The sequence below is a fragment of the Aliikangiella coralliicola genome (genome assembly GCF_007004725.1).
Taxonomy (GTDB): Bacteria; Pseudomonadota; Gammaproteobacteria; order Enterobacterales; family Kangiellaceae; genus Aliikangiella; species Aliikangiella coralliicola.
Map to the genome: position 1 here is coordinate 461,372 of NZ_ML660165.1, position 102,591 is coordinate 563,962.

A 102,591-nucleotide genomic window follows, 5' to 3' on the forward strand; every position below is an offset into this window, starting at 1 on the left:
AACGCAGACTCACCAATCGAATTTTTTGCGCTCACTTGATAGGAGTATGTTGTCCCTTCTGTGATTGACGAATCGGTATAGGTTGTCGTGTTTGCACCAACTGACGTTAGTCGACTCCAGGCTGCGTCGCCAATTCGTCTGTAAATCTCGAAACTATCTTCGTTGGTCGCATTGTCTTGCCAGGTCAAAATAATTGAGTTCGATTCAAAAACACCGGCTAACAATGTAGGCGCAGGTGGAATGACTTCATCTTTTTTAACTTCAACCAGGTTACTGGTAATTTTCGCCGCGTTACCAAAATTGTTATACGCCATCAGCTGATATTGATAGGTGTGATTTAGCGTAATACTGGTATCGGTGTAGCTAGTAACTTCTGCTTGTACCGTTGTCAGTTCTGAATAACTTCCCGAATCAATTGAACGATAGATTTTAAAACCCGCTTCGTTATCAGAATTATCCTGCCAGCTAATTGTGACGTTTTCTTTATCGGCAGAAACGACTGCATTGACCGAACTAACGTCTGCCGGAGCAACTCGGAATTCAATGACATTACTGGCAACCTTGGCAGCCTTGCCAACTGAATTATAAGCTTCAACCTGGTATTGATAGCGATGGGAGTTACTGATATTGCTATCACTGTATTGAACAACATTCGCGACTACTGTCGAAAGTAAATTGAAGCTACCATTATCGATAGAACGATAAATATTAAATCCTGTTTCATTACCTGAGCGATCAGTCCAGCTGAGTGAAATATTATCTTTATTCTGTGAAGCTTCCGCCTTCACTGATTTAACAGCTAACGGAATTTCGTTTTCGCCATCGCCTAATTCGTAACCCCACTTTTCATTCCATAAGTATTCCGCAAGTGTTTTGGTACAATCGGCATCACAGTCAGAAGTATTCATCGTTTTGACTTTGGTGTGGAATTCAGGGAAGGCTGCGTTAGCCCACTTTGCTTTGATTTGCATATCAAGCAAGTTCACTCCAACACCACTACCATCAGCCTTATGACAATCCATGCATTTGTTTTCAAATAAAACCTGAGTTGGATTCACTGCCGGATAAGTAATCGTAATTTCATTACTGCTTGCCGACTCACCAAGTGAGTTTTTGCTACTGACTTTGTAAGAGTAATTGTTACCGGCGGCAATCGCGGTATCGTTATATTGCGTCGTGTTGGCTCCCAGGGAAATCAACAATGACCAACTACCACTTCCTGTTTTTCGATACAACTCGAACGTATCTTCATTATCGGAGTTGTCGTTCCAGGAAAGCGAAACCAGGTTAATATTGAAAGCGCCGACTAAAGAAGAAGGCGGTGAAGGTGGCGTATTTTCTTGTTTCAACTCAACTAGATTACTTAATACTTTCGCTGCATCGCCAAAAGAATTATACGCCATAATTTGATACTGATAAGAGTGGTTCAATGCGACATTATCGTCAATGTAAGACTGACTATCAGCGGTCAAGTTTAGTAATTTTTCATAGTTACCGGAGTCAACTGATCGGTAAATTGTAAAACCATCTTCGTTATCAGACTGATCTTTCCAGGTGATTGTAATTGAGTCTTTATCCGCAGATGCGATGGCATTTACTTGCTCAACCGGTTGCGGAGCAACTCTAAATTCTATCGAGTTACTTTCCACCTGAGTTGATTCGCCGAAATCATTGAATGCTGTTAGCGCATATTGATATTTATGGTTATTTGAAATTTCAGAATCAACCAGCTCAACCGTGTTTTCAGATAAAGTCTTGTAGAGTTCATAAACGCCATCATCGATGGCCCGAAAAACTTTAAAACCAGTTTCATTGTTTGAACGATCAGTCCAACGAATTGTGATTTTATCTTTTGCTTGCGATGCAACGGCAGTGACATCATTAACACTCGCCGGTGGATCATTTTCGGCATCAATGGTGTACAGCCACTGATCTTTCCACACATATTCCGCAACAAGATTAAAACACTCGTCATCACAATTATCAGCTTGCATTGTCTTAACCTTGGTTAAAAACTCTGCATAGGTATTCGATGACCAACTCTGTTTCACTTGCGGATCCAGCAAGTCGACGGCGACACCGCTGCCACCAGTTTTATGACAACCGACACAAGTTGTCTCAAACAACGCAGCACCTGTTGCTTTTAAAGTGACTTGAACCACATTGCTGTGACGAGATTCGCCCGCAGCATTTTTCGCGGTCACGCGATAACTGTAGGTTGTTCCTTGCTCCACACTAGCATCAACATAGCTAGTTACATCAGCTTGGGTTGAATAAATAACAGACCAGTTATCGGTATTATTTCGCCGATATATTTCAAAACTTTCCTCATTGGCAGCGTTGTCATTCCAGTCCAGAGAAACGCGATTATTTTGCAGCATTCCGCTCAGCATCGAAGGCGCAGCCGGGGTCGTTAAATCTTCGCTTAACTCAACAGCATTACTTTTTACACCTTCGGCTTCACCAAAATCATTAAAGGCAACAACTTGATACTGATAGCGATGATTTAACTCAACATAGTTATCAACGTATGCCTGAGTATTTTGCGGCACAGTTTCTAACAAATCAAAAGTCCCATTATCAATTGAACGTGAAATTCTGAAGCCCGACTCTTCTCCGTTGCCAGGACTCCAACTCAACGAGATAGAATCCTTTGAACGAGAAGACTGCGCAACAACCGCACTTACCGACTCAGGTGGTTGCTCGTTCTGCTCATTTAGCATTTTCTCGTAAAGGTAAACCAGGTAGGGGGTTATCAAATCAGCGCAATCGTTGTCGCATTCATCGGGACGACCATAAGGCATTGTTTTCAATGTTACTTCGTGCATGCTCGCGTAAGATTTAGCAATTTTAAATAGTGGGACCTGACCTTTACCATCGCCACCATGACAAGACTGGCAATTCATATCGTAGGATTCTTTCGACGCAACGATCTCCGGCGGTATTGGGTCAATCACAACTTCTTGATCGTCTTTTGAAGCGCCCATTTCTTCTTCGGAAGCAGAACAAGCAGCCAGAATGAGAAGTAACCCAAAAACCCCAAATAGCCTGCGACATACACTCGCGAATGAGTAACCAGATTCAACTATCAACTTAAATCTCCGAACTAAAGGAATACACACTTTAGCCATGGCCAAAATTATTTTGTGCGCAATTGTATCGGAAGCAGAAATCTCAAAATGCCAAATAATTGACATTTGATTATTTTTACGTCAAAAATGTGCGACACGTCATAAAATGAACAACAGCCTAATTAAATTAGTTGAAAGGCGATTACCTACTAGCGCCAAGTAACATTATTAATGCTAAGTCACTATTTATTAATGATTGTTTTGTATAGAAAAAATTGAAATTAATTTCATTAACGCCGAAAAAGAACGACTCAACACCCACTTGAAAAGTCTTAATTGGAATAACAGCTGCGCAAAATTCTCTAGCTAATGCTTAAAGGCAAAACAAAAAAACTACTCAAACAAGTAGTAATATTTTAGCAATCGAGTTATTATTCAAGTCTCCAGTGGGAGCTGTCATGCCATGGTCGAAATGGAAAAAGTCTCTATCAAACGAACATTAAAAGGTCGCGCAGTCTCGGAAAATACCCGCCATCGGTTTGAGACAACGACCAGCGAAGCAATCGATGATGGTTGGTGGCAACAAGAAGAATTGTCTGATTCCCTTCCAGTTAAAACGAGTCTAATTAAAGAACACAGCAAAACCATTATCTCCAATAATCAATCACCAGATGTTCCTTTTGAACAAAGCATCAACCCTTATCGCGGTTGCGAACACGGTTGTGTTTATTGCTATGCTCGACCAAGTCACGCTTTCTGGGATTTATCGCCGGGACTCGATTTTGAATCAAAAATTATTTACAAAGCCAATGCAATCGAATTGTTAGAAAAAAAATTTAATTCGCCGTCTTACCAGTGCAAACCCATTACGATCGGCGCGAATACCGATGCTTATCAGCCAGTTGAACGAAAGTTAAAAATTACTCGCCAAATTCTTCAGCTAATGCTCGATTATCAGCATCCTGTATCGATTATTACGAAGGGTCAATTGATTGGTCGCGACCTCGACTTACTAGCGAAGCTAGCCGATAAAAACCTGGTATCTGTTGCTGTGAGTGTAACCACACTGGAAAACTCACTAAAAAGAATTTTAGAACCGCGCACTGCAAGCCCAACTTCGCGCCTTGAAATCATACGTAAACTCAGTGAAAAAAATATTCCTGTGACGGCGCTTATCGCTCCGATTATTCCGGCTATTAACGATGGTGAAATTGAGAAAATGATACATCAAGTTAGCTTAAGTGGCGCGACAAGAGCAGCATACATTCTGCTGAGATTACCTTATGAGCTTAAGGCAATTTTTGGCGACTGGTTAGACACTCATTTTCCGCAACGAAAAGAAAAAGTACTCAATTATCTACGAGAAATGCGCGGTGGAAAGTTGAACGAGCAGCGGTTTGGTCGTCGAATGTCCGGCGATGGAATTTACGCTCAATTAATCAATCGGCGGTTTCATGTGGCCTGTCAAAAATTTGGGATTGAAGGGTTACATGGAAGAGAGGGAGATATTCAATCGTTAAACACTAGTTTGTTTCGTTCGGATCAGCCTAAGCAATTTGATTTGCTTTAACTTATATCTTCATTTAACGTCTGGCTCAGTAGTCTATTTATCACTTCTGCTTGCTAATTTTTCCAGATATTCACGCGCAACCTTTTCTGCTTCAGAACGTGCCCAAATACCATTTCGAAATTCTTTGGGATAGTATTCATTAGAGTCATCGATAGTATCGCCGTTTTCATCGTATACAGCCCACCACCATCTTCGCCTTTCCATTTCTTCAGCTCTTAGAGTAAGCCCATTCCATCGAGCAATACAGTCGTCATTTAAATCACCAAACCATCCAATTTCTTGCTCTGGATTCAAAACCAGACTCCCTTTTTGTTCAATTAACGATTAAAATTACACAAATTCTGTAAATCCAACCATTACTCCCTTTTTAACCTTACGTTCGCACTCTTGTCTGGAGTTTCTACAGATATACCTTTAATAGCATCTTCCATTATTTCTGGTAGTTTTTCGGAGGAATAGTTTGCAATAACCACTATCTGCCTTCCTTTGACTGTCTTAATGAAATAGCCTATTTTTGGTTTAGTTGCATCCAAGCGTTTAAAGGTCATCCAATCATAACTAGCGTATTCGCCTAGATCATGTTTTTTAAATTTTTCTGCTATTTGTCGTAGATATTCCTTATCAGAAAACTCCACTTCAATTTCTTCAAGGATACTTATATTCATTGCTAACTTTTTAGTTTTTGAATCTACAACCGACATGTTTGCAATAAGATTCATGTTTCCTTTTTTATATTTTTTTTTGGTTTCATCAAATGCTGCAGGATTCAACTTCTCTAACGAGTGAAACCCTTGAGGAATTGTATAATTAATGCCGCTAACATCATACTCTCTCGAATACGAACAACTTGAAAAGAAAAATAATAGTAAAAGTGCAAATAGTCTCATTTTGTATCCTAACTACTCTTTAGGTTGTAGGGCCTCCTCTGTCGAATCCAATTTCACCCTTTTATTAACTGCTCAACCTTGCTCTATCTTCTAATATAAACTTACGCAATTCTCTTTCACTGCGCATAACATAAAGAACAAATACAAGCTTCTCCTCAACGCGGTAGAATATTCTGCAAGGACCAATGATCAGTTCGCGGTAGCGAGTATCGTACAACTCAGGCGGGCGGCGTCCACTTTCAGGGAATTCTCTCAGGCGCTTAACTGAATTAATAATTTCTTTAACGAGATTCTTTGCTGCACTTGGTTTATCTAATGCGATATATTCGGCAATCTCGTTCAAATCATTTAAAGCTGGCTCGGTCCAATTTATTTGAGCCATTTAGTCAATTTCTCTTCAGCTTCCGATTCAGAAAAGACTCGTCCTTCTAAAACAGCTCTTTCTCCTCTAGCGATGCCCTCTAGAATGTTCATTCTACTTTGCATTAGCTCAAAGTCTTCAAAATCAACAAGATAAGCTGAAGGTTTACCATGCTCAGTGATAAGAACTGGCTCTTTAGATTCATGAAGATCTGCAAGGATCTTCGTGGCTTGACGTTTAAGTGTTGTTACAAGTTCAGTTTTCATAAAAGTGATACTATTCTATCACTTTATCGATTGCAACCTTAATCTGAGCTAACAGTGCTGATGAAAACAGGTGTATCAGAGTTGATTGTTCACGCTTAATCATCCACAAAACTCACCCCCACCAAACATAGTTAAAAATCCCGAACTGCTCCCGAAACCCAAGACTAACATAAAGTCCTTTTCCCTCAACAGATGCCTGCAAAGTCACGTAACATCCATTCATACCAATACACATATCAACAACTTGATTCATTAGCTTACGCGCAATTCCTTTTCCCCGGCAATCAGGCAACACACCAACCTGATGAACACCAATAACGCTATTGGTATCGAACAACATGGCAGTTGCAACTGGCCGCTTATCAACAAAAGCAAGCAATAGCTTTACTTCTGGGTTGGCTGCAGCTCGGTGAATACTAGAAGTATCAATTTCATAATCGAAAGATTTGGCAGCTATGTTAGTCCATATCTCAATATCTTGGGCCGAGTCGATTTCTCTAACTATAAATTGCTCTTCCAAGTTCGACTCCACTGACTGATGCTTTTTCGCCAGGTGTTTTCTTGTGTGATACTCTTTCAAGTCCAAATACATCGCGGTTTGTTCAAATAAAAGTTCAAAGCCGCTGCATGTCAAAATTTGTTTAATGTCGGTAAAAACCTCATCAGACTCCTCCCACAACGGAATCACCATCGGCTTTTTTAACTGGCTTAAATTTTCTTCTATCAATAAATCACTTGCACTGCTCTCCCCCCAATCAAGCCAACACCGATGGGGCCATTCTGTAGAAGCGCGCCAATTTCCGATAGTAAGCGGGCGACTGCCCATCAAACGCCACAATTGGGTAAGGTTGCTGATATTCGCTTTGTTCAGGTGACGTAATTCATCACACTCGTTAATTACACTTCTCTTAGTCATCATTCAAATCCATAAAGTAATTCTTGGTTAATTGTCATTCCCTGTTAATCAGCACTATGCCAATAATTAATGAGAGTACTCCCACTAGCTTAGCGCCATTAAGCGGTTTAGTCGGGAGGTCAAACCAACCATAATGTCCTGCAATCACTGCGACGATTATTTGTCCGGTTAAGGCATAAGACATCATGACACCGATTCCCATGCGCGGAATAAGATAGTAAAACATTGAAATACCAAAGGCGCTTAACAAACCACCGGAAAACCACAAATAAGAAGGAACCGCTCTTACCGCCTCAAGTGAAGGATACTTTTTGGTAAACACTATTACAGCCAACAAAGTAAACAATAAGCTGCTAACAAAAGCGACGCTAGTTCCTAATAATGGGTTTCTTAATAACACGCCAAGCTGTGCGTTCATGCTCGCTTGCGTTGCTATGGCTGCGCCCGCCATAAATGCGAGCAATGACAGGTAGCTCATACTTAGACCGTTAAAATCATTTCTTTACAGGTTACCTGCCAAAAAAACCAAAGGCATTTACATAGGTTGATAATTTACTTTTTTTTGCGAATTCGACTAAGCTGGGTTGGTGTAATGCCCAGATGTGAAGCAATATGATATTGAGGAATTCGTGAGCTAATGGCGGAATGTTCCAGGAGAAATCGCTCATATCGTTGGCTAGCATCTTCTTGAACAATTTCGACCTCACGCGCATCTTTGGCTAGCAACCAGTTCTTTTCCAGATAGTTGATATGAAATAGTTTTAGATCATCCTGTTCCAACAGCAGTTTTCGAAATCCTTTGAAGTTGATAGTAATAATTACGCTCGGTTCTAACGATTCGATGGTGTATTGTGACGGAGAAGAAGTTAATAAAGCTGTCATCGAGCCAGGGAATGTTCGCTCATCGAAAAAGATTTTATTATACTCATGACCTTTATCGTCAACCACGAAAAGCCGAAACAACCCCGAGTAAACAAAGGAAAATGATTGGGGTAATTCGCCAACACGATAAAGAATGGCATCTTTTTCAATTTCGCTAAATTGGCAAATATTCTTCATTCCCTGCCAAGTCTCATCTGAAATAGGAAAATACGAATCCATCACTTTTTTCAGTTCAGCAAAAGCTAATTTTTCTACATTAAAGTTAGTATTCAAATTGTGGCCTTATCGTTTAATCTTTCCAACAGGGTAAATTCTTAAAATTAATTCTCTAAGTTGAATTTTAGGCGGAATAACTCAACAATTGAGTTATTGTAGATCAACGAGCGGCAGACTCTCCACTTTTCTTTGTTGTTAGATTGTTGTTACATCGTTGTTACTTAGTCGTTACCTTGGTTTCTGTAAACTTGATTTATGGTGGCGCATTAAACGGTTTCAATGAAGGGCTTTCAACCTCTCCCCAACCCTCTCCTTATCTAAGGAGAGGGAGTAGGATTAAACTCGGAATTTGAACTTTACCTGTAACAAGGTCTATTCTAGGGGTAGCTATTATTTTCAGTGAATCTGCAGTTAGGCAACAGGAAAAATCATGGTGGTATTACTAGTCGAAGATGATCACTCGCTCGCCGAACTTGTGATTGAGTACCTGGAAGACGAAAGTTTTGAGTGTGATCACGCCTTCAACGGTAACCACGCCATTGAATTAATCTTGAATAACACTTACGACGTTATTATTCTCGATATAAATCTTCCAGGAGCCAACGGTCTCGAAGTTTGTGAAACGATGCGCAAAGCGGGCCTTAACACCCCCTGCATAATGCTCACCGCGAGAAATACCCTTGATGATAAAGTTACCGGACTTAATCTTGGCGCCGATGATTACCTGGTTAAACCTTTTGCAATGGCAGAACTTGTGGCTAGAATAAATGCGCTCACTAAACGAAACAGGCACAGTGACAGTTTGAAAATAGCCGATCTAGAAATCTATCTACCAGAGCATTACGCCAAACGCGGCGAACATAAAATTCAACCGAGTCCTGATGAGTGGAAAGTACTGACTTATCTTGCGAGCAAAAGTCCTCAAGTGGTTAGCCGAACCGAACTGGAAAATATTCTCTGGCCTGCCGGTGCACCGTCGACTGATGCACTGAAAATGGTTATTTACCGTCTGAGAAAAATGGTTGACCCGAAACCTCTCACACCACTCATCCAGACGATTCGGGGCGTTGGAGTTGCGCTAAAAGAGTAGGCCTATTGTTAAAACAGTCATCAATAATATGATCGGAAAAACCAAATTTTAAAAGCAACTATTTAAAGCCAAACCATTGAATACTGAACAATCGAAAAACAAACATACAACACAAGCTCACGCTACTCAATTAACTGGTGGCGAGACACTAAGAAGTTACCTGCGGAATTATCTCATTATCCTCGGATTACTATTTACCGCGATATTTGGTATTGGAATATCCACAACTTACCAGTGGGGGCTTCACGACACTTCTGAATTTTATTTAATTCATGATGCAGAAACCGTCGAATATATACTCAACCAGGGAGAATCACTACCGGAGAATGATTCGTTCCGACAAAACTACCTGGGGTTGGAGAATCTGCCCGAAATTTATCATGATAAGGTCAAAATTAATCAACAAACTCCCTTGATTACCTACTTCAAAAGGGAGCAGCAATTTGACTATGTTATCGCCTACCCGCTAGCTACTGATCGCGTTGAGCTACAAAATAAAATGCTGTTTGTGGTGCATTCATTTGACAATGATGAGTCAGCAGACATTCCCGGTCTGACTATTTCTCAACTAGTTTTAATTTCTAGCCTGGTCGCCATTGTTTTTGCTTTCCTGACCGCTTCGTTGATATACAAGACGGTGACACGTGCAGTAAAATCATTATTAACTTTGAGTCAGCTAACTGAAGATAATCAAGTTCAGAATCCGACTTTGGCCCCTTGTCACAAGGAATTAAGATTTTCCGAGCTTCAGGACATTGGCGACAAGCTACAAGATTCTATTGCCAACATCCAGGCATTTACAGAGCGGGAAAAGTCTTTTATTCGCAGTCTCAGTCATGAGCTGAGAACACCAATGGCAATAGTCAGCGCAGCGATAGATATTCTGGACAAAAAGTCCCTACCAGACGACATTCAGCCAAAACTCACCAAGATCCGACATGCCAACCAAAAAATGATCGCCCTTTCAGATACCTTACTTCGTCTCTGGCAAAATGAGAATCAATCAGTCTCTTCACAGCCAATCGCACTCCATCAATTGGTGACGGAAGCCATTGAAAACAATCAATATTTAAAAGTGAATGGTGAGGTTGAAATTGTTAATCGGATATCACCGGAACAAATTGCAACGGTCAATCGACAAGCTTTTGATGTCATCATTAATAATCTTGTTAAAAATGCGATGCAATATACGACACAGGGAAAAATTGAAATCGATGCGCGAGATAATTATTTCGAAATAAGCAACAACTATTTACCGAATAATAGCGAATGCGATCACACGACAAGCAATAATAAAAGTGGGCAAAACAAGAAAGATCGTTCAGACTATGGTTTTGGATTAGGACTGTATATTGTTGAAAAGATAGCTGGTCAACAAAGCTGGAAATTTGAGCATCAGCAATTAAAAGACAAGTTTACCGCCAGGCTGTCATTCTGATGGGCAAGTGTAGCAATAGCGACAGGCCTGATTTGTTCGATCAAGGTTTGGTCGATCAAGGTTTGACCAATAAAATTTCGACCAACCTTCGGGCTCGAATAACTCAAGGCCGACGAACTCACGAGACTGGCTTTAAAGTAAACTATGAATCAAATTCTCAACATCACAACGAAAGATAACCATAGTGTCTCCCGGTTAATCGAAAAACGCACTGAAGCCCACCGACATTTATTAAAAAATAAGTTACCGGAACTGGTAGAGTTAGAAAGAATTTTACTCCAGGCCAAAGATATCGTTACTGTCAGAATTAACGATTACGTTGAACACGAAGATTTAAAACTCCCAATCTATACGATAGAACTCGGCAATTTCCAACCAGCACAGCCAAGGCTACTTATTGTCGGCGGAGTGCATGGTATTGAACGTATTGGTAGTCGAGTTGTCATTGCACTACTCAGTACCTGGATACAACGCATGGGTTGGGAAAAAAGCCTGCAGCACTGCTTAGAGAATATGTCGATTACTTTTGTACCAATCGTCAATCCGAAAGGGATGCTTCAAAACACTCGCTCCAACGGAAATCATGTGGATCTTATGCGCAATGCGCCAATAGATGCCGAAGGAAAAGTCCCATTTTTGATCGGCGGGCAAAGAATTAGTAAACATATTTCCTGGTTTCGTGGCAGTGAAGGCTCACTGGAAAAAGAGAATCAAATCTTAGAAGAAGTTGTCAATCGACTGTGCCAGGATTCTCCGCTAGTTATTTCTCTCGATTGTCACTCCGGCTTTGGTTTTCGTGATCGCGTCTGGTTTCCTTACGCTTATCGTCGTCGGCCAATGAAGGGAATTGCTCCAATCATGGCGCTAAAACTTTTGTGGGATAGCGGCTACCCAAATCACCAATACATTTTTGAACCACAGTCAAATCACTACCTGACCCATGGCGATTTTTGGGATTACTGTTATAAAAAATTTAGCCTGCCGCCAGATAACCACAACTTTATTCCACTAACTCTCGAAATGGGTTCCTGGAACTGGGTTAAGAAAAAACCATCGCAATTACTTTCGATGGAAGGACTATTTAATCCTATGGCGCATCATCGACAGCAAAGAACACTAAGGCGTCATCTGCCTCTGCTAGATTTTTTACGCCATGCAACTTTTAGTTATTCAAACTGGTTTCCAGAAAAAGATCAGTTTAATCAGTTAAGGCAAATGGCAAATAGTTTGTGGTACCGGGAGAATTAATGCGCTTTATTTTGTTAAGAGGTCTCGGTCGTGATCAGTTGCACTGGACACCACTGTTAAATGCTATGAAAAAAAATTTTCCCGGTGCAAGTATCGAAACCCCTGATCTACCTGGCGCAGGTATTCTATTTAAAGAAAATAGTCCGCTAAAAATCCAGCAATATATTCCATTTCTGGAAAAACAACTTGACGCTAATGACGAGCCTGCCACTCTAATAGGCTTATCGCTTGGTGGTATGATTGCATTAAAGTGGGCTGAAAAAAGTCCTGAAAAATTTAATCAGTTAATACTGATTAACTCAAGTAGCCGACTCAACTTTTTTTACCAAAGACTAAAAGTTTTCAATGCGATTCGTTATCCCGGCGTTATTGCGCTCAATAAGAAAACCAAAGAAACCGCCACCTATAAACTCACTTGTAATACCAGGCCTGTTGACGAAGAAACCATAGAACGCTGGACAAAAATTCAACAACAACATCCAGTAAAAGCTATCAACCAACTTCGTCAATTAATTGCTGCGCTTTGCTATTCATTGCCTCCTGAAAATCAACTCCCACCAGTTCATATTCTCTATTCAAAAGCAGATCGTCTGGTTAGTCCCCAGTGTAGTCGAAAGCTCGTTCAATATTATGGCGCGACATCGGATAGCCATGACTGGGGTGGCCACGACCTGTCAGAAGACGTGCCGGAATGGGTGGCTCAAAAACTAGCAGAACTGCTCAAAGCAAAAATAAAAACGAATGTTGATTAAATGAAATTCAACTATGTGAAATCGCGAGTCCTAATCAACCAGGACTCGCGTAAAGCAGACAACATATTATCTAGCGAAAGGTTACTGAGCCACCATGTAGCCATAACCAACCACCGGATACCTGCCGTTTTCAACGGTAGAACTTGAAACCTCAATATAAACAATCTTATCAATCATACCTGATGCGTCATAAACCGGTAACATCAGTTTTCTGTGGCCATTATTAATCTCTCCAGCGTCATAACAATAAGGTCCATAGTAAGCGTCATTTATTGCGGCATAGTTATGGCCATTGGTGCCTGAATCGTAAATATGAGAATTATAGTAACTCATGAGCGCCGGCCATTCGCTATGTTGATTTACCAACATTGTATGCGCGACAAAAGCGGAGTGAACCGAAAGGTTATTATAGCCTTCATAAAGGCCACTATAGTTACCCGGTGTCTGATTATTCGCGCCAACAGTGTAATTAAGCAAACCATAGGTAGGATTATCGTCCCAACGAAATGGAAGTGCCAATGGTGTGCTATGTAGCGGTTCGCCCAGACTAAAGTCATTACTTCCTACACTCGCGTCCTGCGATCCAAAAGCATTATAGTGACTGGCCAATTTGGTATAGTGCAAATAACCGGTCTTTGATGAAATATAAGCAGCGCTCCTTAAGTCAGTCATCTGCTGACCGCTGGATAAATCGGTAATAGAGATCAAACGAAAAGCGTTGTTATAATTATATTTCCACACTATTTTTTGCCCACCGACAGTAACGCTCAGAAAGTCATCAAAAAAAATGTAGCTTCCGCTTTTGGTCGTTAAGCTACCAGTAGTTGGTCGATAAATTTCACCAGGTGCACATGCCTGATATCTTGCATTATTCCAATTGACTAAACCGTTTGCAGGATTAACATTAACAGGATAGCTTCCGTTGCTACTGAGATACTTATAGTCTACTAACTGGTTTTGATAAGCTTTCCCTGCGGGGTTTCGCCATTTGGCATAATCAGTGCCGTACTTGCTTATCAGGTTGTTCTTTAAATTAGTATGCTCCAAGTTTTCAATAGGTCCCCCCTCGATATAACTCGGATTATATAGCCACCTTTGTCCCGTCGGTTCGGCGAGCGAACCAGTCGTGTTTGCATTAATGTCAATGGATTTGACTATCACACTACCAGGTCCGGTAAACTCATATTCACCAATAATCATATGGGTGCTGCCATTTTGGTCCTTAAAAGAGCCAGAATAAACCATATGATTTGATGGCATCGGATCAGCCACCACACTAGAGCCAAAAAGAAACAGATTTGTCAGCCCGATAGCTAAAGTCGTTGATATTTTTTTTACACTAACCTGAGGAAAGGATAGTGTCTCCTTAAAATTAATTTTCAGTCGTTTCATTGATATACTCTCTGTCATCAATTACCTATGTAAGAGAGCGAAAAATAAACTTTTTTTAGGTGCAATCGGTATTAAAATTAGGACTAAAAATATTAAAAATGGAGCCCCTTCTAAAAACTAGAGGAGATTTAGGCACTTGCAGAAGATGCAAAGCCAGGCAGGATCACTAAAATTGATAAACAACGCCTAACCGAATATTTCTTCCCTCCCACTGGTTATCATAATCAAGATCACCGCCAAATGGTTGGCTAAAAATTTCTGCATCTAACAGGTTGGTAGATTTTAAGTAAAACTTAGCGTTAGTGGATAATTCTGTTGACAGATATAAGTCGAGCTTATACCACTCATCAGCATTGTTGATGTTTCTAATTTCAACGGGAACACCTGTTTGGTAATCGGGCGGAACATCTCTTTTAGAAAAATAGGATAAGTTGATCCCAAAAGCAGTCTCATCCAACTGATAGCTGGCCGCAATTGATACCGAAAAATCACTTAAATAGACTAAATCAACTTCACCAGTATCAATGGCTTCCCCAAGAAACAAGTCTGAATCTACCCTGCCAATTTCTTCCGTAAAATCAAAAAGGTAGGTTAAATTCAAATTAAGACTCAATTGTTCGCTGGGTATAAATCTTGAGCTGAACTCAAGCCCAGATAACCTTCTTTTGTCAGCATTAATTGCATACTCATCATCAACAACGCGATCATCAGGATCATTCACGGGCCTCTCTGGATTCGGCGTAACACAGTCATCAAGAAAATCTTCTTCACCATTTTGGATCGTGCACACTAAGAGATCTTTTATAAAATCCTGGTAATCACTGATAAAGTAAGTCAGGTTGGCGTCGCCTCGGTCAAACTTGCGGCCTATTTGTAATTCGAATGTTGTCATGTGCTCAGGTTGCAAGTCAAAATTGAATGAGCGAACATCAAGATATTCGCGATAAGACGGAATGCGATAAGCTGTTCCGACCATAGCTTTACCGTACCAGTTTTCGAAATCACCAGTTAGCGCAACCCGGTAATTAAGCTCATTGTCAAAATCGGAAAGGACATCTTTTCTGACACCATAAGTCAAAATCAATTCGTCAGTGAGCTCCCAGATATCCTGGAAATAGAGACCAATATCACTTCGATGAACGCTATCCCTGGCCAAATTCAGTGTGCGCGTATTAGTAAGTAGATTATTCAAAGAGGCATTTTCGGTAAAATCAGCCTGATAGGACACGCCTAAATTGATTATGTGCTGTCCCTTTTGCCAGGATAAATTGGTTTCCAAACCATTTAACAGAATTTTAAAATCTTCTTCAGTTCTAAGCGTTGTGTTTCCCAAGTTATCAAACCGGAAGCTCTCTCTGATAAACCGGTAATCAGAGTAATAACCATGGATATCAATTTTTGTAGAGTCCATGATTTGTTTTCGGTACTTCAAAGAAAAGTAGTCAGGGTTTCTATTGCCAAATTGGTTAGAATTTTGATCTCGATAAGTCCAGGGATGTTGGTAGTTTTGCAGGTTAAGTATCGCGGTCCAGTTATCATCTTGATATTTCAAGAACAGTTGTTCATTGTTAGCCCGTTGATCGTGATCAAAGGTTGAGCCGTCTCTATTACGCGAAGGCTGCCACCCCTTAGTATCATAGTAATCAACAAAACCTGAAAAATTATTTTTTGCAGCATTCACTGATAGCCCGATAGTATTATCATTACCAATATAAGCCTGAACCTCATTGCTATCGCTACGTGTGATAACGCTGATCACACCAGCGAAGCCATTGGCCCCATATAACACAGAGCCGGGGCCGCTGATAATTTCGACGCGCTCAACATTTTGCAAGGGAATCTGTTCGTCGATTAGAAACTGTCCGTAATAAGGGTCACGAATAGGGACACCGTCAATCAATAGTAGAATTTTACTATTGTAACGGGATTGAACTCCTCGCATAAAAATAAGTGTATGTCCGTTTCTCGCCTCATCGAGCTGAACGCCGGGAACATTACCCAACAAATCTCTCAGCGTAAGATAGCCAAATTTTTCGATATCATTTCGAGTAAACACACGCACCACGCCTGGTGCCTTCTGGATTAACTGAGATTGCTTTGAAGAGACGATAACTCTCATCTCTAAAAGATCTTCTAAAGAGAGATCAAATAGTGCATTCTGGTTGTTGGAGTCATCTTCATAGTCCTCTCCATTTTCAACTGCTCCTGCCTCACCAAGCCCCAAAATTATCACTAAAGCCATAAAACAAATCAATCGACTATGATGCTGAAGCGAATGCAAGAAACCACTCCCATTAGGATATCTTTTTGAGATAGATTAATGGAAGTCTAGTCAAAAAAATGGCAACTGTCAGGTAAGTTGTTTTTCTGAACAAGCACAACAATGCCTAAATGAGCGAACGACTGAGTCATTGAAATATTGAGCCATATTATGCTGTTACTTCATCGATTAAGCGGTCAATTGATTAATTCAGGTCCGATAATTTGCAACAGAAGATAAAATGAGTGCCCTACTGCTGAAATATAACGAGAGTATGTCGTAACGACAGCTTCGGTATGTCGAAAAAATATTTTCTATTTTCCACAGAGCAGGTTATTATTCAGCCGTTTTTTGATGTAGACAAGAAGTAAAGAATGAACAAGTGAAGGACTACTGCTTTTAATTCTCGGATTTAAGTTCTTGATTTTGGGTTCCGAGTTTAAACTCACAAATTAAGGAATTACGTGATCGTGTTTTTATTACCCTTTGCTGGGTAAGTACCTTCCTTCTAAGTTATCTTTCTTAAACCTATCTAGTATTTTTTTAAATCTGATGGAATTATTTCTTGTGTCTATCGTCAGAATAATTGAAGCCAAACAGCGATAGAAAAGTTTATTAACAATTAACAAAATAAGCGAGATAAAAGTGGTTTGGACTGATTTATGGAGTAGTAGCAATTTTAAAGGGGCTTTATTATGGGTTTAAAAGTACGTAGCGAAGATTTTAAAGATAAACATTTCCAGCGCTCATCGCGCTTTCAATTAATCAACAATAAGTGGTTCTTCAAGACACGTGAAGACGAAGCATTAGGACCATACAATTCGCTCGAAGAAGCAGAGTATGGTGTTCAGGTTTATATCAGCTTGATGCAACTGGATATTGCCAGTTAGCTTCACCACTGAATCATTAAGGCGCCAACAATACAGTTATCCACACTCGTTGGCGTTTTTATCAATATCACGAAAACCAAATTCCATTATTCGAATTGATTTTATTAGCTCAACTTCATATACAGGAAGATAATAAATATCTATTCTTTTAGTATCGATTCCTTTGGTTTCCATCCTGGTGCACGAAAAATGTAACCCGCAAACTCACCCAGAGAGTTTGCATTACGCAGATCTCGATACATTCGCATCCATTCGTAAAATTGAACGGTGATAGGATTTTTTGAGGTCATTGGTGTTGTTAAACCATAAGTAGGCAGTTTTTCTTCCTTAGCGAAAGTACCAAAAAGTCTATCCCAGATAATTAATATACCACCGTAATTAGTATCGATATATTCCTTGTCTGAACCGTGATGAACACGATGATGAGACGGCGTATTAAACAACCATTCGAGAGGTCCTAGCTTGCCGATCATTTCATTATGGATCCAGAATTGGTAAGCCTGAATAATAATTTCCGCAGCAAAAATAAACATGGGATGAAACCCAAGTAACAACAAGGGAATATGAAAAATCGCAGAAATTAACGGATCAAACAAGCTAAACCGAAATGCCGTCGCAGTATTCATCACATTCGAACTATGATGAACCGAATGCGCCGCCCAAAATAAACGAATTTTATGCAAGCAGAAATGTTCGACGTAGTATGTGAAATCAGCCATTAGTAATACTAGAAAGAAGCTCATCGCATTCACGGGCATCTTCCAGGGAATATAGTCGTATAGCGTAAAGTAACCGTAAACAGCCGTTGCAAATACAACAACCTCGCCAAAGTAAAAAGGTATTTGGGTAAAAATACTGGAAAGCGTTTCTAGAAAACGATCTCCGGTAAAACGCTTGGAAACCGCGTCATCTAAAAGTTCGATTAATAAGAAAAGCAAGGCGAAAACCAAAACCCAGTCATAAATATCTATGGATATGTATTCGAAATATTCAGTAATCGTTTTAATATTTGACTGACTGCTCAGATAATCAAAAAAATTGTCCACAAAGCTCACCATGATTTAAGTTTATTATCGGTTAATCGCTAGATAGGCGCGCTGAGAAAGCACCTGGAATTGCGCATTGACTTCATAAACTTCGAAGTCGACTTCATATTTTAATGCTAGCTCACCAGGATTTTGCCAGCTTTCAAGAACGGAATTGCGACTAACATAATTTCCCTGCGGGAGCGAAATGGATGCAAATCCGGTGGCATTCTCCCCCTCATCACCTACCTCAAACCCTAGCGTCAGTTCAACACTTTGCTGCTCTTCGTCATATTGAGAGTAGACCAGGTAGATGCTTCTTTTACCATTTTCAGCCGGAAACCAATCATGCAATTTCGTCGCATAAAGTTCTGCCCACAAACTCTCCATTTGCATCGGAATATCCCGATTCAGGTATAAGTTTTTTCGAATTCCTAAAACTTTTGTCGTTGATAAAAATCGAACATTTTCTGATGAAGCTTCATTAGTGTGAGTCGATACTCTGCCTGTTAGCTTGTCAGAAGAATTAACCTGCTCCGCTTCACTTTCAGAATACGAAAAACTCTCTGGTTCAGGCCAATACGCCCTGACCAACATGCCCATGAAAGCAAACATAAAAAGTACTAGAAGAATATAGGCAGTTCGCAATATCAAGTTATGCCGTGGTAATGTCATTATCGTCTCCACTCATAGCAACAATAGTCAAACCCTGTTTGCTTTTGCTCATCATCATTCCTCATCACCATTTAATACGCCATCAAGATTTCTATCTAGCGCCATTTGCCTTCCCATTCCTGGCACCTGACAAGTAAAGGTTAAACTATTACTTTCTTGAGAAATTAAAGCGCTTAACTCAGTTAAGGTCATGGACTCATCATCTTTTCGATCGGTTAAAAAGTTTTGATTTTCCGAATCAAATAAAAAACCTCTTCTTTCCCCGTCAATCACACCCTGAACGATTAAGTCGCATTCTGTTACAACGCCTCCAAGAATCTTTGAGGTAAAAGGCGTACTCGCGCGCGTTTGCAAAAGTTCAACTCGCTCCATCATCGCTAAAGTATAGTCGAATGTTAACGTCATTTGCTGACCGACGATCGGGGCTAAATCGGAATCAAACTCCATCATAAAGTCGACTAATCCTTGCCTCGTAGTATCATCCGGGATGCCCACTACTCCCTCATTGAAATCACAACCATGGGAACTCGATAATCCTTCAGGGCAAGGTGCCTCGCCATTATCAAACACGCCACCTTTTAAGAAATTAGCGAGCTGGTCGGTTGCACCATCGTGCAAAAAACCAAAACCTCTAACCTGAGCGCCTTGATGCTGTTTTGTATGAGAAGGAAGAAATCCTTCTCGGTCAGGCAAACCGAACATGCCAACCCTCGAATACAGGTTTCGCAGTTGCGGTACTTTGAAAATTTGAATTTCACCCCCATGAGCGACCTCTCCACGAGTACCATAAAATCCTTTGGCAGGATCTAAACCATGGCAGCCTTCACAGGTTACTCCATCTTGCTCAGGACCATTAAGGTCCGAGTCTACAGCTAAACCATCAGAGCGGCGTGTACCGATAAAAAAATCTCGACCGGTGACCGCCGAATTCGACAATGAATTATCCAAACCACGAATCGGATTTGGTGGCATTTGCACACTCAAAATAAAATCAGCAAACTTATCCATATCATTTTCTAAATTAATGACGGCTTCGGACTTGTTGTCCTCACTAACACTTGCTGGTAAATCAATATCCAGTCCCAACAGTCCTTCAAATGCGACAATAAAATTCTTGAATGATGTTCGTTCGTCTAACTGCTGCTCGATATCGTTTCCGAAATAACCGACGGAACGATCACCGCGCCAATGCATGTGACCATGAGTGCTCATTCCCCTGAGCGACTGGGAGAACATTGGCCCTTTCATCGAAGCGATAGTCAAAAGCTCACCATCACCATTTAAAATATCAAGTAGCTCGCAACTCGGCTCAGTAGGACCGACAAAGTCACACCCCAAAGAAGAAAATTTAGCTGTAGGAAATGGTTGTGGATTAACCTGATTGCTGGCATCTGGGTTGCCGAGATTCCAGGCGAGCTGGTCGCTGTCACCAAATACATGACAGCTGGCACATGAAGCTTCACCATTTGACGAAGACCGGTTCGCATCATAAAGCATAAAACGGCCGGCTTTCACCTGTGCCGGTTCGGGAGTCAACATTGCTATTCGTTGCAACTCGTTGCCATTTTGCGCGTTTAAAACAACCACAGAGTTATCAAAGCGTGTGTAAACCAGTAATTGATTTTTAGTTTCATTCAATTTTAATCCGACTGGTCCACCCGGCACATTAAAATGATCAGCACCGACAGTCACAGGATCAAATTCCTCACCACGTCCGTCCCAAAGTTGCTGATCTTTTAAATCCTGCGTTTGGTAAATCGCAACTTTATTCGAACCAAGTGAAGCGACATATAGCCTTTCCCCATCTTTAGTTATTGCTAACTGGGTCGGTGTTGCCACAGTGTGCTGTTTTATTGCTTCACTTTCTTTGAGAGTTGAATAATCAATATGTCGGTTCAGAGGTCTTGCGCTAACTTGACCACTTTGGGTTTCGATAATGGTGATTCTGGCTGGCGCAATATTTCCCTGAACAGTTGTTCCTCCTGTTATACCGGGACCTTCAAAACGGGTTGCATTATTAGAATTGGTATTAGTGACATAGAGCTCTCCACTTTTCGGATTGACTGTCATATTAAACAGCGTTGTTCCAACATTAGAATAAGCGCTGGTTTGTTGCAGGCTCTCTGAATTGATGGCAAAAACATCCAGATCCGGCAAAGTAAAACGAATACCATTACTAAAATTCCGCCCCATCGAATCTCGCCATTCACCGCTATCAGAATCGAATTTAACGATCATAGAAGTCCATGGTTGATACACGCCATCACTATTAACTCCAGGCGCAGCTCGTCCGCCAGGCAAGTCGCCATTTGCAAGTCCTGCAGGAGAACGAATACCATCCATCACTTTACAAGGCTGACTGCCAAGATCGTCGTCGGTAAAACCATAGCAGAGCACAGATTCATGCACCGCGCTGGTTTGGTTACCAGAATGAAATACCGCAGCATAAACCGTTGACTGGTCCGGGGTTACCGCCAGAGCTCTGGGCGTATCGCCAAACAATTCGATGATCTTTAAAGGAGTGCCGCCAACCGCCGCGCCAGGCTCATCGGCATCAAAAACCCAAATATCAGCCCGACCTATTCCTGGTTCATGCAATAACGGATCTCCTGCGCCTTCCACACCTGCCAAAGAAGAATGAGTCCTGTGTTGTCCTCGATGCGCGGTGGTGATAAAAGCGCGATTTTTCGCAAACACAATATCTCGAGGCTCATCACCGACTAATAGCGTACGAGCGACATAAGGGATAACCTGATCAATCCTCACAATACTGACAGAATCAGAAACATGGTTGGTAACCCAAACTTCTCGCTCGTCTTTTACCGAAACTGCAACCGGTTCAATACCAACTGGAACCGAGTGTTGCAACACTAATTGCTCCTGCTCGTTATAGGTAAATATATCCAGCGAGTGATTCGGCGTGTTGGTAACAAAAACCCTATGCCCATCTAAAGATTTTGCCACAGGCCTGACAGGACCAGACTCGAAAGTAACAAAGGTATTTTTTGCAGGTTCCACAATCACCGGAGTGGGTACAGTTGTGTTTTTTTGTGATGTCCGGCTACATGCAATCACTAGTAGACCACAAAACAATACTAAGACAATACGGCGCATATTGAATTCTCTTTTGGTTTATTTAGTGAAAAGATTATTGATTGAAATTTAAAAAAAGCTTTGCCTGATTTGATTCGGAATATGCGTCAGGCGTTGAGTCAAATAATCGGGACGCAAGAAATTGCCTGAAATCGACTAGTATATTTTCCATAGAAACTAGTTTTCCTCCTTGAGCAATTCTGGAATGCATCCCTCGCTGGACTCTTTCGCAAATCAACTTATCTTCCTCAAGGAAATCTTGAGTGAGTTGATCCTGGTTGACCTCACCTTTAGAGACAAAATAGTTAGATAGCCCTCCCTGGCTCACGACACTGCTCAATGGACCTTTTGGCAAAATTTGTAGCCAGTCAAAAGATCCGTAAGTAAGAATTCCGACAAAAGATGGTGGCAATGAAATAAGCAAGTAATGGTTGTAGACCTCTGGAGAATCTCCGGTTATCCATTTCATTAGTCGACTTCGGTCATCGCGAAGTTTTCCACCGCTCAAACTCGATTCGGAACTACCTGCTACATAATAAGTATCTTTACTCGGACTTTGTTTTTCTAAAGTCTCCTTATGAACTTTAAACAGATGATAACTTTCAATCGCATTTTCAAACGCTAGCTTCCAGTTTGCTTCCCAACTTTCAGAGTTGCCCTGGTAACAGTTGAGTAATTTTTGCGGTTCAAATACATCAACAAAATTTTGTAAACAACCAGTTCGGTTTATCAAAGGCTCAGGCTCATCACCAAGATTAATAAAGAGAAGGCCCATCCAACTGTCCAGATGAAATCTGGGCAAACAGTGTTTTTCTTTTTCAACATGAATATCCCCGGCAAAGGGAACACCTTTTAATTTGCCAGAATCGTCATAAGTCCACGCATGATAAGGACAAACAATATTCTTTTTAATATTGCCATATCCTTCATCGAGTAAGGGTGTCCCCCGATGGCGACAAATATTGGAAAGCGCTCTAAGTTGTCCGTCCTGGCCGCGAATCACAGCGATGGCTTCTCCGGCAATATCCAAGGCCAGATAATCCCCTTCGTTGGACAACTGTTGTTCGTGACAGACGAATATCCATTCTCGATGAAAAATATACTCCGCTTCAGCCTGATACACCGAAGGATCATGGTAGACAGCGAAAGGCAGCGCTACTGCGTCCTCAATTGGTGCTGATGCTAATTTCTGATATTCCTGAAAGAGCAAATGCTCATTTGTATTTTTTACCAATTGCCGACCCTCATCACTTAATGACCCTCAAGTTTCCATCACCGCATTTATGAGACACAAGTGTATCGTAACTCAATTTACTCTATGATACAATAATGTCTCATAAATATTTTAAACAAGTGAGAAGTTAATGAGCACGCAAGACGCTCGTTCCGTGCGCTCCAGGCAGGCATTGCTAGACGCAGGTATTGAATTGTTATTGCGAAATCCCGCAGCGACACTCAGTGAAATAGCTGCGCACGCTAATGTTGGTAGAGCGACTCTGTATCGGCAATTCGAGTCTAAAGAGCAACTTATTCAAGAGCTGGCGATAGAATCACTCGAGATGACAAGCGCGGTTATTGCGCCTGTCAAAAATCGTAAGCTCAGCGCTAAAGCAACGCTAGAAGAGATTTTTAAAGCAGTTATGCCATTAGCAGACAAGTATCACTTTTTACTATCCATCTGGAATATTGCCGAAAAAGACGACGAAGTTATCGCTATTTATAATCAACAATTAACAGAACTTGCGTCATTGATCGAACGTGGCAAAAAGGAAGGCACTATCAACAAAAACCTGGACACTAGCTGGATTGTTTGTGTGATTGATAGTTTGATTTATTCAGGGTGGTGGATGATGGGGAATACTGGTATGTCGGCGGCGAATGCCTCGGCCCATTCAATCGAGACGCTATTTGCCGGTATTAGTAAATAATACCGATTTCCCGGCGATTTTGCGAAAAAGCCAGGAAAATCAATAGACTTACCTTCCGTTGTTGGTGCTTGTGCCCGAGCTGGCTCCCCTTCTCACATAGTTTGTTACATTGTGATGTAGACCTCACGATCACCCTATTTTATATTCTACGCTGTCAGAAAAAATACAAAAACGACTTAGCTGCTAACAGGGCTTGTTTAGCTTTTGTAAACCGCAATTGCTGAGTGCATTTTTTGCCCAGCGAGTGATGCGGCATCCCGATAAAAGATGAGTAATGTGGTCTCTCTGCTTATCTCGCCTTTTAATCCGGTCGAGCGAAAATACGAACCGTCCCTGAACCAACAAAACTGTTTTTTCATAAATAAATTCAATTACTTAACTAGCGAAGAATAGGAAATGCCATGAAGATAATACCAACGGTCAAAAAATCACTGGGCATCGTTGTGCTCGGCTGGTTATCGATTAGCGCGATAGCCAAAAATGTTGATGTCGATATTCCCTACCAAAAGTATGTACTGGATAACGGCTTACGCGTCATTGTTCATGAAGATCGCAAAGCGCCGATTGTTGCTGTGAGTGTCTGGTACAACGTGGGTAGCAAAGACGAACCTAAGGGTCGCACCGGGTTTGCCCATCTTTTTGAACACCTCATGTTTAATGGCTCTGAAAACTACAACGATGAATATTTCAAACCTTTCCATCAAGTTGGTGCAACCGGCATGAATGGAACAACCTGGTTTGACCGCACCAATTATTTCCAGAACGTGCCAACACCAGCTTTAGAAATGGCTTTATGGATGGAGTCTGATCGAATGGGTCATTTATTAGGCGCTATTGACCAGGCAAAACTTGACGAGCAACGTGGCGTTGTCCAGAACGAAAAACGTCAGGGCGACAACCAGCCTTACGGTAAGTCAGAATATCGAATTCTGGAAGGGCTTTACCCTGCCGGCCATCCCTATCGCCACAGCACAATTGGTTCTATGGACGACTTAAATGCAGCCTCTCTCGACGACGTAAAAACCTGGTTTAAAGATTATTATGGCGCAGCCAATGCAGTCGTTGTTCTTGCTGGTGATATCAGTCCTGAAAAAGGCCGAGAATTAGTCAATAAATATTTTGGCGATATTCCAGCTGGACCTGAAGTTACCCGCATGAACGCCTGGATCCCGACTCGTCAACACAACACTCTCGAAGAAATGTACGAGAGAGTACCACAAGCTAGAATCATGAAAGTCTGGGCACTACCCGGCAGAAACGAAAAAGAAACTGCACTACTTAACCTGGCAGCAAGAATTCTTGGCAGCGGAAAAAATTCTCGTCTGTATCAAGAGTTGGTTTATAAAAATCAGCTAGCCAGTAACGTTAGCGTTGATGTTGAAGAGCACTTACTAACAAGTAAATTTACCGTTGATGTAACTTTGAAGCCTGGTGCTGATCGACAAAAAGCAGAAGCTATCATGAATCGCGTTTTAGCCGATTTTAAAAAGAAAGCCCCCTCAAAAGACGAGTTATTAAGAGCTCAAACTGGAATTAAAGCAGCCACAATTCGCGGCTTGGAACAAGTCGGCGGATTCAATGGTAAAGCCAGTATTCTGGCCAGAGGTGAGCTATATGCCAACGATCCAGGTTTCTTCAAAAAACGTCTTGGATGGATCGCAGATGCAACCACAAAAAGTATTCAAAAAGTTAGTAATAAATGGTTAGCTGACGGATTTTATCAACTAGCGGTACTTCCATACCCAGAATACAAAGTCGCCAAATCAACCGTTGATAGAAGCAAAGGTTTGCCACAAATTGGTGACCTGCCACAACTTAAGTTTCCTACTGTTCAACGTGCAAAATTAAAAAATGGTATTGAAGTTGTCTTAGCGGAAAGTAACGCGACGCCAGTTGTTAATGTCACTTTGCAATTTGATGCAGGATATGCAGCCGACTCCAGTGGCTTTAAACTGGGTACTGCGAGCTACACCATGTCAATGTTAGACGAAGGAACCGATGATAAGAATGCATTGGAAATTAGCGCAGAAGCGGAAAAATTAGGTGCCAATATTTATACCTCTTCTAACCTTGATATGTCGTCAGTAAACCTATCAGCACTAAAATCTAATTTAAAAGATTCAGTTGAACTATTTGCAGAAATCGTTCGCGAACCAGCCTTTAAACAAGGCGAAATTGATCGTTTACGCGGCCGCTGGATCGCTGGAATCAAACAGGAAAAAGTTCAGCCAGTTAACATCGCTCTGCGTAACCTGCCCCCTCTTATCTATGGTGACAAACACGCTTATGGTATCCCTTTAACGGGTTCAGGTACTGAAGAATCAATTCAATCTCTCACCAGAGAAGATTTACAAAAGTTCTACAAAACCTGGTTACGCCCTGACAACGCGAAACTGTTTGTTGTTGGCGATACAAAAATGGATGAAATTCTACCTATCTTGAACCGAGAATTAGGCAGCTGGAAGGCGCCAAAAGCGGCATTACCGACTAAAAACATATCGGATGTATTGGTTGCAGAAAAACGCGTTATCGTCATCGATAAGCCAGGCGCTCCGCAATCTTTAATTCTCGCCGGAGAACTTGCGCCAGCAACGGGTGTTGATAATAACATTGCAATTCAGGCGATGAACGACATCATCGGCGGGCAATTTACATCGCGTGTTAATATGAACCTTCGTGAAGATAAACACTGGGCATATGGCGCTTATACATTTATGTTTGATGCCAGAGGCCAACGTCCGTTTATGGTGTACGCACCAGTGCAAACAGACAAAACCGGCGCGTCAGTCAAAGAGCTTGTAAGAGAACTTAGTGAATTTAACGGCGATAAACCGGCGACTCAGGATGAAATGTTTAAGACCATTAAAAATAACGTTAACAGCTTGCCAGGCGCTTATGAAACAAGCGGCGCAGTTATGCAAAGTCTGCTTGCCAATGATCGTTTTAATCGCCCAGATGACTATGTCGCGAAGTTAACTGACAAATATAACAATCTTAAGTTGCCAGAAATTAAAGCTGCAGCAAAGCAAGTTATCAACCCAGATAAACTCACCTGGATGATAGTTGGCGATAAAAAGGAAATTGTTAAGCAGTTAAAAGATATGGAACTTGGAGAAATGATATTTATGGATGCAGATGGAAATGTTCTTAAATAGTCAATCTCAACTGTAAGTTCTTAGTAACTCAAACAAAAAAGGCGCGCTACTAAACGCGCCTTTTTTGTTGCATTTTTTCTCACATAGACGGATGGAGAAAACCAGTATTCAAATATATAAGCAATCAAATTGCCGGTTAAATAAATTTATCTTTATCGGTTTATACTCAAACTGACATGTTCGAATTCTAGTTGTTATGAAATCTGATAGTTATCGAGACAGCAGCTCATTAATCTATATCGAACATCTAATGATGACAGATTAATAGGCACCTGTTATCTTAAAGCAGACATTGAATACAGGCGCCTAATCAAATACTCTGGACACCTCTAATTTGTTTTGGCGTTATGTTTAAGGAATCCTCTGTGGGATGTTTCGTTTATTTAAAGAAAATCAATAGCTATCCTAAGAGCTCAGTCAGCGGGAAAGCGGGCCTTGATATTGCTTCCTATGTTGAAGTGAAAATGGGCGCATCTAATGGAGAGCTATTGAGTAGGTTGATTTATTTTCAGAGTAATGGTGTTTGCTTTAAAAGTGACAGAAGCTCTGATTTTAATGCCGTTGAGATTGATGATTTTGAAACCAATCTTTCCTTAGATGATTTTATAGGATTGACAAAAAACGAATTTGAAGCACTTTGGAATAATGTTGAGTATAAGAGCACATAACAAGCTATAGGAAGAACGACGAAAAAATATGTGCGCGCCAATTTGGTTTTTCTGGACTTCCGCAATTGGCCGTTTTGCGACTCTGTAAGAAAACCTCTGCTTTAACTGAGTTAGCTACAGGTCAAGTCTCAATCATCGAAGTCAGATAAACTTGTTTTATATTCTTACTTAATTTCCTTTTTTAAGCGACATAACTAAATTATTTGAGATGCCGGGGGGTTCATTTACGCCTGGTAAAAGAATCTCCAGTAGATGGGGACTGAATCAATGAAATTGGTACCAAAATAATTGACTCCCCCCATGGTTAAAAGCCTCTCGAAAAAGAGACTGTCGATTATTCCCTGTCCTTAGTAATCATTTCCATCAATCCAACTAGCGCTGCAAACAATACAGCACCAACCGGCCAGACGATCCATGTCACATCCCATCTCATAGTCCAGAAACTCCAACCTAGATAAATAGCGATTAACAGTGGCCAATAAAAACCAGCAAGTGCTTCGATTTTTTTGTTCTCTTCTTTATTACGAGGGTGATAGTCACCTTCTTTGATAAGAAGACTGTAGGCATTATATTCCGCTGACGCTGGGACGATAATATACAAACCGGTCGCTATCATAAAAAACATGACGCATAGCATCTTTAAAATTAAGTCACTAGTGCCTTCATTTATAGCTACATACATAAACGGCACTATGCTTAAAATAAACAGGCCAATGCTTATGGATAATTTTTTGTGATAGCTTGGCGTAATTTGTTGCAGCTTCTCTTTAAAGATGCTTCTTACCCCATATTCTAGTTCGAAATCGTCTTTTTCGATTGAGTATATCTCGTTCGAAAATTGACCCGTTCTAACAAAAAAGCTAACAGCCAACGCAACCATAACTAACATAGTAATAATTCCTGATACTGTGGCAGTCTTTGAATCAAGATTCATCTGTTCAGTTTGAGCCATTGAAAGCATAAAAAGCAGTGGGACTACTGAACATACGCATAAAAGAACACCTTTGACAGTGATACGACTTATTTGGTCTTTTATCTCCACATATCGGTTAGCCTGGTTCAAGTTAACGCTATTGACCTCAGGCTCGATTTCGCCGTCAATTGATTGAATGGTTTCAATATCGTCTTTTAACAGGTAGTCAGTTGTTACCCCAAAAATCTCCGCCATATTAATGATTTTATTTATATCAGGAATGCTATTGGCGCTTTCCCACTTGGAAACCGACTGTCTAGAAACCCCCATTTTCTCGGCAAGATCTTCCTGAGACCACCCAAATTGTTTTCTTAATTTGATAATTTTATCTGCAAGTATCATTTACTTAATTCCTCTGTCTGAAGTTGTACTCAGAATAGAAAAATGGGCAGTTGCACACTACCAAGTAGAAGCTGAATTTTGTCAACCAATGGTTGCAATTTAGATTATTTATGTAAAATGCACAATAAAAACCGCATTATTTCAAAGTGTTAGGGAAAATTTCACATAAGAGACCTCATCGGAGCGCGAAAATACCAGAGAGACAGATTGAGCTTACCCAGGCACCTAGTAAATAAAAACCAGACAGGCATCGATTGGTCAATTTCTGACATAGATACGAGACATTCACTGCTATCTAAGAGGCAGGTACCTGTTAGGTTTCGAGCCCTCCGTAGAATGGGCCCATCTTCAAGAAAGTGAATATTTGAAGCGATATATTTACTTTTCAAAATTACCAATAAGCCTATATAGTATGGACTACGAAGGGTGAAGGGATTGAAACTTCATTTTAAGTACTTAGCAAGACGCGGTTTTCGAAAATTTACACTGCGTTTCAATTTCCAAAACGCTGAGCGTTATTAGTATAAGGAGTCGGCAACTTTGAAATGGATTGGACCATTGTTTACAAATTCGGGAGGATGGTCTGCTTATGTCTCTTTCGAAAATGGATCTTGGTTTATCGATAAGGATAATCCCGTAAAAATTGGTGATGGAAGATCAGCCATGCTGTTATTGCCTATGATGGAAAAAGGGTATGGCAAGAACTATGAACATCAAATAAATATCCTCAAGACAGGACTTCGCGACACTGGCCTAAGTGAAGATATTGCTTGTTCGTTTCCATTTCACGTTCCGGTAGTATATTCGTTTGACCGAGCAATGATAAGATGGACTGAAATGGCTGCTGATTGGGTTCAGTATCTCCACCTTAATCAAGAACTAGCACAAAAATTATATGACCATTGCCAAGATAATAAATTCAGTCAAAAGACCAGGCACAAAGTTCTTAAAGTAGTTAATTCGTGGGCTAATGAAAATGAATTATCCTTATCCTGCTAAATCTAGTAACCTAACATTGAAGAATAATGCACGATTCGCGCGTCTCTATTGAGTGTTCTACGTAGAAAACTAACTATGTCAAATAATTTTCCAAACATACCTAATGTTAGATTTGTACTCTTTGAAAGAAAGGACTATCCAGAGTTTGTATCAAAGAATAAAAATATAGACGAAAGTGCAATGCCTATCATTGCGGTATCTAGCGATCAACATATATGGTGTAAAAGAAACGGTAAATGGTTTAGGCTCGAAGAGTGTGTAAGAGATGACGGATGGGAATTTGTTCAAATCCGCGCAGTAGACTCTCCACTGTCTTTTATAATGCCATTAGGTATAGAAGATATGTACAATCTAAAGTTTGGTGATGAGTTTAATTTTGAAGCATAGTTTTGCCAAAAGTAGAACAAGTGCTTGGTGATGCGACCTTCGTTTCACTCAGGGCACACAAGTAAGTGTTGCTGAACTTCCACAATTGGCCCGATTGAGACCAAACTACTAGTGTTCTGCAATGCCCGCTTTTGAGAGAAAGCAGTTCTTAATATCAAATCAAATCCAGACTTGATTCGAAACTCATAAGTTCAAATCTCAACTTTCTCAACTTACCCTTGAATTTCTCTCATCCTATCCCCACCTTAAATAACACCACAATAAAACTTGATCATCATCAATGAAACGCAATCAACTACTGATACTACTATCTCTTATCAGTGCATTTATGATGAGCTTTCAATATTATGCGCCGATTCAGTCGACTGTTCGGCAAATGATTTCGTTTGTAGTAAAAACGACAGCTGAAGATTCATTCACGAAGACGAGCAAAAACTCGGAGTTCGATTATTCAGCACTAGCCAAACTAAACAGCGATCACTTGAGTGGTGCTTCAAAACACAGCGCCAATAACACTCACACAATCACCCAATACTTAAACAATAGTTATCTGAGCATAACACCAATAACCTCTCCACAAAAATTACAAGATTACGCAGCCAAACTTCAAAAAATAATGCGCAACCAGCAAAACATCTATCACGCAATCAAAACTATTCATCTCGCCTTTATCTATCCTAAGCAACTCTTTTCTAAAGAACACAACGTCCTTTCTTTTTTTTGAGAAAGTTAATTTTCTCAGAACACATTATTCATTTGAACATCTCCAAATAGTAGTGTCCTAAACCAACCCGAGCAGCTTATTTGAATTAGCATTCAAATTTAGGTGCATGGTTTGGTAAATGCCCGTTTTCCAAAAGCACTATTTCGATGTCAACACAATTAATTGAAGAAAAGAGTTTGCTATGAAAAAGAAAACGATATATACACTTGCCATTATAACCAGTGCGATTTTAATTATTAGCTTTAGCATGCCTGTAGAAACGGCAATACGCCAATTAGGTAATATTCTGATATCTCTGCTCAACCCTGTCGAAAAAATTCCTGCGTCGCAAATCGAATTTTTAAGAGAAATACTCAACTTATATCTACCATGGCTAATTTTTGCAGGCGTCGTTTTTTTATTTTCCAAGTTGTTACGTCGCGCCAGAAAGAGAAAAGCAGGCATCGTCATTTTGGCGTCACTCATTCAAATGTTTCTACCCGATCCTTTTGTGGAAAGAACGATTAAAATGGAACATATACAAACCAGAAAATCAGAGGAGAAAGATGAGGGCGAGCAGGAGAAAAATAATTTATCTAAATAGATCGAACTTCAATTTTTAACCGCGTTTAACGGGGATAGGAATTGTAAATTTCATAGACAGAATATAACGACAAAGCAGCTACCAAAACTTCCACCATGGTTTTGTGCTCGACTTTTCCGTCTTGGAGATATTTTGCTTCAGCTCCAGAATGTTCCCTGCGAATTGCTCAATAGTCCCATGTTCATCAGAAGAATCGATGACATCGGTCTCATGATCCCAAAAGAAAACACACGGGTCTGACTCTTCCAGATCAATCACGTAATAATCGCCACACCCGGAAATACCGATACAAAAATAATTGCCTTCAGCTAACTTATCAATATTATTAATCTGCTCGTTGGCCTGTATAATTGCGGGTAAATTATCCAACAACTCAAAACTGGCTGTGTCTCCTGTATTTCTAAGAATATCAGGATAGTTTTCCATAAAAGTTAAATACGCCTCAGGTAAATCAGGTTCTAGCTCTAATAACTTCGCTCTTTCCATAACAGACATCACCTTCAATAGATAACTAAAGCAAGCAAAAGAATATCTTCAATAATCTTAGCAAAACTTTAGTTAACAAGCGTTGATCTCAATCACATTGGGTCTGACTATTTCCACGTATTCACATTATCTGCGTCGTGAAAATCATCTCTTTGAGGATTAACTACACAAAACCTGTGGCCCGTCGGCGCCTCCATAACGACCCACCGCTCTAACTTTTCAATCACCTTGGCGCCAACGCCTTCCAGCCGGCTAACTTCCGCCGGTATATTATCGGTTTCAATATCGATATGAACTCGACTTTCATGCGCTACTTTCTGAACCAAAATATGTGGTTGGTCTTTTGGCACTTTTAAGTGTGAATACTTGGAAGACCAGTCTTCATCTGAACGCACACATTCCAATCCCAGTGCTTGCTCCCAGAAAATATTAGCCTCTTCAATATCATCAACCTTGCTATCTAAAACCAATGCTGCTAATCGACTTTTATGCATACTGTCTCCTTAATTGATTGTCACCTTAACTGATCGTCACCTTGACTGATTAATGTTTGCTCTTGTATAACTAACTCACTTTAGCACGCGTTTTAAAACAACGATCCCAAAAAGAATTGACGAAACCAAAGTTAACTTTTCCCAAGATGTGATGCGATGAATGGTACGCAGGATAATTTCCCACTTGATTAAGAATGCTGTTGGACATACTTAAACGAAAGTTCGAATGTAAAAGTATCGTGAACATCATTCCCAGAACATGTAACACCAGGGCCACACCTAAACTGAGAGAAAATAAACTCATAAAAACGGGCGCACTCATTCCAATGAAAAGTGCTTCGACCGGATGAACGCTGTAGGCACTCCAGGGCGTTACTCTTACCGACCTGTGATGAACGCCATGTACTTTTAAAAAAGGTTTGGTGTGTAATAGACGGTGAACAAAATAGGAATAAGTTTCATAGAAAAGAACAAATATGATGATTTGGCTAATGAGACTTAAAAATGATGACGGCCAGACAAGATCAAATAATTCGCGAGTGATCAGACTACATGCTGCAAAAATGATGCAAGCGGTAATACCGAATTTAAATTCCATCTTTTTTTGTTCAGATTTCAACTCACGCTCATCAATATAACTTCCCCATTGATACTTGGTAACTAATTTGCCAATTCCAACATCTAAAATAAAAGCAGTCGACACGAATACAGCGATATTGACTGCAACAGACATTACTAAAGCAATTGACCAATCGGCTTCAATCCAGAATTGAAAAAGCCAATTAATCATGAAGTTTCGCTCCTTTAAAAATCTTATCGACCAGTTTTTTCTCTGCCCGAACAGCCATTCCTACCAAAGGCAAAGCATCCGTCTCATATTGAAGAACCGTTTCTCGATTGGCGGCATCATGTCCTGTTTTAAACATATCTTCAATATAAATAGCGCTACTCACATCACGGCTATTTGCTCGCTGAAGAAATGTAGACAAGCGAGCCCGCGTAGATTTCAAAACAACGATGGGTTGAATACACAAGGAAGAATATTGCCTGTCAGAAGCGTCTTTATATTCACCACCAATGATATCGTTGGTATCACCTATAACCCCTGAGGTCAAAAAGGCGACCACATTTAGCTTCTGCCAAGAAGCTAAATCGTCAGCAACGGCAATCGCAAACTTCGTTGAAAATTCCATGCTTCCCCTTTTCTCTCAACAAAAAATCAACTCAACTCCAACAGTGCAATAAGTTTATAAGGCTTCTGTTATATTTTCTTAATTTTATAGCTATCCGAATGATCTTCTATACTATACCCTAACTTTGTCAACTGCTCTCTCAATTGATCAGATAAGTGCCAATCTTTATTTTGACGTGCCTGGAAACGCGCCTCTGCTATTCGCTCAATTTCGACAGGAATACGCTCAGCCATCTGACTGAAACTTGCTAGTTGCAATCCAAATACCTGATCAAAATGCAGCAATGTCGCTTTTTTAGCAGCAGGAGATAACTGACTATTGAGCATTTCCCACATTAACGCAAGGGCTTGTGGGATATTAAGATCTTGATTGACAAGAGACTCAAACCGACTCATATAATGTTCGTCTGCAGTTCCCGTTTCACCAAAGGATACGAATAATTTCCTCAGGCGCTTTAACGCGTTCTCTGCGCCCTGCAGAGATTCCCAGGTAAAATTTAACCGACTTCGATAATGCGCCGAGAGTGTTAAGTATCGATAACTTAATGGGTCATAACCTTTTTTTACTAATTCAGATAAGGTTATCGACTTTCCTGACTTCGCCACTTTTTCGTTATCGATCTGCAAGAAATAGCCGTGCATCCAGATATTGGCCATTCGCGTTTTATTCTTTGCTTGTGACTGTGCAATTTCGTTGCTGTGATGGACTGGAATATGATCCTCTCCGCCAACATGGATATCGAACAGCTCACCCAGGTATTTTTCTGCCATTGCCGAGCACTCAATATGCCAGCCGGGAAATCCTTTTCCCCAAGGGCTTTCCCACTCCATCTGCCGCGCGGTCTTACCGCTGAATTTCCACAATGCAAAATCGGTTATATTGAGTTTATCTGCAATATCAATTCTAGCCCCCGCTTTAAGTCCTTTCACATCAAGCCGCGCCAAGTGACCATAATCTTCTAACTTCGAGGTATCAAAATAAATTCCATCATTGGTCTTATAGGAAAACCCCTTTTCCTCTATTACTTTAATAAATTCAATCTGCTCACTAATGTGCTCCGTCGCTCGGCATACAATCGTTGGTATCTGAATATTCAGCTGATGCATATCCTCGAAAAAATGCGCTTCATATTTTTTGGCAATTTCCCACGCCGATAAATTTTGAAGACGCGCACCTTTTTCCATTTTGTCTTCACCAGTATCGCCATCGGAAACTAAATGCCCAACATCAGTGATGTTCATAACATGTTTCACAGAATACCCATTGAACGACAGAACTCGCTTAAGCGTATCGACAAACAGATAGGTTCTCAGGTTACCGATATGCGCGTAGTCATAAACCGTCGGCCCACATGAATAAAGGCCAACCTCTGAAAGATTGACAGGGTCAAAAGACACAACCTCTCGACGATAGGTATCAAATAAATTAAGTTCCATCATATTCTCCCGTTTTTAACTTTTTAAAATATCTTCTGAGCTTTCACAAAAGCACCGATAGCTAAATCCAGGCATAAAAAAAGGCCACAGATTTAATCGGCGGCCTTTTGTTGAATATTGACTATTTACAATATCGTTCACACGAAAACATGCCGCAACTCATCGCGACAACAGCATGTGTTTTGAATAAATAGTTTAGTTTTTAGATAAATCATTTTTATCGTTTCCGTTTTCATGGTTTGAGAATATACCAATATCTACCAATAGTTCAAGCTTTAAAATAATATTGCTATCTCGACGAAATTTACACTGTGAATGTCCTCTTTTTACTACTTTTAGTCTCACAATTACTACCGATAAAAAGCTGAAAATCGCTATCTTGTTATCGATTGCCAAGGCAATCAAATGATGGCAGCCACCCAAAATAAACAACATCGTTAATCAGGTTGCCAATTGCCAGTAAGTGAAAATTTGTTAAGAGGAAGAATGAATGATTAAAAAAAAGTTGATGCGTAGTTTGCTCGCAGTGTGCGCAATAGGGTCAGCACAATTCAGTTGGGCTGAAGATCTAACTGGTAAATATTTTGTCAATGCGGCGGCTCACACAACAGAGCTCAACGGGCAAATCCATAACTACCTGTCGCTAGGCTATTACCACTTTACCTCGCCGACAGAACTAACTTATACCTACTATGCTTTCGTGCCTAGTAACAACCGTAATGGCCTTCAGACCAGTTACAAACATCCCAATATGACGATGGATTACAATACCCATTTAAGTGGTCAATGTAAGCCAAAGCAAGAAATATGGCATGGGCCTAAGGGAAATTTGAATATTCCATATATCTCCGATAAACGAGGTGATATTCGAATTCCACAGTATGATGAAAAAAGGGTTTACCCAGGCCAGTCTTATAACTATGACGGTAATAACCTAACGGTCACTATCGGTAACGTAAAATACTCATGGACCTTAAAAGACTCGTATAGAGGGCGATGGGGAATCGACGGAACAGTCACTAATGCGACCACTGGTGGAAAGCAAATTGGCGAACACTTCTATAAAAAGACAGTGGCCCACGGCTATCTTTCTGAAGATATTACTGCTGCCCCAACACTCAATTGGCAAAACCATTTAGTTCAGGGACATCAAGGTAACAGCGCTAGCGGTTACAGCGGTGCTAAGATTTCTAACCTTGACGATGACTATGCAACGGAATGGTTGAACTATACAGCCACTGAAGCCAAATTTCATCCGAGGGTGTTTCAAAATAGCGACAGCACTTTAGTACCGGCGCAACCGAATGTATTCGGCTATACCTACTTCCAACAAAATCAGGATTATTATATTCAGACCTCATATGTTCTGAATCATGAACCAAGCCTGCCAACATTGGTGTACGAAAATGAAGGCCACATCTACTGGGATCGAGTAAGAAATACAATACCTAGCACACTAAGAGATTGTTGGGACTGGGCCGACACCCAAGTTACTCAAGGACACGCGTCTATGTTATTAGGCGCTTGGGACGGTTCTAAAGTGACTAATTGGGTCCGCATTGAAGCAGCGCGTAGTGGAGATTATCCTTACCTGGCGATCAGTTATCTTGATGCTAATCCGTAACTGGAAATAATGATTCAAAATCAATAATTGATAAAAGCAAAACCCAAACGCCGGATAAATCTATCCGGCGTTAATTAAAGTATCATAAAAACCATTATTTCAACTTAACAACGTGCCTATTGGAGAACAACTCCCGCTAGCTCACCGGTATTTTCTCCCTTTGATATAACCAGTGTTCCATTAACCAGCTGAAAAACAACTCCCGTCGATAGTTGATTCCAATTCGAAAAATTGGCTTGTGGTAAAAAGTTTGCAAAATCGAGTACATTAATGTCTGCGTAGTAGCCAACTCGAATACGTCCCCGCTCCTTAATTCCGAATATGTCAGCGGTTTTTCCAGAGCTTCGGTGAATAAAAGTTTGAGGAGATATCAGTTTCTTTTTAACAACATATTCCTGATATTTTTTAGGAAAACTCGCGTACTTTCTAGGATGTCCGTCGGTTCCATCGGACGAAGAAACCACCCAGGGTTGAACCATAAAGTTATTTATATCCTCACTGGACATATTAAATGAAGCCACTCTGACATCTTCAACTTGAACCATTTTTATTGCAGTATCAACTGCTGAAAGATTTTCGTTTAAAGCAATTTCTTCCAAAGTTTTACCTAACCAACTTTCATTTTTTGATGCTGTCACTAACAGTGCTTTAGGACCGCCTCTCCGGCGAATATTTTCCTTAACTTCTAGTTTTATTTTCGACAACAAAGTCTTGTTGTTTAATCGCTCGGTAAATGCCTGTTTCGAGTCAGCCATTACCCAAGCAGGAATAACCGCACTGTGTAAAAAAGTACCGGATGCTTGCCAGGGATATTGGTCGGCGGTAATGACGATGCCCTCGCTTCTCGCTTTGTTAATCAACTGAATGGCTTGTTCACTTTGTCCCCAAACATCAACCCCCAGTGCTTTAATGTGAGCAATATGCGCCTTAATCTTGGCTTCTTTTGCAATCTGAATCACTTCCTTAACGGCATTTAAAAAGCCGATATTAAAAGTACTTTCGTCTCTAATATGAGAATCATAAACCCCACCATAGTTAGCCGCGACTTTCGCTAACGCGCTCACTTCATCAGTTTTCGAATAACTACCGGGAACATAATACAGACCGGTAGAAAAACCGAGCGCACCGTTTTCCATTGATGATGCAATCAGCGACTTCATTTGCTCTAACTGGGTTTCGTTGGGTGCAGCGTTGGAAATTCCCATGACCTTTTTTCTCACTGCGCCGTGGCCAACAAGTAGCCCGACGTTAGTACCAATACCTTGTGCTTGCATGCGTTTTTTTAATTGCAAGATATCCGGTGTTCCATCGCCATCATTACCGTTAATAACCGTGGTCACACCCTGTGTCAGATAGTTAAAGTTTTGCTTATGGTCGTTATCAAGTAGCTCCTGTAATGAATGGGTATGAGGATCAATAAACCCTGGTGTCACAACTTTGCCTTTAGCATCAATCGTCTTTAGGGCTTTAACGGAACTTCCTGCCTGACCGACAAAACAGATTTTCTTACCACACACCGCAACATCCTGTATTTCACCTGGCAAATCGTCTCCGCTGTAAACCAACCCGGATGTAATCAGTATGTCCGCCTGAATTATCGCTTTATCTTTAGCGCACGCGGTTAGTATGAGAGTGAAGGTTAAAACTAAAATTCGTAGAATCATTTTTTATTTTTCGGCTGATAAAATTTTTCTTTGGGCGTATCCAGCAATTTTTTCATAAACAACTGTGCGGCGTTTTTAGCAATGGAAATAATTTTCTTTCTATCGGTATTATCACCCATTTCATAAGTAATTGCCTGAACACCATAGGTATCGGCAATGTATTGCTTGAAAACTCCTTTTGACGGATTGTTACCGGGTTTGATTATCACCTTAAAATCAGGCATCTCCGCTTCCAGTTGATTAAGCCAATCCTCAACTAACATCGGTGGTTGAATTCCATAGTCGGTCGGCATGGTATAAAAAATATCTTTGCTGGTAGAATGAAAATCCATAGCAAAAACGATCTTTCCGCCATTAGCGACAATGTTCTGGAGTTTTTGGTGGACCAATTTCGTTTCTTGTTGTTTAAACTTATTCCAGTCTCGATTGAGATCAACACCTTTTGCGTTATGCCGCCAATTGCCGTGCTCAACGCCGTCAGGATTAAGATTAGGAACAATCAATACATTAAACCGCTTGCGAAATTTTTCGCCAACACTTTGGTCAAGTAAAAGTGTCTGTGTAAATGGAAATAGCGCAAGCGCACCGGTTATCTCCGGTGGATGCATTCTTCCGGTGATAACAACCCATTCATTCGACGGTGATAAGCTTTCTAACTGATAAATCGGCCTGTTTTCTGTCGAATTTCCCAATACCGACATTGTATAGTTTGAATTTTGACTAAGCTGTTTCAACCACGACTGATAATGTTGGTTAGTAATAATTTCCTGTCCCGCCACCCATATTGGTTTCTGATCAACTTTTAAGCTAAAGGTTAGTCGCTTATTCTTGAGTCGATGAGGAATAGCAGCCCACCTTAAGCCATCACGACTAATTTTTGGCAGATAACGATGTTTACCGTTAACGAATTCAATCGCAATACGAATTTTCCGTTCGTCTTTTGCCGAAACCTTAAAAGCGTACCATGGACTATCATTGATAGGATGATTCTCCGGTTTAATGGTAAGTAAGAAACTATTGTCACCACGCTGAGTACACTCACTTAATCTTGCGGCACTAAAGCTTGCATCAAAAACAACGTTAGAAAAGTCACAAGCTAAACTACCCGACGTGCAACCCAACAAAAGAAAAATTAAAAAGAATTTTTTAATAAACACGATATTTGTGTCTCTCTATGAATTGAAATAGTTATCAACAAAAAAAGGCTCTTACGAGCCTTAACGCGCGAAGCACTTCCTTGTGAGAGGTACAAACCTACAGACCAGACTCAAACAGAGCCGAACTAAAACTCTTTACTATAGGTTACGTAAAAATATCGACCACGATTAGAGTGTAAAGATCCGAAATAACCATGAGCCAATTCATCGGCTAGCGGTGGATCGTTATCTTCAATATTACGTACCCCCACTCTCACCCGGCTATCTTTCATAAAATTATCGCCTTGGAACCGGTAATCTGCATAAACATTAATTCGATTGAAACTATCAACAGGTAAGGTTATAACCTCTCCATCAACAGTTGCGGTGGTGCTAGTGTCAGTTACTTCGCTCACGTAATTAGAATTAATTCCAGCGCCCCATTGATCGTATTTCCAGTTCAATGAAATTCTGGCTCGCAACTCAGGACGACCATTTTGCTCAATTAAATCACCCGCACCGGCAACGGTTCGATCTGCTGGAACTGCCGGGTTGCCTGCTTCTTGTGCAGCGATCAACATCGCAGAAATCGGGTCGGCTTCCTGATCAAATTTTGTTAGCTTGGCAGCATTTAACGTCAAGCCCCATTCACCAAATGAAGTTTCCCAATCATAGGCAACACTGAAATCAATACCTTCAATATTTCTGATGCCGAGGTTTAGATAATCGTTATTAATTTGAATGACTTCATTCGTCGTTGCATCACGGACAACTGCTGGATTACTACTTCCCTGACTTCTTAACAGAGAATCATAAAGCAAATGAGACGAACCAGCTAAAATACCAACCAAATCTTCTTGTTCAATTTTCCACGAATCAACTGTGATAGTTAAATCGTCTAACGGCTGCAACACTATACCAAACGAAGTATTGGTATCATCTTCAGGTTCCAGATCGGTTGTTCCACTTCTCACATCAACAATACCATAAGTGCTATCAAGCACCGGATCATATAAGCTGTTAGAACGAGGCACACCTTCCGCAGTTACCTGTGGCAAACCAGGTGCACGGAACCCACCAGCATACGAAGCTCTTAAACTAATCCATTCAGCAGGTTCATAGAAAAACGCAACTTTCGGTTTTAATGCATCACCGACGTCGGAGAATTTCTCATAGCGAGCCGCCAGCTGAACTTCTGCGTATTGAGTGCCGGAATCCAATAAAGGCACCAGGAATTCGACGTAAGCGGAAGTCACATCACGGCTACCTTTTGAATCGGGTGTTGGACTACTTCCCCAGACATCACTGCCAGAAAGTTCAACACCCGATATCTGATCGACAAATGGCGTGCTGCCATCTAGCAAATCGTCTCGGTCATCTTCGAATGTTTCATGGCGAAACTCTACGCCTAAAGCAACGCCGATTTCACCGGTTGGAATACTCCAGATAGCGTCGTTACTGGTTTTAAAATCAATTTGAGACAAACTGGTTTCAGAGTCTCTGCGAACATCAACCAAAAAGGGTGTCATCACACTTTGCGGATTTAAAGTATTATCGGCAGTGTTCGGATTATTAATATCGGCACCGTTAAAAATATTATAGGCTACGTTCGGATCCGTGCTATTAACTGCCGCTTGAAATGCACTGGCTCGAATTCGGTTACGCGCTAAATCATTGGTTTCCGCTTCAGTATGAAAAATAGCGCTTTCCCAATCCCATTCACCCCAGCTACCACTCATACCCCCGAGTATTCGAAAGCTGGTATCCTCAACTTCAATATCTCTTAAACCTGTATCAACCGGTCGGTAACGGCGCAGCGAAACTTGTTCGCCGAATGGGTTAAAGGCAGCATTAGCAGCAATTTGAAATCGTTGCGCTGTCAGGTTGTGAGTTTGTTCTCTGATGCGATTGGCGGTTGCGTTATAAAAAATAGCTTCAGCAAAAAATTCTTTATTGCCGCCCAGATCATGTGTCAGATAAGTATAAAAATTTAACCGGTCAACATCAGAAGTCATTGAACGTATTGCGCCGCGATCATATCTCAGGTCTCTCGACAAGCTACCGCTATCGGCACAAATTCCATTACCAAGATCTTGCACACAACCAGACATGGTATCGGGTTGAATATGAAAAGTGCCTAAAGTGGCGGAACTAAATTCCCCCCAGGGTGTTGAAGTACTTCGGTTATCGAGTTGCGTATCACCAACAAAAGCTTCTGGCAATCCGGGATATTCTCTCAAATCGTGACTGGCTGAATAGGGACGTTCGGTTGCTTGCATGCCGTTTCGATCATAATAACTAAATGAAGCGGTAACATGAGTACGTCCTTCATTTAAATCAAAACCGGTAAGATAGTTGAAAGTCATTTCATCTAATGATGTGCCCTCAGATCCACCATAGGTCAGACTGATTTTTGAACCATCATAATCGTCATCAAGTTGATAATTGATAACCCCGGCAACAGCATCAGAACCATAAATTGCGGCAGCACCGTCTCTCAATACTTGTAAACTTCGTAAACCGGCCACCGGCAAAGTGTTAGCATTTACCGTAGAAACTGGAACAAAGTTTTCCGACTGAGTTCCCGGATGGGTCACCAGTCTGCGACCATTCAACAAAGTTAAAGTGTTGCCAGTTCCCACGCCTCTCAAGTTAATTGAGGCCACATCACCACGCGCATCGTTAACACCACCGTTGCCGGTTTCGGCGCCAAATGCAATTTCTCCGACCTGAGGAATCGTTCTTAACAGTTCATCACCAGTTATCGCTGCAGAATCTTTAATATCTTCTGCAGAAATAGTGGTTACCGGCAAAGTACCGATATCAGTCGCCCGTTTAATATGCGAACCGATAATCGTCACAACCGGTGCTGAATCTTCTTGCTCCTCATCAGCTTGCTGCTCTTCCGCAGCCATTGCCTGGCAAGACAATCCCGCAGCAACTGCGAGAGAAACAAGTTTGTAACTGAAAGGCCCTATAGATTGCTTCTCTTTCACAGATGAAGACTTCTTAACCGATAATTTCATTTGTTATCCTCAGGTTTTTATTCTGAAATTAGAATGCAAAATATGCTTCTTCTAGTCAATTTAGAGTTCATCGGCAACCCATAACCTGAGGTTATGGACTAAATGCGTAAAATAGAGAGACAGTAGAATTTTATAATGATAGTTTAAATCCTGAGAACTGTTGGCATAACTAAAACAACAATAACCTTAGACACGTTGCGAGAATAAAAAACATGTTCAATAAAAATAATGGTCATTTTGCGATAGCTATCTTTGTAATTGGTTTCATTGCCAGCTTATTTGCTTTTTCTTCTGTGTCCCCCATCTGGAAAGAACAAGCGCTTTTGTTTGACGTTAAAATTAATGCTCAGGGACAGCCGAGCTATCGCTATAAAGGTAAAGATGTCGTCATCGATAATGCTATACCTTATAAAAACTCTCCTTTGCGCCAAGCAATGCTCGATAAAAGCCTGACCGCTCCTTCATTATCTGAACAGTGGGTTTACAAAATAAAAGATAATGGAGAGAAACAATATTTATTATTGAAACCCGCTTTCCACCTTGGCCTCTGGTCTCTTTTACCGGCTTTCATCACCATCGCGCTCTGTCTTTTAACCAAAGAGCCCATGTCTTCACTTTTTGCCGGTATCGCAGTTGGCGCGGTGCTCATCGGTAAGTTTGATATTACCGACAAAGTTTTATTACCGACGTTATCATCAACAGGCGCGGCAACGATTATTCTATTGTACCTCTGGTTATTAGGCGGCCTTTTAGGGATCTGGTCGAAGACTGGTGCAGCGCAAGCATTTGCCGATTTCATGTGCAGAACCGTTGTTAAGGGACCAAAAAGCGCTAAGCTGGTAACCTGGTTTCTGGGTGTCATTTTCTTTCAGGGCGGCAGTATCAGTACGGTATTAGTTGGAACAACTGTTAAACCCCTCGCTGACAAAGCGAAAGTGAGTCACGAAGAAACCAGCTATGTTGTCGATTCAACCGCTTCGCCCATTGCATCAATCCTGGCATTCAACCCATGGCCGGCTTATGTTCAGGCACTGATTTATATTCCCGGCGTAGCTTTTCTGGCGACAGAAGCGGACAGGATTCGTTTCTTCTTTCAAAGTATTCCATTTAGTTTTTATAGTATTCTCGCGGTTCTGGGTACTTTACTTCTTAGTTTGAATATCACCACGTTTTCAGGAAAAGGGATTAGAAAAGCCATGAAACGTGCCAACGAAACCGGGGAACTCGATGGACCGGACGCAACACCATTAAATTTTCAGGAACTAAAATCAGATTCATTGCCCGAGGGATATAAGCCGCATCATCTAGAATTTATTTTCCCAATCTTGTTATTAATCTCTATCGCAATTATTTCTTTTATCGTTTTAGGCATTCCTAAAATCAACTGGGCCTTCGCAGCAGCGCTAGGCGTTTCGATTCTTATCGCCGGAATAAAAGGGATGAGGTTAAGACATATTATTGATGGTATTGGTGATGGATTAAAAAGTGTCGTTAGCGCATCGGTAATTTTAATGTTGGCCGTTACCATTGGAAGAATTACCACAGAAACCGGCGGCGGACTGTTTCTGATTGACCTGTTGGGCAGTCAAATTAATTACCAGGTTCTACCCGCAGTTCTCATGCTATTTACCATGATTACCGCATTTTCGACCGGCACCAGTTGGGGCACCTACGCTATCGCTTTTCCGCTGGCAATGCCGCTAGTCTGGGCAATTGCACAATCACAAGGTCTTGCACACCCTGAGTTATTTTTATCCATCTGTTTTGCAGCAGTTCTTAACGGAAGTGTTTTCGGCGATCAATGTTCTCCAATTTCCGACACAACAGTGCTCAGCGCAATGACTACCGGCTGCGATTTAATGGATCACGTGAAAACCCAAATCATTCCAGCGTCTATTGCAGCAGGCACCGCAACGCTGCTCTGGAGTTTGATCACAATCGTTTATGTGTAATTTAACCTGTACTATTTTGCTCAAATAATGTCGCCAATTTCTGCTAATATGTATTAGTAGTTAATGAAACACTGCTGGCTGATGAAACTATCCCCTCTCCCCAACCCTCTCCCGGTGTGAGAGGGAGCCAAAGTGATAATGATTGTTTTTAGGTAATTGTTGATTATTTGGGGAATTAGCAGTTTTTAATCAATTTAATTTTAAATAGTTGATATGCGTCTTAGACATATTGAAGTTTTTCATGCCATTTATACAACGGGCTCAGTCACCAATGCGGCAAAAATGCTGCATGTCTCTCAGCCTTCTGTCAGTAAGGTACTCAGCCACGCAGAAATGCAGCTCGGATTTCGACTATTTAATCGAGTGAAAGGCAGGCTGGTTCCCACAGACGAAGCCGTATTGTTATTTGAAGAAGTTGATCGTGTTTACCGACAATTAAACACCATTAATGATGCAGCGGAAAATATAAAGAATAAAGAAGTCGGACGAATTTCTCTCGCGCTGACGCCTGCGTTAGGTTTCGACTTAATCCCTCAGACAGTCGCCCAATTTAGACAGAAACATCCGAAGATCACCTTTGATATCCAAACCCTTCACAACGATCAATTACAAAAACATTTACTGCGACATAAAAGTGAACTGGCTATTATGTTTGCACCTGAAAACCTTTCGGGTATCAACGAAATATTTTTCGGCACAGGAAAGCTCGTTGCCGTTTATCCCAGGTCGCTGCTTCCTCATTGCCCAAAAACCATTTCACTATCTCAGGTTATTGAGCATCCGTTAGTGAGCATCTGGAACAGCGGCCCCTTAGCCAACCTGATCTGGCGTGAAATGATGGAGCAGCAATTACAACCTTCTACAGCAGTTAAAGTACAAACCTATTTTATTGCAGTTAATCTTGTTAAGCATGGCGCAGGTATTTGTATTGTCGATGAGTTTACAGCAAGAGGGCAACAAAATGATGAAACGGGTATTGCTGAGCTGGCAGAATCATTAGAGTTTCCAATTAAAGGTTTATACCTTGAAAACAAGCCTTTATCTCATGCTACTCAAGATTTCCTGGAAACACTTAAAAAGAAATTTTAAGATTTTTCCGAACAACTATCATGCTCTGAGATATGCAACTTTCAGGCATAGACTAAGGTTATGATTACCCTTCAATAGATTACTTTATTTAGGCATTAGAATCGATATGATGAATATATTAAACATCTGATTATTACTTCTAAAACCTATGAAAATAAAAGCACCTTACTTACTTTTTATCGGCGACGCAAAAGATCCACTTTCTATCAAGTTAGCTAAAGGCGTTGTTGACTGGCGCCCCGAATTAGCGATTGGAGAATATTCTCTTCCTGGTTGCGAAGTGACAACCTCTCACCCGGAAATGAATATTCAGGAAGCCGTTGACAAAGGCGCAAAAACATTTGTGTTAGGTTTCGCTAATAGCGGTGGTACCGTTGACGAAAAGTGGATACCCTATATTTTGGAAGCCATCGAGGCGGGAATGGATATTGCCAGCGGATTACATCAAAGACTTGATAGTTTTAGCGAAATTTCAGAGCATGCTAAAAAACATAATGTTCAATTAATCGATGTTCGCCATCCCGTTGGTACTTTTAAAACAGGCACAGGTAATAAGCGTACTGGAAAAAGACTGTTAACCGTTGGAACCGACTGCTCTGTTGGCAAAATGTATACTGCCCTTGCGCTCGAAAAAGCCATGTCCCAGAAAAATTTTGATGTCAGCTTTAAGGCCACCGGGCAAAGTGGAATTTTTATTACCGGGGACGGAATTGCGATTGATTGTGTTGTGTCAGATTTTATTGCTGGCACAGTTGAACAACTATCCCCGCCCAACAATCCAGAACATTGGGATATCATTGAAGGCCAGGGTTCACTTTACCATCCTGCTTTTGCCGGTGTTTCGTTAGGTCTTTTACACGGTGCTCAACCTGATGCGCTGGTACTATGTCATGCGGAAAAAAGAGAACACATGCGCGGCATACCTGGCAGAAACTTACCCAGTCTCGCCCAGACATTGGAATTAAATCTAAACGCTGCGAAATTAACTAATCCAGATGCACGCTTTGTTGGTATCTCAGTTAATACTTCGATGTTAGGAGAAGATGAAGCAAACGCAATCTGCGCCGGATATGAAAAAGAATTTTCTTTGCCATGCGTTGATCCAATTCGTCACTCAGTTAGCAGAATCGTGGAGCAGTTGCAGTGAGAGTTCGTGGAGTAACAATTGAGCGCCAGAGTTGGCCCCTTGAGAATGTGTTTCGTATTTCCCGCGGCTCAAAAACAACTGCAGATGTTTTAATGGTATCGATTATTGAGGGCTCGCTCATCGGTTGCGCAGAAGTGGTTCCCTACAATCGGTACAACGAAACTATCGAGTCGGTTATCGCTCAGATAGAATCGGTTAAACACCATATTGAAAAAGGCGTTAGCACCGAGTTCGTTAATTTGCTTTTGCCGGCCGGTGCCGCACGTAATGCACTTGATTGTGCCCTATGGGATTTGGAAGCTAAAAAGCACAATAGCTCAGTGACCACACTGACAGAAACAAAACCTTTTTCCGGTTGTGTGACCGCACAAACACTCAGTATTGATACGCCCGAAAAAATGGCACTTGCTGCGGAAAAATTAAAGGACTACCCACTAATAAAAATCAAGTTTGATCAGCATCAAGTGTTAGAACGAATGACAGCAATTAACCGAGCAGCGCCAAATAGCCAATTTATTGTTGATGCTAACGAAGCTTGGGATCTTTCTTTGTTAAACTCAATCTCTGGTGAACTAAAGAACCTGAATGTCGCGCTGATTGAGCAGCCACTTTCTTCAGAAATAGATCAACAACTCGTCGACTATAATGGGCCAGTGCCGATTTGTGCAGACGAATCAATTCACACTTCTGAAGAGTTAGAAAAAGTAGAAAAGTTATATCAATACATCAATATAAAGCTCGATAAAACAGGCGGTCTAACTGAAGCATTAAAACTCCTGCGAAAAGCGCAAGCTAAGCGATTAGGTATCATGGTTGGTTGTATGGTGGGAACTTCTCTGGCAATGGCACCGGCGACTATTCTTGCAAGTTATGCTGACTTTGTAGATTTAGATGGGCCAGCCCTACTAGCAAAAGATCGCCAGTTTGGATTTACCTATGACAATGGACATATGAGCGAATTAAACCCGAATTTGTGGGGTGGCCCGGCCCAACCTAAAAAACCAGACAAACAATTTCGATTATTTTTCAAGGCCTGATCGCTTGGTTATGTTCTTTATCAAAAGCAAAAAATTCAATCACCATTTAAGGCAAGAGGAAAATTGGAAAAAATAGACCAGATTGAGAAATTTGTTATGTGCAAATTACTCAATCGTTTTGGTCATACGCAAAATTTCTGGCTTAAAACCAATGTTTTGATAGAAGGCGTTTGCTTTTGAATTGTTTGCAAATACCTCTAGCTGTAATAGACGACAGCCTAAATCTTTAGCCCACTTTTCTGCAAATGCCATTAAAAGCTTGCCAATACCTAAACCTTGCGATTTAGGTGACACAGCTAAAAGAGGAACGGTTCCACAAGTTTCCCCTGAAATATCATCTTTATGTGTACGCACATGGATAAAACCCAAAGGCACACTGTTAACCTCAGCAATCAGTGTAGTATTTGGTGTCGAGGTTTCAGCAAGCATTTCAGAAATATAATCATCTTGCATTTTTTGAACCGCGCTTTCTGTATGCCAATCTAGTTGAGCTACCTCAGCCAGATAAGGTGAAAGCTCAAAAATAAATGTGCGATCATCTTCATGCGCTTTTCTAATAATTACGTCACTTTTCATATAAATCTTTTAAATTTCATTCACAAATCGAATAGTATATAACGCATGTGTTGACATGTCGTCTGGCACCTGGATGGCCAAGCTAGTTCGAGACTCAACTGATAGTCATTCTCTCACAAATATTACCGCTCTTCACTGATAGTTTGATCAGACTCTAAAGACTCAGGTACCTTTGTTATCTTTTCACAATGATTTCGATACTCTCAAAACTGCCGTTTGCAGTTATCAATAGCCGTGCCTTTTTATCGCTCAATTAATTCGATTTTATAACCATCAGGATCTTCAATAAACGCAATAGTTTCGAAGCTTCCTGCTAAAGGACCGGCTTCACGAACGACTGTACCCCCTAATTCATTTATTTGTGCGCATGCTTCATAACAGTCACTAACACCGATAGCAAAATGTCCAAACCCGTTTCCTATATCATAACGATGCTTTCCGTAATTGTACGTTAACTCAATAACGCAAGAGTTAGATTCTTCTGCGTAACCTAAGAAAGTTAACGAATAACCTTCCTCGGGTCTATCGAAGGTGCGTAAGATCTTCATCCCTAAAATATTCGTGTAGAATTCAACTGATTTCTCAATATCAGATACTCTTAACATGATGTGCAGTATGCGATTCATTAACCCCGCCCTTTTCATTTAATTAGCGAGCATAATTCCTCAGGGAAGAAATTATGCTCAGACTAACAATCTATCTAACTTTAATTTCATTCAATAAAAAATGGCGAGTTTAACGCCTTGCTTGCTTTTACCACTGGATGCGCATCAAATACCCTAGTGTAAAAAGCCGCATTGAGACTTGCTGCCTCTTTGGGAAATTCAGTCAGTGCAAAAGTCTTGGCATTTCCGATAGTATCAAATGCATATAAACCGCCTAGCGTATTATTATGCAAGCCGCTTAACCACGTTTTAGATAATAATCCAGGCTGAACTTTTAGGCCTGGGTTAATATCTCGCCAAGGTGCTTTTTCAAACGGAACATTGACCTGGACTTCGGTATAAACAAATGCTCCCGGCTTTTGATTAGCGTTTTCTTGAAAGTGCGCTGAATTCATATCTCGACTTGCCTCCTCAACTATTTCAGCATCAAATAAACGGGTTGTCTGGGCAACCCCGAATTTTTCAGCTTCGCTTGGGAAGTAACCTGTAACAAATGCTTGCGCATTTTCTAAAGAGTCGAAAGTATAAAAACCACCCAGTGATTGATTTGTGGTACCTGATAGCCAAGTTTTATTAATTAAACCAGGCCGCTCCAACAAAGACACATTGATATCAGACCAAGGAGCATCTGCAAATGGCATGCTGATTTGTAGCTCAGTATATACAAAAGTTTTCATAATGCTTTTTCCTGTAGACAGTTTTGATAGATAAAAATATAACGATCACTATATTTTGTAACTACTATATATAACGATCGCTATATGGTCAACAAAAAAATAACGATCACTATATTTACTTCCGATTACTCTGTCTTTACAATTCTAAGGATTGCAGAAGAGAGATATATGCAGATGAAACAAACCAGTAAGAAAGAACAAACACGCAAGCGTATCATCGAAGCAACCATAGAGGGCGTGAAACAACATGGCTATGGTGGTCTGGGCGTTGACGCAATAGCAAAGAGTGCGAAAGTTACTTCCGGCGCATTTTATGGGCACTTTAAGTCAAAAAAAGAGGCTTTTGAAGCAGCAACTCTCTCAGGAATGGTTGACCTGGTGGATGGTCTTAGCTACTGGCGTGATACAAAAGGAGATTCCTGGTTAGTGCCCTTTATTGATTGGTATTTAGATATTGAGCATCGAAAAGACATTTGTGGCGGCTGCGCCCTCCCTGGCCTTTCCGTTGATGTTTCAAGGTCAGAAAAAGAAGTTCACGTCGCTTACGAAAGCCAATTAGTTCAAGCCGTAAAGATAATCACTTCTGGCTTACCTGGCTCCAATACAAATAAAAAGAAAAAGATAGCCTGGAGCATTTTATCGACTTTATCAGGAGCTGTAATTATGTCGAGAGCTGTAGACGACGAAAAAATTGCAAGTGAAATCGCTGAAGCCGCAAAACAAAAAGCGAAGTATTTGATGACAGAAAAATAATCCAGCAACCAAGGGGAACCGGCCACTTGCTTGCTGTTCAACGTAGGCTTTAAGCCAGCATGAAGCCTCCAACAGCTCATTCAAAACTAATAGTTGCCTGTTTTTGTTGCGGGCTAAATTGCTCTAATCCGATATGAGTCGCCATATCTAAAATAGACGGTTCCTTTGGCAAAGTGTTGCTCGCGTTAAAATGCGCTTGCCACTGTATCAACGCCAGATCATCCAAATAAACTTGGCCTTTATTTTTTGATTTATCATTCCCACTAGCAGTAACTTCAGCAAGCACGCGATAACTTCGATAACCCACTCTCGGCGTGTAAAAATCGAATTCGATGTTTTGCCAGTTTGTATTGGCATTCAAGCTGACTTCACCAATTAATGTTTTAGGTCCATTATCGATCGCATCAAAAAATTTTTGTCGCGTTTTTCTCAATTGAAGAAATAGTTTTATGTTCACCAGCTGCTCAGGATTAAAAATTTTCGCCTGAAACGTCATCGGGTTAGCCGCTTTAAAAACTCTTCGAAAGGTCTGCATACCAACAACGGAGGACTGATTTTTATCTAAACTCAAGGCTACTGAATAACTTCCAGAATTCGCCTGTTCATTCGCTAAACTGGCATTCTCCAATAACCAGCTTCTTTCCGCAGATTGAAACAAATCATAAGTTTCGAAATCTCCGCCATTTAATAAATTTTCACCCAGTCGATATTTCAACTTGTCAGAAGACAAGCTCACCTTGTTTATCTTTCCACCTGCCGGAAATTGATAAATCCCTCGTGTTCTCTCGCCCCGGTCAAAAGTAACTTTTTGAGTAAGCCCCTTGGCTTTTATTTTTTCTTGGTTGAGTACTAAATGACCGCCAGAGTATGAAAATAAAACGCCGCGTTTTTTCGACAAACTCTTCGTTCTTTTCACTAATTTATCGCGTTGAATTCCAGTGGCAGGTATCGGAACGTACCCCTTCAAATATATAGGCACAACCTCTGCCCTATGAAATTTTTCACCGTCCATCCACACATATAAAATATAAGAATGTGGCGTTGAATGAAAATATTGATCAAAAATAAAGTTTCCCATCGAGTAGGCAATCAGCTTGCCATTGTAAACCTCAAATCCCTGGGTAACATGGGGGTGATGTGCAATCACCAGGTCCGCGCCATTATCAACCGCCTTTTTCAAACGGGACTCAGTCATACCACTTGGCTCATCTTTATATTCGAGACTTCCGTGGTATTGAACAATGGTCGGATTGTTCGCGAGCGCTTCTTTACTGACACTCTCAATAATATTTTCATCGCTTCCAAAAGCTGAGCCGCCTTTATTAATTTCGGCAACCTGATTGGGAGTAAAGCCGCCTTCCCAGCCTACGAACCCTAGCATCGCATACTGTTTCCCTCCCAGCTTCGCATGGTAGGGTTTCAGCGCTTCAGTTTGATTCACTCCTGCACCAGAATATGCAAGGCCACTTTTTTCCAGATAGTCTAATGTTGAAACTAGTCCTTCGTCGAGATAATCATAAATATGATTATTGCCCAATGTCACATAATCAATACCAGCCCATTTTAATGCGTTAAGTGTTTCTGGTGGTGAGTAGAAAGTAACACTTTTGGGAGCTCGTTCTTTAGGTTTATTTTTGCTAATTTGCGTTTCCAGGTTAATCGCTGAAAAATCTGCAATTTGCATATAAGGTTTGACTTCTCGAATTAATGATTTGGTGTCTTCGGTTTTGCTATCTTCATGAATTAATACAGGCTGATTGAAATAAGGTTTCTCATACCGTCTTCCCATCATAACATCACCACCAAAGGCAAACATCACCCGCCCTTCCTTGCGTTTCACCAGCGAAATATCTGGTAAACGTAAATTTCGACTGGCTCGCGCATTCCCCAGTTGAGTAAGCTCGTGCAAGCTGAAAGTTTGGACCGAAGGGTAATAATCAGGGGATTCAACTGTCACTTGATAAACCCGACTTGGAGGCAATTTTATTGCGAAAGAATGGCTTTTGGTTTTGAGTACTTCTGTATTATTGATAGTAATCGTGAAATCCGTTGCTACCGGTTTTTCTTCAAAAGTTAAGTTCCCCAAAATGATATATTCTGCGGCACTTGCGAAGCTAGTCATAAAAGCCAGACAAAGAAACATCGCAATTTTTATTGTTATTATATTATTTCCCACCATTTTGCTAATCGGCATTTTTATATACACCATTTGAGAAAGGTTATTTTTGTGAAGTCACTGACGAAAGAATCAATGCTCACTGAGTATTGCAGCTCACTTCATCATCAATCGTCGAACAATGCCAAAACTTAACACAAAAGTCAGTTTAATTATTATGCATTTTCTTTGCACATAAATAACCTTTGTCAATGGTTGCCGATGATTACAGTGACAACCGATTTGAAATCGACAGGTGAAATGCCGCTCCACCGAGTAAACTTCTTTCATAGAGAAGTTCTCCGCCATGGAGAATTGCAATTTCTTTGCTGATAGCTAAACCGAGTCCATACCCAATAGCCTTTTCATTCCCTTCATCAGCCCGATAAAAGGGTTCAAAAATATTTCCAATCTCTTGTTCAGAAATTCCATCACCATCATCTTCCACACAAAAAACCAACTTTTCATCAGTTTCCTTGACGCTTAATCTGATCCTCTCTCCACCATATTTGATAGCGTTTCGGAGCAAGTTGGTGATCGCTCTATCCAACAAGGACTTATCGGCAACAAACTGTTGAAGCTTACTATCTTGCGCAATAACTTCAATTGGCGTACTAATTTCCAATTGATGACTTTCCGCCAGGTTTCTAAAAAATGAAGAAATTTGAATTTCACATAGTTTCAATTTGAGCTCCGCTCGCTCAGCTTTGGCATATTGCAATAACTCGTCAATCATATCCTGAAGCTCAAATATATTTTCCTCAATGCCAGCCAGGTGGATTGCTTTTCGCTCGGGTTTAGCTTCTGCCAACAACTCTGACTGTATCTGCATTCGAAACAAGGGAGTTCTAAGTTCATGGGCGATGGTGTGAGTCAGCCGCTTATGACTAGCCAGTAGTTTTTCAACTTGCTCTGCCATTTCATTAAATCGAATATTCAGATTGCCCACTTGTAAACGCTTTTTATCTGGTGCTCTGGCGGTCAAGTCACCATGACTAATTTTATCTGCGGCTTGTTCCAGAAATCGTAACTTTCGATAAAGTGACATCAACCACAAAAAGCAGCTGGCAGTAATCAATAACATAAATGCGACGAAAATGATTAAACCAATCGAAGAGTCTACATCCAACAACTCACTATTTTCGTCTTCGCTGATACGAAAGTACTGCGGAGGATTAAATGCCGTAAAATAGTCATACTCATCGTCATCAAACCAGACTTTCTGTTCCGATAGCTTTGCTTGAATATCGTTCGGCACTTCACTTTTATCAATCAACTCAATGACCGATTGATTGCGTTTGGCTATCAATTCAATATACACTTGCTTTTCACTCTCTGAGACATGAGCGCTAAGCTTTTCTAACAGCTCAACTTCCGCACTGAACTTTTCTGCTTCGATAATATTTTCTACATCAACAATTAATGACGTATTAATCCAGTCGGCCACAAAAATAAATGTCATTATTGTTGCCAAGATACCAAAATAAAGTGATAAAAAAAGTCTGGTCATCAGTAAACCTGGGCAGAGACAAATCTGCTTCAACAAAGCCGGAACGCAAAAAATGGAGCAAGGCTATCAATTAAAAATACTTACACAAAGATCAAGCTAGAAAGATGTTTATTTGGTAACTTGCGAATGTCTACCAATAGTCGTCTACCAATAACCGTCTACCAATAATCGGGAACAAACATATAACCTTTGCCGCGAACAGTAATAATTCCAAGTGGTCTGTGTGCATCGTCCTTCAATTTTTTCCTGAGTTGTGCGATTTTATTATCCACAGTTCGATTTAACCCATCGTACTCAAGTCCACTCAAAGACTCTAACAACTCTTCACGACTCAACACCCTGTCAGGATGCTCAGCGAGGTGACAAAGCAAGCTGAACTCAGATGGTGTTAAAGGCACAACTTCGTCTTCTAACTTACACCGTTGCAATGACCGGTTGATTGATAGCTTGCCGAAATTAACCACTTTGTCCTTTGTCGCTGAATCGCTTTGCTCATCTGAGCTTTGATGCTGAGACCGTCTCAACAACATTCGAATTCGAGCCAACAGTACTCTTGGTTGAACAGGCTTTTGCACAAAATCATCGGCCCCCATTTCCAGCGCCGCCACCTGATCCATATCATCACTGGTTGCCGTTAACATCAGAATTTTTCCACTGTATGTCTCTCTTATTGAGCGGCAAATTGATAAACCATCCTGGTGTGGAAGCATCAAATCCAGAATGACTAAGTCAGGTGCGTTTTTAATAATTTGTTCGGCGGCATTCAAACCGGTATTAACCAGTTCGACAACAAACCCGAATTCCTCAAAGTAATTTCTTAACAGTTCGGCTAGTTTTTGGTCATCTTCGACCAACAATATATTTTGGGAGGCAGACATAAATGTATTAAGTGCATAATATGTTACCCCAAGGATATACTAAATTTGGAAAAAAGACACATCACAACAATTCGTCAATGTGTCTTAAATTATTTTCAGTACTAGTCAGTTATGAGCTTGTATTTGTCTAGCTCTTCGCGAGTCATCACATGTACATTTTCAAATGACGCGGCTTCGATGGTGAAGAAGTAAAATTCGGGCCCATTGGTTTCACCAAGAATATCTCTGAAATAGGTAAGCTGCGCACCATGAGCAGAATGATTTCGACCAAGCTGGTCAGCCGGTTTTCCATCAACACAACACCATGAATGTACGCCTAACTTACCGCCTGTTTCATATTTGCGTTGATAGCCAGCCGCATACAGATCAACACCGCCAGAATAAGCTTCACCATCAGCAGGCATAAAAGTTGTCAGTTGAGCGTTACGCACCAGACGTCCAGTGTGCATATTAATTGCGTCATTAACCGAACCATCCACGTCTTTTAATACAATAGTTCTTACCTCAGGATTGCGCATAATTAGCTCGTCAATTTGAATATAAGTATTCGTGCCAAGTGAACCAGACAGGTTTGCACTATCGCCATTAATTTCCAGCACGCTATTTCCACCACTAATTAACGCATCGTTAAATACTAACCTCGCCATATAAGTTCCCTGAGTTTGCTCATCAGTCATTGTCGCCTGATAAATTATGTTATCCCCATCTTGTGTAGTTTGCACCTGGCTGCCAGTTAATGTGCGGGTAACTGTGTTGGAGAAATTCTCAATATCAGAAGTATCACCTTCCAATAAGGTTAGCGTCTCAATCGGCTTTTCCGCCTCAAGATCAAAACCAATAAGCGCAAGGCCTAACTCATACTTTGCGTAAATGACTTTATCCTGTATGTCAAAGTCAACCAGGCTGATAGGGTAAGTAACCCCATCGAACTCAAGTTGTAATTGGTCTCGTAACTGCTTAAATTGAGTGATGTAATTGGGAATATCAGAAGGCTGAATTAAATGGACAATTTGATTTTGTGTAACAGGTGTCGTGGTTGATGTTGTACTATCACTTTTGTTGCTGCTGCACCCGCCCAAAACTAACAAACTAATCAGGGAAAGAGAGGCTAAGATTTTCATGTTAAGCTCCTACTGCTAATAACGGTGTTGAATATTTAACCGTTATTTTGAACGGAGGAAACCTGATCTTATAGAGACACTTGGTATGGGTTTGTAATGAAAATCGTTACAATTAAACAATACAAAGAGAAATTGATACTTCTACTGTGAAGTTTACTCTCTCTTATTAATTTTACTGTTGAATTTCTGGCAGCCATATTTCCATACAATTAGCTTATATTCAGCCATAGGCTCCATGCCAAATTTTTTTCTACGTGCCTCCAGATTCTCTTCATCTTCAATTTCACGAGGTTCCCAACGATTATCCAGGCATTTTCCCTGAGTCCCAAATCGTTGAGGGACATGAACTCTGTCGTACAAATAAGCATATTCAGACGGTTCAATCTCTTTTGTTTCAACAAAAGGTTTCATCATTAACAATATTTTTCTTTGAAATTTTCGATCATGGTCCGCATGTTGAACAATAGCCCATGCAGAGTTAGCGCCATCGCGCCCAACTTTATCTTTAGTGGGCCAACCAATCTTCGCAATAATTTTCTTTAGTTTTTCTGTATTTTCGTAGAGAACGTTATCACTGTCAGATTGTTTTCGCCCTTGCTTGAGATAATTTTGATCGTTAGTAAACATTTGAAGTAGTTGCTTTCTAACAGTGGGATACTCTATTTTTTCATAGCCTAGAGAACTTTTTGCAACAATTAACAATAAACATCCAAAACATATTTTTTTCATTCATTTCCCCTGATACCCAGGTATCCAGGCATCCATCAATTATTTTTTCGAATCACGTTAACCCGACTGAACTCTCCTATCACTAACTTTTCCGAAATACTTATTTGTTTTTTGCTGTATTTTTTACTTAAAAATTTGTGCCTTCATTTGATTACAAGCGTAATCTTTCGACAAAGTATTACATATGTAATCCAAATTAACAAGGCTAACTCTTGAAGTTTTTTAGTACCTTTCGATTATGGGCGGGTTCTATAACTTATGAGAAAGGGCTATTGCTCGAATTACACAATTCACCGTCCAGGTCAATCAGTTCACCTTAATCAACTTTTGACTGTTTTCCGGCTGTAATATCATGTGAAACCAGATACGAAAGTCGCACATTCACACACCAGAAGTGTCAAAACGTAGGAGCGATAGATGAACAAGCCGAGCAGAAGAACATTTATCAAATGGAGCTTTCTGAGTAGTTTATCGGGACTAGTTTCAAATTCTGCTAACGCGCTAACCCCAACACCAGCAGAAACTGCCGGCCCTTTCTATCCAATACAAGCTCAAAAAGACAAAGATTTTGATCTAACCAGAATCGCTGGAAAAAACGAATCTGCCAAAGGAAATAAGATTGTTATTCTCGGCCAGGTAAAGGACACGGACGGCAACACCATAGAGGACGCGACTGTCGATATCTGGCAAGCAAACGCAGCGGGTCGATACGCGCATCCCCACGATACAAACTCTGCGCCACTCGATCCGGCATTTCAAGGCTGGGCAATCGTGCAAAGCGGTAAAGAAGGTAAGTTTCAGTTCAAGACAATCTATCCCGGAGCTTACCCAGTATCGCGCACTAGAACTAGAACTCCCCATATTCACTTTAAAGTGAGCAAACGCGGTTATGTCGAATTGGTTACTCAAATGTACTTTCCAGGAGAAAGACTTAATCACTCCGATTTATTGTTAAACAGAAAAAGCGAGCTAGAAAGAAATTTAATGATCGCCTCTAAATCCACAAAAATGTCTGAAGGTAACTGGGACACTTATGTATATTCGTTAGTTCTTGAAAAAACCTAATCCATTGACCGACTTCAGCTCACTCTAGAGCGACCTTATTAACAAAATAAAAAAACACTCCTCTGTCATAAAAGCGACTTAATCCTCTAGTAGCATCCGTGGCATCAATAGTTACTTTCTAAGGGCTTATATTGCGTTATTTTAGAAACCAGGTGATAGGGCTATTAGTGTAGTTCTTCATTGCAAATAACGTTTCTAGCGGTTAATAAGGAAACCTGATAGTTAATAATGAAATTTAGTACTCAATTCGTTTTAACGACTTTAAGTAAAACAACAAAGCAAATCAGTATTTTTGCGTTGAGTATTATACTGGCCAGGTACTTTACCAAAGCCGATTATGGCACTTATTTACATGTCCAACTCATTGCGAATGTGGCGATTTGGTCATTATTACTGGGCATTCCCCACAGCATTTATTATTTTTTGCCAAAGACTCATGAAAAACGTCGTTTTGTCATGACGACGTTATCATTAATGTTGGTTATTGCCACAATTGTTAGTTTAGCAATCCTGGTCAACATGGATAACCTAAGCGCGCTTCTGGGTAATCCAAATTTACAAAACCTCGCCATCATTATGGCATGCCTGGTGTTTTTTCAGATCCCCCTTTCCATATTTGAACCCTTGATGATCACCAGTAAAAAGGTATCAACATTTGTTAATTTTGATTTTGCATTTAATGTTGCATTTTTTATGGTGGTATTAACCCCAGTAAGCCTGGGTTATTCAGTGACGGAAATTTTAAACTGGGTGGTTTGGTTTCACTGTATTCAATTTATTACCATTACCCTGGTTTGCTTTTATACTGGAATTGGTTATTCCAATCAAAAAGCAAACCAAAGCGATCTGCAAAATGGTGAGACAACACCAGGAAATGACGCCTATTCAATTCAAGAACAATTTAAATACTCACTGCCCATTGGTGGCTCACTCAGTGTCGCAGAAGTTTCTCGCTACGCAGATAAGATCATCGTAAGCAATCAGTTTAGCCCTGACGATTACGCTGTGTACACTCGCGGCGCAATGGACATTCCGCTCATCAGTATTATTGCCAATACGCTCGATAATTTACTCATGCCAAAATTTATCGACGCTTATCGCAACAACAATATGCGCGAACTAGTTGAAGTCTGGCATAGTGCGATGAGAATGATGGCGGCATTTATTTACCCTGCGTGCCTGTTTCTTATCTTTGTCGCCCCTCTGTTGATCCCGGCGCTTTTTTCCGATAAATACATCGCGAGCACCGTCATTTTTCAGATTTACACGGTAAGACTATTGACCCGAATATCAACCTTTAATGTGATTTATCGAGCGATTGGAAAAACGCAGGCGATGTTCTGGCTTTCCATCGCTTCACTGCTGGTCAACATTGTACTGACCTACATTTGCATTCAACTTTATGGCGTAAATGGTGCAGCAGTTGCTTGCGTATTGCTGACCTTACTTTATCAAGGATGTAGCCTGAAAATAATCACGGGATATTTGAATATTGAAATCAATCAAGTGCTTCCCTGGCGCTCTCTAGTGATCACCTTAATTGCGAGCACCGTTTCATTACTGCCAACCTGGTTTGTTTCAACTTTGAATATTTCAGTCTGGCCGTTAATCACTCTAATGGCCACGGTGTACGGTATTTGTTATCTGGCTACTTTAAAATTTACAGCAGCCTTGAACGAGTCAGAAAAAGCCTCGATACGCATTCTTTTACCGAATCGTTTAAGTTGGGTTATTTAATCTCGAAGTTGTGAAAACAAATTAATTTACAAAATGATTTTGAACACTTGAGTAGCTTTAGACATTTGAGTGATATTAAATCGTTAAGTCATTTTTCAGCAACAATGATTCTTCGAATAAATGGGCTCGTTCCCTGAGCCACCTGCAGTAACATCGATCTTATCTGGATAATGCTGAGTTAGCTAAAAAGCGTATTGCCACCCTAAAGTCACCTGGGAATCAATTTCCAGTTGAGGGCCATCAAGGTCTTGCCAAAGTGGTGTTTCCCACTCAAGCGCCAGTCGGTGACCGCTATTTGCTATAAAATTCATACCAAGACCAGCAAATAATTTTTCTCCGCCACGTAAATCTGTATTAGCTGTTGGAACCATCATTGGATTAAGACTCGGATCTGCGCCGTCATAATCACTCTGGCTCACATAAGAAAGTCTTAACGAACCGCTCCAATGTTGATTGAATTTTTTGGCTGTCCACCCCGACAGAGTAATTTTATCACCCACGGTATAATCATTATCGTTTTCTCCCAAACGAAATATTCCCCGCGCCTGAACACCTGATGACCAGGTATCAGCGTACTGATTGTAAGTGAAACCAAGAATCGCGTCATAAGTACCAGAACCCAACTGCATTGGATAAGGTAATTGAATATTACCGGCAGGTGTATTTCCCCTTTCATCAATTTCGCCTGTTGGCAATGACAGACCTATCTCCCAATGGGCATTATTGTCATCCTCTTTCCACAGGCGGTTAAGCGCTGAAAATTTAATATCGCCGATACCGCTGGTTTTCGTTGTGAAATTCATCCCCATACGCGTAAGATGATCCATCTCACTAGATAAGTAAGGTAGCATTAACATTAATGTTAGATCATTACTTGGCGCATACATCGTGCCCAGCATATGCATATCCATCGGCATATCCAGAGGCGCAACCATATAGTTATTAAGTACATCGCTAGTTGAGACTCGGTCTGTTCCACTACGATTGCCGGACATTTCCATTCGCATATAGCGATAAGAAAACATCCATTCACCTTCATTATGTAAATGATCAGCCATGACACCAAGCGGCGCGTGGCTGTCGGGTCTTGATAATTTTTGCGTTAAACTATCTTGTGTTGAAGAGTCATGTGCGTATGAAGTAGACGACAGAGTTGCTGCAGCAATTGCTACCAGCACATGTTTTGATTTTTTCATTTTTCTTCTCAGTTAAACTAAACGAAATAAATTGTCACAATGCTCGCGACAATAAAAAAATATTGAATAGGAGGCTAGTTTAGATAACTGGTGAATCAAATGGTATGCGACGAAATGTCGCAGTTATTTTTATCTGGAACTGATGTGAATAACCCAGGTATACATGACTTGTTAAAAATATTATTTATGAGTTATCTTTGAGACAACTATCTCATTGAGAGTTCATAACACGTTACTCAGCTTAAAATTATTCGGGTACCACGACATGGAAAAATATCTAATCACCAAAAACGAAATTGAAGCCATTGACGGTCTCAAGAAAACACACTTTCTTAATAGTAATGCTCGGCGAAAAAATAAATCTCTGGGCGATTTGGTCGGCCTTGCAAATATTGGCTTTCACATTATCGAAATTGAACCAGGTTTCGAGTCAACCGAGTTACACAAGCACTATCACGAAGAAGAATGTGTTTACATTCTGGAAGGAATAGCCACAGCGACTATCGGTAACGAAGATCACACGGTAGCTGCAGGAGATTTTATTGGCTATCGCGCAGGTGGTGAAGCACACAAACTAAAAAATATTGGAGATTCTATTTTAAGATGTATTGTGGTCGGTCAAAGACTTGAACACGATGTTGCTGATTACCCGAAGCTGAACAAACGCCTCTATCGAAACAAAGGACTGAAGTGGAATTTAGTTGATATCAACAATATTGACGAACCAATAGCAGGAAAAAAGAAATAGCTCGAATTTGCCATCCCTCCGGATAAATATCCAGAGGGATGGCTAACTGACATTCTTTAACTTTTACTCATCTAAATTAATAGTAACCAGATTATAAGAAAAAGGCTGGCTGGAACCGTTATACCTGAGTCCGAAAACTAGCAGCGTCTTGTCATCATCGGTCAACCACATATCTCCAACAGATGTTAAAACTGTTTTCGATAACGGAATATCTCTTTGTTTTAGAAATGGACCTGATTCGCCAGCTATATCATAGATACTTAGCGAAGTCGTACTGTATGAAAAAAGAATCGCTTTATCTCCACGATTGGAAACAATTGCATTATCCAGGCTGTGAACGCTCGCGCCTTGCAAGTTGCCAATAAATGACAGGTTTTGATCGTAAACGTATGTTCTATGAACCATTCTTTCACCATGGGCGCTAATACCAATCATGTCAGGTACATAGTGAGTATCAGGGTCCTGTGAGTTGATCTTGGTAAACTCTTTGGTAGAAGAATCATAAAAATACATATCACGAGAGCCAGTTATCGTCGGCTGACCAGCATAAATCATTCGACTTCTATCCCTGCTCAATATTGAAAGAGGCGAGTGAATAGAGGGGCCAGAAACCGACTCATAGCTTGGGTATGCCCAAAGATTAGGCCACTGATTTGTATCGCCAACTAACATTGAACCATCATCAAAAGCATGAATGAGGCCACGATCTTCCACATAACAATCACTGTTACTGGTGGTTTCTAAAACACTAAGTGTATTAGCATCATAATGAACAACCTCACAAGCTGTTGTGGTGACCAATAATTCTTCGCCATCAGTGGTCAGTGTTAGTGTATGCGCATTACTCCTGAGCACCTGCTCGGTCCAACTATTACCATCGTTGGTTAACACTACCAAACTTCCGCCCATCACCAGGTAAAAAACATGGCGTTCCGGGTCATATTCGATTGCTCTCGGCGTTCCCGAAATAGGAAACACACCAGTGCTTATTTGCGGCCGACTTCTGATTACAAGATTCTTCGTTCCCCGTTCTAGATTAAGATTGTTTGACAAACGGACCTCATATTCACCAAGGGCTAATTGAGGCACCTTAAAACCTAAAACCGTGTCTTGTTCATTGTCTTTTTCTGAAATTACAGAACCATCTAGGGTTAACTCAGCGCCGAGCAGATTTTCTCCGAATAATTTGGTCGTAACGTCTTCATTTTCGTAAACCACATATGGAAAAAGTGATTTGATTGTGGGCAGCTGGAACGACATTTCAAAAGGAAATGTTACCGTAGTTTCCTCTACATACTGTCCACTATAGGTCACGCTCACCTCGGCGATATGCTCACCGTTGGTTAACGATTCAAGCGCAGCTTTATTAACCTGCAGGCTGGCCACCGCTCCCGACTCTACACTATTGCTCACTGCTATTGCCGATACCCAGGGCGAGTCCGTTTGAATGGTCCAATCCAGCAACTCGCCAGTATGCGCCATTTCGAACTCTAAACTGAGTTCTTCCTCAGTGGTTTGTGCATTGACATCTATGTCCAGAGACTCAGGAGTCGTTAGTGTCGGTACCTCGACAACAAATGTGACAACCACAGGCGTGGTAAACCCTTCACTATCTGTGACTAATAATGTCGCAGAATACTCACCTGGCGCCAGCCCTTCGATATTGGGAGTTACTTGAAGATAACCAGTGCTTGAATCAACAGAAAAACTCAACCAGTCAACCTCAGCTGAATCGTATTCAACAACGGTATTACTATTAGCCAAGTTGGTATTATTGCCATTAACCGTCACCACTACCGGGTCTAGCTCAAGCGACGTTCCCGCAGTCGCGTTAAAGGTAATTTGATCTGGCATATTCGCGATATTTTCAAGATAGTAGGTATAGCCGTTTTCAGATCTGGCGACTATTCCATACCAATCAGCGAGCCACAATTCCATTGACTGATCAATCGTAATCTTTTGGCCATCAATCGTAGTGGTGTAATTTAAACGAATCGCCAGCCGGTGAGCATCAAATTCTTTATAAGGCGTGTTTATTTTCTCTCGGCCTAAATAGCTGACGGCGCCGGTATAGTCGATAGACCTTTTGCCATAAGTTGGGGAAATGTTCACTTCCCCTTTGCCGCTGTAATTGAATGTTTGACCTTTCTGCCAGTTTTCAGAAAATAAGATCACCTCATCATTTAATATAATATTGGTAGAAAATGTGCCCGCGCCTGAAACGCTGATAGAAGGAAAATAAACTCCTTTATAGATCAACGACTGGTTGTTTGCATAAAAGTACTCTTTCACACCTGATGGGTGAAGCAGCGGCGAAAGAGTCTGACCGCCAATATTTTGTGAAGTGAGAAAATAAGTCGAACTGCCGGTAGAAGTGTATTCCCATCGGTAACTCTGGTTAATCGGAAAAGCAGCAAGATGATATTTTTGAACACCAGTGCCTGTGCCTCCATTCCCCACAGGCGTACTATCGCCACCACCACCGCCACCACATGCTGACAGCGCTACCATTAAGAAAAAAGCTACAAAATACGAGCCCATTTTCAAGCCAAACATTCTTTAATCCCCTAAAACTACTTAATCTTATTCAAATTGCACTCTGGTTATAAGCCCAGATTTACACCATTTCGACTGTCGATTTGCTTAAAGCCTCTTGCAATTACACAAATCTTAGCGCTGCGCATTATATGTTCAGTGCAATAATAGTGACAAGTTTAACTTGTAAGAAAAATCTAAGGCGGTTGATGCTGATAAGGCGTATTGCTTGTGGTAAATCGCATCAGCCCGCATATCTAACCGAGCTCAATATCTCCATCTGATAAACAGATTAACTTATAACAATTTTCAAATACCTAATCGTTTCATGCAATAAAAACGGCGTAACCGAATTTTAAGTCCGACAAAAAACACTTTAAAAAACGCTTTAACCAAAAATCAATCGACAAAAAAATATTATAAAAAATAGCACTATTGGCTCGGCAAATATTTTCGCATCTCAATAAAAGAACAAGTAAAAAATAGTTATATTTTCGAAATTTTTTAGTGATAAAGTCGCGCCGTAAATTCGATTGAAGGCTACAGATTTAAGCCTGTCAGTTGCATTTACATTAACAATATTTTGCTTAACAACTAATCGATAATACACACTAAAAAGTGGAGATAAATCATGACTAAACTTGCACATATTTCAATTGCAATAATGCTAATTCTATTTTCAATTTCTGATAGTCGAGCGAATGGATGCCCGATAGGCGCACCGGGTTCAAGCGACGTATGCGTTCTGATAACCGACGTTGAACAAGATGGAACTAGCGTTACTTTTCATGGCTATGGCGGCGGATACAATAACGGAAATCCATTAGATTTTTCTCATCGGCTAAACTGGTATTCAAACGAAAATGGATACTTGGGAACAGGTAAAAGTATTACCGTTGACCTCGATTTGGGTGCTCATCAAATTAGCGCAGCCTGGGGTTACCCTGGTGCCTCGTATAAGGCATCTAAAAATATTTTTGTTCGTGAAAAATATTGTGCCTATGAACAAGCTTCCCTGGCTGAAACTATTGACGAGGTTTATAGTATCGATTTTCATAACAAAGAAAGCGTTCCTGCCAAAGTCTTCTGGTTAACCTATTCTGGCGAAAGAATGCATTATGCGACACTTCAACCAGGCGAGCGCCTTAAACAAAATGGTTACCCTGGAAATCAATGGTTGGTGACCGATAATCACGAGCAATGCATACAAGTGATGTCTACTGGTTATTACAACGCCGGCTATGACATCCACTTTGAACACTAGTTTTGATGTAACGCTTTCTCTGAAAGTCGGAGGCAAGGCTGACCAAACCTCAGTCTTGTTTCCTTTTCTTAAGTTTTCACTGCTTTACTTTTTCACCAACTCAGTGAAGCTCCTGGAACTAGCGTACCGACTCAACCAACCACTCCTGAAAGCCCACTATCAGGCACCTGCAGCTTGCCTGCTTCAAAAACTCAAAAAAATTTCCAATAGCGTGTAATAATTTAAGATATCAGCCACTAACCAGTTAAATACCAAAAATGAGTGGATTAAATAGTTAGTATGGGGAGTGATTTTTACACAGCATCAATTTTACCCTTTGCCGCGATAATCATTAAGATTTGCAGAGCCTACACCGATAATCAAACTGACTTTGAAGATTATTATCAAGAGGTGTGTTTGCAAATCTGGCGTAGTAGAGACAGTTTTCAAGGGAAATCTGAATGGTCAACCTGGATTTATCGAATATCTTTAAATGTCTGTTTAACCTACTTAAAGAAAAGGAAAAACGATCCACATCATTTTACTTCCGATTCATTACCGCCTGAGGCAGCAGAGCATTGCCAAGCCTTTGATGATGAGTCTATCAATCAACTTTACGTTGCTATCAGACAACTATCGGAAATCGATCGAGCTGTCATTTTGCTCTACCTGGAAGAAAAATCATACCAGGAAATTGCCCAAATAATTGGCACCAATCCAAATAACATTGGCGTTCGGATTAAGAGAATCAAAGAACGTCTATTTAAAATTTTAGATTCTGAGGAAAAATAAATGGAAAAATCAATTGAGACTATCTGGAAGGAAGGCTTCATTAATAGTGACGCACTTGTCGCTCCTAAAATTAACGATTTGTATAATCAAAAATCCCAAAATATCGTTGATAAGTTCCACCGCATGTTTACCATCAATCGCCAGGCAATTATTGCCGGTGGCATCATAATTTTGGTTGCATCAGCTATTTTCGGCTTGCCCTATTTAGGCGCATTTATATTTTTCTTGTTAATGGCACTTCTTGCTGTCGGTAGAGATGGTATGAAAAAGCTAGAGAAGCTTGATAAAAATACGAATAGCTATGAATATCTGAAAGCCTTTTCTAATTGGAGAAAAGAGGCCATAGCAGCTTATGCTAAAGCTTATACTTATTTCTACCCACTTCTTTTTCTTGGCATAGCAATAAGATTTATGTTTTCCAATGACGCCCAGGCTATCATTAATGCAATAGTGGTTGAGAACCCTGACATCTACCACCTTTTCGGAATTCCATGGTTTTTCACATTGGGGATTGCTTTTATCACTGCGGTATTAACTTATTTTGGAGGCGCTTTATATAGAATAGACTTAGATGTTGTTTATGGGTCGTCTTTTAAAAAACTAGATGATTTAATTGCAGAAATGGAAGAATTGCGGCGATAGCTATTTTTCGATATAACGACGAGAATAGTATTAATAAAAAGTTGGCAGTTTGCGCATCCTGTTTATTTTCAATAATGTTTTACAGCGCTTTCTTTATTCCCGCAAAACATCATAGCGAACAAATAAACAGGACTCTCCGCTTCTAAAAGTATATTTTGGTATTCAAGTTATTTAATCTTAGAAAGCAACTTCGGATTAGTTACCAGTTTTCTGACACCATGAGCATGATCTTCCTTAAACACATTTCCCTTACACCACTTCCCTAGAGTATTAATATTAATTTTCGCGCACTGAGGACGAACGCTCCATGAAACCTGAAGCGGTGAACATTTTTGTTCTGTATATTTAGGACCAGTAGTTGAACCTAAAAATTCGACCGGCTTGCCAGTCTTTACTGGCAAAGCTTTGGCTTGATGTAAACCATCCACAACATTACCGTCATACGCAAAATCGCTAAAATCAAGCGCAGAGGGATCATTGACGACCACGAACACTTGAGTCTCTACACGTAAATCAGGATTAGCACAACTTTCGGAAAGACAAGAACCTAACCCCTTCCCCGGCTTTACATCACAAGAAGAATGAACCCAGTGAACCTCAATCGTATCGCCAGGCTTTAATCCATTACAAACATCCCCTTCAGGTGCCTGAAGTTCTTTCTTAGAAAGTGACTGACTGCTACTACACTGATATCCGCCACCATGACCATGGTTGCCTTCGCCGGCATAAATTGAAAAATCTTTCGCTTTATGTTCTGCATTATTATGGAAATGGATATTGCACAAATTCATCTTGGAATAACTTGGTGCTAAGGAAAAAAGTCGTTTATTCTCCCCTGTTACACTATCAATATCTCTTGGCGCTTGCGGACCAAATCCTTCACAAACAGCACCTTTATCCATGGCGGTTTCGTTTCCACTATCATTTGCGATAACAAACGAAGAAAAAGAACAGGAGAGTATCGCAGCATAAATGTATTTGTTGGTTTTATAAACTAATCTCATTGTATTTGCCTATCTTTTTTGTGAATTAAATTGAACAATTATTCTCGTTATGGTTTTGATTAAGTTTTAATTTCGATGTCACGGAAATCTCTCAAAATTTTCATTAGTATAATTTAAAAGAGTATTCGGATAGCATACTTGGTTAACAATTTAATAGTCCATCAATAAGCTTGGAAAAAAAATTCTAGTTAAGCATTTTCAGTCGAAGCTATTGAACAACAATGTTATTGTTCTTCGTTCTTTATTTCATTTATTTGAACAAAGTCAATCGAAGCAGGTAATTCGAACAATCTGGATTTTAGAAACTCCGGCTTTAGATTAATTTCACTGATACGACTAAGAGCGACCCATTTATATTTCAGATTCAGGCCAGACTCAATCCCATCAAACGCTTGCTCAAATTGAATATTGTGACAATCCATAATTTCTGCCAGATAATAAGTGGCTATCTCGTGATACTTTTTATTACCATATTCGAAGAAATTCTCAACATACCAAAGTGGTCTAGAAACTTGACAGAACACTCCCGACTCTTCTTTCATTTCCCGAACAAGCGTGTCATCAGAGTTTTCAAAAAACTCAACACGTCCACCAGGAAGTGCCCAGAAATCATCACCAACAGCTTGATGAACAAGTATATGCTCTTTGACAATAAGCACCGCAACACTTCGAAAATTAAAACAATTATTTTGCAAGTCAAATTTAATCATCACACACCTGAACGTAAACCTTTATAAAACTCATATTGAGAACTTTTCATGAGACTAATTTAAATGATGCACTAACCACCTGGCCAGTTTAACTGTTCTTAGCGCAGTAATCTCCGTTTTAAGTTGCTAATTTCCATGCTCTCATGTTTTCTCCTCTTACGCTTCAATTCTTGAAGATTTTCGATTATTGAGATATATTAAAAGTTCGAGACAAGGGATTGACTTGAGGCTCGTTAAGTATTCCCGCCCCATCTGTGTTTCCCCGACTGCGATATTTGGTTATCAAATATGACCAGAGCTCTGGAAAGAAGGATTTTTGCTTTATGAAAGTTATTGCACTTGCCAGGATACTTTTTGAATCAATTGACTACCTAAAGAGAAATTCGGCTGAACAGCAAGTGACCGAGAGTTAATCAATAAACTGTAACTCTAAAATACAAAACTTCCTTACTTTGGTTTTGATAGCACTAATCCATGATTAATCGCGGAATTAATTGATATTCGATTAATCGAAACAAAGGAAGATACAATGACTAAATCTTACACTTATAGAGAAGGCGTAAAACTTCCACTCGTTAAAAAGGAAGACGAATTTATCGTCAGGGCTTTGCCCGAAGAACTTTCTCACCTTGGACTGAACAACGCCGAACAACTATCAACTTTATCCTCACGTTTAAATGTCGTTTCTAATGATCTGGAACAAAGCATGCAACAATGTCGATTGCTGGCGCCAACCCATCATGCCTATGCCACTGAAGATGACGACAACTTCTTGATCACTGACCGTGTGTACATTCAATTCAACGATAAAGTCAGTAAAAAACAAATTAGCGAATTGGCAAATCAATATGGGTTGCTACTGATTGAAAATTTTGGCGACGGAGAATACCTTTATCAACTCACTGACGCCACTGGAATGAACCCGGTAAAACTGGTTGTCGCGCTGAGCGAAAAACATAAAGATATTGTGACGTTAGCCGAAAACGATTTGAACTACGAGATCCAGAATAAGAACCATGCCTTTCCCACCGACTCGGCTTATCACAAACAATGGCATTTGCACCAGGACACTCAGCATAACGAGTTTGATCCTCGTTCTTCAAGCCGATGTGCTGAGGCTTGGGAGTATTTACAAAGCTATGGAAATAATAGCGTTGTAGTTGGCGTGACAGACGACGGATGCAATTTATTTCACCGAGACTTTAACAGCGAAAATAAATTCGCGGGATGGGGATATTTTGAAGGTTATACCCTCAATACAGATCAAACACTAGGCGCCGATCCTCACAACATGTACGAACTGGGAGCCAACCACGGCACAGCTTGCGCCGGCGTTATTGCAGGAGAAGTTGATGGAGAGTTAACAGTCGGCGCAGCTCCTGCATGTAGGTTGCTACCGATCAAATGGCCTTCACAAGGATCGAGTCTTTATATCGGCGATTATCGCATTCGTAAAATGTTAGATTACGTTGCTGACAAAATTGATGTTCTTTCAAATTCCTGGGGTAGCACGCCCAATGGTAATGTTGGCACCATGGTTAAAAATAAAATAAAAAAGCTCTCAAAAGATGGCGGACGTCGCGACAAAGGTATTGTTTTTCTGTGGGCTGCCGGTAATGAAAACTGTCCGGTTAATTATCAGGGCAATAAAAATATTCCATACACAATGGGCTGGCGGCGAAATCGTTTTGGTCGTTGGTATTGGGCAAAGCCGAGAACATCAAAAACTTTTCGACACAACCTGAGTAGCCTCGAAGGTGTCATGTATATTGCTGCACTAGCTAGTACTGCGAGACGCAGTCACTACTCTAATTATGGAGAAGGCGTCAGTCTTTGTGCGCCAAGTAACAACAGCCACACTTATTATCGCGACGAAGTAGAAGGATTAGGAATTACCACCGTCAAAGGAACCAGTAACAGTTCGATCCGAAACGATTTTGGTGGAACTTCTAGTGCGACCCCTTTAGTTGCCGGAATTGCTGCAATGGTTATTTCTGCCAACCCTGAATTAACTGCACTAGAAGTGATTGAAATACTCAATACCACCGCCTCCAAAGAACTGGATATGACGCCTTATGATAGAACACCGCCAGCCAGTTATGACCGCCACCCAACCTGGGATATTTCTCCCGTAGCAGATGGCGACTTTCATGACATCGGAAGTGAGCATGGAACCTGGAGCCATTGGTTCGGCCACGGGAAAGTTGATGCGCTAAAAGCAGTAGAAAAAGCGAGACCCAAACCAGTGTCAAAAACTATTCCCGGAGGAAACGAAACTGCAATTGATATTCCCGACAATTCGCTGCTTGGAATTAGTAGTGATATTAACATCGATGAAGTCGGCATACTCGAAGCCATTTCAGTCGCGGTTGATATTGATCACACTTATCGCGGTGACTTACGAGTGTTACTAAATGCACCATCCGGCACCAGCGTATTACTTCATGGCAATACCGGGCGTTGGCGAGATGATATTAAAGAAACCTACTCAATGGAAACAACTTCGGCATTAACTTCGTTAGTCGGAGAGGCAATTGAAGGAGACTGGTCATTACGCGTGATCGACAGTGTTGGCTGGGATACTGGCACACTCAATAAATGGTCTTTATCAATTAAGGCGCTTGTTTGAATTGACAGGAGCTCCACCACGCCGGCGGAGATGGCAGTCAGGCTAAATCGAAATACGTATTCTATTGATAGCCTCCACCCATTGTCATCTCGACCGCAGTGGAGAGCTCTCCCAAAGATTTAGCCACGCTCAAATACCAAAATTAACTTATTTTCAAGCACCATTCCTGGTCACAGAATAATGAACTAAAATTAAATAGCCTGAGATAGTGATAAGTTCAGTTATCGCAGTCAATAATCTATGTATGAACGATTATTGACAATAAGTATTCACGAAGCCCAAAATCAGCTATCTCTTTTTTAACGCGATACTTTCAACAAGGAATTCCATTATTATGCTAACGAGTGCTTTGATTTATCTATGTGCAGCCGTTATTTCGGTTCCTGTCGCAAAACGCCTTGGCCTTGGTTCAGTGCTGGGCTACCTGATTGCAGGCGTGTTAATTGGTCCTTACCTGCTCAATCTTATTGATGATCAATCAGACGTCATGCACTTTGCAGAATTTGGTGTTGTGATGATGCTCTTTCTGATTGGACTAGAACTCCGCCCCAGTCGCTTATGGGAACTACGCAAACCGATACTCGGTTTAGGCGGCATGCAAGTTACCCTGACAGCATTGATTATCACGCTAATTTTAGTGGCGATTTCAGACAATCACTGGAAAACAGGACTAGCAATTGGTTTAACGATTGCACTATCCTCGACAGCAATTGTGATCCAATCATTATCAGAAAGAGGACAGTTAAAAAGCGAAGCGGGAAACAACGCCTTTTCTGTATTGCTGTTTCAAGACATCGCAGTGATCCCAATTGTCGCGTTGTTTCCGCTACTCGCTATATCACCAGACCTGGCAGCCGAAGTTGACCACAAATCATTAGTCAGCAGCTTTCCTGTATGGGCTCAAATAGGAATCACCTTACTCACAATATCCGCAATAATTTTTGGCGGTAAATATCTTTCGGCGCCCGTATTCAGATATATTGCAGAGACTCACCTGCGCGAAATTTTCACCGCGTTCGCCTTGCTGCTAGTTGTTGCTATTGCGCTGCTGATGCAAGCAATAGGACTCTCTCCTGCGCTGGGAACTTTCCTGGCAGGTGTGGTTTTGGCGGATAGTGAATTTCGACACGAAATGGAAATTGATATCGAGCCGTTCAAAGGGTTGCTGCTCGGCCTATTTTTTATCACCGTTGGCGCTAGTATTGATTTTAACTTATTGTTTGAAAATCCGTTAACGATCGCGTTATCGGTGTTCTCATTAGTCGTTTTAAAAATTGCGATTCTAGGTTTTCTTGCCCACCTTTTTCGTTTTAACCGCGCCCAGGGAACTCTGTTTGCATTTGCGCTGGCACAAGGCGGCGAGTTTGCTTTTGTACTAGTATCACTAGGTAACCAAACTGGCGTTTATACATTCGACTTAGGTAACACGATTAATCTTGTGGTCGCTTTATCTATGCTGATTTCACCTCTACTACTCATTATCCACGAGTGGTTTTTCAGTCAATCAGACAGGCCGACCGCTAAAGACTATTCACAGGAAATTGAACCGACTCGTAGCGTTATCATTGCGGGCTATGGGCGATTTGGCCAAATCATCGGCCGATTACTCAGTGCTCAAGGTTACAACCTGACTATTCTTGATCATAGTCCGAGCCAAATCGATCTTCTACGCAGGTTCGGAAATGAAGTTTTTTACGGCGATGCGTCTCGCAAAGACTTATTAAAGGCAGCGGGAGCCGATGAAGCACAACTGTTAGTTATCGCAGTAGACGAGCCGGATAAAACTCTGGACATCATTAAAGTCGCTAAAACAAATTTCCCTCAGATGAAAATAATCGCCAGAGCAATTGACCGGCGCCATGCTTACGAACTACTTCGCCTGGAAATCGATGGTTTTGTCAGAGAGACTTTTGATTCTGCGCTAAATCTTGGTATCGACGCTTTAAAGCTGCTAGGCCACGACGAAGAAGTTGCCAAGCGCGCGGGCGAGCTATTTGCGCAACATGATGATGAAACTCTCAACATGCTATCGTCTTTATGGGGTGACGATAAAAGTTACGGCGTCGCCGTTCGTCAGCGTATAGAAGATCTCAAACAAGTGTTGCAATCGGATTTAAAAGGACAAGAATCGTTAAACACTTGCCATGCTGAATTAGAAGGTAAAAATAAAGAGGATGTAAAGCAGGTTTGAATATCCAGTGATTAACCTCAAGTGAGCATCTCAGCTAGGCTGACTTCAATTCAATAATAACGGAAACGCCATCTCCGTTATTATTGTCGGTTATTGTGATTGCTCCCTGCAATTCATTAACGACCAACGCATAAGCGGTGTGCAATCCGAGCCCCATATGACGATCAATTCTCTTGGTTGTGAAAAAGGGCTCAAAGGCTTGTTCAAGTTCATGTGTTTGCATACCACAACCAGAGTCAGAGAAAGTCACTATCACTTTCCCCTGTTGAGTTTGCGCATCGATTGAGACAGTGCCGGAAGAACGATTCTGAAAGCCGTGTTCAATACTGTTATCAAATAATATTTCTAAAACCTGTTTTACAATTAATGGCTCTCCCAAAACTAATATTTTGTTCGAACAATTTATTTGTATGTCGAGCTCTAATGGTAGCTCGTAACAGCTAACCTGTTCTTTACAATCTTGTAAAACTTCCGCCAGATTAAAAGCGTACACACGGGTTCCTGAAAACTCGGCAACTTTCTTAAATTCTGTAATCAATTGAGAAATCTTAATCAGGTTTCTCGCAACCAGTCGCCCGCCGTCGCCAACACTTTCTTCAAGTTGATCCCCGGTTAAACCTTTTGCGTTAAGTTCAGGCGATTCATAGATATTTTTAACTTCATCATTCACCAGGGAAATAGCAGTAATGCTGATACCTAACGGCGTATTAATTTCGTGAGCGACGCCAGTCACCAGTTTGCGAATAGACTGAACTCGACTTAACTCCGACGCTTTCAGTTGGCTAATGTCAACCAATATCCCACACATAACCACGGGGTTTCCATTATGATCTCTTTCGACAATTTGCCCGCGATCAAGAATCCAGCGCCAGTCTTCTGTTTTCGTTTTTAGTCGATAAGAGGTTTCAAGAAAATCACTCTTTCCTTGCAAATGCTCTTCAAGTGCACAAACGAAGGAAGTTCTATCATCTTCATGAATAAGTTCTACAAAATCACTCGGCGACTTAGCAGGGCCCGTTAACTTGATAATATCCGGCAGCAGGTTTTCGCGTTCAACATTGCCAATTTTCATATTCCATTCCCACATTTCACTGCGGCTTCCCCAGAGCGCTGTCGACAGGCGTTTTTGGCTTAATGCGATCGCGCGGGCGGTACGCCGCTCAACAGCTAACTGTTGCAACTTTACCCGAATAAAACTTCCCAGTATCAGGGAAAAAATGATCACATAAAGCGAGTAAGCCCACCATGTTCTCCAGGGCGCTGGTTGAACATGGAGTTCGATATCTTTAGAGTGAAGACTCCAGACACCGTCAGCATTACTGGCTTTAAATCGAAACGTGTATGAGCCTGAAGGCAAATTAGTGTAAGTTGCCCGCCGATTTTTTGCATCAGTTTCAATCCAGCCCCGATCAAACCCTTCTAACTGGTAGAGGTAACGATTTTGAAACGGGCTATTAAAATGAATAGCCGACAACTCCAAAGCAAAAACATAGTCCTTGTAGTCCAGAGTCACTGAGCGTGTTTCTGTCATTGCATTCACCAGAGGCGAATCATTATTTCCTATTGCCGGCCTGGTCGGCCTGTTGAATAACAACAATTGAGTAATGGCGAGTTTAGGTGGAAAGACATTATTTTTTATTGTTTCAGGATAAAATCGATTGAAACCATTGATACCGCCAAAAAATAATTCTCCATCTTCGGCTTTAAAAAAAGCGCCGTTATTAAATTCGTTTGACTGAGCGCCGCGGCTTTCGCCGTAAACATCAAATGATTCTCTTTTCGGATCAAATCGTGCCAGACCATGATTGGTGCTCACCCAGATAAATCCTTCACTGTCGCCGGCTACAGCATAAACCGTTTCGTTAGCGAGGCCATGCTTTTTGTTATAGGATGTAAAAACGCCGCTACCGGGAACATGCTTATCTAAACCATTTTTTGTTCCCAGCCAGAGGACTCCTGTATCATCTTGGTATAAAGCAAAAATACGACTATGGCTGACCGTCTTTTTGTTATTGGGATCATGGGAAAACCGCTGAAATTTCCCGGTTTTCAAATTCAGTCGATTCAGCCCACCGTTACGAGTTGCCACCCAGATATCCCCCGACTTTCCCTGAAGCGTCGAGTAAATACCATTGTCACTAATTGAGTGAGGATCATTTGGTTTATTTCTAAAAATTTCGAAAGTTTCAAGCTCGGGATCAAATCGATTTAACCCATCAACGGTTCCAATCCAGAGCTTTCCTTGAAAATCTTCCTTGATGGAGTAAATTCGGTTACTGCTAAGACTGTTCGGATCAGATTTGATATGCTGATAATGTTTAAAAGCCTTTTTTTCTTCGCTGTATAAGTTAACTCCCCCATCGTAAGTGCCTGCCCAGATTTGGCCCTGACTATCAACCAGAATTGACATCACCATACCACGGCTAATTGATGAACTGTTTTCTGACTCATGGAAATAGTGAGTATATTTTTCAGTGGCGGGATCAAAACGATTTAATCCATTATCAACCCCCACCCATAAAACATTCGACCGAGTTTTGAACAAAGAACGAATGCGTTTATGGCTGATACTATTCAGTCCCGAAATACTTGAATTGACAATAGTTGAGTTCGTTTTGTTTTGATTAACGCCGTTTAATTCAGTGATACGTGGGTTAATTGAATACGACTGACTTTGATGACCAAACTGACGAGTTTCCATGTTAACTCGATTTGCACCGTCTCCAGTGCCAAACCAGATCCCGCCACTGTTATCTTCAGAAATGGACCAGACGCTATCGTTACTTAAACTGTACTTTTGAGTAGGATTATGTTGGTAGCGCAAAAAGCTTTCGTTGGTACTATCGTAAAGACTGACTCCACCACGGGTTCCAATCCAAAGTTCTCCAGATTGGCTAATGTGTAAGGCACGCACGCGGTCATGACTCAGACTACGTGAATTTCGATTGTCTGCTCGAAAGTTTTGAACGGCGTTTGTCACAGGGTTCAGTCGATATAAACCACTGTTGTAGGTTCCAATCCAGATACCACCTTGCGGGTGTTGAACGATCGAGGTGACCGACTTATCGAAGGTGAAACTTTTTCCAAGATTCTCATATTCGAACCGGGAGAAAGAGCCTTTTGTCGTATCAAATAACATCAGGCCAGCTTCTGCACCAACCCAAAGTCGACCTTGTTGATCGGCCAATATTGCTTGAATGCTATTGGTTGAACTAGAACCCGGACTATTCGAATCCGGCAAATAAAGTTGTGTTGTATGATCGGTTGTGTCGAATAAAAATAGGCCATTGTGGGTTCCAATCCACAGCTTATTTTTGTCCGCCGGATAAATTATGCGGATGAATTGGCTACCCACATAATCTCGCCTTTCCCTGGATAATTCAAAGTTTTCAAATCGTTCTTTCTGTCGATCGAATCGGTTAAGTCCTTTGCTTGTCCCTATCCAGAGAACACCATTTTCATCTTCGTAGAGAGCTTCAATATAGCTTGACGTTAACGAGTGTTGATTTTCTGAATCAAATGAAAAAACTTTAAATGTGTAGCCATCAAACCGATTAAGACCATCTTGAGTGCAAATCCATAAAAACCCCTGGTAATCCTGGAGCATACAAGTCACGGTTGCCTGTGATAATCCTTGCTCGAGAGAATAGCGACTAAATCGTAGATTGTTATTGCTTGCAAGCACACTTTCAACAATAAAACTCACAAACAACAGGGCTACACAAAACATGCGAATCAACGACTTAATCATGTTTCTTTGCCCAGTAACTAACTTTCTTCACTAAGTATAGATGAATTTAGTCAATTCTGGAGATGTTCTGTTAGCCCGCTAGCGGCTCAGGCAAAGCCGAAATCGCTACAACACTAATTAACAGCTCAAGGGACCAGTGCTTTTTCGCCGCGAGCAATAGCAACACAACCCGATCGAACAATTTCAATAATGTCGCTTTGCTTTTTGATCGAACGGATAAACGCGTTGAGCTTATCCTTTTTACCGGTTAGTTGAACGGTATAAAGCTGATTAGTGCTATCGACTATCTGACCTCTGAAAATATTCGCTGTGCGCACAATTTCTTCACGAGAATCAGGCGTTTTTGCGTTGAGTTTCACAAACATCAACTCTCTTTCAATATGCGAAATATCTGTCAGTTCCGATATTCTCAACACGTCTACCAACTTGTTAACCTGTTTGGTGATTTGTTCAATGACTTTGTGATCGCCGTTAGTCGCAATGGTAATTCGCGACAGACTTTTATCCTCTGTCGGCGCAACAGTCAGACTTTCAATATTAAAAGCTCGCTGAGAAAAAAGACCGACGATACGTGATAAAGAACCAGGTTCGTTTTCCAATAGAATGGATAAAATAGTCTGTTGCATCAGGCGTCTACTCCTTTGGAAAGCCACATATCATCAATTGCGCCAAATTTCTTTTGCATAGGGTAAACATGCTCATGTTCTTCTACTTCAATATTTAATAGTACTAAGCGATCTTTCATTGCCAGCGTTTTATCAATAGCAGCGTCCAATTCATCTGGCGATGTCACTTTAATACCCACGTGGCCGTATGCTTGTGCCAGCGCGACAAAATCGGGCAGCGAATCCATATACACATTGGAATGGCGCCCTTCATAATTAATATCCTGTAACTGCTTTACCATTCCAAGATTTTTGTTATTCAGCAAAATAATTTTTACCGGTAAGTTATATTGAAGGCAGGTGGAAAGTTCCTGAATGTTCATTTGAATTGAGCCGTCGCCGGTAATACACACCACATCGGCGTCCGGGTGCGCTAGCTTAACTCCCATTGCCGCAGGCAGGCCAAATCCCATGGTTCCAAGCCCTCCTGAATTGATCCATTGTTTCGGCCGCTGAAAAGGAAAATACAAAGCGGCGAACATCTGATGCTGACCAACATCGCTGGTCACAAATGCCTCTCCACCCGACGCTCGGTAAATCGATTGGATCACCTGCTGAGACTTAATCGTGTTCTCACTTTTTTGATAACTCAAACAGGCTCGATTTCGCCAACCTTGAATTTGCTCCCACCACGATTGATTAGCCTGAGGGTTCTGCCGCTGACTTTCAAAAACGCCGTTCTTGTTAAGACTTGCGAGCAGCTGCTCAAGTACGATTTCTATTGAACCAACTACAGGAATATGAGCATGAATATTTTTTGAAATGGACGTCGGATCAATATCAACATGAATAATTGTTGCATCTGGACAAAACTTACTGGTGTTGTTAGTAACCCGGTCATCAAAACGCGCACCCAACGCCAAAATGACATCGGCATTGGCCATTGTCTTGTTGGCTTCATAAGTACCATGCAAACCAAGCATGCCGACAAAATTCTGATGGGTTCCCGAAATTCCACCTAACCCCATCAAAGTGCTGGCTACCGGCGCATTCAGTTTTTCCGTCAACTCAAGCAACAACTCAGAGGCCTCGGATAGAATAACGCCGCCACCCGCATAGATTACAGGTCGTTTCGCATTGGCTAGCGCTTCTGTCACTTTTTTAATTTGTTTAGGGTGTCCTTTGGTGTTCGGGTTATACGAACGGATCTTAATTTGCTTCGGCATATGATAAGCGTGTTTTTCAGCAGCGCTCAGTTTATCTTTCGGCAAATCGACCACCACAGGGCCCGGCCTGCCTGATCTGGCCAGGTGAAACGCTTTGGCAATAGTTGCCGGAATTTCTTCTGAGTTGCGGCAACTATAACTATGCTTAACGATAGGGCGTGAACAACCCAACATATCTGTTTCCTGAAATGCATCATCGCCGATTAGATTCGTTGGTACCTGCCCGGATAACACAACCATTGGAATTGAATCCATATAAGCCGTGGCAATACCTGTTACGCAGTTAGTCGCACCAGGCCCGGAAGTCACCAGAACCACGCCTACTTCATTAGTACTGCGACTGTAGCCGTCTGCCATATGAGTCGCCGCTTGCTCGTGTCGAACCAGGATATGTTGTATATCATTTTGTCGCGATAAAGCATCATAAATATCTAACACTGAGCCGCCCGGATAGCCGAAAATATGTTTGACGTTCAAATCTTTAAGCGCTTTGATAACCAACTCTGCCCCAGAATAGCGAGCTTGATTATCCACATTTTCCACCACGTTTGAAAACGCGGCCTTTTCCGAAGTCGTGTTTTTTGGCGCGAGCTTTTCTCGCTGCAGCGAAACGGCCTCTTGCTTATGTGTAGAAATCATTTTGATCCTCGGTTATCAGTCAAAATCTTGTAAAACAAATTTAAAAATTGGCGCATTTGCCAAACCACCACAAATTTTCAATCAATAAAGTCCAGTCGATAATTCAGTCCATAAAAAAACCCTCGGTTCTTGCGAAGCGAGGGTTTTTGAATTAGTTGCTATTCATCCAGCCAACTCAAATCCCCGCAGAGAACAGAGGTTCACCACGACGACGAGGAGTTTGACAATGACTAGTTTTTGCATAATTTCCAATCTGTTACCGACTTAAACGTGTAGATAAACTTAATGCCTTTCAGTGAATATCTTCGATCCCCCAGCAACTCCTAACAACAAGTTTACGCTACGGAATTAAGGCACTGAAAGCCATATCAATTGCATTGGATTGTGGCTAGCTTGCCGAATAAGGTCAAGTAACTAAAAGCTATAAGGAGAAAATACCTGGATTTGACAATCATCTGAAGGATGATTAATCGAAGCAAAATTGCCTGATATACGCTTCGATTTTTGTACTGCACCGCAACAACCTGCTTTTTCTTTCATTTGCAACAGTGACACTTCTAACCATTTTTTGTACAAAGCTTAACCCATTGTTATCTGGTACGTTTTTACCACTTAATAATTTGTAAAACACCGGATTATTAATCCCCTACTAAAATCTCAATTTACTATAAAAATCAAAAGTTTAGTAAATGATTGCACCTCACTGGACAGAGGTCTAGCCTTAAATCCCCTGTTAACAAACCGGTTGTCTGCGTTGTACCGCTAGCAGGTTGGTGTGCAAAAACAAAAAAAGCACACCCGAAGTTGAAAATGAAATACCACGAAAGCTTTCGACTTAGGAGGAAACAACATTGAAATCACGAACAACCTTTAAATCAATTATCGCTATCGGATTACTATCCACTTCATTCAATGTCTTTGCAGAACTTGGGGACTATTCTTTCTGGCAAACGCTGGTTCACCTGTTTTCCCCACCAAAGGCAGATAACCCAGTAACCGAACAACAAGCTAACGCAAGCCAATATCCGTTGTTATCTAACGCGGGTAACTTTGAAGACGGATTCTCGCCGGGCGCTTACTTATCATGGCAAACGATTCAGTTGGATGCCGGCACGGGCGCAACTTGTGGTAATGGATCACCTTACAAGTTTTTTGTTAATCGAGTTGCTCACAGTAGTAACACAATAATTTATATGGAAGGCGGCGGCGCCTGTTGGGACTACGAAAGCTGCACTGGTCAAACAGGGATCCGCGGCGCTCGTAATCCTAATGGTATTCCCGACGACTATATGAGCCTGCTCAATCCCGGCTCTAGCCTGGTAAGCCCATTAGTGTTTCGACTACATCCATGGACTTCAGTAAAAAGCCAAAACTGGAATATGGTTTATGTTCCATACTGCACCGGTGATACTTATACCGGGGATAAAGTCGCACTCTATGAAGATCCCAGCGGCGAAAATGAACCACTGGTATGGCATCACAATGGCGTTAAAAACATGCGGGCGGTTATCGCCTGGCTAAAAAACAATTTGCAAAGACCAGCCCAAATGTTAGTTTCCGGCTGTAGCGCAGGTAGCACTGGAACTCTGGCGAACTATCACCCGATCCGTCGTGACATGGAACCCACTAAAGGCTTTTTGTTAGAAGATTCAGGGCCTGTTTACCCCGCACCAAAAGATGGAAATACTGACGACTATCCATCAATTCTTCTTCACAACAAAATTCGCGATGCCTGGGGACTCGACCAAAATGGCAATGGTCCAATTCCTTATTTGAGTAACGAATTAATGGCGCTGGATACCAATGATATGGGGACACTTTATCGCGGTCTGGCAGAACATTATCCTAATGACCGCATGGGTCAAACCCATTTCTGGCAAGATCTGAACTACTCGTCCTATTCTTATGAGCGCTTTTATGATGACATTGCGAATGAAACTAATCAGGAATTAAAGGAACAAAAAATTCATCAGCGTTGGCACAAGGACACCAATAACTTGATTGCGGAGTTAGAGAGCTACGATAACTGGGGTTACTTTTTCCCTTACTTTCGAGATGTCAACGAAAGTCACTGTACTACCATTATTGAATTCAACAACTCTGAAATTCAGGAAGATGGTTTAGAGCTTGATGACTTTGTTAATAATCTCATGAATGGTTCAGGTCCGGTGATGCAAGCTTCAGAAGAAGATACAGTGAGCGACTATGAGAAAGGATTCAACTTCCTTTACTGGCTACTCGATCAGCTTTTATAAAGCCGATTATTAATGTCACATTTGGTCTGAACTAATTCAACATAGCACTCTAATGAATTTTGGATAAGCTGTCTGATATTTGCAGGTTGGGTTACGCCAACCCAACCTGCAAAATAAATATTGTGATCAAATTTACTCCCACTCAATTAAGTTAAGAAAGAGCAGTTTTTAATTCAAATAGTTGCTATCGATATACCTGCTTTCGAAGCTCAGCCAATCGCTGTGCAAGGTATTGCTCGCGAGTTAATCCATCAGGATAAACATCCATTTCCATCACCTCTTTAACAATCTCTTTTTCCTTCTGTTTATAGGTTTTAAATTGAGGACTGGGATTATCGCGAAATTTTCTTTCTCTTTCAGCAGCGATCGCTTTATACTCATCGATAAGTACTTGGCCAATTTCTTTTGCTTGAGCCGAGTCTGGCGCGTGTTTGAGTAGTGCCAACTTCATCATCAAACTCTCTGCATTAGAAATTTTCTTCTGCTTTTCGAGCAGTTCGACTTCCTGGTTTAACTCAGCAAACTGATTTTGTTTAGTCACGTCATCCAGTTGTTCTGCGTCTTCAAAAAACTGACGAAACCGATCTCTTGTGTGAAAAAGTGACTGATAATCTTGATAGGCATCAATCAGTTTTTGATTATCTAAACTCAATTCGTTCAACGAACTAATACTGTTTTCTTTACCATCCAGCTTAGAAAGATTAGCTAGCGCAGCAGCGTCTTTGTTTATTGTGCCTTTGTTGACAACTGTTGGCTCTGTAGGCTTTTGATTAAATTGCCAATATCCAATCCCCAGGACAGCAAAAACAGCCGTCACAACAAGGGTTTTCTTTTGAGTTTTTTTTTGCATCGTATTCTCACCGGTTTAACGAAGGTTATTTCAAGAGAATTACAACTACTCGAGTGAAATTAAAAAGTGCCACCCCGTGTATCAATCAAATTAGTGTCGGGTTAATAATTAACAACCACCCTATCATACAAGTAAAAATCTGCAATCTTTTTTGGCGAATTTGAGCGAGGGGTATTATTCGATATTCAAGATCAAAAAAACTGGCAACTACTTTATCTCTGAGCCAGATAAAAAGAGTTCAATTTGACTTTGTAATTGCAGGCAAGCCTGTTCCAGGTGAGGCATTTTTTTTGTATAAGAATCACTTTTTTGCGCCTTTGCCAAATGTTCAATTTCCTCAGAAATAGAACTTACCTTGATTCCGCCAACATTTCCCGAAAGACCTTTTATCGTGTGGGCAAAAAACGAGACATTCTTATCATCTTCTTCACTGACTGCTAAACTTAATTTCTCTAAATACTTAGGCGCTTCCTTAATGTAAGAGGCCAATAAAACTTGAAGTATATTTTCCTTTCCCAATACTCTTTTTAATGCGCTCTGTTTGTCCCAGACACCGTTTGCTTTTTTGAGTTTTGGCTCACTATCGTCTCGATATTCATCATCAGCTTTTAACCCCTTGTACTCTTCGAGAGGTTCGTTATTGAATATTTGTAAAGACTCCTGCTGTTCCTTGCTGCCCATTTTGCTCTCCATTTGTTTAGCACTAAATCGTTCCATACTGCTTTCTATGCTTTCTCGTTGCTCCGCCGGTGTACATAACCAGTAATGTAAAGTAGCTAATAAGCGGCTCGGCTCTAATGGTTTGGATAAATAGTCATTCATGCCAGCTTGCAGGCATTTCTGCTTGTCACCTTCCATTGCATTAGCGGTCATTGCAACAATAACGATATCTTTGCCTTGTTCGCCCCCATCACCTGAGCGAATTAACTGGCTCGCCTGATAACCATCCATTTCAGGCATCTGGCAATCCATCAGAACTAATTGGTAAAAATCCACCCGGCTAGCAGAACTAAGTAAACTTAGCGCGTGAGCGCCATTTTCAGCAATATCTGAACTCAACCCAAACTCATCTAACATTCCTAAAACAACTTGTTGATTAACAAAGTTATCCTCAACAACTAGTATTTTTGCTTTAGTTTGCTTAACCGCCGCTAATTGAGTTTGATCTAAATTTTCATCGCTATCACTAACAACTTGTTGAGCGGCTGATTGCGGCGTACTACCACTAATGTCTTCGCTTTCAATATTTTTTTCGACAGAACTTGCTACCACGTTAGTGAGATTAATAATTGCATTGGTCGCACTCAATAATGATCCAGTTACAGCCGGCTTGGGAAAGTGATAACAATAACCTCGATCAGAAAAATACTTTGAATTATATGAATGAGCCAGATCGGTCATAATAACCATCTTCATCGGTTTATTATTCTGTTCAGCCATCATCAGTTCGCCAAGTTCAATGCCGTTAACCGAGGATAAGCCCATGCTGATAAAAGCTGCGTCAAACGGTTTACTAGTGTCACAATCCGTTATTGCACTTGTTTTAGCTGGAAGAGAATGTTGTTTACATAAGTTAAGCGCCTCACGACTACTTTTTGCACCGAATGCTTGCGCTCCCCAATTTCTTAATTGCTTACAAATCACTTCCCGACTATCCAAATTTTCGTCAACAACCAAAATTTTTAACTTAGTAATATTCTCTTCAGGAATTAATGGTATTGCATCTTCACTGGCATAAAGCTCTACTGAAAATTCAAATTGGCTGCCGCGTCCTGGTTGGCTGTTGACGTGAATTTCTCCGCCCATTAGCTCGCATAGTTTATTACTAATTGATAACCCTAACCCGGTACCCCCAAACTCCCGAGTCGTTGATGCATCCACCTGGGTAAAAGCGTCAAATAATGTTTCAACTTTGTCAGCCTCAATCCCTACTCCGGTATCAATTACAACACAACTGAACAGCAAACTTTCTTCTTTCAAGCTATCAAGACTAGCACGGATAACCACTTGGCCTTCCGAGGTAAACTTCACGGCATTGCCGATAAGGTTGGTTAGAATCTGACGTAACCGGTTAGGATCTCCTTTTACTTTTGATACTTTAATTTCCGTTAAATCAGCAACCAACACAACGCCTTTGTCTTCAGCTCTTAGTGCCATCGCCTCTGCAAGTTCCCCTAACATTTTAACCAGGTCGAAACTAATCACTTCAAGTTCCATTTTTCCAGCTTCAACTTTAGAAAAATCCAAAATATCGTTAATTAAAGCAAGCAATGATTGTGCACTGGATTTAGCTAAACTAGCTTTATGTCTTTGGGTGTCTGTCAGCTCAGTTTTTAACAATAATCGTAGCATGCCAAGTACACCGTTCATCGGCGTTCTGATTTCATGAGACATGTTTGCAAGAAACTCAGACTTGGCCTGATTCGCCAATTTCAATTCTTTAACACTAGTTGCAACATGCTTTTCAAGATTTTCAACAAGCTCAAAGAAAAACTGATTAAACCGTCCAAGCACGACGATAAAAATGGCCGCTAAGAAACAGAAAGAGAGAGCAAATGCTAACCAGGAAGACCAGGCCATATTGTATAAATTGAAGTCTGTCTGAAAAGTAATTTTTTCTGTCGACACCAAAAATAACATGGTTAAGATTATCATCAGAGAAATACAGAAAAACACAAATCCTGCTCGCTTGCCGAACAAAATCGTGGATATGATGACTGAACCGAGCAAAAAAGGAATGCCGTTTCCAGTTAAACCAAATTTAAAAGTTCCCGCAATACCAACAATTAGGAATGCACCCATAATCATACCTGCGCGTAACGGGAGTGGAATTTTTTTTCTGAAAAGTGTCGTACTAATAATGGCAGTGACAACCAGAATATGAACCGTCATAATCGGTAGATAGCCAAGATCTCGAATTCGTAATAACGAACCGATTAACGCCGGAATCGCGACAATACTGAATATCACAAGAATTAAATTAACCAGGCTGCTTTTTAGTTTAATGACAGATAATCGCCTGGCATCAATTAATTCTTGTTTGTTCATAAAACTCTTGGTAAACAGTGATGAAGTTTGGTTGGCTAAGTGACTAGTATAGCTCAAAAAAGCTAAAAAAGAGTTTCCTCCTCCTTGCCCTAAATCATCTCAACTCCTTCAATTTTGCGCAAAATTACCTGCGAACATTTTTTGGAGACGAATAATTAAACGAGATAACCTCAACAGCGAGCATTCTATTGAACCACTGAAACAGCTTTTATCTGTGCAAAAACCTTTTGCGCCGGTCGTAAATTGAGTATCACGCGAGAATAGTCAGAAATCTTGGCTAACAATTCGGTGTTATTGAGTGACAAGCGAACCATACACTGTCCATTTCCTGTAGCGTCACCGATTTCAATGACTTGGCACTCGAAAACATTCAAAACGCTGGTTTGTTGTGGCTTCTGTAAGGTAATGCTGATATCCCTGGCATTTAAGTGAAGTCTAATTAACTGCTCATCACTAACATTTTGTCTTGGCATATAAATAGTATGTCCATCAATTTTTACTTCGGTCAGACAATATTCATTGCAAGCGCTAATGACTTGTCCAAATAACAATGTAAAGGGTTCATCAGCCATCATGTCTTGAAGAATATGATCAGAGAGTACTCGTTTGATGTCACCATGCTTAACAATTTTCCCTCGTTCCAAAACGACGATATAAGTCGCCAGGCGAGTCACTTCTTCAACACTATGACTCACGTACAAAATGGGAATAGACAATTCTCTATGTAGATTTTCGAGATATTCCATTACCTCTTGTTTACGCTTGCGATCTAAAGAAGCCAGTGGTTCGTCCATTAGTAGTATTTCTGGCTTCATCATCAAAGCTCTGGCAATAGCGACTCGTTGTTTTTCTCCACCGGATAATAAAGCAGCATTATTCGAAAGCAATTGAGAAATTCCCATTAACTCGACAATACGTTCAAACTCTTCTTGATTAACACCTGAGTGCGCCCGCTTTCTACCATAATTTAAATTTTCCAACACATTCAAGTGTTCAAATAATGCAGACTCTTGAAAAACATATCCAATGGGTCTTTGATGAACCGGTAAAAATTGGTCAGCTGATTGCCATTGTTGCTCTCCAAATTTCAGCTGGCCGCCCGCAATTTTTTCAAGGCCAGCAATACAGCGCAGTAAGGTCGTTTTGCCGGCCCCTGACTGTCCAAATACAGCAGTAATACCGCTAACAGGTATATTTAGTTCAATATCAAAATAAAAATTTGGATTTCGAAAACTAAACTTTGCTGAGATATTATTGTTATTCAAATCATTTACTCTATATTTAAATTTCTCGTACTTATTATTAATTTTTATCAGTCAACTCTAATAAAATCCTTTGAGCTTCGATTTGCAAAAGCGCTTTTTTATTCAGTTAGTTTTCGTTATTAAATACTCTTTTAACGATATAACTTTAAACCTGAAACCCTACACCTTAATTCTTTAATCTTGAAACATCGAGCTAAACGCCGATTATCTTGCTGGTACTCTTTTTATTGTTAAACAGGTATACCATCGTTAATACAATAAACGAAAAAATAATCATACCAGCAGACAACCAGTGGGCTTGAGTATATTCCATTGCCTCAACATGATCATAAATTTGAACCGATATCACACGAGTGACTTCGGGAATATTCCCGCCAACCATCAAAACAACGCCGAATTCTCCGACAGTATGGGCGAAACCCAAAATCGTCGCCGTGATAAACCCTGGCCTCGCAAGTGGCACCACGATAGAAAAAAAACGATCCCAGGGACCTGCGCGCAAAGTTGCAGCAGCTTCTAACGGCTTCTCTCCGATAGCCTCTATAGCATTTTGAATTGGCTGAACAACGAAAGGCAGCGAATAAAAAATTGAAGCGATGACAAGCCCCCAAAAAGTAAAAGGTAATGTGCCAATTCCCAAGGCCGTAGTAAACTTACCAATAGGACCATTGGGCCCCATAGCTAACAATAAATAAAAGCCCAGAACCGTCGGAGGCAACACCAGCGGGAGTGCAACGATAGCACCGATCGGTCCCTTCCAAAAAGATCGCGTGCGGGCCAACCACCATGCTAAAGGGGTTCCTAAGATAAGTAACAGCGCGGTGGTCACACTCGCAATCTTGATGGTTAGCCAGATAGCACTCAGATCGCCTTCTGTAAATCCCACTAGTAGACTCCTTCGTTATTATTTTTCACTTTATCGCGCTTCATCAAATGATGGACTGGTTGAGCGCTATTTGTTTGCATTGCTTTGTAACCATACGCATGAATGATGTGAGTAGCACGAGTGGTGCGCAAAAACTTCAAAAATTCGCTAGCAGTTGAGTTTGCCTTCGCTCGCTTTAATATAACAGCGTCTTGAAAAATTGGCTGATGTAGCTCGCCTGGAACCCGCCAAAAAGAACCAGAGCGGTGCTTTGCCTCTCCAGATTCAGACATGCCAATCACCTGGGAAAGCGCTAAAAAGCCTACTTGAGCATTACCCGACGCGACAAATTGATAAGTTTGTGCGATATTTTCACCATAAACCAATTTATTCTTAACGCTTTCATAAAGATTAAGACTGTCTAAAACTTGTTTTGCCGCCAACCCATAAGGTGCTAACTTAGGATTAGCCAACGCGAGCTTTTTAACAACATTTGACTGAATAGTTTTTGCACCGTTAAACGATAACCCAGCTTGATTTGACCAAAGCACTAACTCCCCCTGAGCGTAGGTAAACCGACTACCCTTCACTACCAGCCCTGCTTGCTCTAGCGCGGCGGGTTTATGTTGATCCGCAGACAGAAAAACATCAAATGGTGCCCCGTTTTTTATCTGCGCAAAAATTTTGCCGGAAGAGCCAGGTATTAATCTTACTTTTCGACCACTCTGTTTTTCAAACTTGTTCGATATCACTTTAAGCGGCGCATAAAAATTAGCTGCGACAGCGACATTGATAGCTTCGTTATCGATAGTTTCGTTATTAATAGCCACACGATTAATACTCACACCGTCGTCAGCGCTGCCCCCTCGCAACGCGGGTGAATATCCAAGTATCCCAACCAACAACATCAGCTGACAAAGAAAAAAACCACCATTAGCAATAAAGCGATGAATCATTTGTGTAAAGGTTCTCGTTTATATGATTATCAGTATTCGATGCAAGATTAAAACTATTGGGGTTCAGGCTGAGCTTTGTTTACCCCCGCACCTATTTAAAGTATAAGCTAAATCAATTTTGAATGATTGAATTGATTTCGATCATATTAGACAGTTTGAAGACTTCTTCAACTTCGCAAATACCAGTAGCACCAACTCAAATATCGCCAAAATTCAACGAACAGAAAGAAGCCCGGTTCAAAGCGTTCTACCTTGCTTAACCCACTAAAGCGACTATGCTTAAACAACTAGTTGTCTTCGATAATACACCGATTTATCTCATTTATGAAAACTTCGAATATTGCTCGTAATACTCCGGGCAAAATTCGTAGATAGCTTTAAGGAAAAAGAATGCTTTTTGCGGTTAAAATTCGCGCACTAATTCTCGTTGTTACAGTGACTAGCCTTCCTTTTGTGCTAAATCTTCTGGGTGCCGACTTTTCTTCCAAATCAGCTACCGGCACTTTGCATCATGTCCTGATGGAATGGAGTGCCGTCAGTATCGCTGTTATTGCCGCATTAGTTTCATTTTTACACTTTTATCGGTATAGAGACATTACCGTTCCAATCATTGGAATGGCATTTTTTTGCGCCGGTCTGATTGACGCCTTTCATACTCTGGCAGCAACCGGCATTATCAATTTAAGTGCCTCAAATAGTGACTTCATCCCTTTCACCTGGGCATTTTCCCGTATATTTAACGCAGCAATCATCATTATTGGGATTGGTATCAGTATTTGGATGGTCTATAAACAACCACTGACAAATTCGCGACCTTCATCAAATAGAAACCAAATAACTCAACTGGCGGTCATTAGTCTTCTCTTTATTTCAATCGCAATTATCGCTGTATTTCTCACGTCGACCAGCGCACAACTTCCTAAGACAACTTTTCCTGCTGCTCTGATTATCCGTCCTTTCGACGTCCTACCGCTGGCGATGTTTTTATTGACCGCTGCGCTCGCCTGGAATTGGTATCGCCAACGCCCAGAGATAATCAAATATGCACTACTACTCAGCCTTGTTCCCCAAACAGTAACTCAACTGCATATGAGTTTCGGGTCTACAGAAATATTTGATAATCACTTTAATATTGCACATATGCTCAAAATTATCGCTTATTTCTGTATTCTTTTTGGTGTGCTTTTTGACTTGTTTCAGCGTGAATTGAGTTCTCGGAATTCGAAAGAAGAAGTCCTTGTCACCGACTCTTCACCGGAACTTGAAGGCCTGGTCAAAACCGGACAAGCAACGCGCCCTCAAGCCATCACTATTCCCGCCGCTTCCTTTGTATTGGCAATTGTTGTTTCGTTGTTAGTCGGTGGCATTTTCTATCTGGACACAGAACGATTGGTTCGCAGTCAAGAAATTGAAGAACTTAAAATCGAATCACAATTAGTTGAGCCACTACTTTCAAATTTTTACAAGCAGGCCTACGGCGATGTGCTGTTTTTAAGCAGAACTCCAGCAATTCAAGAATTCATTCAATCTGAAAATCAAAATGATGAAATCAACCGTGCGCTTTGGCAAAGCAGAATTGAGCAAATATTTAGCGAGATTCTGGATAATAAACCAAATTATTTCAAAATTCGTTATATCGGTGTTGACAATGATGGATTGGAACTAGTCAATGTTTACCGCGAAGAAGAAGCGATTATTAGAGTACGGAAAAGCGAACTACAGCAAAAAAGTGAAAGAACTTATTTTAAGGATATGCTCACATTATCTGACGGTAACGTTTATTTTTCACGTATAGAGCTGAATCAGGAACATGGGAAAATATCAACGCCACACCAACCAGTACTTCGCATTGGCACACCTATATTTGATCAGAGTAATAATGAGCTCTTCGGTTTTCTAGTCATTAGCGCCGACTTTGGTTTTTTTAGAGCAAACTTGCTAAAAACCAGTTTACAAAATATCAACTTCTACCTCTCTAATCAAAGCGGTGATTATCTTATTCACCCAGACAACTCAAAAACATTTGGCTTTGACCTTGGGGAACGTCACCTGATGCAAGAGGAGTTTCCTCCACTGAAAGATATTTTTAACAAGCAAGTCACTCAACTTGAAATGACAGATGAGTTAAGCTTCTTTGAAAATACAAAGCAAACACCGAATGGCTTTTATCGACTAGTTCAATTACCTTTTCTTGAGAAACAGAATAACTTACATCTCCTACTCACCTTCGACCATGAAGTGCTACAGCAGCAACTTGCTGACTTTCGCAATCGTAGCTTCATCGTCGGTCTTGGTCTTGCAATTATCGCGCTCGCTTTAGCAGTATTTGGTTCCAGGCGAATAACTGCACCTCTTCTACAAACTACCTCAGCCTTAGAGCATTTCGAGCGCCATGGAGAACTTTTACCACTACCAATTAACTCCAAAGATGAAATCGGTGTGCTCGCTCGAAATTTTCATAACATGCTGACCCTTAGAAAAGCGAGAGATAGGGAACTGGCAGAACAAAAATTTGCACTCGATCAACATGCAATTGTTGCGGTTACCGATGTGAAAGGAAATATTACCTTTGCCAACGAGAAGTTCGCTGAAATTAGTGGCTACACCGTTGAGGAGCTCGTAGGCCAAAACCACCGAATTGTAAATTCTGGTTACCATGACACACAATTTTGGCAAGACATGTACACAACAATTGCAAATGGAAAAGTCTGGCATGGTGAATTTAAAAACCGCGCGAAACTCGGAAACATATACTGGGTTGACACAACAATTGTGCCATTTCTAGGTCCAAACGGAAAACCACAAAGTTATATTGCAATTCGCACCGATATTACTGAAAGAAAACAGATGGAGTTAGAACTTGCGGAAAAATCGAAACACTTAGAATTAGTCATCGATTCCACGGCAGTTGGAGTTTGGGATTGGCAAGTTCAAACCGGCGAAGTTTTATTCAATCAACGCTGGGCGGAAATAATTGGTTATCAATTGCAAGAGTTGGAGCCGACCGATATTAATACCTGGATAAATCACTGTCATCCAGAGGACCTAATAGAATCAGGAAAACTCCTGGAAAAACATTGGAGCGGCGAAAGCCAGCGCTATGTGTTTGAAGCTAGAATGAAACATAAATCCGGTGACTGGGTTTGGGTATTGGACACAGGAAAAGTTGTTGAATGGCACGCAGATGGTAAACCGAAACGAATGATTGGAACACATCTGGATATTACTGAGCGTAAAAATGCAGAACTGGCAATTAGTGAAACTATGGCGCTACTGGAATCGACAATTGAGTCAACAGATAATGCGATTTTGGTCACCAGTACAGAAGGGAAAATACTAAGAACAAACAGCCGTTTTGTTTCACTTTGGGATATACCTGATAAACCTGCAAAAGTTTTAGACGAAAGTAGCGTAGTAAAAACCATTTCTCAGTATTTAAAGAAACCAGAAATTCTGACAAAAAACCTAGAGTCATTTAAACAAGATAAGTTTGCCGAATCAACTGAAATGTTGGTCCTTACAGATGGGAGAATTATCGAAAAGATTTCTCAGCCCATGCTGATGAATAAAACGCCAATTGGCCGAGTGTGGAGCTTTAGAGACGTAACCCAACGAATGATTACTCAGCAACAGCAAAAGCAACTATTGGAGTCAACCCAGGTAAAGTTGAATATCACTTCGGCGCTTAATCAAAACAAACCGCTTTCACAAAGGCTCGATAATGTACTCAGCACTATATTAACTATCGAAGGAATGAAATCCAAGGGTGGGATTTATCTATACGATGAAAAAACCAGGGTTCTTCAGTTACTTTGCTATTGCGGCGAGCTTAGCATCGATTTTCTAAAAGAGGAATCGACCATTGAAATTGGACAAGGAATTTGTGGCGGTGTCGCAGAAACAGGTCAGTTATTAATTTGCGACAGTGTGTTTGATGACGAGCGAGTCATGACTAAATGGTCAGAACTGGAAGACTGCGGCCTTTATATTTTGCCAATGAACAACAGAACGGAAAGAAGGCATAATGTTTTGGGTATCGTGGTGTTAGCCAGTGAAAAAAAACCAGATAAAAGTTATGAACGCCTGACACTTTTGAAGGAAATTGGCGACATTCTTTCGATTAATATACTCAATGAAAATGTCAATCAGCAACTTGAAATAGCTCGCCACGAAGCCGAAGAGTCTAGCCGGTTAAAAAGCGAATTTCTCGCCAGTATGAGTCATGAAATACGCACTCCAATGAATGGCGTCCTTGGTATGCTAGGTTTATTGCTTAATAGTCCACTTAACCAAGATCAAAAACATAAAGCTCACCTGGCACAGTCTAGCGCACAATCCTTACTAGCGCTGATCAATGACATTTTGGATTTTTCCAAAGTTGATGCAGGGAAATTAGAACTGGAAATTTTTGACTTTAATCTTCGGCAAATGCTTGATGAGTTTGCAGAGTCAATGGCTCACAGAGCACAAGACAAAGGGTTGGAACTCATTTTAGATATCACCAATGTTGAACACTCGCTAGTTACCGGAGATCCTGGTCGATTACGTCAGATATTAACCAACCTGGTGGGTAACTCAATCAAGTTTACCGAACAGGGCGAAATATTGATTAAAGCGAGTTTATCTCGCTCGTACGATAACAGACTGCAATTCGATTGCACGGTTAGTGATACAGGGATAGGCGTCCCTACCGAAAAACAAAAAACACTTTTCGCGCCATTTAGTCAAGCCGATGCCTCAACCACACGAAAATTTGGTGGTACTGGCCTTGGACTTTCTATTGTTAAAAAGCTTTGTGAATTAATGGGCGGAGATATCAGCGTTCACAGTGAGCCAGGTATTGGGAGCAGTTTTCAATTTATTATTTTTATGGGATTGAGCGGCCAGTCTGAAATCGTTTTACCTGAAATAGCAATCGATAAATTGGATATTTTAGTCGTCGATGACAACTCAACTAATCGTGAGGTATTACGCGGCCAACTAGAACATTGGGGCGCAGAGGTCTACGAAGCTGAAGATGGAAAAACCGCGCTCGCATTGTGTGAAGCTAGAGCAGCAAGTGACGAACAACGATTTTTTGATGCTGCTTTGTTAGATATGCAAATGCCTGAAATGGACGGCTCTGAGCTGGGGCAAAAGTTACAAGCAGACTCTCGATTTAGGCAAATGAAATTGATTATGATGACTTCAATGAGCCATCGCGGTGATGCGCAGCATTTTGCTAAATTAGGATTTCATGCTTACTTTCCAAAGCCCGCGACGACTTCAGATTTGTTCAGCGCACTGTCAGTTGTCATTGATGACGGCGAAGCGTTAGCTAAAGCGCAGCCACTAGTTACTCATCATTACTTGAAAACACTAAAAACAGGCGAGTCTAAAGAAACTTACCTGGAAAGCGAAAATCATCAATGGATAAAGCCATTCAGAATTCTTCTGGTCGAAGATAATCAAGTTAACCAAGAAGTTGCGCGTGGTATTTTAGGCGAATTCGGACTTAATGCTGACGTCGCCGGCAATGGATTAGAAGCGATTAATTTGCTTAAGACGGCGCCAGAAAATTCTCCTTACTCACTGATATTAATGGACTGTCAGATGCCTGAAATGGATGGTTATCAAGCTAGCAGAGTTATCCGAGATAGCCAAGCAGGCGAAGAAAATAAAGAAATAATAATAATCGCAATGACTGCCAATGCGATGAAAGGAGACAGAGAAAAGTGTCTTGCCGCTGGTATGGATGACTATATTAGTAAACCCGTTGAACCCAATGAGCTTTTCGAGAAGCTAGCTCATAGGTTTAGCGCGAATTCACGAAAAAAAATGGCTGCTGAGGCAATTAGTAACAAAACAGACTCAAAGTCGCAAGTTAGCGCAGAACCTGAGTTAGATAACTTGCCGCTTGATGAACTACCTTGCTGGGATAAACAAGCAGCGCTAAAGAGAGTGTTAGGAAAGCAACCATTACTAAAAAAATTAATGGCACTTTTTATTGAAGATATGCCAGGCAACATTCAGGATCTTAAAGAAGCGGTTGAAAGCGGCGACGCTGACAAAGTTCGTCATATTGCACATACGATCAAAGGCGCCGCCGGTAACATTAGTGGATTAAGATTACAGGAATCCGCGCGCTTATTAGAACTCGCTTGCAAAAAACAAAATAACAAAGAATGGCCGTTGTTAATGAATAATATCCAAACCAGCCATGAAGAACTACACCAGGTATTACAAGATAGTCGTTCAGAAGAGACTCATAATACACCACCAAGAAACAAAATAGTAACTAATAAAGAACTCGATAAGTTCTTGGAAAGTCTCGCTCAAAAACTAGAGTCCGGCAGTTATATTAGCAATGAAGAACTCTTGCCAATCAGTGAACCTTTCGAAGATGACAACATTCAATCAAAACTATCAAAACTGGTTAACTATGTTGATCAATTTGACACACATTCAGCGCTAGCCCTGGTTGATGATATCCGTTCGAATGTATTAGCAAACGAATCAGAAAATACTGACAAGGCAGATTAAATGACCATTCAGAATGATAGACTAACCATATTAATTGTTGACGATGTTGCAATTAACATTCAGGTACTAGCCAATTGCCTATCGGATGACTATCACATAAAAGTTGCCAATAATGGAGAGCAATGTCTTCAACTTGCTCAAACCTCTCCACTTCCAGATCTAATTTTACTCAATATTGAAATGCCAGGAATGGATGGTTATGAAGTTTGTTTAAACTTGAAAGCGATAGAGAGCACAAGTGATGTTCCGATAATTTTTGTGACAGCACATGATACTGAAGATGATGAGGAACAAGGATTAGCACTGGGAGCAGTTGATTATCTAACTAAGCCAATTCAACCGGCATTAGTCAAAGCGAGAATAAATGCCCACATGGAGTTAAAGCGACAGCGAGATCAATTGGCAAAAATGACTTTTAATGACGAATTAACGGAACTTTACAATCGGCATTATCTATTTGAAACTGGCAACCAACATGTGTCCAAAGCACTGCGGCACGGGCATTCACTCAGCCTTTTAATTGCGTGTCTCGATCATTTTGAGACTAGTGATCAGGTAGCTTTAAAAGAATTATTAAGATCCATAGCGAAACTATTCAGTGAAATCACACGCAATGAAGATGTTGTCGCCTATTTTGAAAAATGCAAATTTGCGATATTACTTGATCACTGCGAGCTACTTTCTGCGCAAAAAAAAGCTGAACACTTTCGGCAGAAAATCGCACGACTTGAGTTTAGAGGAAAATCGATCACAGCAAGCTTTGGTCTTGCCGAATTAAAACCAGAAGGAGAGCACTTTAACCTGTTATTGAAACGAGTGGAAATGGCACTTTACGACGCTCAAAACTCAGGAGGAAATTGTGTTATCTGCTCTGAAATATAACTTCTTTATTCTTTTTCGAGTAAATCGTAAAGGGCTTCAAGAATCACCCCTAACTCAGAGTCTAACGCACTAGTTTGCTCATTATTTTGAGTCAGGTTATCGGAGGTTCGGTCAGCCAAAACCATCAGCTTTTTTTCCTGATCTTCTTCAAGCCCCAAACCGAATAACATCGATTCTAACTCATTTAACATGGCCTCCATGGTTTTTATAACGGTTTCAGAATGTAAGTGTATTTTTTCACTCGTGAGTTTGATTTGTTTTTCGGCGAGAGATATTACTTGATTTAAAATATCCTTACGTTGACTGAGCATTGCGATTTTTGCATTAATGGTCGATAGCCTTCCATTAGCAATATCGGTTAGAACCGCTAAATGATCTTTAAGTCTGCCGTAACGGCTCTCGTCATCAAGTGGCATATTTTTGACTAACAAAACGAGATTATCGCTACGAATAATCGTGCGGATCCCTAAATTTGTTACTCTCTCTTCGCAACTCAAAAACTTTTCAAGTAGCCGTGCTTCTAAACTACCAGCTTGGCACCCAACATATACAGACTCTTCTCCTGTCACTAAAGCACAAGAATTTAAGCTGAATTCTTGTGCCATCGCCAGAATTGCAGTGCCAACCGCTTCTAATGTATTTTGCTCTTCTACTTTTTTAACAAATTGAATAATTTGACCGAGTTCGCTGCTGGAAGTCATTGCCTCCATAGCGACGTTCATTGCCATGCTCGCTTCATTTTTTGCGTCAGCAATTTCTTGCTGGCGTGCCAAACGAAGCTCGACTTTCTTAAGTAATTCTTCACCGTCAACAGGTTTTGTTATGTAGTCATCAGCGCCGACTTCAAAACCGGCCAACCTTTCTTCGGTGCTATCTAATGCTGATACAAATATTACTGGTAATGCAGAAATTTCAGGGGTTTTACGAATTTCGGAACACACTTCATAACCACTCGTCTCAGGCATGTTAATATCAAGTAGAATTAAATCAGGACTTTCGTTCTGCAACAAATCAAGACAAGCTCTACCTGAGTCGACTTCATCAACCTGGTAACTATCTTCCAATAACATTTTTAATAACAACCGATTATCTACTGCATCGTCTACAACGAGTATTTTTTGTTGTTGCGACATTAAGTCACTCCTATCGAGTTATATTTTTCTAATTCCCTGGGATACTTCAATATGTTGACATCTAAAATATTGATATCTAAACGATTTGAGAGCAGACGTTATTTCTTCCGTTTTCCTTCGCCTGGTATACGGCACTGTCAGCTCTTGAAAGAAGTGCCTCAAATTTTTCTGACTTACTGGATAGTTCAGCAACGCCGATACTCACAGTTACCTCAATATCAAAAGGCCTGAGTTTAATGAGTGATTGGCGAATATTTTCTGCCTTTTCTTTGGCTTGGTCCATGTCGCAGTGAGGCATTAATATTACAAACTCCTCTCCACCAAAACGAGCAACACTATCTTCCTGACGACATTGCTTTTGAATAACTTTTGCGACGCTTTTTAATACTCTATCGCCAGTTTGGTGCCCGTATTGATCATTAATGACCTTAAAGTGATCAATGTCTAGCATCAACAGGCTTAAAGGAGACTGAAATCGTTGAGCTTCACTCACCTTTCGATTGGCGTCCTCTACCAGATAATGGCGGTTATAAGCGCCAGTTAACTGATCTCTCATCGCAAGATTTGTCAATTGATCTCGTTGGACTTTTAAAGTCACATGAGTATCAACTCTTGCTTCAAGTATAATCGGTCGAATTGGTTTAGCTACATAGTCAACCGCGCCTAGCGTTAAACCATATTCTTCGTCTTCTTCTTCATTTCTTCCGGTAACGAAAATAACCGGAATATCTCTTGTTAACTGACTTTCTTTTAACTTACGACAAACCTCATACCCGTCCATTTTTGGCATAACCACATCCAATAAAATGAGATCTGGCACTGGGTCCGATAAAGCAAGTTCAAGGCAACGCTCCCCATCAGTTGCAACTTTGAGCCGATATTTATCCTTCAGCAATGCAGCCGTCATTTGTATATTGGTAGCGCTATCGTCAACGATTAATATGACTGCTTTCTCGCTCATTAACTGTACTCGCTTACCTTATGAGTATGTCGATTGATTCGATATTGACCTTGACGAAGATAGTCCACCAAGAACAAGGACAGATGCCTCAACAAAGCAACTTAGCGCCCGAAAACAAGGGCTAAACCATTTTTACGAAATTTATTGAATATGAACTATTACTATTTGTAATTTAGTCCATTATGAGTATTTTGCCAGAGCGATTTGAGCTTCACTGAGATTTTTAAACCGAAATCACTAAAGAAGTATTGTGACTAACTATCAATAATGTATCGCTTAAGGTAAGTATTCGATGGGACCCCATTAATATTATCGCGTTATATTTATTTTTTTAATCAAAATTGAGTTTGCTTCTTGTAATAAATGCGAATATTAGGGTACTAATGATGTGAATATTACTATTTATCGCGGATTATTAACATTTATTAACAATCCATCTTTCGATAGACTTAATTTCGTCAATAGCCATTCTTTATAATAAATGGCTCCACACCATACTAATAATTGGAAGGCACTATGCGAGCATTAATGAAACTAGGGGTCGCACTGTTTTTGGCCGTTGCTTCACAGGCAATTTGGGCAAAAGCGAGCGATATCCCCGTAAAAGACTTTTTTAGAAACCCCGAATTTACAGGATTACAACTTTCTCCAGATGGTAAACACATCGCAGTTCTATCTCCTGTCAACAACCGTCGCAACATCGTTATTATGGATACTGATGGCCTCAAAAATATTCGTCCTATCACAGGGCTGAGTAAGCAGGACATCGGTGGTTTTTTCTGGGCAAACAATAAAGACATCGTTTTCACCATGGATAGTGACGGAAATGAGGCTTTCAGTATCTTCAAAGTTGATACGTCGCTAAAAAAACCTAAGATAATACAATTAGTTGGCGCTACAGCAGGTGCTTCTGGAATTCGTTCTGCAAGTACTGTCCACACGCTACCCGAAGATCCTGACCACATTATCGTCCAATTTAACCAACGCCGAGTTAAAGCACCGGATCTATACAAACTGAACCTGGACAGCCGCTGGAGTAATAAGCGTAAAAAGAATTCGAAAATGAAGCTTATCGCAAAAAACCCTGGTGATGTGCAAGGTTGGCTGGTTGATCACGACGGAGACGTAAGAGGCGCATTCTCAATCAATGGTCTCAAAGGTAAATTTCACTATAAAGCAAAGGGTGAGAAAGATTTCCGAGTAATCAGAGAGTTTAATGTTGAAGATGAAGGTATTTCACCACTAGCTTTTGACTACGATAATAAAACCATGTTCGTTAATTCGAATATTGGCAGAGACAAAAATGCTGTTTACAGGTATGACCCAGAAACCAACAAACTTGGTGACATGATTTTTGGTCACGAAATCGTTGATGTTGCTGGCCTGTGGATGTCAAGAAAGCAGAAGAAACTACTTGGAATCTCATATATTCATGAATACCCAGAAACTGTCTATTTTGATGATGCTACAGAGAAAATGATGAAAAAACTCCAGGATGCTTTTCCTGGAAAACGCGTTAACATTTCAAGCCAATCAAAAGATGAAATGTTAAATATCATCGTTGTCAGCAATGATAATGATCCGGGTAAATATTTTCTTTTTGACAGAAATAAAAACAACGTAATTCCACTAGTTCCTAGAATGGATTGGTTAAATCCTGATTATCTATCACCAATGAAGGCAATCAAATTTACCAGTCGCGATGGACTAACCATTCATGGCTACCTCACTATTCCGAAAGACTCTGATGGTAAAAACTTACCACTTATTGTTAATCCTCATGGTGGTCCTTATGGCGTTCGCGATACTTGGGGCTACAACTCTGAGCATCAGTTTTTTGCGAGTAGAGGTTACGCAACGGTTCAAGTAAACTTCCGTGGCTCTGGTGGATATGGACGTAATTTCCAGCAAGCTGGTTACGGCGGTAAATGGGGTGCAGAGATGCAACATGACCTCACTGACGCAGTCAAGTATCTTGTGAAAGAAGGCATAGCCGATCCAAAACGCGTTTGTATTTATGGTGCAAGCTATGGTGGTTACGCAACAATGGCCGGCCTGACTTTCACCCCGGATCTTTATAAGTGCGGAATTAACTATGTTGGTGTGACTGATGTAGGCTTACTTTTCACTTCTATGCCCAAACACTGGGAACCCGCGAAGGAGCAGTTGAAATTACGCATAGGTGATCCAGAAGATAAAGAACTAATGAACCGTATGTCTCCTTTAGCACACGTTGATAAAATCAAAGCACCGCTCATGATAGTGCAAGGTGCGAAAGATCCTCGTGTTGTTAAGCAACATGCAACTGATCTGAGAGATGCACTTGAAGATAGAGGGATAAAACTCAATGATGATGAATGGATTATGAAAAATGATGAAGGACACGGCTTCCGAAAAGAAGAGAATCGCATCGAGTTGTACACCAAAATGGAAAAATTCCTAGCGAAACATCTAAAATAAATCGTTAGTCAATTTTAGATTAAAAGCCAGTCAGGAGCAGTCCTCGCTGGCTTTTTTTTATTTACCAATATTTCAAACAATGTTAATAACCAGCATGTGGTTCATAATCCTTTAACGATGACACTATTTATTATTGCGCTTGTATCTTGTATTGCCTCTCTATTAACTTTCTTTTCCGGATTCGGCCTTGGCACACTACTGACCCCAGTGTTCGCCTTATTTTTTCCTGTTCAATTAGCAATTGCCGCCACAGCAATCGTTCACTTAGCTAATAATTTCTTTAAACTTGGGCTCATTTATAAACACATTCGTTGGGATTTATTTTTAAAGTTCTCTATACCAGCAGGAATTGCCGCATTATTAGGTGCATCAACACTCAGCTATTTAGGAGAGCTTCCAAAACTTTATGCTTATTCGATGTTTTCTAGCCAATATGAAATAACCCCTATCAAACTATTAGTTGGTGTCATTTTCATTATCTTTGCGTTTTCGGAACTTTCTAAAAAATTACAATCATTTAAGTTTAAAAAAAAGTACATTAGTTTAGGCGGACTATTGTCAGGTTTTTTTGGTGGTCTAACCGGTAATCAAGGCGCATTTAGAAGTGCATTTTTAATTAAGTTTTCGCTTCCCAAAAAAGAATTTATCGCAACTGGTGTCATTTCGTCATGTCTTGTTGATATTGCACGTATTTCCATTTACTTCAACACATTTGAAGCACTGCATTTCTCTAGTAACTTATCAATAACAATCCTAACTGCCACACTTTGCGCGTTTATCGGCGCAATAATTGGTCGCTTCTACCTAAATAAAATAACAATGAAAGGTATTCAACTTTGTGTTTCTCTCCTAATGATTTTTGTGGGTGTAGGCTTATCTGTTGGATTGATCTGAATGAATTTCATTTCTTCGGATAGCGTGTGATTAGTTCTAATCGTGTTGCCTTAACCCAAATTAATACCTGATTAGAGCTTTGCGATTTAGCAAACAAACCTTAATGAAATTCTATTATTAATGTGAAGTTTTCGGAATTATTCCTTCTAATTTTAACTTTACATGCTCTAATCGATAAGAGAGCTTCCTGAGCTTCCGCTGTCCTAGCTTCTTAACAAAAGCACTATAAACGTTGGTAAAAGTAGGGCCTCCCTTGTTCTCTCGATTGACCCACTTCATCGGTGCTAAGCCATTCACACAGCGACAACTCTTAATCAATCACGAGCTTTTTCCTACCAGCAATAAAAAAGCCCAACCTTTCGGCTGGGCTTTCTCCTAATTAAATACCTGACGTTAACCTACTTTCATTGGGTGATGCGGCACTCCGATGGTGCAACATCTCGCAGCCCCACACTATTAATAAAAAAACGGGCTTTTTCCTACCAGCAATAAAAAAAGCCCAACCTTTCGACTGGGCTTCTTCTTAATTAAATGCCTGGCGTTGACCTACTTTCACATGGGGAAGCCCCACACTATCATCGGCGCTAAACGTTTTCACTTCTGAGTTCGAGATGGATTCAGGTGGTTCCCGTTTGCTAATGTCACCAG

At 40.8% G+C, this 102,591-nt stretch carries 78 protein-coding genes and 1 rRNA gene (1 of these 79 running past the window's edge); 32 read left to right on the forward strand and 47 right to left on the reverse strand.

The annotated features are described in order from the left end of the window. On the reverse strand, positions 1–3,092 hold the 5' portion of the coding sequence (locus FLL46_RS15145; protein WP_168204181.1) for a c-type cytochrome. The gene continues 1,765 nt to the left of window position 1, outside the view; the window shows 3,092 of its 4,857 coding nt (coding positions 1–3,092); its start codon is at positions 3,090–3,092; its stop codon lies off the left edge, out of view. A 442-nt stretch (positions 3,093–3,534) separates the two neighbouring features. Between FLL46_RS15145 and FLL46_RS15150 the strand changes: the two genes are divergently transcribed. Continuing rightward, complete coding sequence (locus FLL46_RS15150; protein WP_142932168.1) at positions 3,535–4,641, forward strand: PA0069 family radical SAM protein; 1,107 nt, start codon at positions 3,535–3,537, stop codon at positions 4,639–4,641. Positions 4,642–4,674: 33 nt separating this feature from the next. Here FLL46_RS15150 and FLL46_RS15155 read toward each other — a convergent pair whose 3' ends face one another. The 7 genes from FLL46_RS15155 to FLL46_RS15185 form a co-directional block, all read right to left on the reverse strand. Next, positions 4,675–4,935 (reverse strand): hypothetical protein, encoded by a 261-nt coding sequence (locus tag FLL46_RS15155; protein WP_142932169.1) that lies wholly within the window; start codon positions 4,933–4,935, stop codon positions 4,675–4,677. Between the two features lie 62 nt (positions 4,936–4,997). Next, on the reverse strand, positions 4,998–5,528 hold the full coding sequence (locus FLL46_RS15160; RefSeq protein ID WP_142932170.1) for a hypothetical protein: 531 nt from the start codon (positions 5,526–5,528) through the stop codon (positions 4,998–5,000). A 64-nt stretch (positions 5,529–5,592) separates the two neighbouring features. Then, positions 5,593–5,910: a type II toxin-antitoxin system RelE/ParE family toxin gene (locus tag FLL46_RS15165; protein WP_142932171.1), complete on the reverse strand. Its 318-nt coding sequence runs from the start codon at positions 5,908–5,910 to the stop codon at positions 5,593–5,595. Beyond that, a complete protein-coding gene (locus tag FLL46_RS15170; protein ID WP_142932172.1) occupies positions 5,898–6,155 on the reverse strand; it encodes a type II toxin-antitoxin system Phd/YefM family antitoxin in 258 nt (85 codons plus the stop codon). Before FLL46_RS15170 ends, FLL46_RS15165 begins: the two co-directional genes overlap by 13 nt. Positions 6,156–6,267: 112 nt before the next feature. Further along, positions 6,268–7,074, reverse strand: coding sequence for a GNAT family N-acetyltransferase (locus tag FLL46_RS15175; protein WP_142932173.1), 807 nt, complete (start codon positions 7,072–7,074; stop codon positions 6,268–6,270). Between the two features lie 31 nt (positions 7,075–7,105). Then, complete coding sequence (locus FLL46_RS15180; protein ID WP_142932174.1) at positions 7,106–7,549, reverse strand: DMT family transporter; 444 nt, start codon at positions 7,547–7,549, stop codon at positions 7,106–7,108. A gap of 74 nt (positions 7,550–7,623) precedes the next feature. After that, the gene (locus FLL46_RS15185; RefSeq protein ID WP_246119326.1) at positions 7,624–8,226 is read right to left on the reverse strand and encodes a Crp/Fnr family transcriptional regulator; all 603 of its coding nucleotides are present in this window, start codon (positions 8,224–8,226) and stop codon (positions 7,624–7,626) included. A 373-nt stretch (positions 8,227–8,599) separates the two neighbouring features. On the opposite strand from FLL46_RS15185, the gene FLL46_RS15190 reads away from it, so the two are divergent. The 4 genes from FLL46_RS15190 (at position 8,600) to FLL46_RS15205 (ending at position 12,697) form a co-directional block, all read left to right on the forward strand. After that, positions 8,600–9,259, forward strand: coding sequence for a response regulator transcription factor (locus FLL46_RS15190; RefSeq protein WP_142932175.1), 660 nt, complete (start codon positions 8,600–8,602; stop codon positions 9,257–9,259). A gap of 76 nt (positions 9,260–9,335) precedes the next feature. After that, positions 9,336–10,697 carry a sensor histidine kinase gene (locus FLL46_RS15195; RefSeq protein ID WP_142932176.1) on the forward strand — a complete coding sequence of 454 codons (1,362 nt, stop codon included), beginning with the start codon at positions 9,336–9,338 and terminating at the stop codon, positions 10,695–10,697. A gap of 144 nt (positions 10,698–10,841) precedes the next feature. After that, complete coding sequence (locus FLL46_RS15200) at positions 10,842–11,945, forward strand: DUF2817 domain-containing protein (protein WP_142932177.1); 1,104 nt, start codon at positions 10,842–10,844, stop codon at positions 11,943–11,945. Continuing rightward, the gene (locus FLL46_RS15205; protein WP_142932178.1) at positions 11,945–12,697 is read left to right on the forward strand and encodes an alpha/beta fold hydrolase; all 753 of its coding nucleotides are present in this window, start codon (positions 11,945–11,947) and stop codon (positions 12,695–12,697) included. The genes FLL46_RS15200 and FLL46_RS15205 overlap by 1 nt, the downstream gene beginning before the upstream one ends. An 81-nt stretch (positions 12,698–12,778) precedes the next feature. Here FLL46_RS15205 and FLL46_RS15210 read toward each other — a convergent pair whose 3' ends face one another. Then, the gene (locus FLL46_RS15210) at positions 12,779–14,089 is read right to left on the reverse strand and encodes a hypothetical protein (RefSeq protein ID WP_142932179.1); all 1,311 of its coding nucleotides are present in this window, start codon (positions 14,087–14,089) and stop codon (positions 12,779–12,781) included. Between the two features lie 166 nt (positions 14,090–14,255). Then, complete coding sequence (locus tag FLL46_RS15215) at positions 14,256–16,331, reverse strand: TonB-dependent receptor plug domain-containing protein (protein ID WP_142932180.1); 2,076 nt, start codon at positions 16,329–16,331, stop codon at positions 14,256–14,258. A 713-nt stretch (positions 16,332–17,044) separates the two neighbouring features. On the opposite strand from FLL46_RS15215, the gene FLL46_RS15220 reads away from it, so the two are divergent. Then, entirely contained in the window at positions 17,045–17,239 is a 195-nt protein-coding gene (locus FLL46_RS15220) for a DUF6316 family protein (protein ID WP_142932181.1), read from the forward strand. A 140-nt stretch (positions 17,240–17,379) separates the two neighbouring features. Here the strand turns inward: FLL46_RS15220 and FLL46_RS15225 are convergent, their stop codons facing one another. Genes FLL46_RS15225 through FLL46_RS15240 form a run of 4 tightly spaced genes read right to left on the reverse strand, consistent with a single transcriptional unit; the run spans position 17,380 to position 23,266 of the window. Then, positions 17,380–18,285 carry a sterol desaturase family protein gene (locus FLL46_RS15225; protein WP_246119327.1) on the reverse strand — a complete coding sequence of 302 codons (906 nt, stop codon included), beginning with the start codon at positions 18,283–18,285 and terminating at the stop codon, positions 17,380–17,382. 24 nt (positions 18,286–18,309) lie between these two features. Continuing rightward, positions 18,310–18,939, reverse strand: coding sequence for a GyrI-like domain-containing protein (locus tag FLL46_RS15230; RefSeq protein WP_142932183.1), 630 nt, complete (start codon positions 18,937–18,939; stop codon positions 18,310–18,312). 54 nt (positions 18,940–18,993) lie between these two features. Next, positions 18,994–22,053, reverse strand: coding sequence for a YncE family protein (locus tag FLL46_RS15235; protein WP_210418716.1), 3,060 nt, complete (start codon positions 22,051–22,053; stop codon positions 18,994–18,996). 34 nt (positions 22,054–22,087) lie between these two features. Next, positions 22,088–23,266 carry an aromatic ring-hydroxylating oxygenase subunit alpha gene (locus tag FLL46_RS15240; RefSeq protein ID WP_142932184.1) on the reverse strand — a complete coding sequence of 393 codons (1,179 nt, stop codon included), beginning with the start codon at positions 23,264–23,266 and terminating at the stop codon, positions 22,088–22,090. A 130-nt stretch (positions 23,267–23,396) separates the two neighbouring features. Between FLL46_RS15240 and FLL46_RS15245 the strand changes: the two genes are divergently transcribed. From FLL46_RS15245 to FLL46_RS15255, 3 genes are all read left to right on the forward strand, one after another. Further along, on the forward strand, positions 23,397–23,960 hold the full coding sequence (locus FLL46_RS15245; protein ID WP_142932185.1) for a TetR/AcrR family transcriptional regulator: 564 nt from the start codon (positions 23,397–23,399) through the stop codon (positions 23,958–23,960). Positions 23,961–24,361: 401 nt separating this feature from the next. Then, positions 24,362–27,115: a M16 family metallopeptidase gene (locus FLL46_RS15250; RefSeq protein WP_142932186.1), complete on the forward strand. Its 2,754-nt coding sequence runs from the start codon at positions 24,362–24,364 to the stop codon at positions 27,113–27,115. Between the two features lie 365 nt (positions 27,116–27,480). Next, a complete protein-coding gene (locus FLL46_RS15255; RefSeq protein WP_142932187.1) occupies positions 27,481–27,783 on the forward strand; it encodes a hypothetical protein in 303 nt (100 codons plus the stop codon). A gap of 334 nt (positions 27,784–28,117) precedes the next feature. Here FLL46_RS15255 and FLL46_RS15260 read toward each other — a convergent pair whose 3' ends face one another. After that, a complete protein-coding gene (locus tag FLL46_RS15260) occupies positions 28,118–29,098 on the reverse strand; it encodes a helix-turn-helix domain-containing protein (protein WP_142932188.1) in 981 nt (326 codons plus the stop codon). A 540-nt stretch (positions 29,099–29,638) separates the two neighbouring features. On the opposite strand from FLL46_RS15260, the gene FLL46_RS15265 reads away from it, so the two are divergent. From FLL46_RS15265 to FLL46_RS15280, 4 genes are all read left to right on the forward strand, one after another. After that, positions 29,639–30,097, forward strand: coding sequence for a hypothetical protein (locus FLL46_RS15265; RefSeq protein WP_142932189.1), 459 nt, complete (start codon positions 29,639–29,641; stop codon positions 30,095–30,097). A gap of 75 nt (positions 30,098–30,172) precedes the next feature. After that, positions 30,173–30,484 (forward strand): hypothetical protein, encoded by a 312-nt coding sequence (locus FLL46_RS15270; protein ID WP_142932190.1) that lies wholly within the window; start codon positions 30,173–30,175, stop codon positions 30,482–30,484. A gap of 280 nt (positions 30,485–30,764) precedes the next feature. Continuing rightward, positions 30,765–31,208: a hypothetical protein gene (locus FLL46_RS15275; protein ID WP_142932191.1), complete on the forward strand. Its 444-nt coding sequence runs from the start codon at positions 30,765–30,767 to the stop codon at positions 31,206–31,208. 181 nt (positions 31,209–31,389) lie between these two features. Continuing rightward, a complete protein-coding gene (locus tag FLL46_RS15280; protein WP_142932192.1) occupies positions 31,390–31,791 on the forward strand; it encodes a hypothetical protein in 402 nt (133 codons plus the stop codon). Positions 31,792–31,869: 78 nt separating this feature from the next. Here the strand turns inward: FLL46_RS15280 and FLL46_RS15285 are convergent, their stop codons facing one another. The 5 genes from FLL46_RS15285 to cysS form a co-directional block, all read right to left on the reverse strand. Next, positions 31,870–32,277: an SMI1/KNR4 family protein gene (locus tag FLL46_RS15285; RefSeq protein WP_168204182.1), complete on the reverse strand. Its 408-nt coding sequence runs from the start codon at positions 32,275–32,277 to the stop codon at positions 31,870–31,872. Between the two features lie 107 nt (positions 32,278–32,384). Then, positions 32,385–32,771: a VOC family protein gene (locus FLL46_RS15290; RefSeq protein ID WP_142932194.1), complete on the reverse strand. Its 387-nt coding sequence runs from the start codon at positions 32,769–32,771 to the stop codon at positions 32,385–32,387. Between the two features lie 70 nt (positions 32,772–32,841). Further along, the gene (locus tag FLL46_RS15295; protein ID WP_142932195.1) at positions 32,842–33,561 is read right to left on the reverse strand and encodes a sterol desaturase family protein; all 720 of its coding nucleotides are present in this window, start codon (positions 33,559–33,561) and stop codon (positions 32,842–32,844) included. Next, positions 33,554–33,964 carry a DUF2000 family protein gene (locus FLL46_RS15300; protein ID WP_142932196.1) on the reverse strand — a complete coding sequence of 137 codons (411 nt, stop codon included), beginning with the start codon at positions 33,962–33,964 and terminating at the stop codon, positions 33,554–33,556. The genes FLL46_RS15295 and FLL46_RS15300 overlap by 8 nt, the downstream gene beginning before the upstream one ends. A gap of 68 nt (positions 33,965–34,032) precedes the next feature. Next, a complete protein-coding gene (cysS, locus tag FLL46_RS15305; protein WP_142932197.1) occupies positions 34,033–35,403 on the reverse strand; it encodes a cysteine--tRNA ligase in 1,371 nt (456 codons plus the stop codon). Between the two features lie 487 nt (positions 35,404–35,890). On the opposite strand from cysS, the gene FLL46_RS15310 reads away from it, so the two are divergent. Beyond that, entirely contained in the window at positions 35,891–37,024 is a 1,134-nt protein-coding gene (locus FLL46_RS15310; RefSeq protein ID WP_142932198.1) for a hypothetical protein, read from the forward strand. 116 nt (positions 37,025–37,140) lie between these two features. On the opposite strand, the gene FLL46_RS15315 is transcribed toward FLL46_RS15310, so the two are convergent. The 3 genes from FLL46_RS15315 to FLL46_RS15325 form a co-directional block, all read right to left on the reverse strand. Next, the gene (locus FLL46_RS15315; protein WP_142932199.1) at positions 37,141–38,688 is read right to left on the reverse strand and encodes an N-acyl-D-amino-acid deacylase family protein; all 1,548 of its coding nucleotides are present in this window, start codon (positions 38,686–38,688) and stop codon (positions 37,141–37,143) included. Beyond that, positions 38,685–39,845 (reverse strand): M14 family metallopeptidase, encoded by a 1,161-nt coding sequence (locus FLL46_RS15320; RefSeq protein ID WP_210418717.1) that lies wholly within the window; start codon positions 39,843–39,845, stop codon positions 38,685–38,687. Before FLL46_RS15320 ends, FLL46_RS15315 begins: the two co-directional genes overlap by 4 nt. 125 nt (positions 39,846–39,970) lie before the next feature. Beyond that, positions 39,971–42,850 (reverse strand): TonB-dependent receptor domain-containing protein, encoded by a 2,880-nt coding sequence (locus FLL46_RS15325; protein WP_142932201.1) that lies wholly within the window; start codon positions 42,848–42,850, stop codon positions 39,971–39,973. Positions 42,851–43,062: 212 nt separating this feature from the next. On the opposite strand from FLL46_RS15325, the gene FLL46_RS15330 reads away from it, so the two are divergent. The 4 genes from FLL46_RS15330 to dgcA all read left to right on the forward strand — a co-directional run bounded on the left by FLL46_RS15330 (position 43,063) and on the right by dgcA (position 48,075). Further along, positions 43,063–44,802: a Na+/H+ antiporter NhaC family protein gene (locus FLL46_RS15330; RefSeq protein WP_142932202.1), complete on the forward strand. Its 1,740-nt coding sequence runs from the start codon at positions 43,063–43,065 to the stop codon at positions 44,800–44,802. A gap of 213 nt (positions 44,803–45,015) precedes the next feature. Next, positions 45,016–45,891, forward strand: coding sequence for a LysR family transcriptional regulator (locus tag FLL46_RS15335; RefSeq protein WP_142932203.1), 876 nt, complete (start codon positions 45,016–45,018; stop codon positions 45,889–45,891). A 148-nt stretch (positions 45,892–46,039) separates the two neighbouring features. Beyond that, on the forward strand, positions 46,040–47,038 hold the full coding sequence (gene dgcN, locus FLL46_RS15340) for an N-acetyltransferase DgcN (protein ID WP_142932204.1): 999 nt from the start codon (positions 46,040–46,042) through the stop codon (positions 47,036–47,038). Continuing rightward, the gene (gene dgcA, locus FLL46_RS15345; RefSeq protein WP_210418718.1) at positions 47,035–48,075 is read left to right on the forward strand and encodes an N-acetyl-D-Glu racemase DgcA; all 1,041 of its coding nucleotides are present in this window, start codon (positions 47,035–47,037) and stop codon (positions 48,073–48,075) included. Before dgcN ends, dgcA begins: the two co-directional genes overlap by 4 nt. A gap of 105 nt (positions 48,076–48,180) precedes the next feature. On the opposite strand, the gene FLL46_RS15350 is transcribed toward dgcA, so the two are convergent. The 3 genes from FLL46_RS15350 to FLL46_RS15360 form a co-directional block, all read right to left on the reverse strand. Beyond that, a complete protein-coding gene (locus tag FLL46_RS15350; protein ID WP_142932205.1) occupies positions 48,181–48,651 on the reverse strand; it encodes a GNAT family N-acetyltransferase in 471 nt (156 codons plus the stop codon). 242 nt (positions 48,652–48,893) lie between these two features. Further along, a complete protein-coding gene (gene gloA / locus FLL46_RS15355; RefSeq protein ID WP_142932206.1) occupies positions 48,894–49,277 on the reverse strand; it encodes a lactoylglutathione lyase in 384 nt (127 codons plus the stop codon). Positions 49,278–49,363: 86 nt separating this feature from the next. Next, positions 49,364–49,993, reverse strand: coding sequence for a YdhR family protein (locus FLL46_RS15360; protein ID WP_142932207.1), 630 nt, complete (start codon positions 49,991–49,993; stop codon positions 49,364–49,366). A gap of 168 nt (positions 49,994–50,161) precedes the next feature. Between FLL46_RS15360 and FLL46_RS15365 the strand changes: the two genes are divergently transcribed. Next, positions 50,162–50,746 carry a TetR/AcrR family transcriptional regulator gene (locus tag FLL46_RS15365; RefSeq protein ID WP_168204183.1) on the forward strand — a complete coding sequence of 195 codons (585 nt, stop codon included), beginning with the start codon at positions 50,162–50,164 and terminating at the stop codon, positions 50,744–50,746. Positions 50,747–50,822: 76 nt separating this feature from the next. On the opposite strand, the gene FLL46_RS15370 is transcribed toward FLL46_RS15365, so the two are convergent. The 5 genes from FLL46_RS15370 to FLL46_RS15390 all read right to left on the reverse strand — a co-directional run bounded on the left by FLL46_RS15370 (position 50,823) and on the right by FLL46_RS15390 (position 57,139). Then, the gene (locus tag FLL46_RS15370; protein ID WP_168204184.1) at positions 50,823–52,940 is read right to left on the reverse strand and encodes a CapA family protein; all 2,118 of its coding nucleotides are present in this window, start codon (positions 52,938–52,940) and stop codon (positions 50,823–50,825) included. A 187-nt stretch (positions 52,941–53,127) separates the two neighbouring features. Then, the gene (locus tag FLL46_RS15375; protein WP_142932210.1) at positions 53,128–54,411 is read right to left on the reverse strand and encodes an ATP-binding protein; all 1,284 of its coding nucleotides are present in this window, start codon (positions 54,409–54,411) and stop codon (positions 53,128–53,130) included. Positions 54,412–54,569: 158 nt separating this feature from the next. Beyond that, the gene (locus FLL46_RS15380; RefSeq protein WP_142932211.1) at positions 54,570–55,289 is read right to left on the reverse strand and encodes a response regulator; all 720 of its coding nucleotides are present in this window, start codon (positions 55,287–55,289) and stop codon (positions 54,570–54,572) included. A gap of 101 nt (positions 55,290–55,390) precedes the next feature. Beyond that, positions 55,391–56,410: a hypothetical protein gene (locus tag FLL46_RS15385; protein ID WP_142932212.1), complete on the reverse strand. Its 1,020-nt coding sequence runs from the start codon at positions 56,408–56,410 to the stop codon at positions 55,391–55,393. A 153-nt stretch (positions 56,411–56,563) separates the two neighbouring features. Further along, positions 56,564–57,139 carry a DUF6624 domain-containing protein gene (locus FLL46_RS15390; RefSeq protein ID WP_142932213.1) on the reverse strand — a complete coding sequence of 192 codons (576 nt, stop codon included), beginning with the start codon at positions 57,137–57,139 and terminating at the stop codon, positions 56,564–56,566. A gap of 417 nt (positions 57,140–57,556) precedes the next feature. On the opposite strand from FLL46_RS15390, the gene FLL46_RS15395 reads away from it, so the two are divergent. Both FLL46_RS15395 and FLL46_RS15400 read left to right on the forward strand, forming a co-directional pair. Continuing rightward, on the forward strand, positions 57,557–58,204 hold the full coding sequence (locus FLL46_RS15395) for a dioxygenase family protein (protein ID WP_142932214.1): 648 nt from the start codon (positions 57,557–57,559) through the stop codon (positions 58,202–58,204). 228 nt (positions 58,205–58,432) lie between these two features. Next, the gene (locus FLL46_RS15400; protein WP_142932215.1) at positions 58,433–59,941 is read left to right on the forward strand and encodes an oligosaccharide flippase family protein; all 1,509 of its coding nucleotides are present in this window, start codon (positions 58,433–58,435) and stop codon (positions 59,939–59,941) included. Positions 59,942–60,123: 182 nt separating this feature from the next. Here the strand turns inward: FLL46_RS15400 and FLL46_RS15405 are convergent, their stop codons facing one another. Beyond that, positions 60,124–61,137, reverse strand: coding sequence for a transporter (locus FLL46_RS15405; protein ID WP_142932216.1), 1,014 nt, complete (start codon positions 61,135–61,137; stop codon positions 60,124–60,126). Between the two features lie 265 nt (positions 61,138–61,402). Between FLL46_RS15405 and FLL46_RS15410 the strand changes: the two genes are divergently transcribed. Beyond that, a complete protein-coding gene (locus FLL46_RS15410; RefSeq protein WP_142932217.1) occupies positions 61,403–61,885 on the forward strand; it encodes a cupin domain-containing protein in 483 nt (160 codons plus the stop codon). A 63-nt stretch (positions 61,886–61,948) separates the two neighbouring features. On the opposite strand, the gene FLL46_RS15415 is transcribed toward FLL46_RS15410, so the two are convergent. Beyond that, complete coding sequence (locus FLL46_RS15415; protein ID WP_142932218.1) at positions 61,949–64,441, reverse strand: DUF3108 domain-containing protein; 2,493 nt, start codon at positions 64,439–64,441, stop codon at positions 61,949–61,951. A gap of 610 nt (positions 64,442–65,051) precedes the next feature. Between FLL46_RS15415 and FLL46_RS15420 the strand changes: the two genes are divergently transcribed. The 3 genes from FLL46_RS15420 to FLL46_RS15430 all read left to right on the forward strand — a co-directional run bounded on the left by FLL46_RS15420 (position 65,052) and on the right by FLL46_RS15430 (position 67,097). Then, positions 65,052–65,684, forward strand: a complete 633-nt coding sequence (locus FLL46_RS15420; protein WP_142932219.1) for a hypothetical protein — start codon at positions 65,052–65,054, stop codon at positions 65,682–65,684. 279 nt (positions 65,685–65,963) lie between these two features. Continuing rightward, positions 65,964–66,455, forward strand: a complete 492-nt coding sequence (locus FLL46_RS15425; protein ID WP_142932220.1) for an RNA polymerase sigma factor — start codon at positions 65,964–65,966, stop codon at positions 66,453–66,455. Next, positions 66,456–67,097 (forward strand): hypothetical protein, encoded by a 642-nt coding sequence (locus FLL46_RS15430; RefSeq protein WP_142932221.1) that lies wholly within the window; start codon positions 66,456–66,458, stop codon positions 67,095–67,097. 167 nt (positions 67,098–67,264) lie between these two features. On the opposite strand, the gene FLL46_RS15435 is transcribed toward FLL46_RS15430, so the two are convergent. Then, positions 67,265–68,101 (reverse strand): delta-class carbonic anhydrase, encoded by an 837-nt coding sequence (locus FLL46_RS15435; RefSeq protein WP_142932222.1) that lies wholly within the window; start codon positions 68,099–68,101, stop codon positions 67,265–67,267. 224 nt (positions 68,102–68,325) lie between these two features. After that, complete coding sequence (locus tag FLL46_RS15440; RefSeq protein ID WP_142932223.1) at positions 68,326–68,811, reverse strand: NUDIX hydrolase; 486 nt, start codon at positions 68,809–68,811, stop codon at positions 68,326–68,328. 529 nt (positions 68,812–69,340) lie between these two features. On the opposite strand from FLL46_RS15440, the gene FLL46_RS15445 reads away from it, so the two are divergent. Both FLL46_RS15445 and FLL46_RS15450 read left to right on the forward strand, forming a co-directional pair. After that, a complete protein-coding gene (locus FLL46_RS15445) occupies positions 69,341–71,440 on the forward strand; it encodes a S8 family serine peptidase (RefSeq protein WP_142932224.1) in 2,100 nt (699 codons plus the stop codon). Positions 71,441–71,774: 334 nt separating this feature from the next. Continuing rightward, complete coding sequence (locus FLL46_RS15450; RefSeq protein ID WP_142932225.1) at positions 71,775–73,631, forward strand: monovalent cation:proton antiporter-2 (CPA2) family protein; 1,857 nt, start codon at positions 71,775–71,777, stop codon at positions 73,629–73,631. A gap of 34 nt (positions 73,632–73,665) precedes the next feature. Here FLL46_RS15450 and FLL46_RS15455 read toward each other — a convergent pair whose 3' ends face one another. From FLL46_RS15455 to FLL46_RS27855, 4 genes are all read right to left on the reverse strand, one after another. Continuing rightward, positions 73,666–77,382: a sensor histidine kinase gene (locus FLL46_RS15455; protein ID WP_142932226.1), complete on the reverse strand. Its 3,717-nt coding sequence runs from the start codon at positions 77,380–77,382 to the stop codon at positions 73,666–73,668. 125 nt (positions 77,383–77,507) lie between these two features. After that, on the reverse strand, positions 77,508–78,008 hold the full coding sequence (ilvN, locus tag FLL46_RS15460) for an acetolactate synthase small subunit (protein WP_142932227.1): 501 nt from the start codon (positions 78,006–78,008) through the stop codon (positions 77,508–77,510). Further along, positions 78,008–79,852: a biosynthetic-type acetolactate synthase large subunit gene (gene ilvB / locus FLL46_RS15465; RefSeq protein ID WP_142932228.1), complete on the reverse strand. Its 1,845-nt coding sequence runs from the start codon at positions 79,850–79,852 to the stop codon at positions 78,008–78,010. The genes ilvN and ilvB overlap by 1 nt, the downstream gene beginning before the upstream one ends. 414 nt (positions 79,853–80,266) lie before the next feature. Then, entirely contained in the window at positions 80,267–80,392 is a 126-nt protein-coding gene (locus FLL46_RS27855; protein WP_281281971.1) for a hypothetical protein, read from the reverse strand. A gap of 311 nt (positions 80,393–80,703) precedes the next feature. On the opposite strand from FLL46_RS27855, the gene FLL46_RS15470 reads away from it, so the two are divergent. Next, positions 80,704–82,107 (forward strand): pectin acetylesterase-family hydrolase, encoded by a 1,404-nt coding sequence (locus FLL46_RS15470; RefSeq protein ID WP_142932229.1) that lies wholly within the window; start codon positions 80,704–80,706, stop codon positions 82,105–82,107. A gap of 184 nt (positions 82,108–82,291) precedes the next feature. Here FLL46_RS15470 and FLL46_RS15475 read toward each other — a convergent pair whose 3' ends face one another. The 5 genes from FLL46_RS15475 to modA all read right to left on the reverse strand — a co-directional run bounded on the left by FLL46_RS15475 (position 82,292) and on the right by modA (position 89,091). Further along, entirely contained in the window at positions 82,292–82,957 is a 666-nt protein-coding gene (locus FLL46_RS15475) for a hypothetical protein (protein ID WP_142932230.1), read from the reverse strand. Positions 82,958–83,164: 207 nt separating this feature from the next. Further along, positions 83,165–86,005: a response regulator gene (locus FLL46_RS15480; RefSeq protein ID WP_142932231.1), complete on the reverse strand. Its 2,841-nt coding sequence runs from the start codon at positions 86,003–86,005 to the stop codon at positions 83,165–83,167. Positions 86,006–86,190: 185 nt separating this feature from the next. Continuing rightward, positions 86,191–87,270 (reverse strand): molybdenum ABC transporter ATP-binding protein, encoded by a 1,080-nt coding sequence (gene modC, locus FLL46_RS15485; RefSeq protein ID WP_168204185.1) that lies wholly within the window; start codon positions 87,268–87,270, stop codon positions 86,191–86,193. A 193-nt stretch (positions 87,271–87,463) separates the two neighbouring features. Continuing rightward, complete coding sequence (gene modB, locus FLL46_RS15490; protein WP_142932233.1) at positions 87,464–88,156, reverse strand: molybdate ABC transporter permease subunit; 693 nt, start codon at positions 88,154–88,156, stop codon at positions 87,464–87,466. Beyond that, positions 88,156–89,091 carry a molybdate ABC transporter substrate-binding protein gene (gene modA / locus FLL46_RS15495; RefSeq protein ID WP_246119328.1) on the reverse strand — a complete coding sequence of 312 codons (936 nt, stop codon included), beginning with the start codon at positions 89,089–89,091 and terminating at the stop codon, positions 88,156–88,158. Before modA ends, modB begins: the two co-directional genes overlap by 1 nt. A gap of 390 nt (positions 89,092–89,481) precedes the next feature. On the opposite strand from modA, the gene FLL46_RS27425 reads away from it, so the two are divergent. Beyond that, entirely contained in the window at positions 89,482–95,613 is a 6,132-nt protein-coding gene (locus FLL46_RS27425; RefSeq protein ID WP_210418719.1) for a response regulator, read from the forward strand. After that, positions 95,614–96,495 carry a GGDEF domain-containing response regulator gene (locus tag FLL46_RS15515; RefSeq protein ID WP_142932234.1) on the forward strand — a complete coding sequence of 294 codons (882 nt, stop codon included), beginning with the start codon at positions 95,614–95,616 and terminating at the stop codon, positions 96,493–96,495. It abuts the gene before it with no gap. Positions 96,496–96,500: 5 nt separating this feature from the next. On the opposite strand, the gene FLL46_RS15520 is transcribed toward FLL46_RS15515, so the two are convergent. Both FLL46_RS15520 and FLL46_RS15525 read right to left on the reverse strand, forming a co-directional pair. Beyond that, entirely contained in the window at positions 96,501–97,628 is a 1,128-nt protein-coding gene (locus tag FLL46_RS15520) for a response regulator (RefSeq protein ID WP_142932235.1), read from the reverse strand. A 76-nt stretch (positions 97,629–97,704) separates the two neighbouring features. Continuing rightward, positions 97,705–98,589, reverse strand: coding sequence for a GGDEF domain-containing response regulator (locus tag FLL46_RS15525; protein ID WP_142932236.1), 885 nt, complete (start codon positions 98,587–98,589; stop codon positions 97,705–97,707). Between the two features lie 528 nt (positions 98,590–99,117). Here FLL46_RS15525 and FLL46_RS15530 point away from each other — a divergent pair. Together FLL46_RS15530 and FLL46_RS15535 are read left to right on the forward strand one after the other, a co-directional pair. Further along, positions 99,118–101,049: a S9 family peptidase gene (locus FLL46_RS15530; protein WP_168204186.1), complete on the forward strand. Its 1,932-nt coding sequence runs from the start codon at positions 99,118–99,120 to the stop codon at positions 101,047–101,049. A gap of 117 nt (positions 101,050–101,166) precedes the next feature. Next, complete coding sequence (locus tag FLL46_RS15535) at positions 101,167–101,943, forward strand: sulfite exporter TauE/SafE family protein (protein ID WP_142932238.1); 777 nt, start codon at positions 101,167–101,169, stop codon at positions 101,941–101,943. A gap of 533 nt (positions 101,944–102,476) precedes the next feature. Here the strand turns inward: FLL46_RS15535 and rrf are convergent. Then, positions 102,477–102,591, reverse strand: a 5S ribosomal RNA gene (gene rrf, locus FLL46_RS15540).

What these genes read in the sequence shown, in the direction of transcription:
- FLL46_RS15150 (WP_142932168.1), top strand. Translation starts at nt 3,535, where the DNA reads ATGGTCGAAATGGAAAAAGTCTCTATCAAACGAACATTAAAAGGTCGC.
- FLL46_RS15160 (WP_142932170.1), bottom strand. Translation starts at nt 5,528, where the DNA reads ATGAGACTATTTGCACTTTTACTATTATTTTTCTTTTCAAGTTGTTCG.
- FLL46_RS15165 (WP_142932171.1), bottom strand. Translation starts at nt 5,910, where the DNA reads ATGGCTCAAATAAATTGGACCGAGCCAGCTTTAAATGATTTGAACGAG.
- FLL46_RS15170 (WP_142932172.1), bottom strand. Translation starts at nt 6,155, where the DNA reads ATGAAAACTGAACTTGTAACAACACTTAAACGTCAAGCCACGAAGATC.
- FLL46_RS15175 (WP_142932173.1), bottom strand. Translation starts at nt 7,074, where the DNA reads ATGATGACTAAGAGAAGTGTAATTAACGAGTGTGATGAATTACGTCAC.
- FLL46_RS15180 (WP_142932174.1), bottom strand. Translation starts at nt 7,549, where the DNA reads ATGAGCTACCTGTCATTGCTCGCATTTATGGCGGGCGCAGCCATAGCA.
- FLL46_RS15190 (WP_142932175.1), top strand. Translation starts at nt 8,600, where the DNA reads ATGGTGGTATTACTAGTCGAAGATGATCACTCGCTCGCCGAACTTGTG.
- FLL46_RS15200 (WP_142932177.1), top strand. Translation starts at nt 10,842, where the DNA reads ATGAATCAAATTCTCAACATCACAACGAAAGATAACCATAGTGTCTCC.
- FLL46_RS15205 (WP_142932178.1), top strand. Translation starts at nt 11,945, where the DNA reads ATGCGCTTTATTTTGTTAAGAGGTCTCGGTCGTGATCAGTTGCACTGG.
- FLL46_RS15210 (WP_142932179.1), bottom strand. Translation starts at nt 14,089, where the DNA reads ATGAAACGACTGAAAATTAATTTTAAGGAGACACTATCCTTTCCTCAG.
- FLL46_RS15215 (WP_142932180.1), bottom strand. Translation starts at nt 16,331, where the DNA reads ATGGCTTTAGTGATAATTTTGGGGCTTGGTGAGGCAGGAGCAGTTGAA.
- FLL46_RS15220 (WP_142932181.1), top strand. Translation starts at nt 17,045, where the DNA reads ATGGGTTTAAAAGTACGTAGCGAAGATTTTAAAGATAAACATTTCCAG.
- FLL46_RS15230 (WP_142932183.1), bottom strand. Translation starts at nt 18,939, where the DNA reads ATGACATTACCACGGCATAACTTGATATTGCGAACTGCCTATATTCTT.
- FLL46_RS15235 (WP_210418716.1), bottom strand. Translation starts at nt 22,053, where the DNA reads ATGCGCCGTATTGTCTTAGTATTGTTTTGTGGTCTACTAGTGATTGCA.
- FLL46_RS15245 (WP_142932185.1), top strand. Translation starts at nt 23,397, where the DNA reads ATGAGCACGCAAGACGCTCGTTCCGTGCGCTCCAGGCAGGCATTGCTA.
- FLL46_RS15250 (WP_142932186.1), top strand. Translation starts at nt 24,362, where the DNA reads ATGAAGATAATACCAACGGTCAAAAAATCACTGGGCATCGTTGTGCTC.
- FLL46_RS15260 (WP_142932188.1), bottom strand. Translation starts at nt 29,098, where the DNA reads ATGATACTTGCAGATAAAATTATCAAATTAAGAAAACAATTTGGGTGG.
- FLL46_RS15270 (WP_142932190.1), top strand. Translation starts at nt 30,173, where the DNA reads ATGTCAAATAATTTTCCAAACATACCTAATGTTAGATTTGTACTCTTT.
- FLL46_RS15275 (WP_142932191.1), top strand. Translation starts at nt 30,765, where the DNA reads ATGAAACGCAATCAACTACTGATACTACTATCTCTTATCAGTGCATTT.
- FLL46_RS15280 (WP_142932192.1), top strand. Translation starts at nt 31,390, where the DNA reads ATGAAAAAGAAAACGATATATACACTTGCCATTATAACCAGTGCGATT.
- FLL46_RS15285 (WP_168204182.1), bottom strand. Translation starts at nt 32,277, where the DNA reads ATGGAAAGAGCGAAGTTATTAGAGCTAGAACCTGATTTACCTGAGGCG.
- FLL46_RS15290 (WP_142932194.1), bottom strand. Translation starts at nt 32,771, where the DNA reads ATGCATAAAAGTCGATTAGCAGCATTGGTTTTAGATAGCAAGGTTGAT.
- FLL46_RS15295 (WP_142932195.1), bottom strand. Translation starts at nt 33,561, where the DNA reads ATGATTAATTGGCTTTTTCAATTCTGGATTGAAGCCGATTGGTCAATT.
- FLL46_RS15300 (WP_142932196.1), bottom strand. Translation starts at nt 33,964, where the DNA reads ATGGAATTTTCAACGAAGTTTGCGATTGCCGTTGCTGACGATTTAGCT.
- cysS (WP_142932197.1), bottom strand. Translation starts at nt 35,403, where the DNA reads ATGATGGAACTTAATTTATTTGATACCTATCGTCGAGAGGTTGTGTCT.
- FLL46_RS15310 (WP_142932198.1), top strand. Translation starts at nt 35,891, where the DNA reads ATGATTAAAAAAAAGTTGATGCGTAGTTTGCTCGCAGTGTGCGCAATA.
- FLL46_RS15315 (WP_142932199.1), bottom strand. Translation starts at nt 38,688, where the DNA reads ATGATTCTACGAATTTTAGTTTTAACCTTCACTCTCATACTAACCGCG.
- FLL46_RS15325 (WP_142932201.1), bottom strand. Translation starts at nt 42,850, where the DNA reads ATGAAATTATCGGTTAAGAAGTCTTCATCTGTGAAAGAGAAGCAATCT.
- FLL46_RS15330 (WP_142932202.1), top strand. Translation starts at nt 43,063, where the DNA reads ATGTTCAATAAAAATAATGGTCATTTTGCGATAGCTATCTTTGTAATT.
- FLL46_RS15335 (WP_142932203.1), top strand. Translation starts at nt 45,016, where the DNA reads ATGCGTCTTAGACATATTGAAGTTTTTCATGCCATTTATACAACGGGC.
- dgcN (WP_142932204.1), top strand. Translation starts at nt 46,040, where the DNA reads ATGAAAATAAAAGCACCTTACTTACTTTTTATCGGCGACGCAAAAGAT.
- FLL46_RS15350 (WP_142932205.1), bottom strand. Translation starts at nt 48,651, where the DNA reads ATGAAAAGTGACGTAATTATTAGAAAAGCGCATGAAGATGATCGCACA.
- gloA (WP_142932206.1), bottom strand. Translation starts at nt 49,277, where the DNA reads ATGAATCGCATACTGCACATCATGTTAAGAGTATCTGATATTGAGAAA.
- FLL46_RS15360 (WP_142932207.1), bottom strand. Translation starts at nt 49,993, where the DNA reads ATGAAAACTTTTGTATATACTGAGCTACAAATCAGCATGCCATTTGCA.
- FLL46_RS15365 (WP_168204183.1), top strand. Translation starts at nt 50,162, where the DNA reads ATGCAGATGAAACAAACCAGTAAGAAAGAACAAACACGCAAGCGTATC.
- FLL46_RS15370 (WP_168204184.1), bottom strand. Translation starts at nt 52,940, where the DNA reads ATGCCGATTAGCAAAATGGTGGGAAATAATATAATAACAATAAAAATT.
- FLL46_RS15375 (WP_142932210.1), bottom strand. Translation starts at nt 54,411, where the DNA reads ATGACCAGACTTTTTTTATCACTTTATTTTGGTATCTTGGCAACAATA.
- FLL46_RS15380 (WP_142932211.1), bottom strand. Translation starts at nt 55,289, where the DNA reads ATGTCTGCCTCCCAAAATATATTGTTGGTCGAAGATGACCAAAAACTA.
- FLL46_RS15385 (WP_142932212.1), bottom strand. Translation starts at nt 56,410, where the DNA reads ATGAAAATCTTAGCCTCTCTTTCCCTGATTAGTTTGTTAGTTTTGGGC.
- FLL46_RS15390 (WP_142932213.1), bottom strand. Translation starts at nt 57,139, where the DNA reads ATGAAAAAAATATGTTTTGGATGTTTATTGTTAATTGTTGCAAAAAGT.
- FLL46_RS15395 (WP_142932214.1), top strand. Translation starts at nt 57,557, where the DNA reads ATGAACAAGCCGAGCAGAAGAACATTTATCAAATGGAGCTTTCTGAGT.
- FLL46_RS15400 (WP_142932215.1), top strand. Translation starts at nt 58,433, where the DNA reads ATGAAATTTAGTACTCAATTCGTTTTAACGACTTTAAGTAAAACAACA.
- FLL46_RS15405 (WP_142932216.1), bottom strand. Translation starts at nt 61,137, where the DNA reads ATGAAAAAATCAAAACATGTGCTGGTAGCAATTGCTGCAGCAACTCTG.
- FLL46_RS15410 (WP_142932217.1), top strand. Translation starts at nt 61,403, where the DNA reads ATGGAAAAATATCTAATCACCAAAAACGAAATTGAAGCCATTGACGGT.
- FLL46_RS15415 (WP_142932218.1), bottom strand. Translation starts at nt 64,441, where the DNA reads ATGTTTGGCTTGAAAATGGGCTCGTATTTTGTAGCTTTTTTCTTAATG.
- FLL46_RS15420 (WP_142932219.1), top strand. Translation starts at nt 65,052, where the DNA reads ATGACTAAACTTGCACATATTTCAATTGCAATAATGCTAATTCTATTT.
- FLL46_RS15425 (WP_142932220.1), top strand. Translation starts at nt 65,964, where the DNA reads ATGGGGAGTGATTTTTACACAGCATCAATTTTACCCTTTGCCGCGATA.
- FLL46_RS15430 (WP_142932221.1), top strand. Translation starts at nt 66,456, where the DNA reads ATGGAAAAATCAATTGAGACTATCTGGAAGGAAGGCTTCATTAATAGT.
- FLL46_RS15435 (WP_142932222.1), bottom strand. Translation starts at nt 68,101, where the DNA reads ATGAGATTAGTTTATAAAACCAACAAATACATTTATGCTGCGATACTC.
- FLL46_RS15440 (WP_142932223.1), bottom strand. Translation starts at nt 68,811, where the DNA reads ATGATTAAATTTGACTTGCAAAATAATTGTTTTAATTTTCGAAGTGTT.
- FLL46_RS15445 (WP_142932224.1), top strand. Translation starts at nt 69,341, where the DNA reads ATGACTAAATCTTACACTTATAGAGAAGGCGTAAAACTTCCACTCGTT.
- FLL46_RS15450 (WP_142932225.1), top strand. Translation starts at nt 71,775, where the DNA reads ATGCTAACGAGTGCTTTGATTTATCTATGTGCAGCCGTTATTTCGGTT.
- FLL46_RS15455 (WP_142932226.1), bottom strand. Translation starts at nt 77,382, where the DNA reads ATGATTAAGTCGTTGATTCGCATGTTTTGTGTAGCCCTGTTGTTTGTG.
- ilvN (WP_142932227.1), bottom strand. Translation starts at nt 78,008, where the DNA reads ATGCAACAGACTATTTTATCCATTCTATTGGAAAACGAACCTGGTTCT.
- ilvB (WP_142932228.1), bottom strand. Translation starts at nt 79,852, where the DNA reads ATGATTTCTACACATAAGCAAGAGGCCGTTTCGCTGCAGCGAGAAAAG.
- FLL46_RS27855 (WP_281281971.1), bottom strand. Translation starts at nt 80,392, where the DNA reads ATGAAAGAAAAAGCAGGTTGTTGCGGTGCAGTACAAAAATCGAAGCGT.
- FLL46_RS15475 (WP_142932230.1), bottom strand. Translation starts at nt 82,957, where the DNA reads ATGCAAAAAAAAACTCAAAAGAAAACCCTTGTTGTGACGGCTGTTTTT.
- FLL46_RS15480 (WP_142932231.1), bottom strand. Translation starts at nt 86,005, where the DNA reads ATGAACAAACAAGAATTAATTGATGCCAGGCGATTATCTGTCATTAAA.
- modA (WP_246119328.1), bottom strand. Translation starts at nt 89,091, where the DNA reads ATGATTCATCGCTTTATTGCTAATGGTGGTTTTTTTCTTTGTCAGCTG.
- FLL46_RS27425 (WP_210418719.1), top strand. Translation starts at nt 89,482, where the DNA reads ATGCTTTTTGCGGTTAAAATTCGCGCACTAATTCTCGTTGTTACAGTG.
- FLL46_RS15515 (WP_142932234.1), top strand. Translation starts at nt 95,614, where the DNA reads ATGACCATTCAGAATGATAGACTAACCATATTAATTGTTGACGATGTT.
- FLL46_RS15520 (WP_142932235.1), bottom strand. Translation starts at nt 97,628, where the DNA reads ATGTCGCAACAACAAAAAATACTCGTTGTAGACGATGCAGTAGATAAT.
- FLL46_RS15525 (WP_142932236.1), bottom strand. Translation starts at nt 98,589, where the DNA reads ATGAGCGAGAAAGCAGTCATATTAATCGTTGACGATAGCGCTACCAAT.
- FLL46_RS15530 (WP_168204186.1), top strand. Translation starts at nt 99,118, where the DNA reads ATGAAACTAGGGGTCGCACTGTTTTTGGCCGTTGCTTCACAGGCAATT.
- FLL46_RS15535 (WP_142932238.1), top strand. Translation starts at nt 101,167, where the DNA reads ATGACACTATTTATTATTGCGCTTGTATCTTGTATTGCCTCTCTATTA.